The following is an 83,422-nucleotide window of genomic DNA, read 5'->3' as shown; positions in this document are numbered from 1 at the left end:
AAGCACTCGCCGACTTGTCTCAAGCCCGCCCAGGTCTTTCAACCCGCCTCCGCCCATCCTCAACACCCCAATCCGTTGCCAGATCTCGAAGCGCTTTTGTCAGCAGCGAAGCCCACGACTGTAGCACAAGCTTTTCGGGGTCCGCAAGTACTCGATCAAAGTTCGCTTAGGCGGCTGCCAGCTTGCCAATCCGCCGCGAGGAACGCGACGGCACCTTCTATACAGGCAGGTGCCGGGATGAACAGGCAACACCTGGACTCCAAGAGGAGCCAGATGGCGCCCGCAAGCTCTTACGCTGGCAACGCTTTACCCACGCCCATGTTCATGCCTCGTCCTGGAAGGCTTCCTCACGCTTGTTCTTGATCGACGGCAGCATGACGACCAGGATCATCAGCGCGGCGCCAACCAGGAGGCCAGCGGACAGCGGACGGGTCAGGAAGGTGCTCCAGTCACCACGTGCAAGCAGCAACGCCCGACGGAGGTTCTCTTCCATCATGGGGCCGAGGATGAAACCGAGCAGCAGCGGTGCGGGCTCGCAATTGAGTTTGTAGAAGACGTAGCCCAGCATCGCGAAGCCAGCCGTCATGAAGACATCGAAGTTGTTGTTGTTCAGCGAGTAGGTGCCGATGCAGCAGAACACGACGATGGCGGGGAAGAGGAAGCGGTAGGGGACCGTTAGCAGCTTGATCCAGATGCCGATCAGCGGCAGGTTCAGCACGATGAGCATCAGGTTGCCAATCCACATCGATGCGATCAGGCCCCAGAAGAGTTCTGGGTTGCTGGTCATCACCTGCGGCCCGGGCTGGATGCCCTTGATGGTCATGGCGCCAACCATCAGCGCCATCACGGCGTTGGGCGGTATGCCCAGCGTGAGCATCGGGATGAAGCTGGTCTGCGCGCCAGCGTTGTTGGCACTCTCGGGGCCGGCCACGCCCTGGATGGCGCCTTTGCCGAAGGGAATTCGGGGATTACGGACGACCTTCTTCTCCAGCGTGTAGGACGCGAACGAGGCCAGCAAGGCGCCGCCGCCAGGCAGCACGCCGAGGACGGAGCCCAGAGCCGTGCCGCGCAGCACGGACGGCCACGCCTCATGGAAGTCCTCACGCGTGGGCCACAGGCCCTTGACCTCCTTGGTGAAGACTTCTCGATGCTCCTCGGGCTGGCCGAGGTTGGCGATGATCTCGCCGAAGCCGAAGATGCCCATGGCGATGACAACGAAGCCGATGCCGTCGGTCAACTCGGGAATGTCGAAGGAGAAGCGCGCGGCGCCAGTGATGACGTCTGTATTGACCTGCCCCAGCAGCAGCCCCAGGACAATCATCGAGATGGCCTTGACCAATGAGCCGGACGCCAGCACAACGGCGCCGACCAGGCCGAGCACCATCAGCGAGAAATACTCGGCCGAGCCGAACTTGAAGGCCAGTTCGGTCAGTGGCGGGGCGAAGGCGGCAATGATGATCGTGCCGACACACCCAGCGAAGAAGCTGCCCAGGCCCGCAGCGGCCAGAGCCGCTCCCGCGCGACCCTGACGGGCCATTTGATAGCCGTCGATGGCGGTGACGACCGAACTGGATTCACCCGGCACGTTAATCAGGATGGCCGTGGTGGAGCCGCCGTACTGGGCACCGTAGTAAATGCCGGCCAGCATGATGAGGGCGGGTGTGGCGTCCAGCGTGTAGATGGACGGCAGCAGCATCGCGATGGTCGCGACGGGGCCGAGACCGGGCAGCACGCCGATCAGCGTGCCGAGTACGCAACCGAAGAAAGCGTAGAGCAGGTTCTGCAGGCTCAGCGCCGTCTGGAAGCCGAGGGCGAGGTTGTTGATCAGGTCCATCTCGTCGCCTCAGCCCGTGAAATAGATGGGCCAGAGCGGAATGGTCAGCTTCAGGCCCACGATAAAGAGAGCCCAACTGCCCACGGTCAGCACGACACAACTGATCAGCACGCCGCGCCAATCGAACTCGCGGTCGGCCAGGGATGAAACGATGATGGTCAAGGGTAGCGTGCAGGCCAGTCCTAACCGCGGCAGAGCGAGGCCGAAGACGACGATAGCCACGACGATGACGAGCAAGGGGCGCCAAGCGATGGGGCCGATGGGATCCCCGCCTTCGGACTCCAGCGTCAGGGCCTTGAACAGCACAAGGCTGCCGAGCAGGGCCAGCAAGATGCCGAGACCAAAGGGGAAATAGGCGGGCCCGGGGCGGGCCGAGGAGCCGAATGAATAGTTGGTGGCACCCCAGGCGAATGCCACGCCGATGATCAGGAACGTCAGCCCCGACCAGAAATCCCGCTGACTCTTGATCTTCATCGCGTCTTGACTCCAGCGCCGCGAGAAGGCGCGATATGTGGTGGCGAGAATTCTGGCAGCGGGGGGCGGCCGGCAGCCTGTGGATTACACGTAAGCCAGGCAGCCCAAGTCAGCCTTCCCAGGACGGCGTGCTGCGCAGCACTTCTTCCACCGTCGTCACGCCTTCGGCCACCTTCATCGCCCCAGCCAGCCGCAGGGGCCTCAGGCCCTCCTGCATGGCTTGCCGGCGCAGCGCCGTGAGGTCGCTCAGCGTGGACTTGACGCCCTCCGTCACCGAAAGCAGCTCGTAGAGACCGGCGCGGCCTCGGAAGCCGGTGTTGCGACATTCGAGGCAGCCGACGGGCCGATAGGGTTTGACGCCGCCACCCAGCCGCCAATGCTTCACCAGTTCGTTCAGGCTCTCGCGCGTCACCAGCGGGTCGGGCTCCTTGCAATGCGGGCAGAGCGTGCGCACCAGCCGCTGGGCCAGCACGCCGATGATGGTCGCACTGAGCAAATAGCTCGGCACGCCGAGGTCCAGCAGGCGGGTGATGGCCGAGACCGAGTCGTTGGTGTGCAAGGTGCTGAAGACGAGGTGACCCGTCAGCGCAGCCTGGATGGCCATCTCGGCCGTCTCCAGGTCGCGGATTTCGCCGACCATGATGATGTCCGGGTCCTGCCGCATCAGCGCGCGCAAGCCCTCGGCAAAGCCGAAATCGAGGACGTTCTGCACCTGAGTCTGGTTGAAGGCCGGCTCGATCATTTCGATCGGGTCTTCGATGGTCGTGACGTTGACCTCGTCGGTGGCCAGGCGCTTGAGCGTGGAATACAGCGTCGTCGTCTTGCCGCTGCCGGTCGGGCCGGTGACGAGGATGATGCCATGGGGCTGCTTGACCAGGCTCTCCCAGCGCTCGGTGTCGTGGCTGCCAAAGCCCAGCGAGGCCAGGTCCTTGACCGCCGTGTCGGGGTCGAAGATTCGCATGACCATCTTCTCGCCGAAGGCCGTAGGCAGCGTCGACAGCCGCATTTCGACTTCGTCGCCGGCCGGGTTGCGCGTCTTGATGCGGCCGTCCAGCGGGCGGCGCTTCTCGACGACGTCCATGCGGCCGAGCAGCTTGATGCGCGACGTCATCGCCGCCATCACGGTGGGTGGCAGTTGGTAGACGGTGTGCAGCACGCCGTCGATGCGAAAGCGGATGACGCCCATCTCGCGGCGCGGCTCCAGGTGGATGTCCGACGCGCGCTGATCGAAGGCGTACTGCCACAGCCAGTCGACGACCTGCACGACGCCCTGGTCGTTGGCGTCCAACTGCTTGTTGTTCCGGCCCAGCTCGACGAGTTGCTCGAAGCTCGTCACCTGGCTCTGCTCGCCGGCCTTGGCCGCCTGGCGTACGGAGCGGGCCAGCGTGAAGAACTCGGTCGTGTAGCGCGCGATGTCCAGCGGGTTGGCGATGACGAGCTTGATGGGCTTGCGCACATGCGACTCGATCTGCGCGACCCAGCCGGTGTCGAAGGGCTCGGACGTCGCAACCGTCACGTCGTTGGTGCCGAACAGCACCGGCAGGCAGCGCTTGGCCTCGGCGTAGCCGATGGACATCACGTCGCCGACGCGGCCGACATCGACTTTCAGCGGGTCGATGCGCAGGTAGGGCATGCCGATGCGCAGGGCCAGCCATTCGGACAACGCGTCCACATCCAGCGGCTTGCCCGTCGTCAGGCGCACCAGGCTGGCGTGGCCCAGGCGCACCAGCGGGTGCAGGGAGCTGTCGCCGGCCGCAAAGCGCTGCTCGGTGCGCACCGACTGGGCCTCGTCGATGAGGCCGTCCTTGAGCAGCCACTTCAACAGCTGACGCCATTCCAGGCGGCCTTCGGGCTTGGCGGATGTCGCGGGCGCTGGTTTGGGCTTGGGTGTCATCGGCGTCGAGTTCAAAGCGCTTGCAGGATGCTCACAGGCAACGGCCTCACGAGGCGCAGCCACTGGCCGGCCGGCAGCTTGAAGCGTGATTCGATATTAGCCGCGCGCAACTCCAGCACGTCCCGATGCGGCACCTGCACGCCACGCGCCGCAACGACGACGGTGTTGCCCTCCTTCGTGGGCGCCAGGCTCCAGACCTGGTCCGACCCAAAGGCCTTGGCAATGCGCAGCGCACTGCGCGCAAAGCTGGCGCTGCGGCCGAAGAGGTTGACCGTCATCAGCCCGCCATCGGCCAGCACGCCGTGGCAGGCCGCGTAGAAGGCCTCGTCGTCCAGCACCGGTGAAGCGGCGTCGTGGTCGTAGAGGTCGACGTTGAGCACGTCGACGGTCTGCAGGTTGGCGTCGTCGGTGACCCAGCGCGCAGCGTCCTCGTTGACGACGTTGAGCCGCGCATCGTTGCCGGGCAGGCGGAACCAGTGCCGGCAGGCGGCGATGACCTCGGGGTTGATCTCGACGGCCGTCGTCTGCATCTTGAGTTGGCCGTGGCAGAAGCGCGTCAACGCGGCTGCACCCAGGCCCAGCTGCACCGCGTGGCCTTCGCCAAGCACGGCCGTGTCGCGCCACAGCATCCACGCGCACATGCGCTGGATGTATTCGAGTTCGAGCTGGTCGGGCTTGCGGATGCGCATCGCGCCCTGGACCCAGATCGAGTCCAGGTGCAGGAACCGCACGCCATCGAACTCGCTCAGCGTCGCGGGGCCCCAGGTAGGTGTCTTGGATTTCATTGGCGAGGCATCCTAGGTCAAGGCCGGCGGCGCGCCGCGCCACACGGCGTCTTTCAGTCGGCCGACAGGTAAAGCTGCACAGCAGCGCGCCAGACTTCCGTCTTGGTGGCCAGGCTCAGGCCCGCGTGGGCCGGGCTGGTGGACGGCAGGCGCAGCACGGGCACGTTCGCATCACCCAGCGCCAGCAGCGTCTGCTTGTGGGCCAGCGCGCCGTTGCAGGCGATGGCGCGCAGCTTCGGCAGGCGGGCCACCAGCTCGCGCAGGTCGCTCGGCTCGGCGGCCTCGATGGCCGTGTCCAGGCTGCCCTCCCGCCGGCAGGTGGCCACGGCATCCCACAGCGCGACGCGGTGGCGACGCAGCGCCTGCAGGCGCTCGTCATACGGTCGCGCGGGCAGGTCGGCCTCGCCGAGCAACGCGCCCATCACCGGCCAGAAGGCATTGCGCGGGTGGGCGTAGTACTGGGCCGCCTGCAGCGAGGCTGCGCCGGGGAAGCTGCCGAGTACCAGCAGGCGGGCCTGCGCGTCAAACACCGGCGCAAGGCCGACAAGACGCTCAATGTCGGGGTTTGGAGGCTTGGCAAACACGGCCGGCGGCTGCGACGATGCGCGGGTTTTCACAGGGAGTGACTCGACATGATGAATACGGAAGCCATCTGGCTTTTTCTCAGCACCCAGGGTGCGGACTTCGGCCTGAAGATTCTCGCGGCCATCGCCGCCTGGGTCGTGGGCCGGTGGCTCATTTCAATCGCCCTGCGCGTCTTCACTGCGGCGCTGGAGCGCGGCCACCGCATCGACTCGACGCTGGCCACCTACCTGCGCTCCATCCTCAGCGTGCTGCTGAACCTCGTCCTCATCCTCGCGATCCTGGACATCTTCGGCGTCAAGACCACCTCCTTCGCCGCGCTGCTGGCCGGCGCCGGCCTGGCCATTGGCATCGCCTGGGGCGGCCTGCTGACCCACTTTGCGGCCGGCGTCTTCATGCAGGTGCTGCGGCCCTTCAAGGTGGGCGACTTCGTTCAGGCCGGCGGCGTGACCGGCACCGTCACCGAGATCGGCCTCTTTGGCACCACCATCAACACGCCCGACAACGTGCACACCCTGGTCGGCAACAACACCGTCTTCAGCGGCGTGATCCAGAACTTTTCGGCGCAGGCCTTCCGCCGCGTCGACTGCCTGGCCAAGGTCGCCAACAGCGTGGACCCGCTGGACGCCATCGCCAAGCTGCGCCCGGCCATCGCCGCCATTCCCAACGTGCTGGCCAATCCGGCGCCGGACATCGAGATCCTGCAGTTCACACCCGAAGGCCCCCTGCTCTGCGTGCGGCCCTATTGCCATACCGACCACTACTGGCAGGTCTACTTCGACACCCACAAGGCCATCGTCGCCACCTTCGGCGCCGCCGGCTACCCGGTGCCCGAGACGCCACTCGCGCCGCGCAACCGTTGAAGTTGAGACACCCATGGCTGATCTGATCGCCCGCATTGCCAGGCTCTGGCGCTACCCCATCAAGTCCTGCGCCGGTGAGGCGGTCGACACGCTGCAGCTGGACGCCGACGGCTGGCCCGTCGGTGACCGGGGCTGGGGCGTCGTCGATGCGGGCGGCGAGCTGACCTGGATGGGCGCGCACCCAAGGCTCGCCCTCGTCCATGCGCGGCTGGTCGGCTCGGATCCGGAACTGCAAGCTCTGGGGCGATCGTTGACGGTGCCGGGCGATGGCGGCGACGCGTTGGACGTGCGCGGCTGGAACGGCGAGCGCCAGGACTTCGATGTCCTGCAAGTCTGGGATGCCGGCGAGGACGCCGCCGCGCTGCTTAAAACCGTCACCGGCGAACGGTTGCGGCTCGTCAGGCTGAGCATCGAGGCGCAGCGCCGGCCTTTTCTGAATGCGCTGCATGTCGTCGGCAACGGCTCGCTGCAGTCCTGGCAGGAGGCGCTCGCCCAGCCGCTGACCGGCCTGGCCCAGCGCGCCCGGCCCAACGTTTTGCTGTGCGCCGAGGACGGCGGCGAACTGCCGCCCTTCATCGAAGACATCCTTAGCGAGGCCCGCATCGGTGACCTGACCTTGCGGCGAACGTCCGTCTGCGTGCGCTGCGTCATGCCCACCGTGGACCCGGCGACCGGCGAGCCCCAGCCGCTGGCGCTGGACGCGCTGACCCAGCTCAGCGCCGAGCGGGTGCCTGGCGCGCCGGTGCAGTTCGGCATCTATGCCAGGGGCAGCGGCGCGGGCCGGCTCAGCATCGGTGACCGCGTCGAGCTAACGCTACATTTCGGCGGCACCTGAAGGCGCATCCACGAAAGTACGCAAGAGCCGCCGCCCAACCTTGCCAAGGTTCAATGTTGCAAGGCCTCCCAGCGGTGGCGGCAGGCTTTTGCGCGGCCAAGCTGGGTCTCACACTGCTCCGTACTGCATAGGTAAGCGCATCCCCAACGTCACAATGCGCGCACAAATGAATGGCGCAGGAAGAAGCGAATGTGGAAATTGGCTGAGGTGGGTGCGTGGTCGACGGCCGTCGTGCTGGCACTCGCCGGTTGCGGTGGTGGCGGAGGCGGAGGCGGTTCGAATCCGCAGCCGGCGCCTGGCACCGGCACGGGGACCGGCGGCGCCACGGGTGGCAACGCCGGCACGACCAGCGCAACGCTGAAGTTCACGTCGAGCAATGCGGGCCGCGTGGCGGGCTATCCGCTCTGGGCCAGCGAAGGCCTGATGCGGCTCGGCAATGCGCTGAGTGACGACGTCCTGGCAACCATCAAACAGAAGAAGGCCACGGAGTCAGGCGAGTGTGAAGTCACCGGCACCTGGAGCCGCAACTTCCAGGACAACGACGGCAACGGCATGGTCAGCGCGGGCGACGTGATCACGATGCAGTTCACGAGCTGCCATCGCGAGCCCCTGGCCCGCACGGTGGATGGCACCGCCAGCGTGAAGATCACCAGCGTCGACGGTTCGGGAGGCTTCGTCGCGGCAGTGACAGTCCTGGCGCCGGGGATTGCCATCTCCGCGACGGTGGGCGACAAGGACGCCGACTTCCGCGTGTCCGGCGCGGCGCGCCTGGCGTTGAGCATGAGCGACACGCGCACGACGCTGGTCGTGGGCGACGGGGTCAACGACGAGGTCGTGTTCGACTTTCCCTGGCTGTCCATCGGCGGTGACCGGCTGAGCGCGTTCCGGATGGAGAAGAGCCAACGCTGGGATGAAGCCCGCTCCTATCTGGACCTGCGCATGCGCTACGCGTCACCGGAGCTGGGCGGCAGCTTTGATGTCAGCACGCCGGTGAGCATCTCGTCGTGGCTGGACACACTGCCGGACCCACGGCCGGGCCAGGGCTGGTTGCTCATGCAGGGCGCCGCGAAGGACGAGGTCCGCATCGATGTCACCAGTGCGGGCGGGGCGGGCAAGCAGATCAGCGTCAAGGTCGACTTCGGTGGTGACGGCAACCTCGACCTGCTCGGTGACGGCAACTGGTCGGATGCCGGACTGATCTCCGGCTACTTCTTTGCGGACTACACGCCTGGCGGCCGGGGCAATACCTATGCCATGGACCCCAACGAGTTCAGTCTGCGGGCGCCGTTCAGGGCTTCAACGGCGATCAGTACGCAAGCTGCACTGAGGATCCAGCTCACCCGGCCGCCGGTCGCCACTGAAAGCTGGACCTGGCGCCTGATGGACAAGGGGCAGATCCCGGGTGGAACGGGCGTGGCGCAAGAGGTGGCCATCACGGTGCAGAACCTCGGCGCCCTGGTACTCATCAAGCCCGTTCAGCCTTTGCGTTACTCCAGGCAATACGAACTCGTGCTCGACACTGGAACGCCCACGACCCAGGGTCAACTGCTGCGGGCCACGACCGGTGGCACGCTGGATATCTACAAGGGCACGGTCGGCGGCTTCCAGACGCTGGACTACCTCAACCCCAGGCCAGGCTTCTTCAAGCGGCCGCTGTACCTGAGTGCGACGCAGGGCACCCGCGTCGGCACATTCGCGCAAAACGCCGGAGCGCCAACGGCGACCTACAACTGGACGCAGGTCTCAGGCCAGCCCGTCGTCATTGCAACGCCCACCGCCGCCGAGACGGACATCACCCTGGGCGCGGGCGCGACCGGCATCGGCACGGCGACCTTGAGGCTGACGATGGCGCTTGCTGACGGGACGAGCGAGAGCGCGGACATCGTCGTCCGAACGGTGCATGACACCGCCGAGTCCTGGTCGAGCGTCGTGCATGTCGGTGCGCTCAATTTCAATGTGAACGAGCAGTTCATCTGGGGCGGCCCACAGGTCGGCCAGTTGCTGATCGACGGCGGCGGCGACCGACTGACGATCAACTACGCGGACAAGGCGGGGCCGGCGTCCCATTATCCCGACTGGTCGCTGCAGTTGCGCACGGGCGACGGCAGCGCACTGAGGCCCGGCAAGTACAGCAATGCATGGAGCGCCAAGGCTGTTGGCAGACCGGACGGGGTCAACCTGCTCGAATTCGACATGCGGCAGACCGGATTCCTGCCATGGGGCAGCGACTTCACCGTCCTGGAGTTGGAGACCGACGGCTCGGGCGCCATCACGAAGCTGGCGCTGGACTACGTCGTCCGTGGCGTGGGCGACTACACGCCCATCACGGGGTCCGTGCGCTGGAACAGCTTATTGCCGTTGGCGCCCTGAGCCGGGTGCCGGCGTTCACGCCGCACTGAGCGCAGCCAGTCGCGGCAGCGCAGCTCGGGCATTGGCCGACGTGATCGCCGTCGTCTGCTGGATCGTCCAGCCGCGCAGTTCCGCCAGACTCTCGGCGATGCGGGGCAGCTCTGCCGACTCATTGCGCGCCTGGCCCGGTTGGGCCTCGCGCTCTTCGGCCGTCTTGTAGAGCCAGTGTGGCGGGATGTCCGGTGCGTCGGTCTCCATGACCAGCGCCGTCTCGGGCACGCTCGCGGCGACGCGGCGGATCTGCAGTGAGCGCTCGAAGGTCAACGTGCCGCCGAAGCCGAGCTTGAAGCCGAGGGCTATGAAGGCCTGCGCCTGCTGCTCGCTGCCGTTGAAGGCGTGGGCGATGCCGCCGTGCGGGAAGCCAACGCGGCGCAGGCCGGCGAGCAGCTTGTCGGCGCTGCGGCGCACGTGCAGCAGCACGGGCAGACCGACGCGCTTGGCGAGCTTGAGCTGCTCGACGTAGAAGTGTTGCTGCGTGGCGGGATCAATGCCCGGCACGAAGAAGTCCAGGCCGATTTCGCCGACGGCCACCAGGCGCTTGTCGTCCGCGTGCTTCTGAAGTGCCTCGGCCACGCGGTCCAAATCGCCCGGCTTCGCACCCATCACACACAGCGGGTGGATTCCCAGCGCGTAGGTGAAGTCATGCAGGTGGGCCAGCTCCCGCACGCGCTCAAGGTTGCTCGCGTCCACTGCGGGGATGACGATCTGCGTGACGCCTGCGGCCAAAGCGCGTGCGACGACGGCATCACGGTCGGCGTCGAACTCGGCCGCGTCGAGGTGGCAGTGGGTGTCGATCCACATCAGCGTCTGCGCATGGCGTGGTGCTGGATGCGCAGCACCTGGACTTCGGTGGCCTTGATCCGGTAGACGACCCGGTAGTTGGCGTGCAGCACCAGTTCGCGCGTGCCTGGCAGCGGGCCTGGCTGCCCAAGACCCGGGAACGCATCCAAGCGCTCGATCTTGTCCTTGAGTTCCCGAGCAAAGCTGGCAGCGCGAGCCGCGTTGTCAGCGGCGATGAAGGGCCTGCTAGCACTACGGCAATGGGTCGCGAAGGCCCGCCGCCAGGGGCCAATCAAGGCGCAGCGCGACGCCCGCATTGATATGCGGGCTAGCGGTGCAACGCGGAGTGGCCCCTGGCGACGGGCCTTCCCTTCAGGTTGTGGCCAGAAAGGCCGCGCGCGGCGTTGCGAAGCCTCGCTTGGGCTTACCCAAGCTTCGTTTCGCGCCTTGCTCGCGGCCTTTCTGGCTACAACGCGACCCGTTGCCATAGTGCTAACAGGCCCTATCGAACAGGTCCTGCAAGTTGCGCAGCGCGCCGCGCGTCCACCGGATCGCCATCAGGCGCCGTGGCGGGCGAAGACTTCGGCCACTTCGGCCTCACTCGCAAACTCGCCGGCTTCCGCTTCCCGCAGGCCGGCCTTGATGTCCTCGATTTGCCAGGCTTCGAGTGCCAGCAGCCGTTCCAAGGCTTCGGACACAACCCGTGCCGGGCTGCGCGCGGTATCCCGCGCCAGTGCATCCACCTGCGCGAACACGAGCTCAGGCAGTTCGATGTTCAGGGTGCGGCCGCTCATGGGTGACTCCTTGAAAGTGGACGCCCTGAGTTTAGGCGTCAGCGAAACACCACCGTCCGGTTGCCGTTCAACAGCACTCGGTGCTCCGCATGCCACTGGATGGCCCGCGCCAGCGCCACGCATTCCATGTCGCGGCCGATGCCCACCAGCTGCTCGGGCGGCATGCTGTGGTCGATGCGCGCCACTTCCTGCTCAATGATCGGGCCCTCGTCGAGGTCGCTGGTCACGTAGTGGGCCGTCGCACCGATGAGCTTCACACCGCGCTCGTAGGCCTGGTGATAGGGCTTGGCACCCTTGAAGCTGGGCAAAAAGCTGTGGTGGATGTTGATGGCCTTGCCGCTCAAATCACGGCACAGCTCGGGCGACAGGATCTGCATGTAGCGGGCCAGCACGACGAGGTCGATCTGGTTGTCCGCCACCACTTCGCGGATCTTGTCTTCCTGGGCTGCTTTTTGCGCGTCGGTGGCGCCGAACAGCGGGAAGTGGTGGAAGGGAATGTTGTGCGAGGCCGCGAGTTGGTAGAACTCGCGGTGGTTGGAGACGATGGCCGGGATCTCGATGGGCAGGTGCCCCGTCTTCACGCGGAACAGCAGGTCGTTCAGGCAGTGGCCGAGCTTGGAGACGAGCAGCAGCACGCGGGTCTTGCGAGCGCGGGCCACCAGTTCCCAGTCCATGCCGAACTCGGCGGCCAGCGGTGTGAAGGCGGCTTGCAGCGCGGCCTCTTCGGCCTGCGCCTCGAACTCGATGCGCATGAAGAAGCGCGCATGGTCCGCGTCGCCGTGCTGATGCGACGTGATGATGTTGCCGCCCTCGCGCAGCAGCACGCCGGTGACGGCGTGAACGATGCCCGCGCGGTCGGGGCAGGAGAGCTTGAGGACGAAGCGCGGATTCATGCGGGAGTGGATTGGAATTGGCCCGCCACCAGCAGCAGTTGCCGGTCGCAGCGCGCCGCGAGTTCGCGGTCGTGGGTGACGAGGACGAAGGCGGTGCCCTGCTCGCGGGCGCGCTCCAGCATCAGCGCGAAGACGGCGTTGGCGGTGTCACGGTCGAGGTTGCCGGTGGGTTCGTCGGCCAGCACGCAGGCCGGGCGGGTGACGAGGGCGCGCGCGATGGCCACGCGCTGGCGTTCACCGCCGGAGAGTTCGGACGGGCGGTGCAGCGCGCGCTCCTTGAGGCCGACGCGGGCCAGCATTTCGGCCGCCACCTCGCGAGCCTGGGCGGGCGGCTGGCGGCGGATGCGCAGAGGCATGGCGACGTTGTCGAGCGCTGAGAACTCGGGCAGTAGATGGTGGAACTGGTAGACGAAGCCCAGGTGCTGGTTGCGCCAGCGGCCGCGCTCGGCCTCGTCCATCGCCGCGAGCGGCTTGTCCATCAGCGTGACGCTGCCGGACGTGGGCTGATCCAGCCCGCCCAGCAGATGCAGCAGCGTTGACTTGCCCGAGCCGGACGCGCCAACGATGGCCAACGTCTCGCCGCGCCTCACGTTCAGGTCCACGCCGCGAAGCACGGTCACGTCGAGGCTGCCTTCGCTGAAGCGGCGCGTCAGGCCCGTGGCCTGCAAGAGAAGTTCACTCATAGCGCAGCGCCTCCGCCGGTTGCACGCGGCTGGCGCGCCAGCTCGGGTAGAGCGTGGCCAGGAAGGCCAGGCCCAGCGAGACGAGAGCGATGGGGACGATGTCGCCCTGCTGGGGGTCGCTGGGCATCTGGCTGATGAGGTAGATGCTGCCCGGCAGGAAGCTGACGTTGAGCAGGTGCTCGATGGCCGGCACGATGATGTCGATGTTGAAGGCGATCAACAGCCCCAACACCACGCCGGCCAGCGTGCCGATGACGCCCGACACCGCGCCCTGCACGATGAAGATGCTCATGATCGAGCGCGGGCTGGCGCCGAGCGTGCGCAGGATGGCGATGTCGCTCTGCTTGTCGGTCACCGTCATCACCAGCGTGGTGACGAGGTTGAACGCGGCCACCATGACGATCAGCGTCAGCACGATGCTCATCATGCGTTTCTCGATCTGCACGGCGTCGAACCACGTCGCGTTAGATCGCGTCCAGTCGCGCACGCGGATGTCCGGCCCCATGCGGCCGGCCAGTTCGGCGGCAACGCGGCGGGCGTCGTGCACGTCGCTCAGCTTGAGCTGCACGCCGGTCGGGCCGCCCGTGCGGAAAAGCTTGGCCGCGTCTTCCACATGCACCAGCGCCAAGCCGGAGTCGTACTCGTAATGGCCGGAGTTGAAGATGCCGACCACGTTGAAGCTCTTCAGACGCGGCACGACACCGGCCGGCGTGACCTGGCCGCCGGGCGAGACGACGGTGATCTTGTCGCCCTCGCCGACGTTCAGTTGCCGGGCCAGCTCGGCCCCCAGCACGATGTTCCAGCCCCCCGGCACGAGCTTGGCGTAGGCCGTGTCCCGGAGCTGCGCGCCCAGGCCGGTGACCGTGGCTTCTTCGGCCGGCGAGATGCCGCGGATGATGGCGCCGCGCATGTCCTCGCCGCGCGCGATCAGGCTCTGGCTGGCGACGAAGGGCGCCGCGCCGATGACCTCGGGGTTCTGCCGCGCCTTGGCGGCCGTGGCCTGCCAGTCGGACAGCGCCTGGCCGGCGGCGTCCAGCAGCTCCACATGCGCGATGACGTTGAGCATGCGGTCACGCACTTCCTGCTGGAAACCGTTCATGACCGACAGCACGACGATCAGCGCCATCACGCCCAACGCGATGCCCACCATGGACGCACCGGAGATGAAGCTGATGAAGCGGTTGCGCCGCCCGCCACGACCGGCGCGGACGTAGCGCCAGCCGACCTGGAGTTCAAACGGCAAGGTCATGGGAATGGGGCGGGGAAAAGACGTGCGGCATGGGGCCGGCATGGTAACTGGCGGCCCGTGGCGAGAATGGCGTGCGCCCTTGTGTGGAGATGCGATGAAGCCCTTGTCTGTCCTTCCCGCAGCGTTGTTACTGACAACGCTTCTCGCCTCGTCCGCCAACGCCCTGCCCGATCTGGTCATCCTCGTTCGCCATGCCGAGCGCGCCACCGAACCCGCAGGCGACCCGGCCCTGACGCCCGCCGGCGAGCAGCGTGCGGCGGCGCTGGCCGAAGCGCTGGCCGGGCTACGCGTCAATGCCATTCTGACGACGCAGTACCGCCGCACGCGCGACACGGCGGCGCCGCTGGCCAAGGCGATGGGCATTAAGCCGCAGACGATCGACGCCAAGGCTGGGCATGTGCTGGCGGTGGCCGAGGCCGTGCGGGCTCAGAACGGCGTCGTGCTCCTCGTCGGCCACAGCAACACGGTGCCAGCCATCCTGGCAGCGCTGGGCGGGCCGAAGCTGCCCGACTTGTGCGAGACCAGCTTTCATCACGTATTCGTGCTGCGCCCAGGCGCCGGCTGGATGCAGCTCAGCTACGGTGCGCCCAGCGCGGCACCTGCGGCCGGCTGCCTATGAAACCCTACACAATCGCCGCGCAATTCACGTCGGAGATCCGATGACTCGTCTGCTGATCACCTGCCTGCTCCTTGTCGCCCTCGCCGGCTGCTCCGAGAAGAGCGAATACGGCATGGCCAAGAACGTGGCCCCGGCGGCAGCAACCGCAGCCGGCGCTGCGACGGACAGCGCCCGCCGCACGCTGGCCTACAAGCACTCGATCCGCATCGATGCGCAGGAGGACAAGGTCGCCGCGATCCATGAGGTGGCCCTGGCCGCTTGCCGCGCGGCCTCGGCCGAGGGCTGCACCGTGCTGGAGTCGCGTATCAGCACGGGTCGGTTCGCAACCGCATCCCTGCAGTTGCGCATGCAGCCGAGTGGCATCCCCAAGCTGATCGCGGCGTTGGGCAAGCAGGCCGACATCACAGACCAGTCCACGCAAGCCGAGGATCTCGCCCGTCCCATCAGCGATGGCGAGAAGAAGCTCGCGATGTTGACGACCTATCGCACCGAACTCGAGGCCTTGCGCAAGCGCTCCGGCAATGACGTCGATGCGTTGATCAAGGTCACACACGAGTTGGCGGAGGTCCAGGGCGAGCTGGAGGCAGCAAGTGGCTCGCAAGCCCACCTGCTGCAACGGGTGGAGACGGAGATCCTCGAAGTCGCCATTCGCTCAGAGCAGAACCGCTCGTTCTGGCGACCGATCTCGCTCGCCGCGTCGGACTTCGGCGGCAGCCTTTCCCAGGGCGTCGCCACCGCCATCACGGGCGTGGCCTACCTGCTGCCCTGGACCTTCGTCATCGGTCTGGCTGTGTGGATCACCCGCAAGCTCTGGCGTCGACGCAAGCCGCATTGATGGATACCGGCGGCACCGTGCCGGATCAGGGCGACACGCCGCGCTTCAACTCCCACTGCGCCAACGTGAACTCCCGGTACGGCACCGCCTGCGTCGTCAGCGTGCGCTCGAACCACGGCAGCGCCTCGCCGCGCCGGCCCTGGGCGGCCAGTTGCTGGCCGATGAAGAAATAGGCCTCGGCCAGGCGCAGGCGTTCCTGGTCGGGCTTGGCCTTGGCGGCCTTCAGCAACGCATCGCGGTCCAGCGCGCCGCCGAGGTAGCGCAGCAGCAGGCCGCCCCACTCGTCGCCACCGCTGGCGACATTGGCCACCTCGCCGGCAATCGCCGCCTTGCCGCGGCCGCCCTGGCGCTCGGTCGCCAAGTAGAGCCACAGCAGCGTGAAGTGGCGGGCCTCGCCGCTGACGTTGGCAGCGTTGTCGCGCAGCACGGCTTCGGCGCGGGCGTAGTCGCCCAGCATGAAATGGGCCGTGCCCAGCCAGGCGCCGGGCGGGTTGCTGCTGCCGAGTTGGGCCTGGCTGTTGAAGGCCGCCAGCGCTTCGGCGGGGCGGGCCAGGCCGATCAGGGCGACGCCCTTGGCCTCCAGCGCGGCGGCGGCGTCCTCGGTGGGCGGGTCGGCCTTCAACGCCAGTTCGGCGTCGCTCAGGCCGGCGGCAAAGTCGCCCAGCGTGTTGCTGGCCTGGGCGCGCTCGGCCAGCACGCGCGCGGCCAGGCGGCTGCCCGGCTCCAGCCTGGGAACGAGGGTGAGGCCGACGAGGCGGGTGACCTCGCTGGTCTGCAGGATCTGCAGCAGCGCGTCGGGCCGGGCGGCCTGGAACTTGACCAGGCGGCGGTCGATGGCGCCGAACTCGGCCACCAGCGCCTTGTCGTGGAAGTCGATCAACGACAGGCGCACGCGGCTGCCCGACAGCAGGCGGGCGCGGCCGATGCGCTCGCGGTAGGTGTCGAGATCCGCCGGCAGCACCTCGTCGCCACGGCGCTCGTAGCGGCTGAGGGACACCAGCTTGCCGCCCTGGTTTTCCACCCGTGCGTGGAAGCTGAAATGCTTGTCGCTGACCTGCTGCGGCGCCGGGCCCTGCGTGGTGATGGGGTGGGGGCCGGCGAGCGTGATGCGCAGCTCCATGTGGCGGGCGCCATCCAGCATGAAGGGTTGGCGACGGCGCGCCTCGGGCGGCAAGGCCAGCGCGTCGCCCAGCTCGATGGCGGGCAGCTCGATCTCCAGCATGCCGCGTTGGTACTGGCCGGGCGCGGGGTGCTCGAAACTGAGCTTGAGCTCGATCTCGTTGGCCGCTCGGTCGTCCACGAGCTGCGGCGTGCCGACGCTGACGAGGCCGGGCAAGGCCTTCACGTAGTGCCCGCCGATGCCTTCGGCGATGCGGTCCGTGCCTGCCTGGGCCGCAGCGGCGCGCCAGCGCTCGGCGGCCAGGCCCGAGGCCTTGAATGAGGTGGTCAGCCGCGCCGGGCGCTTGAGGTCAGCCAGGTCCCAGTCCTGCCGATAGCTCAGTGAATCCACCGCGAAGGCAGGTGGCTGGATGGCCACCGGCGCCTCGGTGCCGGCGGCAACGACGAGGCCGGCGCCGTAGGGCAGGTAGCCGCGCTTCTCCAGCGACAGGCCCTGGCCGTTCAGCGTGGAGTCAAGAAAGTAGATCTGCTCGCCGATCTGCACGCGGCTGATGACGTGGTCGAACACGTCATGCGAGGGCAGGAAGTTGTTGATGCCGCGGTTGCGCTGCACCGAGACCAGCGTGGGCCGCGCATCCAGCCCCAGGCCGGTCAGCAGCGCGTTCAGCAGCATGGTCTTGTCCTTGCAATCGCCCAGGCGCTCGGCCAGCGTGCGCGAGGCCGGCTTGGGGCGGTGCGAGCTTTCACCAAGGCTGGCGGAGAAGTAGCGCACCTCGTCCTGCACAAAGCGCAGCGCGGCGGCCACCTGCTGCTCGGGCGTGCCACCCTCGGCCTTGATGGCAGCGACGCGCTCGGCCACCGCCGCGTTGGCCGGCTCGGCCGCAAAGAGCGTCATCGCCCACTGGTTGACGTCGGCCCAGTTGCCGTACTCGCTGATGTGGATGGCCGGGTAGACCTTGAACCACGGCGGCGTGGCGGCCTCCTCCGCGACGGGCGCCACATGCTCACGCAGCACGCGCAAGACCTGGCGGCCGTTCTCCTCGAAGCGCTCCGGTTGCAGGTCGATGGCCAGGCTCTTCACCTGCAGCCGCCGCTCGGCCGGGCCCTCCACGCGCAGGTGCAGGCGGTCGATGGGCACGTCGCCCGCCACCGGCAGCAGCGCGGCAAAGCGGCCATCGAAGATCGGGTTCTCGCCGACCAGCGTGTAGGCCACGTCGACGATGTCGTTCACGCGCACGTCGCTGATGACGACCAGCGCGGTGCGCACGCCGTCGATCATCTGGCGCTCCAGCAACTGCTCGCGGCGCATCAGCTCGATGCGGGCGTCCTTCAGCCGCTCAAGCCGCTGACCGTCGCGGATGACGCCGACCTGGTGGATGACGAGCTGCTGGTAGGCCGGGTTGAAGTTGATCTGCGGCTCGGACACCTCGCGCAGCGTGGACGTGTCCAGCGCGACGTGCTGCAGATGCAGCCAGGTGGCCGACTTGGGCGCGAGCTGCACCTGGATGTCGACCAGCGCCTCGCGCCTGGCCTTGGCGCCCGGTGCGGGCGGCTTGGCGGTGGCGGCACTCGCCTCGGGCAGGGGTTTGACCCAGGCCGGCACCGGGCCGAAGCGGTAGCCGGCGCCGGCGGGCACGGCGGGGTAAAGCGAGGCGGGCTTGGTGGCTGCCTTGGCGGCGGTCGGTTTGGGCGGGGTCTGCGCCTGGGCGATGCCTAACGACAAGACCAGCGCAAAGGCTGGCCAGAATTTCGAACTCATCCCATTCCTCCCGGCATCTCCGCCCAATTGTGCGGGTGCCGGGCGCGCGCCGCCGTCAGTGCAGCAGTTGCTCGACTTCAGCCGCCGGGTCGCCCGCCGCAGCCACCTTGGCGGCCAGCAGTTCGAGGTCCAAATGCAGATGCTCGATCAGTTCGGGCACCGCCACCTTCAGCGCATGCACCGGCTCGTCGTGATGCTCGGCGGCGTCGGCCAGCACTTCGGCCACCTGCAGCACAGCGGCGATCAGCGAGAAGGGGCGGATCTCCAGCGGCGCGTTGGCGTCCTTGAAGGCCTCGACCATGCGGTCCGGGAAGTGCCAGTGCTCGGCCAGAGACGCCGTCACGTCGGCATGCGTGCAGCCAAAGCGGTGCTCCTCCAGCGAGAAGCGGCTGCCGGGCTCGGCGGCGTGAGCCTCCACGTCGGCCACCAGCTGCGGCGCGTCGATGGCCATCAGCAGTTGGCCGGTGCGCAGCATCAGGCCGGCGAGGTAGGCGGTGTCAGCGGTGGCGGCGTCAGCCCCGAGCATGCGGGCCAAGATGCGCGCGTAGCTGGCCGTGGCGACGCTGTGGCGCCAGAACACGGTGCGGTCCAGGCCCTGCACCTTGGGGAAGGCGCCGCTCACGCAGGCGGCCATGGCGAGGTTGCGCAGCGTCTCCAGGCCCAGCGCGTGGGCGGCGTCGATGACGGTGGAAATCTGGTGCGAGGGGCTGTAGTGGGCCGAGTTGGCCAGGCGCAGCACCTTGGCGGTCAGCGCGCCGTCCTTCTCGATCAGCGCCGCGAGCTGGGCCAGGCCGACGTTGTCGTCGTCAAAGCTCTTCAGCAGCCGCGCGGCCACCTCGGGCATGGTGGGCAGGGCGTTGTGCTTGACGAAGTCCCGACACTGGGTGCAAACCAGTCTAGGACGAGGGTCCGCGTCGCGCCACGGCTTTGCCGGCCCTAAACAATCAGCAACGCGCGGAAGTCATTCACGTTGGTGAAACTGGGCCCGGGGTTCAGCAGATCACCCAGTGGCGCGAAGAAGTTGGCGCTGTCATGGCCGTCCAGCAGCGCTTGCGGATTCAAGCCCAAAGCCCGGGCGCGGGCCAGGCTGGTGGGCGTCAACAGCGCACCGGCGTGCGGGCCGACGCCGTCGATGCCGTCGGTGTCGGCGGCCAGCGCGTAGACGCCGGGCTCGCCCTGCAGGGCCAGCGCGCAGCCGAGCAGGAACTCGGTGGCGCGGCCTCCCTGCCCTGTGGGTTTGGCGGCGTCGACGGTGACCGTCGTCTCGCCGCCGGACAGGATGACGCAAGGCCTGGCGAAGGGCTCACCCCGGCGCGCGACGGCGCGGGCGAGCGCCGCGTGCATGCCGCCGATGACGCGGGACTCGCCCTCAATCTCGTCGCTCAGGATGTAGGCCGCCATGCCTTGCGTGCGGGCTGCGTCGGCGGCGGCTTCGAGGCTCATCTGCGGCGTGGCGAGCATGACCAGCTCGTGGCCGGCCAAGCGCTCGTCGCCGGGCTTGGGCGTCTCGAACTCGCCCGACGTGAGGCCCGCACGGGCGGCAGCGGGCAGGTCGATGCGGTAGCGGCGGCAGATGGCCAGCGCGTCGGCGCAGGTGGACGCATCGGCCACCGTGGGGCCGGAAGCGATGACGGCTGGGTCGTCGCCGGGCACGTCGCTGATCGCCAACGTCAGCACGCGCGCCGGCGCGCAGGCCGCAGCCAGGCGCCCGCCCTTGACGGCCGACAGGTGCTTGCGCACGCAGTTCATCTCGGCAATGCCCGCGCCGCTGTTGAGCAGCGCGCGGTTGACGGCCTGCTTGTCGGAAAGCAGAAGGCCGGGCGCCGGCAGGCTCAGCAGCGCCGAGCCGCCACCGGAGATGAGGCAGATGACGAGGTCGTCGGCGGTGAGGCCTTGCGTCAGCGCGAGCAGCTTTTGCGTGGCGGCCAGGCCAGCGGCATCGGGCACGGGGTGGGCGGCTTCGACAACTTCCAGCCGACGCGGCCGCCAGCCTTTGGGCATATGGCCGTAGCGCGTGATGACGAGGCCCGACAACCGCGCGTCAGCCGGCCACGCAGCCTCCAGCGCCTGCGCCATGGCCCCGCCCGCCTTGCCGGCGCCAAGCACCAATGTCTTTCCCTTGGGCGGCGGCGGCAGATGCGCCGCCAGCACGCGGCCCGGCAGCGCCCGCGCGACGGCCACGTCGTAGAGCTGGCGCAGCAGCGCGCGCGGGTCCGGCGTCATTTCTGCAGCGCCCAGCGGCCGATCAACGCTCGCTCATCGTCGGTCAAGCCGGTCGCGTTGTTCAACGGCATGGCGCGCTGCACGATGACCTGCTGGTAGATCTGGGCCTTGCGCGCGGTCAGCGCCTCGGCCGAGTCCAGCCGCACGCCCTTTTGCGCGACTTCGCCGGTGTGGCACATCACGCAACGCTGCTGGATGACCGCTCGCGCCGCCAGGTCCATCGCCGCAGAACGGATGGCTGCCGGATCAGGCATCGAAGCACCGTCCGATGGCCGATGCATCTGCACCCGGGACAGCATCGTCACCTCGTTCGCCCGCGGGTCCGCCCCGTCCGCGCGCGACTCAGGCGCCATCCACGCGATGAGGCCGGCCAGCAGCGCCAACGCGAGCGCCACAGAACCCCAGCTGTTGACGCCCTTGTGCCGCTTCACGAAGAAGATGCGAATGGCGATGCCCGCCGCCATCAGCACGCACAGCACGACCCAGTTTTGCGGGTGCTGGTGCAGCATGCCGTAATGGTTGCTCAGCATCGCAATGAGCACCGGCAGGCCGAAGTAGGTGTTGTGCACGCTGCGCTGCTTGCCGCGCTGGCCGTAGATCGGGTCGGGCTTCTGCCCCGCGCGCATCTGCGCGATGACCTTCTTCTGGCCCGGGATGATCCAGTGCGCGACGTTGGCCGTCATCATGGTCGCGAGCGTGGCACCGACGATGAGGAAGGCGGCGCGGCCGGCGAACAGCTGGCAGGCCAGCCAGCTCTCGAAGATGACGAAGGCCACCACGACGGCCATCACGCGGCCATCGTTGCCGATGTTGCCGTCGCGCGTGCGGCCCAGCGCCTGGCAGGCGATGTCGTAGACCGCCGAGCCGACGACGAGGAAGCCGAGCGCCGCGCACACGGCCTGCCACGGGGCGGCCCACACGTACACACGCGGGTCGATCAGCATCTGGCTGGCGTTGAAGAGATACAGAACGAGGAAGAGCGCGAAGCCGCTCATCCACGTCCAGTAGCTCTCCCAATAAAACCAATGGAGGTCGTGCGGCAGATTGCTCGGCGCCACCATGTACTTCTGCGGGTTGTAGAAGCCGCCGCCGTGCACGGCCCAGAGTTCGCCGTCAACGCCCTTGGCCTTGACGTCGTCGGCGGTCGGCTTGACGAGGTGGTTGTCCAGCCAGACGAAGTAGAACGACGCGCCTATCCAGGCGACGACGGTGATGACGTGCAGCCAGCGCAGCAGCAGGCTGGCCCAGTCGAGCAGGTAGACGTCCATGCGCGGTGATTCCTTGTCCGGCCCCACCACGGCGGGTGCTGTGGGGCATCAAGCGTCGCGTCCGCAGGGGCTGCGCCCCCGACACCGCTGCGACGGCCCGGAGTGTATGCAGCCGCCGTGCCAGGCTTCACGTCGGCGCGGCCATGCACCGGCCCGCGCCCGTCTCCTGGCCGCATCGCGCGCCGCAGATCGCGCCCGATACGGGTTCGCAATCAGAGCGAGAACAAGGCGCAAAGCCGCTGACAGTGCTTCAGCACGGCAAGGCGAAGCAACGCAGTTATCGCTCTGATTGCGAGCCCGTATCAGCGGTCGAGGCGGAAGAAGGCGACCGCCTCCACCAACTGCTGCGCCTGCTCCCGCAGGCTCTCGGCGGCCGCAGCGCTCTGCTCGACAAGTGCCGCGTTCTGCTGCGTGCTCTGGTCCATCTCGCCGATGGCCTCGCCGACCTCGTTGACACCCGCCGCCTGCTGGGCGCCTGCGGCACTGATGTCGTTGACGATGCGATCCACCTTCTGGATGGCCTGCACCACTTGCTTCATCGTGGTGCCGGCATGGTCCACCTGCGACGAGCCCTTCTGGATCTGGTCGACGCTGGCGGTGATCAATTGCTTGATCTCCTTGGCCGCCGTCGCACTGCGCTGCGCGAGGTTGCGTACCTCACCGGCGACGACGGCAAAGCCGCGGCCCTGTTCGCCGGCCCGCGCCGCCTCCACCGCCGCATTCAACGCGAGGATGTTGGTCTGGAAGGCAATGCTGTCGATGACGCCGATGATCTCGGCAATGCGGCTGGAGCTGGTCGAAATGCCGCGCATGGTTTCCACCACGCCGCCCACCACCTCGCCGCCCTTGGCCGCGACGCCCGAGGCCTGCGCGGCCACGCCGCTGGCTTCCTGGGCATTGCTGGCGCTCAGCAGCGCCTGCTGGCGCAGCGCCTCCATCGACCCCGCCGTGCGCTGCAGCGCCGCCGCCTGCTGCTCGGTGCGCTCTGACAGGTCGTTGTTGCCCATCGCAATCTGCACGCTGGCCGTGGCCACGCTCTCGGCCCCCTGGCGCACCTGCGCCACGACGCTGGACAGGCGCTGCTGCATCTGCGCGAGGCTGGCCATCAGGCTCACGTCGTCGGTCGCCTTGACGGCCACGTGCTGCGTCAGGTCACCCTCGGCAATCGCACGCAGCTGGCGAGCCGCCTCACGGGGTTCACCGCCCAGCTCGCTGACGAGGCTGCGCGACAGCAGCACTGCCAGCGCCAGGCCCGACAGCACGCTGACGAGCACCAGCCCCCAGGTCAGGCGGCGGGCATCGATGAAGACCGCCTCCGCCTTCAGGCCGGCTGCCTCGCCAGCCTTGAAGCCGGCCGCCGAAAGGCGATCGAGCGCCATCACCATGTCGTCGAAGTTGGACTTGCCCGCCCCCTCGCTGATCTCCTTGGCGTCCTCCTGCTTGCCGCCCTTGCCAAGCGACACGACCTTGGATGCGACGTCCAGATAGGCCTTGAGGTTCTTGTCCAGCGCCTTGCGCAGCGCCAGTTGTTCGCCATCGACGACAAGCGGCGCGTGCGCCGCGAGCGCCTCCTGGGCGGCCTTGAGGGCCGCGCCCACCTTCTCGGCGTATTCGTCCATGTAGCCGGCATCGGCTGCGGTGGCGTGTTTGAACTCGAACTCGCGGTACTCCAGCAGCGCCGCACGCGCCCCGGCAAGGTGGCCCGCGCCCGGCAGCGAGCGCAGCGCCAGTTCGCCCGAAGCCTCATGAACGCGGCTCAAGGAGGTCAGTGAGGCGAGCCCCAAGCCAGCACTGAGCAGCAGCAGCCAGCCAAAGGCAAGTGCGAGCTTGTGCGCGGTGGCAAGACCCCCGAACCGGCGGCGGATGGCCGCCAGCGCGCCTTTGGCGGGCCCCAGCACTTCAGCTCTTCTTGAAGCCGACGTAGGTCACGCCGATGACCGCGCCTTTGTCATCCTTTACCGGGTTGTAGCAAGCAGAGAACGGCGTGCCGAGCACGTCGACATCGCCACAGAAGCCCTGCCCCTTGCTGACGGCCTCGTAGGCCTTGGCGCGTGCCAGCGTCGTGCCGACACCGCGCTTGCCCTCCGGCGTGAGCACATTGGTGCTGACGCGGACGAAATCGTCGCCTTCCTTGACGAAGATCGTCGCCGTCGCGCCGCTCTTCTTCTTGATGTCATCCACCATGTCGTAGTTGTTGTTCACCTTGCGGGGGCCGAAGAAGAGGCCCGGCACCTCCTTGTCACCCGCCTTCTCCTTGCCTTCCAGCTTGGCAACACCCAGTTTGGCCAGACGTGCGTCGAGTTCGGCGATGGTGGCCTTGGGATCGTTGGCCTGGGCCCAGCTGGCACAGGGCAGCGCCATCACGGCCAAGGACAAGAACGACTTGACGAAGAGGGTCTTCATTGCGATGTCTCCACAGTTGACGAACACCACTCAGAAATGCCCAAGGGGTGGCTCATCTTCGGCAACATGCTCAGCAGCCGCAAGGCCTCCGTCACGGATCACGCCGGCCCGTGCAATGTGTCACGGCAAAGTGAGCACTTGTGCCAATACCGCCACAGCAATGACGGCCGGCTGCTTGCCAGCAAGACCTGGCACCCCGATGGGGCAGTCGACTTGATCCCGTTCGGCCTCAGTGAAGCCGAGCGCCTCCAGTCGCTGGCGGAAGCTCGCCCACTTGGTGCGGCTGCCGATGAGGCCGATGAAGGCCAGGTCGCCTTGTTCGCGCTGGCGCTTCAGGCAGGCGGCCACGATGTCGAAATCCTCGGCGTGGCTGTGGCTCATGATGAGCACGGCCGAGCCGGGCGCGAGGTCGCTCACTGCATCGGCGGGTGGGTCCAGCGCCTCCTGGCGCCAGCCGCGCGCGGGCGGCTCGGCGGGGAATTGATCGGCGCGGCTGTCGATCCAGTGCAGGGCCAGCGGCAGGTCGCGCGCGATGCGGGCGATGGCCTGGCCGACGTGGCCGGCGCCGAACAAGGCCACGGGTTTCAAAGGCTCGATGGGCAGGCGGGCGGCGAGTTCTTCACCCGCCTCGACACGCTCAAAGCGCAGCCAGACGACGCCGCCGCAGCACTGCCCCAGCGTGGGGCCTAGCGGGTAGCGCACTTCGTCGTCCAGTTCGCCGCCAGCCAGCGCCGTGCGGGCGCGGGCGATGGCGTCGAACTCGAGGTGGCCGCCGCCGACAGTGCCGGCGATGCCGTCGGGCAGCACCGTCATCCACGCCCCGACCTCGCGCGGCACGCTGCCCGACGTGCGGGACACCGTCACGAGGATGAGCGCTTCAACTTCCACGGTAGGTCGAGTAGGCCCAGGGTGAGGCCAGCAGGGGTACGTGATAGTGGCCGGCCTCGTCGGCGATGCCGAAGTCCAGCGGCACTTCATCGAGGAAAGCAGGCTCGGGTAGCGCGTCGCCACGACCACGGAAATACGCGGCCACTTCAAAGACGAGGCGATAGCGGCCGACGGTGAACGTGAGGCCGTCGAGCAGCGGACCATCGGCGCGACCATCCCCATTCAGGTGCAGGCTGCGCATCCATTTGAGGCCTTCTGCATCAAAGCGGTAAAGGCGCACGGCCATGCCGGCGGCAGGGCAGCCGTTGGCGGTGTCGAGCACATGTGTTGTGAGCTTGCCCATCGGCACTCCGTTGTTGATGCAGCTTGATGCAAAGTGTAGGGATGAGCACAGCACGCTATCCCCGCGACCTCATCGGCTACGGCGAGAACCCGCCTCACGCGCAATGGCCGGGCCAGGCCCGCGTCGCCGTGCAGTTCGTCCTGAACTACGAGGAAGGCGGCGAGAACTCGGTGCTGCATGGCGACGCCGGCAGCGAGCAGTTCCTGTCGGAGATGTTCAACCCGCCCAGCTTCCCGGCGCGCCACCTGAGCATGGAAGGCATCTACGAATACGGCTCACGCGCTGGCGTGTGGCGGCTGCTGAAGGAGTTCGAGCAGCGCGCGCTGCCGCTGACCGTCTTCGGCGTCGGCATGGCACTGGAGCGCCATCCGGACGTGACACAGGCCTTCGTCGAGCTGAACCACGAGATCGCCTCACACGGCTGGCGCTGGGTGAACTACCAGGCCGTCGACGAAGACACCGAGCGCGCTCACATGGCCCAGGCGATGGCCTCGCTGCAACGCCTGACGGTCGGCCGCGACCCCCACGGCCTGGGCTGGTACACCGGCCGCGACAGCCACGCCACGCGCCGCCTGGTGGCGGACTTCGGCGGCTTCGAGTACGACAGCGACTACTACGGCGACGACCTGCCCTTCTGGCTGCAAGTGAAGAAGACCAACGGCGAGCTGGCGCCTCATCTCGTCGTGCCCTACACGCTGGACTGCAACGACATGCGCTTCGCGCTGCCGCAGGGCTTCAGCCACAGCCAGCCCTTCTTCGAATACCTGCGCGACAGCTTCGACGTGCTCTACGCCGAGGGTGCCGAGCGCCCGAAGATGATGAGCATCGGCATGCACTGCCGCCTGCTTGGCCGACCGGGCCGCCTGCGCGCGCTGCAGAAGTTTCTCGACCACATCGAGGCGCATGACCGCGTCTGGGTTTGCCGGCGGCTGGACGTGGCGCGGCACTGGAAGACGGTCCACCCCTTTGACGCCAGGACAGCCTTCACATGGGAATGAACACGAATATGGGGTCAGAGTCGATTTTTCTGACGCGGTTGAACGCGGCTGCGCCGGCGCAATTTGTTGCGCTGCTCGATGGCGTCTACGAACACTCGCCGTGGATCGCCGAGCGCGCTGCGGCGGCTCGCCCTTATCGGACGCTGGCCGCGTTGAAGGTGGCGCTGGCCCGCGTCGTGCGCGAGGCTAGCGTCGATGAGCAACTGGGCCTGATCCGCGCTCACCCCGAGCTGGCCGGCAAGGCCGCAGTGGCGGGCGAGCTGACGGCAGAGTCGACGAACGAGCAGCAGAAGGCGGGGCTGACCGCCTGCACGCCGGAGGAGTTCGCCAAGCTGCAGAAGCTCAATGCCGACTACAACGCCCGCTTCGGCTTTCCGTTCATCCTGGCGGTGCGCGGCCCGCGTGGGACCGGCTTCACGCGGCAGGAAATCATCGCCACCTTCGAGCGCCGGCTGCGCGCCCATCCGGACGTCGAGCGGGCCGAATGCCTGCGCCAGATCCACCGCATCGCCGAGATCCGGCTGAACGACAAGTTCGGCGTCACGCCGGTGCTAGGCCAGCAGCTCTGGGACTGGGCCGCCGAGCTGGCCGTGCACAGCGAGGACGAGGCCTTCCTGACCTGCACCTACGCCACAGCTGCCCACACTGCGGTGGCCGAGCAGTTGATGACGTGGATGCGGGACTGCGGCTTCGACGACGTGAGCCGCGACGCGGTCGGCAATGTCGTCGGCGTCTACAACGGCACCGGAGACCAGCGGTTGCTCACGGGCAGCCACTACGACACCGTGCGCCGCGCCGGTCGCTTCGACGGGCGGCTGGGCATCTTCGTGCCCATGCTGGTCGTGCGCGAACTGCACCGCCAAGGCAAGCGCCTGCCGTTCGGCATCGAGGTCATCGGCTTCGCGGAGGAAGAGGGCCAGCGCTACGCCGCCACCTTCCTCGCCTCCAGCGCGCTCACCGGCGCCTTCGACCCCGCCTGGCTGGAGCAGACCGATGCCCACGGCGTGACGCTGCGCGACGCGATGCGCGCGGCCGGCCTGCCCGCCCGCCCTGCCGCGATCTATGCCTTGGTGCGCGACCGCAGCCGCTACCTCGGCTTTGTCGAAGTCCACATCGAACAAGGCCCCGTGCTCGACAGCCTCGATTTGCCGCTGGGCATCGTCACCAGCATCAACGGCAGCCGCCGCTACACCGGCGAAATCGTCGGCCTGGCCAGCCACGCCGGCACCACGCCGATGGGCCAGCGCCGCGACGCGGCGGCGGGCGTGGCGGAGCTGATCCTGTTCGCCGAGAAGCGCGCGGCATCCACGCCCGACGTGGTCGCCACGGTCGGCATGCTGGAGGTGCCCTCCGGCTCCATCAACGTCATCCCCGGCCGCTGCCGCTTCAGCCTGGACCTGCGCGCGACGACGGACGAGGCGCGCGACGCGCTGGACGCCGATGTGCGCGGCGAGCTGGACGCCATCTGCCAGCGGCGCGGCCTGAGCTATTCGCTGCAGCCCACGATGGCCGCCAACGCGGCGCCGAGCGATGCCGACTGGCAGGCACGCTGGGAAGCCGCCGTCGCCGAGCTGGGCCTGCCGCTGCACCGCCTGCCCTCGGGCGCCGGCCACGACGCGATGAAGATGCACGAGCTGCTTCCGCAAGCCATGCTGTTCGTACGCGGCGGCAATGGCGGCATCAGCCACAACCCGCTGGAGTCGGTGACGGTGGATGACGCGGAGCTGGCGGTGCAGGCGTTTCAGGCCCTCGTCAAGGCCATCTGAGGATTGCTCGTGTCGAACACCTCGGACCGCTTCAGACATCGGTACTCCGTTTCTGCAATCGTCGCGATTGCGATGCTTGCGTCCTGCACGACTCCGCAGCGAAAGCAGGACATCGAGTTCTTCGGGACGGCCATGCTTGAAGCCTCAGGGCGAATCTGCCTTCGGCTGCGATCGCAGGAGCCCGGTCGCCCAGTCGCTGAAGGCTATTTCTGCTATGAACCGGACGACCCCCAGTACGCTTCGATTCGCGCGCATGTCGGCGATTTGAAAGTTGGACCGGAGAAGGTGATCCGACCTTTCCCTCCAGGCGGTTGCCTTCAGCTCGACATCGCATCAAGACCTACGAAATGAGTAAAGACATGCCCATTGATCAGTGGATCGACGCCCACTTCGCCGACCAGGTTGACTTCCTGCAAGCCCTCGTCCGCATCCCCACCGACACCCCGCCCGGCAACAACGCCCCGCACGCGGATCGCACCGCCGAGCTGCTGACCGAGCTGGGCTTCACCGTGGAGAAGCACGTCGTGCCCACACCGGTGGTGAAGCGCGGCGGCATGGAGTCGGTGACCAACCTCATCGTGCGCCACCGCTTCGGCACCTACGGGCCCAAGATCGCGCTGAACGCCCACGGCGATGTGGTGCCGCCCGGCGAAGGCTGGACGCATGACCCTTATGGCGCCGAGATCGTCGACGGCAAGCTGTATGGCCGTGCGTCGGCCGTCAGCAAGAGCGACTTCGCGACCTACACGTTTGCCTTGCTAGCGCTGAAGAACTCCGGCCTGCCGCTGCGTGGCGCGGTGGAGCTGCACTTCACCTACGACGAGGAGTTCGGCGGCGAGCTGGGCCCGGGCTGGCTATTGCGCGAAGGCGTCACGCGGCCGGACCTGTTGATTGCCGCCGGCTTTAGCTACCAGGTCGTCACCGCGCACAACGGCTGCCTGCAGATGGAGGTGACGCTGCACGGCCTGGCCTCGCACGCGGCCTACCCGGAGACGGGCATCGACGCGCTGCAGGCCGCCAACAAGCTGTTGACGGCGCTGTACGCCCACAACGACGTGCTGAAGACGCGGCGCTCCGAGGTGGAGGGCATCACGCATCCGTACCTGAACGTCGGCCGCATCGAGGGCGGCAGCAACACCAATGTCGTGCCCGGCAAGGTGGTGCTGAAGCTGGACCGCCGCATGATCCCGGAGGAGAGCCCAGCAGCCGTTGAGGCCGAAGTGCGCGCGCTGATCGAGAGCACCGTCGCGCAATCTCCCGGCATCCGGCTGGACATGAAGCGCCTGCTGCTCGCCAACTCCATGAAGCCGCTGCCCGGCGCCGAGCGGCTGGTGGCCGCACTGCAGAAGCATGGCGAAGAAGTCTTTGGCGAACCCATCCCGACCTCGGGCACGCCGCTCTACACCGACGTGCGCCTGTACACGGCGCAGGGCATCCCCGCCGCCATCTACGGCGCCGGGCCGCGCACGGTGCTGGAGAGCAATGCCAAGCGGGCGGACGAGCACCTCGTGCTGGACGACCTCAAGCGCGCGACCCAGGTGGTGGCGCGCACGCTGGCGGAGCTGCTGGAGCGCCGCTCCGGTGCATGAACGCACGGGCCAGGCGTTGCTCACACGCCTGGGTGCAGCAGGCCATCACCGATGCCATCGCCAGCCCGGACGCGCGCCCCCGGGGGGGCCGGACGAGGCTGGCCCGTCCATGCAGATGAACCTGGCCTTTGCCGGCCTGCTGGCCGCCGCGCGATGCCCATGAGCATGTACGAACCGCTGCAACGAGACCTAGAGATTGACTGTCAGCCGGCGTCGGGCGGCCTCACCGCCAACGCTCGGTTGACCGTTTCGACCAAACCCTTCAGGCTGCCCTCACCCCAGCCAGACTTGATGCCAGCGACGCTCCGGTCGCGGTGCAGCACCACGGTGTAGGGCAGCGAGCCCGGCGCCTCGAAGGCCTGCTGGCAGGTCTTCGTCGGGTCATACGCCATCGTCAGCTGCACGTGCGCGGCCAGGCCGCGAGACAGCTTGCGAAAGACGTCGCGCTCCTCGGTGTTGACCGACACCACTTGCAGCCCCGCGGGCGCGGCCCGCTGCAATCGGTCGAGGTAGGGGAACTCTTCGAGGCAGTAGCCACACCAGGAGGCCCAGAAGCTCACGACGACAACCTTGCCGTCGTAGTCGGCGAGCTTGAGTTGCGTGCCGTCCAGCATCCGGCCGAGCGATGCGTCGGGGGCAACGCGCTCCAGCGGCGGCCGCTTGGGTTTGTCGGCGGTCGTGTCGCCAGCCCGTGCGCTGCCCAGCGCGGCGAAGCCTGCCCAGGCCAGCAGGCCACGGCGCTGCAATGTCTCGTTCATGTGCTTGTCTCCCTGACGGTTCGCGGATCATGCCCGCGTGGGCCGCCCGCCAAAATCGAGGAAAGCCCGCCCTCTTGCACTTCAGCGCGCCCGCGCGCTGGCACAACCCCTGACCCGCTCATTGCCGTCAGGCGTTTGCTACAGTATCTATTCAGAATCTATTCCGGAACCAGCAATGAAAGCCGGGCTTGACCATCAACTCGTCCTTGGCGCCCTTGCCGCGCAGGGGCCGTTGACGTCGGCGGATCTGCAGAAAATCACCCAGAGCAGCCAGCCCAGCGTTTCGCGGTTGCTGGCAAAACTTGGCGGCCAGGTGGTGTCGTTCGGCCAGGCCCGGTCCGCCCGCTACGGGCTGCTGAAATCTATTCACGCAACGAGCGGCCGGCAGCCGCTGTTCCACACCCTGGCGGATGGCCGGATCGAACGGATCGGCGACCTGACGCTGCTGTCGCCCGAGGTGCTCCACATCGGCGGGCCCGGCGCCGATCTCACCACCACGGGCGAGCTGCCGTGGCTGCTGGCGCCATTGCTGGCGCAAGGGTTCCTCGGGCGGCTTCTCGCGCAGCGGCTGGCGGCGCCGGGCGTCGCGGCGGACCCAGCCACCTGGCGGCTGGAGACGCAGCTCTTCGCGGCCCTGCACCTGCACGACGACCCCGGCGCACTGACGCTGGGCGAGCCGCCCCCCGAGCACGCCGATCAGCCCACCGCGACGCTGCCCGCGAGTAGCGAGGCCGATGCGCTCGACGCGCTGGCCGCCGACGTCGCGCGCACGCTGCCGGCAGGATCGTCGGCGGGCGGCGAGCAGCCCAAGTTCCTGACCCACGGCCCGGGCGGCGAGGCGCTGCTCGTGAAGTTCACGCCGCCGCGCGGCACGCCGTTCGGCGAGCGCTGGCACGACCTGCTGCACGCCGAGCACCTGGGCTTACGCGTGCTGGCCGATCACGGCGTGCCGGTGGCGCCCAGCCGCATCGTCGCCACGCCCGCGCGCACCTACTTCGTCAGCACGCGCTTCGACCGCGTGGGGCTGCACGGCCGGCGGCATGTGGTGGCCATTGGCGGCGTTCACGCCGGGTTCGTGCCGGGCGGCTACTGGAGCTGGCCGCGCACGGCCGAGGCGCTGGCGCGGCAGCGGCGCCTACCGGCGCTGGACGCAGCGCAGGTGCAGGCGCTGTGGCATTTCGGCCGGCTGATCGGCAACACCCACATGCACGGCGGCAACCTGTCGCTGTGGGTGGCGGGTGATGACCTGAAGGCCCTGCTGCGCGGCCGCTTCACGCTGGCGCCGGTCTACGGCATGCTGCCCATGCGCTGGCGGCCCGACGCGATGCTCGGCGGCGCCGCGGATTACGCGCCCTTCGAGCCCGACGCGCTGGCGCTGGGCAGCGGTGCGCGCGGGCCGGCCCGGGCGTTCTGGGCGGCGCTCGCGGGTTCGGGCGACGTGAGCGGCGGCCTGCGCGACGTGGCCGGCGAGATGGCCCGGCGGCTGGGCTGATTCAGCCGCCCAGCAGCTGCTGGCGCATGGCCAGTTCGTCCGCCGTGAACGGGCTCCAGTCGGGCCGCTGCGCGTAGAGGCGGTACAAGGCCTGCAGATTGGCCCGCACCAACGTGTCGTGCGGGTCCAGGGCCAGCACGGCCAGCAGCTCATCGGCCAGCGCCTTGGCGGACGCCGCGTCGAGTGGCCGTTGCGCGGCCTTCATGACGGCAGCCGTCTGGCGCGCGGCGGCCGTGCCGGGCAGGCGCTCCGCGGCCTGGGCGAAGTGCTGGGCGGCGGCCTCGCGCTGCTCGTAGCCCCAGGCGAGCTGGCCTCGCAAGCCGGCCGCCAGGCCCCAGGCTGAGGGCGCCTGATCCGCCGGCACCGCGCGTTCGTAGCGGGCCAGTGCGGCCAGGGCCGCGTCCGCCATGGGCTGGCGCTGCGCCGCCGGCACACCGCCGGTGCGCAGGCGCAGCCAGCCGGCCACGCCCTCGGCAAAGTCCAGCTCCGGCAGCCAGCGCGACAGCGACCACTCGGGCGTGTCATCTCCCGTGTGCGCCCGCACCCAGCCGGCCGGCAGCCCCGTGCGCATCGGCGCCAACCGAAGCCAGTCGCCGCGTGTCTCGGCCACCCAGTAGGGGAAGCTCTCGCTCGTCGAGCGGCCGATCTCCACGCCGGGCGCCGCCAGGTCGGGTGATGGCCGCACCAGCAGCGCGGCGCGAAAAGCCGCGTCGATGCGGGCAAGGTCATCCAGCCGGATGCGGCGCGGCGCGAACGACAGCGCCTGCGCGGGCAGCGCCGCCTGCAGCGAGAGCGTGGCGTCACCGGCACGCACCGGCACCTTGAGCACCTCGGGCTCCAGCCCGGCGGCGCCCTGGCGGGCAAAGCGAAGGTAGCTCTGCAGGAACAGCTCGCCGTCCTGCTCGAACAACCGCCCCCACAGCACCACCACGCCCTGCCCGGCCTTGAGCCGGCCACTGGGGCCACTGGCCACGCCGGTCTGGCTGACGCGGCTCAGCACCTGGTCGACGTCGCAGACCTGGCGCGGTTCGGCCACCAGGTCCACCACGCCGATGGAGCCGAACTTGAGCATGCCCGTCAGCAGCTGCAGCTGCGCCAGTGCCGACATCTGTCGGCTGGCTGCCTCCAGTGCCGGAGAACCACTCTGGGCCCGCCAGGGCAGCACCAGGGCATTCACCGCCGCGCCGCTGAACACGACCGGGTCGGAGCAGGGGCGGATGTCCATCGCCAGCAGCTGCAGGGGCAGCAGGGCCGTCAACAGCAGCAAGGTGAGGTGGCGCATTACTCGCCTCCCGCGCAGGGTTGGGCCGGCAGCTGCAGGCGCAGCAGCCCGGTCCTGGGGTAGGCCGGGTCCGCCAGCGCCTCACGCAGCACGCGGCCGGCGCTGCTGAGCACGAAGTCGTGCAGCGCCGTCAGCTCGGTTTTGCTGCGCCCGGTCAGCGGCCGCTTGAGCATCGCCCCCAGCAGCCCGCTGGCGCGGCACAGGTTGGCATGCGCCGGCTCGAACGCGTGCTCGCGCAGCAGCTTCAGGCCCAGGGCGCTGGCAATGAAGGCGTCCAGGTCCAGCGGTTTGGAGATCAGCTGCACGGCGTCTTGCGTCGGCGCGGCACCGGCCTCGGGATAGCGCAGGCGTTGCAGGCCCGAGGGAACGATTTCGCTCTGGTTCGCCGCGAAGCGCAGCGGCACCAGCAGGTAGTTGATCTGTGCGCTCAGCGGCCCGCCGGCTACGCCGCCCTCGCGTTCCACCACGCCCCAGACCTCCATCAGCACGCGCTGGCTATGCAGTTGCTCCACCAGCTCGGGGCTGAACTCGCTGCCGTCCAGCGCCGGCACGCGCTTGGGGCAGGCCTTGAAGGCCACCGGCGTGGCGTTGGGGTTGATCCAGCGCTCGTCGCGCTCCTGGTCGAGCTGGAATTGCAGCTTGTTCAGGAAGCGCTCGGTGGCCGCGCGGTCGGGCATGGCGTCACCGCCGGGCTCGCTGAGCAACACGGTGAAGCGGCCCGGCGCCGCCGCGCAGCTCACGACAGCAGCCTGGGCCGGGGCGTAGAGCAGGGTCAGTGCGAACAACAAGGCACGCATGGTCACTCCAGGTTGGCGATGGCTTCGTCCACCGCCTTCTTCAGGCGCGGGAAATCCTCGGCCGGCGCGGGGATGTCGCCGCCGATGCGCCGCCGTAGCTCGGCGGGCTGGCCGGCCACGGCCGCGTTGACGAAATCGCGGTAACGGCGCAGCAGCGGCAGCGCCTTCACGCAGCCGTTGTCGCCCACCAGCTGCAGCAGGCCGCGGTGGGCGTCGATGCCGTAGTGCTGGTTGCGCTTGAGCAGCAGCGGCGGCAGCGCCCGGCACAGCAGCGCGGGCTCGCGCACGGCCATGGCCTCCAGCCCATGCACCGCCGCCACGCCGTGCAGGTCGGTGCGGCGCAGCTCCATCAGCAGGGCCGGCAGGGCCGGCTCACCGAAGGAGGCCAGCACCACCGAGGCGTTCTTGAGCTTGGCAAGGTCTTCCTCCTCGTTGAGCTTTTGCAGCAGGCTCAGCATCTCCTTGGTGTAGCTCAGGTCGAGTTGGCGCTGCTTGATGGCCAGGTCCACCGAGTCCTTGATCCAGAAGCCCAGCACCAGCACGACGATGCTGGCGATCAGCTTGGGCGCCTCGGCACCCATCCAGCCGAGCAAACGCGCGGGCCAGGGCTTGGGGGGTGGCGCGACGGGGGCGTCCATGCGCGCAGTGTGTTCCTGCGTGCGTGCGCTGCACAACCCCAGTTTGTCGGAGGACAAGGTCGCCCCGCCGGGCTGCCTCCTAGAATCCGCCGCCATGCCCGCCTTCCCCCACGCCTTCAGCCGCGCCCACGCACGCCGCCAGTCCTGGTGGCTGCTGGCCGTGCTGGTGATGGGCATGCTGGCGCCGGGCATCAGCGCGGCGCTGGCGAACGCGCGGGGCGACGTATCGGCCTGGCAGGACATCTGCCGCGCGCCCTCGCTCAGTGGCAAGGCGAGCCAGCCCAAGCCCATCGAAGCGGCGCTGGACCTGCTGGCCCACGGCCATTGCCCGGCCTGCCACATCAGCGGCGCCGGCCTGGCCGGCCCGCCGCCGGTGCCGGCCCTGCTGCTGCGCGACGACCTCGTCACCGAGGTACCCGCGCGCTTCTGGACCGCCCCCGTTACCGGCCACGCCTGGCGGCCCGCCAGCGCCCGCGCGCCACCCGCATCGATCTGAGTCCCAAGCCGACCCCGAGGCCCCACCGGCCCGGGTGAACGCCGCGCACCCCCCGGGTGCCGGCCCGACTCCGATCACGACCTCCATGAACAAGACTGCCCTTGCGCGCGCGGCGGCTGCCTGCGCCGCGCTGGCCCTCGCGTCCCAACCGGCCCGCGCCTGTGACGACTGCGATGAGCACGCGCCCTCCGCTGCCACGGCCCAACCTCAGCAAACTCAGCAACCTCGCACCGCCCTCGGCCTCGTCACCATCAGCGGCGCCGCTTCCACCTCGCTGCCCACCGTCATCCCGACCACGCTGGAAGGCGTGACGGCCGCCGACATCGCGCGCAGCATCAACGCCACCGACGCCGAGGACGCGCTCAGGTACCTGCCCAGCCTGCTGGTGCGCAAGCGCTACCCCGGCGACTACAACCACGCCGTGCTGTCCACCCGCGCCTCGGGCACGGGCAACAGCGCACGGGCGCTGGTGTTTGTCGACGGCATCCCGCTGGCCAACCTGCTGGGCAACGGCGCCGCCTTCACGCCGCGCTGGGGCCTCGTTGGCGCCGAGGAGGTCGCCCGCGTGGACGTGCTCTACGGCCCGTTTTCGGCGGCCTACAGCGGCAACTCGGTGGGCGCCGTCGTCGACTACCAGACCCGCCGCCCGCAGGCCTTCGAGGCCCATGCCGAGGCCGGCCTGTACGCCCAACGCTGGCGCTACGGCGGCGACGACATCACCTACCAAGGCCGCCACGCCAGCGCCTCACTGGGCGACAAAGCGGGCGACTGGAGCTGGTGGCTCAGCCTCTCGCGTCACAACAACGAAGGCCAGCCGCTGACCTTCCCGACCCGCGCCGTCGCCACCACTTCCCCCGCCGCCAACGCCGTGCCGGTGACGGGTGCGGTGGCCGGCCAGGACCGCTTCGGTCAGCCCTGGTGGCTGCTCGGCGCGGCCACGCAGATGCACACCGTGCAGGACCAGGCCAAGCTGCGCCTGGCCTGGCAGCCCACGCCTGAGCTGCGCGCCCAGGCGCTGCTGGGCCTGTGGCGCAACAACGGCGACGCCAGCAGCCGCAGCTGGCTGCGCGACGCGGCGGGCCAGGCCGTCACCACCGGCCCCATCAGCATCGACGGGCGCGGCTACACGCTGGCGGCCAACGAGTTCGGCCTGACGCACGACGAGGCCGAGCACCGCATCCTCGGCGCCACGCTCAAGCAGGTTGGCGCGGCCTTGAACTGGGAGCTCGCCGCCAGCCACTACGAGGATGCCAAGGACCGCAGCGCCCAGCCGCTTGCACGTAACGGCGCAGCCGGACGTATCACTCGCTTGGACGGCAGCGGCTGGACGACGCTGGCCGCCAAGGCCTCGGCCGATGGCTGGGAGGGCGGCCTGCAGCGCGAGCACCATGTCTGGCGCCAGCGCGTCGATGACGCATCCGACTGGCTGAACGACGGCAAGCTCACGCCCTTCACCGCCTTCAACGGCGAGACCACGCTGACCAGCGCCTTCGCCCAGCGCGTGCTGGACCTGGCGCCCGGCCTGCGCGCCGTGCTGGGCCTGCGCCACGAGACCTGGGCCGCGCGGGACGGCAGCAAGACGGCAGCCACCGGCCAGACGGTCAGTTATGCCAACCGCCACGAGAGCGCCTTCTCTCCCAAGACCGCACTCGGCTGGGCCGCCAGCGACACGCTGGACCTGCGCGCCAGCGTCGGCCGGGCCGTGCGCTGGCCCACCGTGGGCGAACTCTTCCAGGGCGGCCTCAGCAGCACGGGCGCCTATGTCGAGGGCGACCCCGTTACCAACCCGGGCCTCAAGGCCGAGCGCGGCTGGACGCGCGAGCTGTCGGCGCTGTGGCATGGCGACGCCGGCGAGCTGCGTGCCACGCTTTTCCACGAGAACACCCGCGACGCCCTCTACAGCCAGGCCAGCGTCATCGACGGCCGAACGGTGTCCAGCGTGCAGAACATCGCCCGCATCGAGACGCTCGGGCTGGAGCTGGCCGGGCGCGGCGACGTGGGCAAGGCGCTGCGCTGGCAGGCCAGCCTGACCTATGCCGATTCGGCGATCAAGGAGAACGCCGGCTTCGTTGCCACGGCGGGCGACACGCTCGGCAAGCAGCAGCCGCGCGTGCCGCGCTGGCGGGCCAGCGCGCTGCTCAGCTACGCCATCACACCCGAGCTGGACGCGAGCCTGGGCGCGCGCTACGGCAGCCGGCAATACGGCAATCTCAACAATGCCGACTTCAACGGCATGGCCTACCAGGGCTTCAGCCGCTACGTCACCACCGACGTCAAACTCGCCTGGCGCATCACTCGCCAATGGAGCGCCAGCCTCGGCGTGGACAACCTGAACAACGCCGAATACTGGAACTTCCACCCCTACCCCGGCCGCACCGTGCTGGCCAACCTGCGCTTCGACCTATGAAAAACATTGCTGCCCTCCTGCTGCTCGCCGCCGCGAGCGCCCAGGCCCACATCGCGCTGGACCAACCCGAAGCTCCGGCCGGCAGCAGCTACCGCGCTGCCTTCAAGGTCGGCCACGGCTGCGAGGGCGGCGCGGCGACGAAGGAGATCGTCGTCACGCTGCCAGAAGGTTTGCGCGGCGCCAAGCCCATGCCCAAACCCGGCTGGACGCTGACCACCAAGCGCCGCCCACTGAAGACGCCTTTCGAGAGCCACGGCAAGCCGGTCACCGACGAGCTGGCCGAGGTGCGCTGGACGGCCAACGGCGAGGCCAACTACCTGCAGGACGCCTGGTACGACGAGTTCGTGCTGCGCGCCTCGCTGCCGGCCGAGGCGGGCGAGCTGTGGTTCAAGGTGCGGCAGGTGTGCACCCAGGGCGAGTGGAACTGGGCCGACCTGCCCAGCGCCGCCAACACCAAGCTGCGCGCCCCGGCGGTTCGGCTGAAGGTGCTGCCGGCGGCGCAAGAGGCGCACGCGCACTGAGCCCGCTGGAAGCGGAATTAGCGGCCCAAGCGCCCGGTTGATCGCGGCATTGTTCCGGGCGCCCAGCGAAGATGATTCAGCCCGTCACCAGTGCATGGCCCCCGGCAACGTTGCGGCCCCTGGCGAGGCGGTACGCGATCCGCCCGCGACCACGAAAGCACGAGTTCCGGCCCGCAACGCGTCACCCCCCGGTGTCGCCCGCGAAGCCCCCTGCGCTGTGATGAACGCCGCAGCCCTACGCTCCCCGCAAGGTGAGACGTCCCGGGCGGTGTGAAGCGCTCTTTCGCCCCGCCCGGTTTTGACACCGGTCGGGGCTTTCCTTTGTCCGGCGCGGCGTACGCTGCGGCCTTCTGGGGATCGACCGGTAGCATCGCCATCTGATGTATCAGCAGGAACTCTTCATGGCAGTGCTCACTCGACTCTGCGCGGGGCTGTGGCTTGCAGTGGTGGTGCAGGCTGCGGCGGCCGTTGAGGTCGTGCGCATTCCGCGCCCCGAAGTTCAGGAGGACCGTCGGTCGGTCTACGCCGATCAATTGCTGGCACTGGCTTTGGCGCGCTCCGGCACCGAGTACCGGATCGAGCAAGCGGATGTCACCATGAACCAGGAGCGCCAGGCCCTTGAGCTGGAGGCGGGGCGCTTGATCGATGTGGCGCCCATTCCTGCCTCGCCCGAGCGCGAAGCCCGCCTGCTGGCGATCCGCATCCCCGTCAATCGCGGCATGCTCGGTTGGCGGGTTGGCCTCATCCGGCGCGGAGATCAGGCACGCTTTGCATCGCTCAACTCACTGCAGCAGCTTCAGCAACTGCGGGTAGGCCAAGGCCAGGGCTGGCCGGACACCGAGATCCTGCGTGCCAACGGCGTTCCGGTCGTGGCTGGCTCGGCCTATCTGGCGCTCTTCAACATGCTGCAGGGAGAACGATTCGACTACTTTCCCCGTGGGTTGACCGAGGTCTGGGATGAACTGCAGGAGCGCTCGGACCGCTTCGAGGTGGAGTCGAACGTGGTGCTGCACTACCCCTATGACGCCTACTTCATGGTGAACCGCAAGGCCACGAAGCTTGCCGCCGACATCGAGCGCGGACTGAACCAGGCGATTGCCGATGGCAGCTTTGACAAGCTCTTTGAGCGCTACTTCGGCGAACGGTTACGCCGTGCGCGCCTGCATGAGCGCGTGGTGATCGATCTCACCAATCCGCTGCTCACGCCCGGCACCGCCACGCCTGCCGAACGTCCGGAGCTCTGGTACGACTTCCGGCGCTGGCCGACGAAGGCGAAGCCGAAGTAGGCGCCCTCAGCGCCGATGATTCGTCCCGTCACCAGCGCGGCTACGACATCAACGCCAACGATCAAAGGGCGGCTTCTGGCGCCTGCTCCTCGGCGGCTACGAGCAGGCCACCGTGGCGCCCGGCCCGAGCTGGCTACCCGATTAGGCGTCTCTCTGCGCATGGTGGCCAGGACCGCAACAGACTTGTACAATAAAACGTACTTACTTGAGGGCTTGCCATGGATGCCATTACCTACTCTTCAGCTCGCGCAAACCTTGCTCGCACGATGGATCGTGTGTGCGAAGACCACGAGGCCTTGATCATTACTCGCAACGGCGAGCAGTCGGTAGTGATGCTGTCTTTGGAGGACTACCAGTCTCTTGAGGAAACCGCCTACTTGCTGCGCAACCCGGCCAATGCCAAACGCTTGCTTTCTGCTACTGCTCAACTGAGCGCAGGCAAGGGTGTCGAGCGAAAACTTGCCAAGTGAAACTGATCTTCGCTGACGAGGCATGGGAAGACTACCTTTACTGGCAAAAGCAAGACAAGAAGATGGTTGAGCGAATCAACAAGCTGATTGCCGAAGTGAAGCGCGACCCGTTTGCTGGTGTTGGAAAGCCTGAACCGCTCAAGCACGCTCTCTCCGGATTTTGGTCACGGCGCATCAACGACGAGCACCGCGTGGTCTACAAGATCGAAAGTGGTTCTCTTCTGCTGGCCCAGCTTCGATACCACTACTGAGATGCCCAACGTTTGACCTGAGGGGCGGCCGCAAGTGGGCGAAGCCCGCTTGTGGACGCCCCCACGATGGAAGGGTTAGCCCACCAATGCTGGGCGGACTTCAAAGGAGACCCTTGAGGCGAAGAAGCCCAAATGAGGCAACCGTCGAGGCGTCCTTGATCGTTCCAGCCTGGATCATTTGTTCCACTTCTGTGATCTTGAAACGCTTGGCGATCAACCCATGTTCCTCAATATCCAGTTTGGGAGCACCGTACTCGAGTTCTGAAGCGAAGAAGACGTTGTAGCCTTGCGTTGAGAAACCATACGCGAGGAAGAGGTGCCCCGCGTGCACCATTGAGCGAGCGACAATGCCCGTCTCCTCTTCCAATTCTGCTTTGGCCAAGACAAGCGGGTCCAGCGTGAGCTGCTCCCAAGAGCCTTGAGGCATCTCCCAGAAACGACCTTGGACCGGGTACCTGTACTGCTGGACGAGGTAGATGTGTCCGTTGTCGACTGCCGCGATGACGGCGAAGTCTGCCTTTTCCACCACGCCGTAGATGCCCGCGCTTCCGTTCGCTCGGACGATTTGATCCTCTCGTACCGTCATCCACTTGTTTTGATAGGCAATGCGGGTACGACTCCGCGTGATCTCTTCATCGGCCATGTGGTTCCTCCTTGGGGGCTAAACGTTGAAACTCAGCGAACGGCGAAGCCGTCCGCTGCAGTGATGGGTTGTGCCGCACGAAGTTCATTGCCTGCCCTGAGCCGCCCCACTGCTGAGACACCTGCATTCCTTGGGACCCCCACGCGCACCGGCCATCTCCTTCGGGTATGTGGACACCATCCGCCCTTCCAACCCCAATGGCTCGCATTGCTGGACGCACTTCTCTTCAAACGACGGCATCAGACCAACAAGGATCGCAGCTCCGACGCTGCAAAGGATAAAGGCGCCGAAAGCTGCTGCAACGATCCAATAGCGACGAGCGCCGGAGCGGTCTTTCATGATGCACAACGTTGCCCAACGTTTGAAATGAGGGGTGGCCGCAAGTGGGAGAATCCCACTCGTAGACGTCCCCTCGATGGAAGGGTTAGCCGCCATTTTCAGAAGGTGGAAGAACGCGGCGACTCGCCCAACCGACGAGCAGGCTAAAGGTGTACAGAGCGCCCCACCACAAGAGGCGCTCGCGAAGAATTGGCATGATGCTTGACTTGCTCTTTGAATACACCGCCAGCCACGGAACCGGAACATTCAGTGACTCACTGCCCGAGCCAACGACAGGCGTGATAACGGTAAGCAGGACGACGAGTGGCACTCCAAACACGAGTGTTGCTGGCACGGACCACCAACGAGATTGAATTCCCATGACTAGCGCCACGGCCGGGGTGGCCACCCATTCCAACATGAGGTATGGAATGACAAGCAATCCGAACCCAAGCGCAATCGTGGCAAGCGGGATCACGGGCCCGAGTAGGTACATGAGCGCAGCGTATAGCGCGCCTGCAACATAGAGAAGAAACGCGACCCTGAGCGGCATGGCGGCTAATCGGGATAGGAAGGAACCTCACGGCCCCTCCCTCCCACACCACCGTGCATACGGGTCACGTACACGGCGGTTCGCTGTGTTGAATGCATGCGCTTCAGGCCCTGGCTGGCGCCAGAGTTGGCAGGCCCATTGCGCTGAAGAAACTCGTTGGCATGGCCACCGATAGTGCCGGGGTTTGCGAGATTCGCCATGGGCCATGCGCGCTCTTGCTGACGTTCCATGCTTCGCGCACAGACACGCCACGCTTGCGCAGCTCGCGGTAGCCCCTCGGTCCCCATTGCTTCCATGCGTAGCAGCGTAACCGTCGCCGAATCCATTTGTCCAACTCGCGCAGAGGGCTCAGAACTTCGGTCACACCGAAGTACGCTTTCCAGCCAAGCAGGGTTTCTCTCAGCTCCGCGACGATCTGGCTCAAACTTTGGCCTCGTGTTCGGCGGCTCAGTTCTCGCACGCGGTCCTTGAGCTTGTCGATGGCCGTGTCGGCCACCTTCAGTCTCGTGTCGCGGCGGCTGAGCGTGAAGCCCAGGAACTTGCGGTTCCAGGGCCGATCAACGGCGCTTCTTCGTGTATTCACTGTGAGCCTCAGTGAGTCTTCGATCCAGCGCGTCACGCTGTGCATCACCCGCTGTCCCGCACGTTCGCTCTTGACCGCAATGTTGCAGTCATCGGCGTAGCGGGCAAAGCGGTGGTCGCGCCGGTGCAGTTCCCAGTCCATCTCATCGAGCACCACATTGGCCAGCACCGGCGACAGTGGGCCGCCTTGCGGCACCCCCATGATGCCGGGCTCCCGGTGCCCGTCTACCCAGGCTCCGGCCTTCAAGAACGCCGCGATCAGGCGCAGTAGCGCCCGGTCGTCCACATGCTGTCGCAGCCGATGCAGCAGCCGGTCGTGGTTGACCCGGTCGAAGAAGCTTTCCAGATCGAGGTCCACGACCCAGCCGTGTCCGTCCTTGACGTCCGCCTGCAGTTTGCGCACCGCTTGATGCGCCGAGCGTTGGGGCCTGAAGCCGTAGCTGTCGGGGTGGAAGTGTGGCTCCCATTGCGCCTGCACGATCTGCGCAATGGCCTGCTGGACAAATCGGTCCAGCACGGTGGGTATGCCCAGCATCCTCTTGCGTCCATCGGGCTTGGGTATCTCCACGCGACGCACCGGCTGCGGTCGGTACCGTCCGGCCAGTAGGTCGGCTTTGATGGCCTCCCAGTGGTGCACCAGGTGCTTGGGCAACTCGTCGACGCTCATGCCGTCGATTCCCGGCGCGCCCTTGTTTCGGCGCACTTGTTTCAAGGCTCGTTGCAGGTTGTCGCGTTCGAGAACGCGCCCCAGCAGTTCGCCATCCATCGGCTGGGCGTGCGTGTCGCCAGCGGCACCGGGTTCAGCCGGTTCGGCTGCAGTCCCGGCGCCCATCAGGCACGCCCCCAGCTCTCACAGCGTTCGGGCCTTCGGCCGCGGGCCCGCCGCCTACTACGCCCTTTGCTGACTTCTGCGTGGTCTTCAGCGGCAGTCGCCCACCGCCCAGCATGGCGCACCTGCCACCATGCACCGCGCAGATCTCCCGTGGTAAGACACGAATCCTTCCTCGCATAGGCGCCGGATTTACAAAATGCACCCATCCCGGCATTGCGCCCGGGTTTGCAGATGGAGGGCTTGGTGGTCACGTGCCCACTCGCCCCAGATGCATCACGCCTCATATCCGGTTTTTGTTCATCGCCCCGCGATTTCGCCTTGGACTTCCTCCCCACCTCGCCTCGCGACGACGCAGTTGCCCTTTGGCTAACCTTCGGCTCTGCTGATACCTGGTACCGGGACTTCCACCCGGCGGGATTCGTGCCATGCACGGCACACACGTGAAGATGAGCGGACGCCGAAGGCGGTCCGCTCCATTGGCAGGTTGAAGGTCATGCGCGCTCCTCCGAGAGATCACGAACATCCACGCGGGCGGTGATGGCCGCCTTGATCAAGCCATAGATACGCGCAACGTCTTCGTCTCGCGTGTCTTTTCCGAACACCCGCCCGATCAGACCGCCTTCCGCAAACGCGAACACACGCCAAGAGTCCGCCTGCTCGTCGGAACTTGCGCAGACAACGTACAAAGCGTGCGGTTTGGATTCAACGGGTACACACCACCCAAAGTCTTCGGCGATGACTTCCCCTGCAGCATGACCGCGGGCGCTGAGCTCGTCCGCGAGCCACTCCGCCAAAGCCTTTCCGAAGATACCGGGATTGGTCGCCTCGTCCTCACCGGGAGAGATCGCGAAGGCATCGGACTTGAACTCGAGCAACGGACTCTGCTTCATGACCTTCAACGTGCAAGCTCAGCGGACGGCGAAGCCGTCCGCTGGAGCGAAGGGTTGAACAGCAGCATGTTGGGCAAACGGCGCAACGGCTGCGACTAGGAAACCCCGGAGACGCGCAAAGTCCAGGCTTTGGGGCTTGCGCACAGGCTTCTCGGGTAGCCCTCGCACAATGCCTTCACTAAGGTGCGCCAGAGCCGACGATGCATTGGCCTCACCGAATGACATCGGATCGACCACCACATGAAGTGCAAGCAATGGGGCGCCTCCAGAGTTGCCGACCAAGCGGCTTGCAGCCGGAGGCTTCGGCAGGCTTGATGTAGCGAATACCACGACCATGATGTTTCCTGCGGACCAGCCGAAATCCGCGTCGCCAGCCGCGCGATTGATCCAATCTTCGAGGAACAGACAAGCGTGGTTCAGCTCCTCTGGAAGACCGGCGTCTTGGATGGTGGTTACGCGAAAGCGCATTTGGCTGCTGTTCAACGTGCGCGCTCAGCGGGCGGCGAAGCCGTCCGCTGCAGCAAAAGGTTGAACCGATTCATCGAATATCCACTCGCATGAAACTGAACTCCACTGCCCCTTCGCAGAGGACCTTGCCGACGTAGATGCGGAAGCCTAGAACTTCGATGATGCCGGCAGCTTGATCCACCACACGGCCAACACCACGATACGCATAGGGGCCGATCTTCTCGATCCGCTCGACGGATCGTTGCGTTTTCAAATCTTCAGGCCAATCCGAGAGGTAGGCCGCTTGAATCTCAGCGTCGAGAACGGTCAAGGCGTTGTCGACCAGTTCGCCTTCTACCAAGTCACGAGCAAAACAAAAGGCGTCGATCTGGCCGTGCGCGCTGCGCAGCGTCACGGACGAACACTCATCACCGGCCGAATAAGGCTCGACGCGATCAACGAGCAGCGTTTGCATAGCGGTTCAACGTGTTGTCGCCAGTCTGCGTAATGCAGCGGGTGTCTGCGTATAGCCAACCGGTTGCCCGCACCTAAGCATTTGACCAGCCTCGGAAAAATGGTCGTTGACTGTATTTCCATACAGTCATACGCTGTCTGCGTATTGCATCGCGGGCGCATGTGCGTCACGTGGAGAACGGGCGGAGGGTCTGCACATGGACATCGGCGCGAAACAAGGCATGGGCGAAGGGGCAGCCATGATGGCACGCCGCGCGCCCCGCCAGCTAGCGGGGGCAAACCTGCCTCCCCTGAAAGCCCCAAGACTGATGGACCAACTGCGCGAGCGCATTAGGTACATGCATTACAGCCGTCGCACTGAACAGGCCTATGTCCATTGGTGTCGCGCCTTCATCCGTTTTCATGGTCTGCGCCATCCCTCTGAGATGGGCGCCGCCGAAGTGGAGGCGTTTTTGCAGTGGCTCGCGGCCGAGCGCGGAGTGGCGGCGTCAACACACAACCAGGCGCTGTCAGCGATTCTGTTTCTCTACACCCGGGTGCTCGACGTGAATTTACCCTGGCTATCGAGCATTGGGCGCCCGGCGGTGCGGCGCCGTCTACCGGTAGTGCTGACGCGCGACGAAGTGGGGGCCGTGCTGCGAGGCTGGGAGGGCGAACACCGCCTCTTGGCGCGCCTGTTGTACGGAACGGGCCTGCGGCTCCAGGAGGCGTTGCAGTTGCGGGTCAAGGATGTGGACTTTGCCCACCAGGCACTGATCGTGCGTTCCGGCAAAGGCGACAAGGACCGAGTCGTGATGCTGCCTTCAGCCCTGCAGGACGGGCTGAAAGGCCAACTGGCAAATGGTCATGCCGTCTGGGCTGCGGACGCTGCGGCTGGCCAGGGTGGGGTCGAGCTGCCCCATGCCCTGGAGCGCAAGTACCCGCGCGCAGGGCACGCCTGGTCGTGGTTTTGGGTGTTCCCTCAGGGGCACCATTCGACGGACCCGCACAGCGGCGTGGTGCGGCGGCACCACCTCTACGACCAGACATTCCAGCGCGCCTTCAAGCGTGCAGTCGCCGCAGCAGGCATCGTTCAACCTGCCACGCCCCATACGCCATTGCTTCGCTACCCACCTGCTGCAGGCCGGTTACGACATCCGCACCGTGCAGGAACTCCTGGGTCACTCCGACGTGGCCACCACGATGATCTACACCCACGTGCTCAAGCTCGGCGGCGGCGCGATGCGCTCGCCGCTTGATGCGCTTGCCATGACTCGACCGGAGGCTTCATGAACCTGGATACCGAACGCATCGACGAGACCGTGCTGGCCCTTTTGCTGCCGGGCCTGCATGACGGTCAGCGTGCCTGGAAATCCTTCGATTGGGACGCGATGGGCCGGCTGCATGAGAAAGGGCGGATCAGCGACCCGGTGGGCAAGGCGAAGTCCGTGATATTCACGGAGGAAGGCTTGCAGCGGGCGCAGAGCTTGCTGCAGTCGCTGTTCGCCAAACCGGGCTGAAGCGGGGCTCGCCCGGCTTCAGCCCGCCGCCAGCAACTGCTCCAGCCGCTGCTCCCGCAGCCCGTAGAAGCGCTTGATCTCGGCAATCTGCGCCAGCAGCTCGGCCCGCCGCGCGGCCAGGGCCTCGGCGGCCAGCCCTTGCGCCTTGACGGCCAGGATCATCTTGTTCTTGCTGGTGTGCTCCAGCGCGATGAACTCGAACACCTGGGTGCGGTAGCCCTGGCTCTCCAGCAGCAGCGCACGCAGCGAGTCGGTGACCATCTCGGCCTCCTGGCCCAGGTGGATGCCGTGTTGCAGCATGGGCCGCAGCACGGCCGGCATGGTCATCTGCGGGCGCAGCTCCTTGTGGCAGCAGGGCGAACTCATGATGACCCGCGCGCCCGACTGCAGGCCGACGTGCAGCGCATGGTCGGTGGCGATGTCGCAGGCGTGCAGGGCGATCATCACGTCCAGCGGCTGCACGGCCTGCGTGCGCACGTCGCCCTGATCGAAACGCAGGCCGGTGATGTTCTCGCTGTCGATGATGGCCGTGCAGAGCTTGACCATGTCGTCACGCAGCTCGATGCCGGTCACCCGCGGTGCCAGGCCGTGGGCCTGCAACCAGTCGTGCACGGCAAAGGTCAGATAGCCCTTGCCCGAGCCGAAGTCGGCCACGCGCACCGGGCCTTGCAGGCCGGCCTCATCGACCGCCGAGGACAGGATCTCGACGAAGCGGTTGATCTGCTTCCACTTGCGCGCCATGGCGGGCACGAGCGCCGGCTCGCCCTTGACGAGGTGGGTCAGGCCCAGCGCCGACCAGACCGGCCGGGCCATGTCCAGCGGGCGCTGCTTGGCCTTGTCGTGCGCGGCGGGCGCGGGAGCTTCGGCACCGCTGGCTGCGTCCAGGCGCGTCACCCGCAGCGTTTCGCGGCCCTTGCGGCTGACGGCGAACTGCACCTCCTCGGTGGACGTATGCAGGTGGGCATTGCGAAACCGCGTGCCCAGCAACGTGGCGAGCTCGGCCAGGCCGGCCTCGGGCGCATGGTTCTTGGTGACGTCCTTGGTGCGGTGCCGCCACAGGAAGCTCAACGCCGGCTCGCCGCGCAACTCGACCAGGCGCACGGTCAGGCGCTCGACCTCCTCTTCATCGCCCACCGGGCCAGAGAGCAGCAGCTTGCCGAACTGGCCGCTGGCCAAGGCCAGGCGAGCGAGGTGCACGAAGCGCTCGTGCGCGGGCGCGGTGGCGGCGGGGGGTGGGGTGATCAAGCTCGTGAACATCGAGCGCCATTGTCTCAAGCGTGCGTGATGTGCGCCCGCGTCTCCGCCGTGTCCAGATGCGCCAAGGTGTTGAACGTCACCAGGCGATGCCGCTTCGGGTTGAACGCGAACTCGGTCACCGCCGAGTTGCGAATACGCAGGTTCAGCTCCACAAAGGTCTCGGGCGGACAGCTCAGCACCCGCGCCACCGCCGTCGCAATCGGCCCGCCGCTGGAGACGATGAGCACCTGCTTGCCCACGCCCAGCGCCAGCACGCGAGCCAGCGCATCGGCCACGCCGGCGGCAAAGTCAGCGTGCAGCGGCATGCCTACCGGCGCCGTCTCGCCGCGCATCCAGGCCAGCAACCCCTGGCGCAGCAGACGAAAGTGCTGCTTGACGGCCTCGGGGTCGGTGGGCACGCCGAGCGGCCCGGGGTGGATGGCCCGCACGACGGCGTCCGCGTCGTACTCGTTCAGGCCCGGCAGCGCGACGGCCGGCAGATCCTCGCCATAGCCTTCGACGATGCCGGCCAGCGACTGCAGGTGGCGCTTCAGCGTGCCCGTGAAGACGGCGTCGAAGCGCTGGCCGCGTTCGCGCCAATAGGCGCCGAGATGGCGGCATTGCTCGTGGCCCTTGGCGCTGAGCTGGTCGTAGTCGGCGGCGCCAAAGCTGGCCTGGCCGTGCCGAACGAGGTAGAGGCTTCCCATGGCCGGCATCATGGCCGGGCGGGGTGCGATCGACTGTCGCGACAATGACGGCCATGCTGCTCAGACAAGCCACCCGCGACGACACCGCCGAGATCTGGCGCGTGCGCTACGCCGTCACCGAAAACCGCCTGACGCCCGGTCGCATCTCCGACGCCGAGTTGCACACCTACCTCGAAGACTACGGCCGCGGCTGGGTCGTCGAACTGGCGCCGGCCCCTGACCTGAAGATCGCCGGCTTTTCCATCGGCGACGCCCGCGACGGCCATATCTGGGCGATGTTCGTGGACCCGCCACTGCACGGCCATGGCTACGGCCGCCAGTTGCACGACGTGATGGTCGACTGGCTGTTCAGCCTCGGCCACGCACGGCTGGACCTGGGCACGCAACCCGACTCACGCGCCGAGGCCTTCTATCGCCGCGCCGGCTGGCAACAGACGGGCGACGGCGTGGACGCCTGGGGCGACCGCAGCTTTGAACTGAAACGTGAAGACTGGAACCTCCATGCTTGAAACCCATGAAATCGAAACTGCCCCCAACCCGCGCACGACGCTGATCGTGTTGCATGGCCTGGGCGCCGACGGCTATGACTTCGTCTCCATCTGCGGCGAACTGAAGCTGGCGGCCCTCGGCCCGATCCGCTACGTGTTCCCGCACGCACCGCAGCGGCCGGTCACCATCAACAACGGCTACGTGATGCGCGCTTGGTACGACATCCGCGTGACCGACCTCGTGCGCGAGGAAGACGAAGGCGGCCTGCGTGAATCGCAGCAGCAGATTGCCGAGTTGATCGCACGCGAGCGCGAGCGTGGCGTGCCAGCCGAGCGCATCGTCGTGATGGGCTTCTCGCAGGGCTGCGCGATGACGCTGATGACGGCGCTGCGCTACCCCGAACGCCTGGGCGGCGCCGTGGGGATGTCGGGTTATCTGCCGCTGGCCTCGCTGGCCGCTGCCGAGCGCTCGGCCGCCAATGCGGACCTGCCCATCTTCCTGGGCCATGGCCGGCAGGACCCCGTCGTGCCCCTCGCGCGCGGCGCTGCCAGCCGCGACGCGCTGCGCGGCATGGGCCATGACGTCGAGTGGCACGACTACCCGATGCCGCACTCGGTCTGCGCCGAGGAGATCGCCGACATCAACGCCTGGCTGCTGAAGCAACTGGGCTGAACAGCGCCTCACTGCCCGCGAGCTCCACGCGGCACTCACCGAAAATCTGCCGCGCAGCCCTTTCATGCCGCCGGCACAGGAAGGCATGGCATGACTTCAACCGCGTCACCAGGAAATATGGTGAAGTGCGGATGGCCGACAAACATCTCTGCGGCGGCCTCCTGAGATGCGGCAGCGACCACGATGTAGCCGCAAATCGCGTTGCGGGCATCTTCAATGCCGCCCGCCGACACGCGCCGCGTCTTGCCCACGGGGCTGCCTGACACGACGATCTGTTTCTCGTTGTCAGCCATCCAGGCATGCCATGCCTTAGTTCCCGCCTGCATGCGCTCTTGCCGTGCGGCTTCACTGAGCGCTCCCCAGCCGGATTTCCCCATCATTTCATCGGTCCCCGTGAAGACAGCGAGAAAGTTCTTCATGTGATGCTCCTGGTGGTTGATTGCGGTCCTGCATACCGAACTGCATGCTTCGCCACACCTCTCGACGAACGAATCGGCTGGCAATCGACACGCTGGGTTTGAGATTTAGGCGGAGTTCGCGAGCCATTTCGGCGGCCGGGTTTGCCGCTGTGCGGCGAAGATGGGTAAGACATGGAGCGCCTGGCCGAACAGATCGTTGACTGGCATAACCGCCACCCCCTCGCACGCCGCATCGGCGTGGAGGATGTGCACACCATCGGCGTGATCGCCCTGCCCTTCGTGCGGGCGTCGGCGCAGGCCGGCGGCTTCGTCGAGCCGGTCCTGACCGACGTGGTCAGCGCCTTTGATCAACTGCTCGGCTCACCGCCCGCGTCGCGCTGGGCAGTCTGGTCGCAGAGGCTGTATGGGTTGAAAGGGCTGGCCAAGCTGCCCGGGCGGCGGCAGCGCCAGCAGTGGCGCGCCTTCAGCGAGAAGTTCCTGCCGGGGCTGAGCCCGCGCCGCATCGAGAGCTTTGCGTTGGCCCATGGCTATGCCGAGCCGCCCGCCACGCCCGACTCGCGCCCCTGGCGTGTCATCGTCATCGACGAGAAGCTGGCCAGCGCCCACGGCGGCTGGCCCTTCGAGCTGTATCTGATGAGCGCCGGCGTCGACGTGGGCAGCGCCCGCACGCGCGTGCTGTGCGGGCGAGGCATCCCGTCGCAGATCGCGGGGCGGCGACTGTGGGACCCGCTGCGCCTGGGGCTTGCAGGCGGCGTGCTGGCGGTGCTGGTTGCGGTGGCCGCCTGGGCGCTGTGGCCGCGCCACGCGGCCGAGCCGGTGACCGCGCCGCCGCCGGTCGCGGCGTCTGCGCCCTCGGCACCAGCTTCACGGCTTTCAACAGCTTCCTCGGCATACTCGGCTTCGGCAGCTTCAGCTGCGATGGAATCTGCATCGGCGCCGGCTTCTGATGCCGCCAGCGCCGCCGAGGCTGCCTCCGCGGCCGAAGCCGGCGCCAGCGAGCCGGCCGACCCGCCGCCCGACATCCGCCCACACCTGGTGGAACGAACCGACGGCATCAAGCGCCCGCCGCTGCGCTCCGACAAGGTCGCGTCTGCGCCTGCGGAGAAGCCGGCCGACAAGACAACCGACTCGGCGCCCGAAAAAGCCGCCGAGACCTCCAAGAACGCCGAGCCCCCCGACTCACGCCTGACACGCCTGGCCGCGTCTCCGACCCAGGCCGTCGCCCTCGTCGGCCCGCCGGGCAGCAAGGCCGAGGCCGAGGCGTTGCTGAAGAAGATGCGGGCCGGCCTGGTGGGCATGCACAGCAACCCCGAAACTCTGCAGGCCGACGTCATCCAGACGCCCGAGGGCTGGCGCGCCACGGTCTGGCCGTTCCCGAACCGAGAGCAGGCCCAGCTCATCAATGCGACGCTGGTGGCGCGCGGGCTCAAGACCAAGGCGGTGAACTTCTAGGTTCGGCGAATGACGAAGGCGCGCTTGTCGCCGCTGTCAAAGCCGCAGCGCTCGTAGAAGGCCCAGACGGCCGGGTCCTTGCGGCTGGTGGTCAGCACGACCTTGTAAGCGCCCACGGCCCACGCTTGCTCGATGGCATGGCGAATGACGGCCCGACCATGGCCCTGCTGGCGATGGTCGGGGTGCGTCACCACGTCCTCGATAACCCCGTAGCTGCGCCCCCCGCGCGTCAGGTTCGGGATGACGGCGAGATTGCAGGTGGCGATGAGCGCATCACCGTCAAACCGTCCGAAGTGGCGCAGGCCCGGATGCGCGAATACGGCGCGCACGCTTGCAGCGGAGGGCGGCGCGTCGCCGACGTTCAGGTGCTGGTAGAGCCCCAGCAGGGCGTCGAGGTCATCGACGCCCAGGTCGCGCAACTGACCGGCAATGATCGCCGCCGTCACTTCACGTCCAGCTTCATCGTGTTGGCGATGAAGGCCAGGATGTCGCTGCGCTCCTCGATGATCTTGGACGTCGGCTTGCCGGCGCCATGGCCGGCGTTCACCTCGATGCGGATCAGCTTGGGTGCCGTGCCCGTGTCGGCGGCCTGCAGCGTGGCGGCGTACTTGAAGCTGTGCGCCGGCACAACGCGGTCGTCGTGGTCGCCGGTGGTGATCATCACGGCGGGGTACTTGGTGCCGTTCTTGATGTTGTGGATGGGCGAGTAGGCATAGAGCGCCTTGAACAAGTCAGGCTTGTCGCTGGTGCCGTAATCGGTGGCCCAGGCCCAGCCGATGGTGAAGTTCTGGTAGCGCAGCATGTCCATCACACCCACCTGCGGCACGGCGGCGGCGAACAGGTCGGGGCGCTGGTTGGCGACGGCGCCGACGAGCAGGCCGCCGTTGCTGCCGCCGTTGATGGCCAGCGTGGCCGGGCTGGCCACCTGGTTCTTCACCAGCCATTCGCCGGCAGCGATGAAGTCGTCGAACACGTTCTGCTTGTTCAGCTGGGTGCCGGCCTCATGCCAGGCCGAGCCGTACTCGCCGCCACCGCGGATGGAGGCGATCACGTAGACGCCGCCCATCTTCAGCCACGTGGCGGACGTGACGCCGTAGGCCGGCGTTATGGCGATGTTGAAACCGCCGTAGCCGTAGAGCAGCGTCGGGTTCGTGCCGTCCAGCTTCAGGCCCTTCTTGGCGGCGATGAAGATGGGGAAGCGCGTGCCGTCCTTGCTGGTGACGAACTCGCGGCGGGTCTCGAACTCGTCGGCGTTGAAGGCCGTCTTGGGCTTCTTGAACAAGGTGATCGCGCCGGTCTTGACGTCGTAGCGGTGCACCTCGGCAGGCGTCGTCAGGCTGGTGTAGCTGAAGAAGGTTTCAGTGTCGCTCCAGCGGCCGCCGAAGCCGCTGGCGGTGCCCACGCCGGGCAGCTTGACCTCGCTGAGCGGCTTGCCGTCGGCGCCGTGCGCGCGCACCAGCGTCGCGGCGTCGTGCAGGTAGCTCAGCAGGTAGCGGCCGCCCACGCCGGAGGCGCTGGTCATCGCGTCGGGGCCTTCGGGCACCAGCGTCTTCCAGTCGGCCGGCGCGGGGTTCTTCAGGTCGATGACGATGAGCTTGCCGCGCGGCGCGCCCTTGTCGGTCTTGACGATGAGCTTGCCGCCGGTCACGGCGACGGGGCTGTACAGCGCGTCGAAGTCCAGCGTGATGGGCTGGGGCTTGCCGCCCACAAAACTGCCTTTGGGCAGGGGCAGCACGAGCAGGCCGTTCTTGCTGCCGGCGCTCTTCCACACGTTGATGAGCAGCAGCTGGCCGTCGTCGGACACGTCCGCGCCGAAGCCCCATTCCTTGTCGTCGCGGTTCTCGGTGACCAGCACGTCCTCGGCTTGGGGGCTGCCCAGGCGGTGGTAGTAGAGCTTCTGGAAGTAGTTGGCGCCGGTGAGCTTGACGCCTTCCTTGGGCGCGTCGTAGCGCGAGTAGAAGAAGCCCTTGCCGTCGGCCGTCCAGGCGGCGCTGCTGAACTTCACCCAGTCGATCTTGTCTTCCAGGTCCTGGCCGGTGGCGAGGTCGCGCACCTTCCAGACCTGCCAGTCCGACCCGGCGCCAGCAATGCCGTAGGCCAGCAGCTTGCCGTCGCGCGAGGGCACGAGGCCGGTCAGCGCCACGGTGCCATCCTTGGACAGCAGGTTGGGGTCCAGCGCGATGACCGGGGCGTCCTTCAGGGACTTGGCCGTGTAGATGACGTTCTGCTGCTGCAGGCCGTCGTTGCGGCTCCAGAAGTAGCGGCCGCCTTCGCTGAAGGGGATGCCGTAGCGCTCGAAGTTGTAGAGCTCGGTGTAGATGCGGCGCGTGGGCAGGCGCTGCGGCATGGCTTCGAGGAACCTGTCGGTGACCTTGTTCTGCTCGACAACCCAGGCCTTGGTCTCGGCGCTGTTGTCGTCTTCCAGCCAGCGGTAGGGGTCGGCGACGGCCGTGTCGTGATACGCGTCGACCTGATCGACCTTGCGCGTGACGGGGTAGTTGAGACCTTGGGCCTGGGCGCTTGTGGCGACGACGGCTGTGATGGCGACGGAGGACAGGGTGAGCTTCATCTGGAGGGTGTCCCAGGATCGAGAAGCTGGCGATTCTCGACGCCCCCGAGCCGGGGCGCCGATGGTCATGCGGTGAAACCCTGGGGCAGGCCCGGGAAGGGTTTAGCTGCGGTAGTCGGCGTTGATGGTGACGTAGTCGTGGCTGAGGTCGCAGGTCCACACCGTCGCGCTGGCCGCGCCGCGGTTCAGGCCGACGCGCACGGTGATCTCGCTCTGCTTCATGACGCGCTGGCCGTCTTCCTCGCGGTAGCTGCTCAGGCGTCCGCCTTGGCGGACCACGGCAACGTCGTCCAGGTCGAGGTCGATGAGGCTTTGGTCCAGGTCGCCGATGCCGGCATAGCCGACCGCTGCCAGGATGCGGCCCAGGTTCGGGTCGCTGGCAAAGAACGCCGTCTTGACCAGCGGCGAGTGGGCAATCGCGTAGGCCGCCAATTTGCACTCGGCCTCGTCACGGCCACCTTCGATGGTGATGGTGATGAACTTGGTGGCGCCCTCGCCGTCGCGCACGATGGCCTGGGCCAGCTCCTGCGCCAGCGCGATCAGCGCCTCGCGCAAGGTCTTCGCATCGGCGCTGTCCAGCGATGTGATCTCGGCGTGCTGGGCCTTGCGGCTGGCGATCAGCAGGAAGCAGTCGTTGGTGGACGTGTCGCCGTCGATGGTGATGCGGTTGAAGGAGGCGTCGGCGGCTTCCTTCACCAGCGGCTGCAGCAGGGCCGGGGCGATGTTGGCGTCGGTCGCGACAAAGCCGAGCATGGTGGCCATGTTGGGCCGGATCATGCCGGCGCCCTTGGAGATGCCGCTCAGCGTGACCGGCACGCCGCCGAGGGTGATGCGGCGCGACGCGGCCTTGGGCAGCGTGTCCGTCGTCATGATGCCCAAAGCGGCCTCACCCCAGCCGTCGTCCCGCAGTGCGGCCAGCGCGGCGGGCAGGCCGGCGGTGATGCGGTCCACCGGCAGCGTCTCCATGATGACGCCGGTGGAGAACGGCAGCACCTGCTGGGGCTGGCAGCCGATCAGGTCGGCCAGCGCCTGGCAGGTCTGGCGCGCACGTGCAAGGCCGTCGGCGCCGGTGCCGGCATTGGCATTGCCGGTGTTGATGAGCAGCGCCCGCACGCCGGAGCCCGCAGCCAGGTGCTCGCGGCAAACCTGCACCGGCGCGGCGCAGAAGCGGTTGGTCGTGAAGACGCCGGCCACGGCCGCGCCCTCGTCCAGGGCGATGACGCTGAGGTCACGCCGGTTAGCCTTGCGCACGCCGGCCATCGTCACGCCAAGGCGCACGCCCGGCACGGGCAACAGGGAGGCAGGATCGGGGGCGAGGAGATTGACGGGCATGGCGCGCTCGGTAGGAGTCAGGGACGGCGCCGGGATTCTAAGAAGCGAAAAAGGCTCCCGACGGAGCCTTTGCAAGCCAGCGCCTGAAATCAGCGCGGCAGGCGGCGGCGGGCCAGCAGGCCCATGACACCCAGGCCGGCCAGGAACAGGGCGTAGGACTCGGGTTCCGGCACGGCCGTGATCGCCGTGGCGACGACCAGATCCTGCAGACCGTCATTGGTCAGCTTGGTCAGCGAGTAATGGGCCGAGCCGCTGTAGCTCAGTGCCTGAGCCAGGAAGGAACCGGCCTTAGCCGTCACAGCAGCGGTGGTCGCGTCGTCACCCAACAGATGGAAGCTGCCGCCGCCGATGCTGAAGGTGCCGCTCGTCTCGCGGACCAGTTCCCAGATGGCCAGCTGGAAGGCAGCCTTGTCGTTGTAGGTCGTCAAGCCGGCGTAGCTGCTGGAGAACAGGCCTTGCAGCTGCTGGGCTTGAGCGCCGGAGAAGCTCTCGACGTTGTAGATGCGGTCGCGCATCGCCCGGCCATTGCCTTCGGTCGGCTCGATGCAGTAGGCGACGAAGCTCTCGCCGCTGGCAACGTAGCTGTAGTTCAGCGCCGTGGTGGCGTAATTGCTGGTCAGGGCCACGTCGGTGGAGACCGCATCGTCCATCGTGCTCAGCTTGGTGCCGGCCATGTCGACGCCCGCCCACTTGATGGTGACAGGGTTTGCCGCAACGGCGCCTTGGGAGGCCAGGACGCCGACGGTCAGGAGGCTTGCAACAACAATGCTTTTCATGGGAATCATCCGGTTTCCGTGTGGGGCTCAGGCCTTGCGGCGGCGGGCGCTGGCCAGGCCGGCACCGGCCAGGGCCAGGGCAGCCAGGGCAACGCTGGCGGGCTCAGGCAGTTCGACGCTGGCGCTGTAGCCATTGCCGGTCTTGTCGGCGTAGCTGACGCCCTTAACTTCAAGCTGCCACTGGCCAGCGGCCAGTTGCACGGGGGTCAGGGCCCACTTTTCGATGCCGCCGTCGGCAACATCCCAGTTGATGGCCAGGATCTCCGTCCAGTCCAGGCCGGCGCCGAGGCGGCGCAGCGTGACCGACTGGATGTCGATGCCGGGCAGGCCGCCGAGTTGGGCGCCGGTCGTCAGCAGACCGCTGACCCAGGTGTTGCTGCTGAGGTTCAGTGCGTAGACATCGTCGAAATCAGTGCCAAAGCCCGTCAGATCCTGGTGGCCGTAGTTGCTGAGATTGACGGTACCGGCAGCGGCGCTGGTGGCGAAGACGACGGCTGCGACAGCGGTGAGCAGGGCTTTCATGACGAACTTTCTGAAACTTCTATCGGGTAAACCCCGTTGGGGCTCTGTTGGACTGCACTCTAGGGGGATGGCCTCGACTCGAGCACCCCTCATGCGTGTGGCGAGCGCCATGGTTTGTGCTCAAACGCACGTATTTCCCCCCAGATGGGTGGGGCCAGACAGCCCGCCGACCCAATGAAAACGGGCCGGCTGAGCCGGCCCGTCAGGAGTTCAGACCTGAGAAATCAGGCCAGCTTGCCGTGGCAGCTCTTGAACTTCTTGCCGCTGCCGCAGGGGCAGGGGTCGTTGCGGCCGACGTGGCCGTACTCGGCCAGCAGGGTCTCGGGGTCGACGTCCCGAGAGATGGAGCCGTCCTCGTTGGGGTGCTGGTAGGTCACGTTCGACACAGCCTCGGCGCGGCGCTCGATGGCCTCGGCGGCCTGGTCGGCCTCTTCCTGGCTCTGGATGCGCACATTCATCAGCGTGCGTGTCACTTCCATCTTGACGACGTCGAGCAGCTGCGAGAACAGCTCGAAAGCCTCGCGCTTGTATTCCTGCTTGGGATTCTTCTGGGCGTAGCCGCGCAGGTGGATACCCTGGCGCAGATAGTCCAGCGCGGCCAGGTGCTCGCGCCAGCGCTGGTCGATGCTCTGCAGCAGCACCATGCGCATGAAGGGGTTGAACTGCTCGATGCCGACGCGTTCGAGCTTGCCGTCGAACAGCGTGTCGCCAGCCTTGACGACGGCTTCCAGGATTTCGTCGTCGGTGATCGAGTCACTGGACTTGACCAGTTCGGCCAGCGAGATCTCGAGCTGCCACTCGTCCTTGAGCACCTGCTCCAGACCCGGCAGGTCCCATTGCTCTTCCACGCTCTCGACCGGCACGAAGGTGCGCACCACGTCGGTCAGCGTCGCGCCGCGCAGGGACGCGATCTGGGCGACCAGCGCTTCGGCTTCCAGGATGTCGTTGCGCTGCTGGTAGATGACCTTGCGCTGGTCGTTGGAGACGTCGTCGTACTCCAGCAGCTGCTTGCGCACGTCGAAGTTGCGCGCCTCGACCTTGCGTTGGGCGCCTTCGATGCTGCGCGTGACGATGCCGGCCTCGATGGCCTCGCCCTCGGGCATCTTGAGCCGGTCCATGATGGCGCGCACGCGCTCACCGGCAAAGATGCGCATCAGCTGGTCGTCCAGCGACAGGTAGAAGCGCGAGGAACCCGGGTCACCCTGGCGGCCGGCACGGCCGCGCAGCTGGTTGTCGATGCGGCGGCTCTCGTGGCGCTCGGTGGCGATGATGCGCAGCCCGCCCTCCGCCTTGACCTTGTCGTGCAGGCCCTGCCACTCGTCGTGCAGCTGCTGAATGCGGCGCGCCTTCTCATCGGCCGGGATGGCTTCGTCGGCCTCGATGAACTTGACCTGGTTCTCGACGTTGCCGCCCAGCACGATGTCCGTGCCGCGACCGGCCATGTTGGTGGCGATGGTGATGACACCCGGGCGGCCGGCCTGAGCGACGATCTCTGCCTCGCGCGCATGCTGCTTGGCATTCAGCACGTTGTGCGGCAGCTTGGCCGCCTGCAGCAGGTTGGAGATCAGCTCCGAGTTCTCGATGGACGTCGTGCCCACCAGCACCGGCTGGCCGCGCGTGTGGCAGGCGCGGATGTCCTCGATGACGGCGTTGTACTTTTCCTTGTCGGTCTTGTAGACCAGATCCAACTCGTCCTTGCGGATGGTCGGTCGGTTCGGCGGGATGACGACGGTCTCCAGGCCGTAGATCTCCTGGAACTCGTAGGCCTCGGTGTCGGCCGTGCCCGTCATGCCCGACAGCTTGCCGTACATGCGGAAGTAGTTCTGGAAGGTGATCGAGGCCATCGTCTGGTTCTCGGCCTGGATCTCCACGCCTTCCTTGGCCTCGACGGCCTGGTGCAGGCCGTCGCTCCAGCGGCGCCCGCTCATCAGGCGGCCGGTGAACTCGTCGACGATGATGACCTCGCCCTCCTGCACGACGTAGCCCTGGTCCTTGTGATAGACGTGGTGGGCCCGCAGCGCGGCATTCAGGTGATGCATCAACGTGATGTTGGCCGCGTCGTACAGGCTGGCGCCCTCGGCGATCAGGCCGGCCTGGCTCAGCAGGCGTTCGGCGTTCTCGTGACCGTCTTCGGTCAGGTGGATCTGGTGCGACTTTTCGTCCACCGTGAAGTCGCCCGGATCGATGACGCCCTCGCCGGTGCGCGGGTCCAGCTCGCCGATCTGCTTCTTCAGGCCGGGAACGATGGCGTTGATCTTCAGGTAGACGTCGGTGTGATCGTCCGCCTGGCCCGAGATGATCAGCGGCGTGCGCGCCTCGTCGATGAGGATGGAGTCCACCTCGTCGACGATGGCGTAGGACGTGCCGCGCTGCACGCGGTCGGCCGTCTCGTAGACCATGTTGTCGCGCAGGTAATCGAAGCCGTACTCGTTGTTGGTGCCGTAAGTCACGTCGGCCGCGTAGGCCGTCTGCTTCTGCTCGCGCGGCATTTGCGGCAGGTTGATGCCGACGGTCAGGCCGAGGAAGGTGTAGAGCTTGCCCATCCACTCGGCGTCGCGGCGCGCGAGGTAGTCGTTCACCGTGACGACGTGGACGCCCTTGCCCGTCAGCGCGTTCAGGTAGACCGGCAGCGTCGCCATCAGCGTCTTGCCTTCGCCGGTGCGCATTTCAGCGACCTTGCCGGCGTTCAGCACCATGCCGCCGATCAGTTGCACGTCGAAATGGCGCATCTTCAGCGCCCGCTTGCTGCCTTCGCGGCAGACGGCGAAGGCCTCGGGCAGGATGTCGTCGACCGACTCGCCGCCGGCGATGCGCTGCTTGAACTCGGCCGTCTGGGCGCGCAACTCGTCATCGCTCAGCGCCTCGTACTTCGGCTCCAGGGCGTTGATCCGCTGCACGGCGTGGCGGTACTGCTTGAGCAGGCGCTCGTTGCGGCTGCCGAAAATCGAGGTGAGAAGCTTGGGCAACATGCTGCGAAGGATGAGGGCTGGTCGGGTGCCGGCAAGGCTGGCAAGACGCGCGAATCTGGGGGCACGGCGACGCAATGCAAGTCGGACTTGCCTGGCCGCGCAAAACGGCGCAGTTTAGCAGCGCGCCCTCGGGCACCGATGCCACGCCGGATGCGGCTGACTACACTGCGCCGATGTCATCCACGCCACGCTATCTCGCCCCCAAAGGCCAGCGTGTGAGCGTGCCCGAGCCCATGCCGGTGGCGCAGGCCCTGCGTGCACACGAAGGGCTGATGCGTCTGAGCGAACGCCTGGAGGCGTCGCGGCGCCGGCTGCGCGTTATCACCCCCGCCCTGCCCGGCAACCTGCTGGCCAGCATCCAGCCCGGGCCGCTGGACGAAGAGGGCTGGAGCCTGCTCGTCGCCAACGCAGCGGTCGCGGCCAAGCTGCGCCACCTGCTGCCGCGGCTGGAAGCGCTGCTGGCCCAAGCCGGCCTGCCCGGGCGCATCCGCGTCAAGCTGGCGCAGAAATAGAAAAACCCACTGCAAGAGCAGTGGGTTTCGCATTGGTGCCGGCTATCGGATTCGAACTGATGACCTACCGCTTACAAGGCGGTTGCTCTACCAACTGAGCTAAGCCGGCGAAAAACAGGAGCGCATTCTAGACGCTTGCCTGCCGCTTCACTTCACACGCTTGAGCGTAGGGCGCGGGCCACTGCCCGGCGCGTCCGGCGACGGTGTGTCGTCACCTTCACCCGCCTCGTCTCCGGCATCGCTGGCCAGGCGCAGGCCGGTCCGGCGCGGCTCGGGCGTGGGCACAACTGCGGCCGGCGTCGGCGCACCTTCAGCCGCAGCGTCGGGCGCCGGAAAGGCCATGCCCTGGCCGTTCTCGCGAGCGTAGATGGCCACGACATGGTCCACCGGCACGACGATCTCGCGCGCAACGCCGCCGAAGCGGGCCTTGAACTGGATGAACTCGTTGCCGAGGTCCAGCCCGCTGGTCGCATCGAAGCCGACGTTCAGCACGATCTCGTTGTTGGACACGTACTCCATCGGCACCTGCACGGAGCGGTCGACATGGACCGCCACGTAGGGCGTGAAGCCGTTGTCCGTGCACCAGTCATGCAAAGCGCGGATCAGGTAGGGGCGGGTGGACGTGCCATTGCCCGCGCCGCCTTCGACCCCTTGCGATTTATCCATCTTGATCAACAACCCAGCTGTGGCGCGGTACGACTAGAAACCCAGCGGCCGCCGTGGAACCGGCTTTGCCGGGCCACTGGCGGCGCCCCCTTGAGGGGGAAGCGCAACGCGCTTCGGGGGCGGGTGGATCAGCGGCGCATGACCTTTTCCGAGGGCGTCAGCGCCTCGATGTAGGCCGGGCGGCTGAAGATGCGCTCGGCGTACTTCAGCAGCGGCAGCGCGTTCTTCGACATGTCGATGCCGTAGTAGTCCAGGCGCCACAGCAGCGGCGCGATGGCCACGTCGAGCATCGAGAAGTCGTCGCCCAGCATGTACTTGTTCTTCAGGAAGATCGGCGCGAGCTGGGTCAGGCGGTCGCGGATCTGCGAACGGGCCTTTTCGAGCTGCTTGTCGGTCGCCTTGGTCGTCGTGCCGCGGCCTTCGAGGACGTTCACGTGAGCGAACAGTTCCTTCTCGAAGTTCAGCAGGAACAGGCGCACGCGGGCGCGGGCCACCGGGTCGCCGGGCATCAGCTGCGGGTGCGGGAAGCGCTCGTCGATGTACTCGTTGATGATGTGCGATTCGTACAGGATGAGATCGCGCTCGACGAGGATGGGCACCTCGTTGTACGGGTTCATCAGGGCGATGTCTTCAGGCTTCGCGAACAGGTCAACGTCACGGATTTCGAAGTCCATGCCTTTCTCGAACAGCACGAAGCGGCAGCGATGCGAGTAGGGGTCGGTGGTGCCGGAGTAAAGGACCATCATGGCTTGGGCTCCCGAGGGGTCAGTCAATCAAAAAGGCGCAACGGCAAAGGCCGCGCTGAAAAGCAAACGCAGTGGGTGGCCGAAGCGCGCCCCACTGCGTGGTTCGGCACCGCCGTGAGGCGGCACCGGGACTTGGCTGTTACTTCACGTCCTTCCAGTACGAGGCGTTCAGGCGCCAGGCAAAGATGGTCAGGAAGACGAGGAAGATCAACACGATGACGCCGAGCTGGAAGCGCTGCGCCTGTGCCGGCTCGCCCATCCACTGAAGGTAGGCCACCAGGTCGGCCACGGCTTCGTCGTACTGGCGCTCGTTCAGAGTGCCGGGCGTGAGCTGCTCATAACCGGCGAAGACGTGGGTCTTCTTGGCGTGGTCATGCGGGTCGGCGACCTCTTCGAACTTGGCGGTGCGCTGGCCCTGAAGTTCCCACAGCACATGCGGCATTGCGACGCTCGGGAAGGCCAGGTTGTTCCAGCCCGTGGCTTTGGTGTCGTCGCGGTAGAAGTTCCGCATGTAGGTGTAGAGGTAGTCGGCCCCCGAGCCCTTGGCGCCGTCGGCCCGCGAGCGGGCGATGACGGTCAGGTCGGGCGGGTTGGCGCCGAAAAACGCCTTGGCGTCCTTCGCGTCGAGGCTGACCTTCATGGTCTCGCCGACCTTGTCGGCCGCGAACAGCAGGTTGTTCTTGATCTCGGTTTCGCTCAGGCCGATATCGCGCATGCGGTTGTAGCGCATGTAGGCGGCCGAGTGGCAGTTCAGGCAGTAGTTGACGAACAGTTTGGCGCCGTGCTGCAGCGCCGCCATGTCCGACATCTTCTCTTTGGGGAACTTGTCCCATTCGATGCCGCCAGTGTTGGCTTGGGTGGCACCGACCAGGCCCAGCGTGGCCAGCAGGAGAGCGATCAGCTTTTTCATTGGTGTTCTTGCTCCGCAGCTCAGTGGGCGTGGAAGGTCACACGGTCGGGCACGGGCTTGGGCGTACCCAGGCGGCTCCACCACGGCATCAGCAGGAAGAAGCCGAAGTAGAACAAGGTGCCGATCTGCGCCACCAGGGTGCCGATGTCGCTCGGCGGCTGGATGCCCAGGTAGCCCAGCCAGACGAAGAACACCACGAACACGCCGTACAGGTACTTGTGCCAGTCGGGGCGGTAGCGGATCGATTTGACCGGGCTGTGATCCAGCCAGGGCAGGAAGAACAGGATGATGACCGCACCACCCATGACAACCACGCCCCAGAACTTCGCGTCGAAGACCTTGAGCAGGAAGATCGCCACGACAGCTGCGACCAGCAGCGCGACCTTGACGATGCCGCCGAACTTGCCCTTCAGGAAGCTCACGAGCGCTGCCACACCGATGAGCACGCACAGCACGTTGACCATGGTGTCGGTCGTCGCACGCAGCATCGAGTAGTAAGGCGTGAAGTACCAGACCGGGGCGATGTGCGCAGGCGTCTTCAGCGGGTCGGCGGGGATGAAGTTGTTGTACTCAAGAAAGTACCCACCCATTTCCGGCGCGAAGAAGATGACGGCGGTGAAGGCCATCAGGAACAGGCAGACACCGTAGAGGTCGTGCACCGTGTAGAACGGGTGGAAGGGGATGCCATCCAGCGGCTTGCCGCTCGCGTCCTTGGGACCCTTCTTGATCTCGACGCCGTCAGGGTTGTTCGAGCCGACATCGTGCAGGGCTAGCAAGTGGGCCACCACCAGGCCGAGCAACACCAGCGGCACGGCAATGACGTGGAAGCTGAAGAAGCGATTCAGCGTCGCGTCGCCGACGACGTAGTCGCCGCGGATCATCAGCGCCAGGTCCGGGCCGACGAAGGGCACGGCGGCGAACAGGTTCACGATGACCTGGGCGCCCCAGTACGACATCTGGCCCCAGGGCAGCAGATAGCCCATGAAGGCTTCGGCCATCAGGCACAGGAAGATCGCGCAGCCGAAGATCCAGACCAGCTCACGCGGCTTGCGGTAGCTGCCGTAGATCAGGCCACGGAACATGTGCAGGTAGACGACCACGAAGAAGGCCGAGGCGCCGGTGCTGTGCATGTAGCGGATCAGCCAGCCCCAGGGCACGTCGCGCATGATGTACTCGACCGACGCGAAGGCGAGGCCCGCGTCCGGCTTGTAGTGCATCACCAGGAAGATGCCGGTGACGATCTGGATCACCAGCACCAGCAGTGCCAGCGAGCCGAAGATGTACCACCAGTTGAAGTTCTTCGGCGCGTAGTACTCCGACATGTGGACCTTGTAGGCGTCGAACGCGGTCGGGAACCGGTTCTCCAGCCAGGTCATGGTCTTCACACCTACCGAGGCGCCTGCGGGAGCATCCTTGAATTCAGCCATGTCTCGTCCCGTTTTCTCGTTAGGCCTTGCTGTCGTCACCGATCAGCAGACGGCTGTCGGTGAGGAACTTGTACGGAGGCACCTCGAGGTTGTCGGGCGCGGGCTTGTTCTTGAAGACGCGGCCGGCCATGTCGAAGGTCGAGCCGTGGCAGGGGCACAGAAAGCCGCCATTCCAGTCGTCCGGCAGCGAAGGCTGCGCGCCAGTCGTGAACTTGTCGCTCGGCGAGCAGCCCAGGTGCGAGCAGATGCCCACGACGACCAGGTACTCCGGCTTGAGCGAGCGGTTCTCGTTCTTCGCGTACTCGGGAATGGGGAAAGCCTTGCGATCAGAGTTGGGATCGGCCAGCTGAGAGTCGTTCTTCTTGAGGGACTCCAGTTGCTCGGGCGTGCGACGCACGATCCAGACCGGCTTGCCACGCCATTCCACGGTGAGTTTTTCACCCGGCTTGATGGCGGAAATATCCACTTCGACCGGGGCGCCGGCGGCTTTGGCGCGTTCACTTGGCGCAAAAGTGCTGACAAAGGGCACGGCAGTCGCGACGCCGCCCACGGCGCCGGCACAACCGGTTGCAATCAACCAGGTGCGTTTGCCTTGGTCCACTTGCTGGTCACTCATGAGGGTCCTCTAAGGAGACTTCTGATCAGGGGCAGCCCAGGATTCTAGCGGACGCTTCCAAAGGCTCCAGCCGGGCCCGCGTCGGGCGAGCGCAGGTTTACCCGCCTTCAGAGAGCGCCAGCTTGGCGTCAACAATGACGGCTGCTTTTCACAACGCCTTCGGCAGGAGCCACCGCATGAGTTTCATCTCCGAATTCAGGGAGTTCGCCGTCAAAGGCAACGTCATCGACCTGGCGGTCGGTGTCATCATTGGTGGCGCCTTCGGCAAGATCGTCGATTCCCTGGTCGGCGACGTCATCATGCCGGTCATCAGCAAGATCTTTGGCGGCCTTGATTTCAGCAACTACTTCATCCCGCTGGCCGGGCAGACGGCCACGACGCTGGCCGACGCGAAGAAGGAAGGCGCCGTGCTGGCCTACGGCAGCTTCATCACCGTGTCGCTGAATTTCATGATCCTGGCCTTCGTCATCTTCCTGATGATCAAGCAGATCAACCGCCTCAAGCGCGATGATCCGGCAGCGGCGCCCGCCGAGCCCGCAGCAACGCCTGAAGACATCCAGCTGCTGCGCGAGATCCGCGATTCGCTGAAGCGGTAGTCGTTTTCAGACGCCGCGCCCGGTAAGTAAAGGTTACCGGGCTTTTTTTTGCCACGGAATTGGCGACTTGCTGAAAACCCCAGCTTGTTGCAGGCGCGATACTTTCGACGCACTTGTGCCAATTTGTGATGAACGCGCCCGAGATACGCCTTAATCCGCACCTTGAAGCTTCCCTGACCCGCATCCGCCTCGCCGGCGAGCAGGCGGCGGAGCGCTGTGCGGAAGGCCTGGGCTTGTCCGCTCTTTCGGCCGGCAGTAACAGGCGGCGCGATGCCTTGCTGGCAGCGCAATTCGTGTTTCGTCAGCAGCAGGCCGCGTTCTCGCAGTGCTTCATACAAAGCCTGCGGCGCCAGGTCGCCGCCGAGCAATCCGGCGCCAGCCCCGCCCCCACTCCGCCGCCCAAGAAGGAATGGACAGAACTCTCGCTGATGGACGACGACCAGGTCGACATCCTGGTAGCCGCTGATCGGATCGGCCTGGCCATCGGACAGCATTGCGAGTGGGAACTGCGGGAAGCCGACTCCTACATTGCCGGCATCCAGGTCGGCGAACGCAACCCACTGAGGCCCGAGCTCGTCGGGCATGCGTTACTTGAGGCCATCCAGTCCATCACCGACGACCCGGTGACGCGCCAAACGCTGTCCGACGAACTTGCCCGTTCGCTGGCTCAGGAGATGCGCAGTTGCTACGCGGACATCGGCGGGCTGCTGCGCACGCGCGGCCTTCGTCCACAGGACTTGCGCGTGCGGGCAACGGCCGGCGGAGCATCACGCCACAGCGCTCTGGGGAACAGCAGCCAGCAAAGCCGGTTCGACTCCAGTCAGGGCGGCATACCGACCCAAAGCGGCTACGACCCGTCCAGCCACGGCAGCCTTGGCCCGGCCGTACGCTATGCGAACCAGGGTTTCCGCGGCAGTGGTTTCGTCGGCCGCGAAAGCAGCGCCGGCATCGGCCGCGTCGACCCGCAGATGATGGAGCTGCTGCGCCGACTCGCCCAAGCGCCGGCGGCCTACGACAGCTATGACAGCGGCCATTCCAGCCGTATGGGACTGGACACGCTCACCGGCGAACCCAGCGCGTGGGGCCAGATGCCCCTGCCGACGAACCTGATCCATCTGCACCGCGACGAGCTGCGCCAGGCCTCGACGGGCCGGCTGGACCACATGGTCATCGACGTCGTCAGCAGCCTGTTCGACAACATCCTGTCCGACCCCAAGGTGCCGCCGCAGATGGCGCGCCTGCTTGCGCGCCTGCAGCTGCCGGTGCTGCGCGTGGCGCTGGGTGACGAGACCTTCTTCTCCTCGCGTCGCCACCCGGTGCGCCAGTTCGTCAACCGCCTGGCGTCCCTGGCCTGTGCGTTCGACGACTTCAGCGACGACCCGGGCCGCTCCTTCCTGGCCCATGTGCGCGATCTCGTACAGGACGTGGCCCAGGGCGATTTCGACCGCATGGACGTCTACACGGCCAAGCTGGACACGCTAGAAGCCTTCATCGCCGAAGAGACCCGCAGCTCGCTGAAAGCCTCGGGCGACGCCGCCGCCGTCGTCGAGCGACGCGAGACCGACCTGCGCCTGCAGCAGCGCTACGCCCTGCAGTTGCGGCAGCAACTGGCCAAGGTGCCGATGCAGGAGTTCCTGCGCAGCTTCCTGGCCGGCGTGTGGAGCCAGGCTATCGTGCTGGCCTCGCGCGAAGGCGCGCCGGAGCGCGCGCTGCGCCTGCGCACGCTGGGCCGCAGCTTGGTGATGAGCGTGCAGCCCAAGGCCGGCACCGCCGCGCGCGCCGACTTCCTGCGCGAGCTGCCCAACCTGATGCGCACCCTCAACGAGGGGCTGGATCTGATCCGCTGGCCTGACGGCCCGCGCAAGGACTTCTTCGGCGCCCTGCTGCCGGCCCATGCCGAGTCGCTGAAGGGCCAAGCGCCCAGCGCGCTCGACACCAACCTGCTCATCAAGCAGCTCGACCAGATCTTCGGCGTGCCGCCACCTGCCGAGGCCGACCTCGCCAAGCCCATGGCCGGCGAGGCCCTGCCCGCCGACCTGGACGCCAGCCAGCGCCTGACGCCGGCCGAGGCCAAGAGCCTGGGCCTGGTGGAGGAGTCCAGCGTCGACTGGAACGGTGAGCTGGACCTGGACCTGTCCGGCAACGACGCCGCAGAGGCCGCCGCGCCGCTGCAGGCCGTGGACATCTCCATCGACGGCCTGCCCGCCTCCGATAGCGCGGCCGAACCCAGCAGCGGCGCGCTGCTGATGGACAACATGCAGCTCGGCTTTGCCTACCAGATGCACACCGGTGACGAGTGGCAGAAGATGCGGCTGGCTCACATCAGCGCGGGCCGCAGCTTCTTCATCTTCACCCACGGCAGCCGCCAGCAGCAGACAGTGACGATGACGGCCCGGATGCTGAAAAAGCTCTGCGTAGCCGACCGCATGCGCGCCTATGAACAGGCCTATCTGCTGGAGCGCGCCACGGCCCGCGCCCGCGCCCAGCTCGCGGCGCTCGGCGGCCGCTAGCCAGCCGCAAGCCAGGCGCTAAGCAGCCGCAACGCTCAGGCGCCGCGCCATCGCCAACGCCGCACCCAGGCTGGCCGGGTCGGCGATGCCCCGCCCGGCGATGTCGAAGGCCGTGCCGTGGTCAGGGCTGGTGCGCACAAAGGGCAGGCCGAGCGTGACGTTCACACCCTGCTCCACGCCGAGGTACTTCACCGGGATCAGCCCGTGGTCGTGGGTCATCGCGACAACGACATCGAACTCGCCACGGCGGGCGCGCATGAACACGGTGTCGGGCGCAAAAGGCCCGGTCGCGTCCAGGCCTAGCGCGCGCGCATCGGCAATGGCCGGTGCGATGTGGTGGATCTCCTCGTCGCCGAACAAACCGCCTTCGCCCGCATGCGGGTTGAGCCCGGCCACGGCGATGCGCGGCGCGGCAATGCCCATGCGCCTCAGCGCCGCATGCGTGATGAGCAAGGTCTCCAGCACGGCCTCGCGGGTCACACGGTCGATGGCCTCGCGCAGCGAGCAGTGGATGGTGACAAGCACCGTGCGCAGCTCCTCGTTGGCCAGCATCATGCGCACCGGCACGCCGCCCGCGAGAGCCTGCAGCATCTCCGTGTGGCCCGGGTAGGGCGAGCCGGCTGCGTGCAGCGCCTCCTTGTGGATGGGCGCCGTGACCATCGCAAGGGCCCGGCCGGACTGAATCAGCCCTACCGCCGCTTCGATGCAGCGTGCTGCGGCGGCACCGGCGCGGGCGTCGACGCGGCCCAGCGGCAGGCCGGCCAGTTCGGCGGGCAAGCCCTCGGGCTGCCACACCGGCAGGCAGCGCGGCGGCAGGCGCGGCAAGGCCTCCGGGCCCGTCAGCTCGGCCACAGCCAGGCCCAGCCCCAGGCGCGCCACCGTGGCGCGCATCACACCCACGTCGCCCACGATCAAGGCATCGGCGGGCGCCTCGTGTTGCCAGAGGCGGGCCAGGATTTCGGGGCCGATGCCGCAGGCGTCGCCCAGGGTCAGCAGCAGGGGGAGTGGAGCAGCCATGCCGCATTGTCCCCATGCCGTCGGCAACCCGGCGGCAATGGGCAATAGCCCCATCAGCGCTGCGGCGTCACCACGCCGCGACACCAGCTGCCAAACGGTCAGGCGAATGAGCAATGTGCCGGCAGGCGCTTTCCTAGACTCGGCCCAGAACATTTCCAAACCGACTGCGGGTAACGGGCCTGCGGTCACCTAACTACTCAGGAGACAACATGTTCAGTTCCCGTCAATGGCGACGCCTCGTCGCCGGCTCAGCCCTGGCCGTGCTGGCCATGGCCGCTACCGGCGCGCATGCCGCCTTCAACCTCGTCACCCGCTGGGATAGCGGCAGCTCCACCAAGCCGCAGTACGAGGTGGACACGAATGCCGGCCTCGTCTTCAAGATCAGGGCCTACGACAACGGCGTTAGCACCCAGTCGTCGGGCGACATCTCCAGCCTCGTCTACAACGGCGTGCAGTACCAGACCCAGTCCCGGGGCTCGCAGCTGAACTCGGGCTTCGACTTCCTCTACAGCAATGTCTCGGCGGTCAGCGTCACGGCGCAGATGCTGTCCAGCACGGGTGCCGCCACGTCGGCCTCGGTCGCGCAGGACGGGGTCGTCACCGGCGGCAGCTTCATCAAGATCACGGTCACCAGCAACAGTGCCAACGGCGGCGTGCTCAAGCACTACTACCTGGTCAAGGCCGGCGAGCCACGCATCTACATGGCCACCCATTTCACCGAAGAGCCCAACACCTTGAACCTGGTGCGCTTCATCCTGCGCGTGCCGGTGGGCGTGCTGTCCAGCGGCCCCGCCGCCGGCGTGCCAGGTGGCCTGACGCCCAGCGGCAGCTGGGCCCAGGACCTGCGCGGCACCGACACCACGGTCGAGTCTGGCGATGTGTTCGGCTTCTCGGCTGCGGCCGGCAGCCTGGCCGGCCAGACGCGTTCCAAACACTACGCCAACATGCGCGTCAAGGACTGGAGCTACTTCGGCGGCCGCAACAGCGCCGGCACGGTCGGCCTCTGGTTCTATCGCGACAGCCACGAAGGCGCCTCCGGCGGCCCCTTCTACCGCAGCCTGCTCAACCAGATCACCAGCACCGACAACGAGCTCACCTACATCGTCAACTACGGTGAGGCACAGACCGAGGCCTACCGGCTCGGTGTGCTGAACAGCTACACGCTGATGTTCACCAACGGTGGCGCCCCGAGCGCGCCCGACACCAGCTGGTTCTCGCTGATGGGCCTGCAGGGCTACGTGCCCACCTCGGGCCGCGGCACGGTCGCCGGCGTCGGGCTGTCGGGCACGGTGGCGGGCAATGGCTACACCGTCGGCTTCTCAAACACCCAGGCCCAGTACTGGGCCACGGCCAACCTGGCCAGCAACGGCTTCTTCAAGAGCACTGGCATGCTGCCAGGCGGCTACACCCTCAAGGTCTACAAGAACGAGCTGGCGGTCTACGCCGGCAGCGTCACGGTGACGGCAGGAGGCACCACGACGCTAAACACGCTGACGATCAATGCCGACCCCGCGGCTACCGCCTCGCTCTGGCGCATTGGCAGCTGGGACGGCTCGCCGGCCGAGTTCCGCAACGGCGACAAGCTGACCTGGATGCACCCGTCCGACGTGCGCATGGCCAGCTGGCTGCCGGGCAACTTCGTCGTCGGCAGCTCGGCCACCACCGCCTTCCCGGCGTATCTGTGGAAGAGCGTCAACGACGGCCAGGTCGTGCGGTTCAACCTGAGTGCCGCGCAGCTCAAGGACTCGACCGTGCGCATCGGCATCACGGCCGCCCAGTCCGGCGGGCGCCCGCGCATCACGGTCAACAGCTGGACGGCGGCCAACCCCTCGCCGTCTACCCAGCCCAGCACCCGCACGCTGACCGTCGGCACCTACCGGGGCAACAACGTGAGCTACAGCTTCACCGTGCCCGCCAGCGCCCTGGTGGCCGGTACGAACACGATGACGATCAACGTCATCAGCGGCTCCACGGGCACCACCTACCTCAGCCCGGGCGTCGCCATCGACGCGCTCGACTTCAGTCAGTGAGGCCGCGCCCCGGCCCGCAGCCGGGATTCACCGTCAGGCCGGGTTGGGCACGTCGATGAAGCGGAGGTCCAGGCCCAGCTCCGCCGCAGCGCGCTCGCCCACACCCTGCACGCCATAGCGCTCGGTCGCGTGGTGGCCGGCGGCGATGAAGGCGACGCCGGTCTCGCGGGCGTAGTGGGCCTGCGGCTCGGAGATCTCGCCGGTGATGAAGACGTCGGCGCCGGCCGCTATTGCCCCCTCGAAATAGCCCTGCGCGCCACCCGTGCACCAGGCCACTCGGCACAGCGGCCGGCCGTCGCCTTCGGCCAGCACCGGCTCGCGGCCGGTCAGCGTGCGCAGTTGCGCCGTCAGGCCCACCAAAGTCGTCGGCGCGGTGGTGGCGATGAAGCCGAGGTCCTGCTCGCCGAAGCGGGCATCCGCCGTCCACCCCAGCCGCTTGCCGAGTTGCGCGTTATTGCCCAGCTCAGGGTGGGCATCCAGTGGCAGGTGGTAGGCGAAAAGGTTGATGTCGTGCTGGATCAGCCTGGCCAGCCGCTGCTTCATCCAGCCCGTCACGCGGCCGTCCTGGCCACGCCAGAACAAGCCGTGGTGCACGAGGATGGCGTCGGCCTGGGCCTCGATGGCGGCGTCGATCAGCGCCAGGCTGGCGGTGACCCCACAGACCAGCCGGTTGACCTCAGCGCGGCCCTCGACCTGCAGACCGTTCGGCCCATAATCTTTGAACCGCCCGGGCTCCAGCCACTGATTCAGTCGGAGTTCCAGCGCGGCGCGATTGGTCATGGCTTGTGAGGTAAACGGGTGTTGAAGCGGCTTTGGCTGATTTTCGCGCAGGCCGTCACGGTGGTGCTGGCCGCCGTCTTCGTGGTCACGACGCTGAAGCCGCAGTGGCTGCAGCAGACCCGCTGGCGCGAGGCCACCATCGCCCAGACCGCCCGCCAGATCGCCCTGCCCCCAGCCCCGCCCGCGTCGGCCGTTCGTGCCGGCTTTGCTCAGGCGGCGCGCGCTGCGTCGCCGGCCGTCGTCAGCATCACGGCCAGCAAGGCATCGGGCCGCGCTGCGGGTCGGGCGCGTGAGCCGCTCTTCGGCTTCCCGTTCGGCCCCCAGCCGCGCGGCAACCCGCAGCTCGGGCTCGGCTCGGGCGTCATCATCTCGGCCGACGGCGTGCTGCTGACGAACAACCATGTCGTCGAGGGTGCGTCCGACATCGAGGTGCAGCTAAGCGACGGCCGCCAGGCGCGCGCCACGCTGCTGGGCACCGACCCCGAGACCGACATCGCCGTGCTGAAGATCGACCTGCCCGACCTGCCTGCCGTCGCGCTGGGCGACGCCGCCAGCCTGCAGGTGGGCGACATGGTGCTGGCCATCGGCAACCCCTTCAACGTCGGCCAGACGGTCACGTCGGGCATCGTCTCGGCGCTGGGCCGCAACCAGCTCGGCATCAACACCTTCGAGAACTTCATCCAGACCGATGCGGCCATCAACCCCGGCAACTCGGGCGGTGCGCTCGTGGACGCCGACGGCCGCCTGGTGGGCATCAACACGGCCATCTTCTCGCGCAGCGGTGGCAGCCTGGGCATCGGCTTCGCCATCCCCGTCGACGTGGCCCGCCAGGTGGCCACGGCCATCCTGAAAGACGGCTCGGTGGCGCGCGGCTGGATCGGCGTGCAGACGCGCGAGCTGACACCCGAGCTGGCCGAGGCGCTGAAGCTGGGCGACGCCAAGGGCGTGCTGGTCGGCGGCGTCATCAACGACGGGCCAGCCGCCAAGGCGGGCATCAAGCCGGGCGACGTGCTGACCCGCGTGGGCGAGCGTGCCGTGACCACGCCGGTCGAACTGCTGGCCAGCGTCGCGGCGCTCAAGCCGCGCAGTCAGGTCGCAGTGGGCGTGCAGCGCGCTGGCAAGGCAATGACCTTCTCGGTCACCCTGGCCCAGCGCGAGAGGCTCAAACCTCAGCCGGCGTCCGAGGAGGACTGATCCGTGGCTTCTTCAGGCGCCTCGGTGTGCTTGACGAAGTAGGTGGCCGCGAACAGCCCCACCTCGTAGAGCAGGCACATCGGGATGGCGAGCGCCAGCTGCGAGACGATGTCGGGCGGCGTGATGACGGCCGCGATGACGAAGGCGACGACGATGAAGTAGCCACGCCATTCCCGCAGCTTCTCGACCGGCACGATGCCCATGCGCGCCAGCACGACGACGATGACCGGCACCTCGAAGGCCGCGCCGAAGGCGATGAACATGTTCATCACGAAGCCGAGATAGGCCTCGATGTCAGGCGCCGCCGTGATGCTCTTGGGCGCAAAGCTCTGGATGAACTTGAAGACCTGGCCGAAGACGAAGAAATAGCAGAAGGCCACGCCCGAGAAGAACAGCAGCGTGCTGGACACGACCAGTGGCATCACCAGGCGCTTCTCGTGCGAGTACAGGCCCGGCGCGATGAAGGACCAGGCCTGGTAGAGCACGACGGGCAGCGCCAGCATGAAACCGGCCAGCATCGTGATCTTGATCGGCACGAAGAAGGGCGCGATGACGTTGGTCGCGATCATCTTGGTGCCCTCGGGCAGATTGGCCACCAGGGGCGCGGCCAGCCAGTCATAGAGCTGGCTGGGGCCGGGGTAGAGGCAGAGCACGCCGAAGCACACGGCAATGGCGATGACGGCGCGCAGCAGCCGGTCGCGCAACTCCATCAGGTGGGAGACGAAGGGCTGCTCGGTACCAGCGAGTTCGTCGTGGTCGGGTTTCTGGAAGGAGCTCATCAACAGTGCGCGTAGGGCCGCCCCAAGCGCACTGACGCCCCCTCGGGGGGCAGCGAGCGAAGCGAGTGTGAGGGGGTCATGTTCGGCCCGGGGGGCGGAAACGTGCGACCCGGGCAGCGCCGGACTGGCTGTGGCGGCGCACGCCGGCCTTTTGCTTGAACCACAACGGCGTGGCGCCGCGCTTGAGGCGCCAGTTCTTCTTCGGGTGGCGGTACTCGGGCAGAGAAGGCGCCAAGCCAATACTTTCGTAAGAGGTCGGGCTGCCGTCGTTCGTCACGTCCCGCCAGGTCTGGTTCAACGCGCCGGTGGCGCTGTCCACTTCCTCGCGCACGCTGCGCTCGGCATCGTGCACGGCGCTCGTGAACTGGGACTTCATCTTCTGAAGCTCTTCCAGTTCGATGGAACGGTTGACCTCGGCTTTGACGTCAGCGACATAGCGCTGCGCCTTGCCGAGCAGGGTGCCCACCGTGCGGGCCACGCGCGGCAGCTTCTCGGGGCCGATGACGATCAGCGCTACCGCACCGATCAGCGCGATCTTGTCAAAACCGAAGTCGAGCACTTAGGACTTGGTCTTGGCGTCGACATCGACCGTGTTCGGGTCATTGACCTTGGTGGCGGTGACCTGCTGGGGCGGTACGGCCGGCGCGTCCGTGGAACTGGTGCCTTCCTTGATGCCGTCCTTGAAACCCTTGACGGCGCCGCCGAGGTCCTTGCCGATGTTGGTTAGCTTCTTAGTGCCAAAGACGAGCACGAAGATCAGCAGCACGATTAACCAGTGCCAGATGCTGAATGAACCCATGATGTTTCTCCGTTGAGGACTGAGCCGAATTCTAGGTGAGGGGGCGTGACATGCCGGACTCCATGCTCGGAGCCAGGCCTTTGCTGGCAGCACTACTGCCGATGTGGGGGTCGAGGTTCAGCCTTTCAACCAGGGCCGCGGTCCGCCCATCACGTGCAGATGCAGGTGATACACCTCCTGACCGCCATCCGGGCCGGTGTTGATGACGTGGCGAAAGCCATTGGTCACGCCCAGCTCCTTCATGAGCCGTGGGCCCAGCGCGACCATCTTGCCCAGCAGGTTCGCCTCCGCCTCGGTCACATCGGCCATCGACGCGATGTGGCGCTTGGGAACGATAAGGACGTGGACCGGCGCCCAGGGGTGGATGTCGTGGAAGGCGAAGATCTGCTCGTCCTCATAGACCTTCTTGCTCGGGATCTGGCCAGCGACGATCTTGCAGAAGAGGCAGTTGGGGTCGGCGCTCATGACTTGCTCCCTCGTTGTGCGAATTCAGTGAGGCCAGACAGCCCCTCGCGGCGGGCCAGTTCGGCCAGCACGTCTTCGGGCTTCAGGCCGAAGTGCGCCAGCGCCACCAGGCTGTGGAACCACAGGTCGGCCACCTCGTACACCACCTTCTGCGGGTCGCCGTCCTTGGCCGCCATGACGGTCTCGGTGGCTTCCTCGCCGACCTTTTTCAGGATGGCGTCCAAGCCCTTGTCGAAGAGCTTGGCAACGTAGCTGGTGCTGGGGTCGGCGCCCTTGCGGGACTCGATGACCGCGCCGACGCGGCGGAGGATGTCGTCACTCATAGATCTTGGCAGGGTCTTTCAACACCGGCTCGGTGGCAGTCCAGGCGCCGTTCTCAAGCTTCTGGAAGAAGCAGCTGTGGCGGCCCGTGTGGCAGGCGATGCCGGGCTCGTGGCCGAGCTGCGTGATGGTCAGCAGCACGACGTCGTTGTCGCAGTCCATGCGGATGCCATGCACCCGCTGGAAGTGGCCGCTCTCCTCGCCCTTGTGCCACAGCTTGCTACGCGAGCGGCTCCAGTAGACGGCCTGGCCGCGCTCGGCCGTCAGGGCCAGCGCCTCGCGGTTCATCCACGCGAACATCAGCACGTCACCCGTGCCCTGCTCCTGGGCGATGACCGGGACCAAGCCCTTGTCATCCCACTTCACTTCGTCAAGCCAACTGGTCATTTTTTCAGTCTAGGTGAGTCGGGCCGACGTGCTGGCGTTCTTCGGCGAACCACTGCAACACGGGGATGGTGCCGGGCAGCACGGGCTTGACCTGCACCGGCAGGCTGGCCCAGGCCATCTGCTGGGCCTCCAGCATCTGGAACTCGCCGGTCCACTCGTAGACCTTGCAGAAGTTCAGCCGCACGCGGGCGTGGGGGTAGTCCATGACCAGCGTCTGCCACGGATGGGCGGCGCCGATCTCGATGCCCAGTTCCTCACGCAGCTCGCGAGCCAATGCCTGCTCGATGCTTTCCCCAACCTCGACCTTGCCGCCCGGGAACTCCCAGTAGCCGGCGTAGACCTTGCCTTCCGGCCGAGAGGTCAGCAGGAACTGGCCGTCAGCAGCGACGAGGACGCCGACGGCGACCTCGGTGATTTCACGTTCGGTCATGCCTCGCGCCCCGCCATGTCACGAGCGAACTGGTAGGCCACGCGGCCCGAGCGGGAGCCGCGCTCCAGCGCCCAAACGAGCGACGGCTGCCGCGCACCGGCGATGGCCGCCTCGTCCAGCCCGAAGTGGCGCAGCCACTGGCCGACGATGGCCAGGTATTCGTTCTGGCTGAAGGGATAAAAACTGATCCACAGGCCGAAGCGCTCGGACAGCGAAATCTTCTCTTCGACCGCCTCGCCGGGATGGATCTCGCCGTGTTCGCCATGCGTGCCGGCCAGGTTGTCGACCATCTTCTCGGGCAGCAAGTGGCGGCGGTTGCTGGTGGCGTAGATCAGCATGTTGTCGGTGGCCGCAGCGACCGAGCCGTCGAGCACGCTCTTCAGCGCCTTGTAGCTGGCCTCGCCTTCGTCAAAGCTCAGGTCGTCGCAGAAAACCACGAAGCGCTCGGGGCGGGCAGCGACCTGTTCGACGAGGTCGGGCAGGTCGACGAGGTCGGCCTTGTCCACTTCGATGAGGCGCAGGCCCTGGCCCGAGAACTCGTTCAGCACGGCCCTGATGAGCGAGCTCTTGCCGGTGCCCTTGGCGCCCGTCAGCAGCACGTTGTTGGCCGGACGAGCAGCCACGAACTGAGCGGTGTTGCGCAGCAGGCGCTCCTTCTGCGGCTCCACCTCCTGCAGGTCAGACAGGCGGATGCGGCCGACCGCACGCACCGGCTCCAGCACCAGCGCGCCATGGCGGCGGCGAGCGCGGAAGGCGGTGGACGCGGCCCAGTCGGGCGGCGTGGCAGCGTGAGGCAGAACCGCTTCGAGACGGGTCAGCAGACCCTCGGCGCGGTTGAGAAAGGATTCCAGAGCGGCAGACATGCCGCCAGTGTAGTTAGCCGATCGCTTTCAACGAGGCCTCCAACTGCTCCGTCGGCAGCCGCTTGAAGCCCGAGCGGGCATAGCGGTGCAGCCGGCCGACGATGAAGCTGACCCACACCGACGCCTGCACGTTGGCCTGCGCGGTGGGTGTCTGGGAGCCCTTGGCTTCTGCGGCCGAGCGCAGCACCTGGCGCAGCGAGGATTCGATGCGGTCGAAGAACTGGTTGACGCGGGCGGTCAGCCGCTCGTTCTCGTAGACCAGCGCGTCGCCCACCATCACGCGGGCCATGCCGGGGTTCTTCTCGCCGAACTGCAGGATGAGGCTGGCGATGCGCGCCGCAGCGCCGGGCGGTGGCAAGGGTTGCGGGCCGTCGACGATCTGATGGACGAGGCCGAAGACGCTGCTCTCGATGAAGTCGATGAGCGCCTCGAACATCTGCGCCTTGCTGGCGAAGTGGCGGTAGAGCGCCGCCTCGCTGACGTCGAGCTTGGCGGCCAGCGCGGCCGTTGTGATGCGGTCGGCGCCGGGTTGCTCCAGCATGCCGGCCAGCACCTGCAGGATCTGCGTGCGGCGCTCGCCGGGCTTGGGGCGCTTCTTGGGGGTGGGGGCAGTCGCGGCGGGCTGGTCGGCATCCATGGCGCCGGATGCTAATCCCGCAGCCAGCCCAGGCGACGCGCTTCGTAGATCGCTTCCACTTTCGAGCGCACGTGCAGCTTGCGATACACGCGCTTCACGTAGGTCATGACCGTGTGCGGCGACACCTGCATGAACTGCGCGATCTCATCAAACGTGAAGCCCTTGGCCGCCAGGTGCAGCACGCGCGACTCCTGTTCGGACAGGGCGACGACCTCTTCGTCGGCCATCGTCGCGGCCATGGCCTCGGGCGAGGGGCCGGTCGAGCCCTGCGCGCCGGGCGCCAGGCGCACCAGCAGGCGGCGGGCAATGATGGGGCTGATAGGGCTGCCACCGGCGCGCAAAGACCGCAGTTGGCCGGGCAGGTCCAGCGCCAGGCTGTCCTTGAGCAGATAGCCGGTGGCGCCCGCTTCGATGCTGGCCACCACATGCTGTTCGTCGCCGAATACCGAGATGACCATGACCTCGCACTGCGGCCGCGTCTGCGCCGCGTGGCGGATCAGCTCAATGCCGCTGCCGCCCGGCAGGTCCAGGTCGACGAGCAGGACCTCCGGCTGCAGTTGGTCGAACATGCGCCGGCCCTGCGGCAGGTCGGGCGCGATGCCCAGGAGTTCGATGTCGGGCACGCTGCCCAGGGCGTGGGTGAAGGCCTCCCGGAAGCGGGCCTGGTCTTCGACGATAAGGACCGAGAACGGGGTCATTGACTCTTCAGATTCTTCAAAGGCGCGAAGGCGACATTGTCGCGGTCAGGATAACGCTTCGCCCATCGCGTCCTGCTTCAGAACTGGGGGGAGCGCGCCAGGGCGGCCAGTGAGCGCACGCGCCGGCTCACATAGGCGGGGCGGTGATGCAGGCGCCGGCCATCGGCGGCCTTGCGCAGCCAGCGCTGCATCCAGACCGTGGCTAGCCCCAAGCTGCGGGCTGATTTCTGGTGGATCAGCGTGTCCTCGACGAGCACGCACTGCTCCGGCCTGAGCTTCAACCGCGCCAGCACGATGCGGAACATGCGCGCGTCCGGCTTGGGGCGTGACTGGCGGAAGCAGCTCATGTCCTCCACACAGACCATGCCCTCGAAGACCCCGGCCAGGCCGATGGCCGCCAGCACGCGATCCGCATACGCGCGCGGTGCGTTCGTCATCAGGAACTTGCGGCCCGGCAGCCGGCGCAGCGCGGCCAGGTCCTGGGCATGGCCGTGCAGGTGGGGGTCCAGCCCCGGCAGCAGGTGCGTCTCGTGCAGAAAGTGCGCGGCCTTCACGCCGTGGTGGCGCTGCAGCCCGGTCAGCGTCGCGCCGTAGCGGTTGAAATAGCCGTGGCGCAGCGCCACCGCCTCCTCGGTCGTCAGGCCGAGATGCGTCTCGATGTAGGCCGTCATCGACGCGTTCAACTCGGGGAAGGCGCGCTGCGAGGCGTTGTGCAGCGTGTCGTCGAGGTCGAACAGCCAGACGCGGTTGCGTGAACTCATCGAGACGAAATCATCGTTCCGTAAGCCTGATCCGTCAGGATCTCCAGCAGCATCGCGTGCGGCACGCGGCCGTCGATGATGTGCACGGCGTTGACGCCGCTCTTCGCCGCGTCGATGGCGCCGGCGATCTTGGGGATCATGCCGCCGCTGATGGTGCCGTCCGCCACCAGCTCGTCGATGCGGCGGGGCGTCAGCTCGGTCAGCAGCTCGCCCTGTTTGTCGAGTACGCCGCGGATGTTGGTCAGCATCAGCAGCTTCTCGGCCTGCAGCACCGTGGCGAGCTTCGCAGCCACCACGTCGGCGTTGATGTTGTAGCTCTCGTTGTGCTCGCCGAAGCCGATGGGGCTGACGACGGGGATGAACTGGTCATCCTGCAATGCCTTCACGACGCTGGGGTCGATGGAGACGATGTCGCCCACCTGGCCGACGTCGTGTTCCTTGGCCGGATCATCCTTGTCGAGCATCTTCAGCTTCTTGGCGCGGATCATGCCGCCGTCACGCCCGGTCAGGCCCACGGCCTTGCCGCCAGCGGCGTTGATGAGGCCGACGATGTCCTGCTGCACCTGGCCGGCCAGCACCCATTCGACGACTTCCATCGTCTCTTCATCCGTGACGCGCATGCCCTGGATGAACTCGCCCTTCTTGCCCAGGCGGCTCAAAGCGCCTTCGATCTGCGGCCCGCCGCCGTGCACGACGACCGGGTTCAGGCCGACCAGCTTCAGCAGCACCACGTCCTCGGCGAAGTCCTTCTGCAGTTCGGGGTCGGTCATGGCATTGCCGCCGTACTTGATGACGATGGTCTTGCCGTGGAACTTGCGGATGTAGGGCAGCGCCTGGGACAGGATCTCGGCCTTCTCGCGCGGGGCGATGTGGGAGACGTCGGTGGTGTGAGGGGTGGTCATGCGGGCTCTCGAAAGATTCGGCCACATTCTAGGAAGCCGAAGCGCCTTGCGGACAATGCCACCCATGCAAGCCCGCACCTACCTCCAGCTTTCCGTTGTCACGGCCGTCGTGACGATCGTGCTGAAGTCTGCGGCCTGGTGGTGGACAGGTTCTGTCAGCCTCGCCGCCGACGCGCTGGAATCGCTCGTCAACCTGGCCGGCGCGGTGTTCGCGCTGGCCATGATCACGCTGGCCGCCCAGCCGCCCGATGAAGGCCACCCCTACGGCCACCACAAGGCCGAATACTTCTCCAGCGGCTTCGAGGGCATCCTCATCATCGCGGCGGCGCTGGGCATCCTGTGGGGCGCGGCCGACCGCTGGCAGCACCCGCAGCCGCTGGAGTCCATCGGCATCGGCGTGACGCTGGCCGTTGTCAGCTCGGCACTGAATGGCGCCATGGCCTGGGCCATGCTGCGCAAGGCGCGCGAGGTGCGCTCGGTCGCGCTGGAAGCCGACGCCCGCCACCTGATCACCGACGTATGGACCTCGGCCGGCGTCGTGGCTGGCCTGATCGGCGTCATGGCGACGGGCCACCAATGGCTGGACCCGCTGCTGGCCGTCATCGTCGCGCTGAACATCCTGCGCGAAGGCGTTCACCTGCTGCACGAATCCAGCGCCGGCCTGATGGACCAGGCGCTGGATGCCGAGTCGCTCGCCAAAGTGCACGCCGTGCTGGAGACGTTTCGCCAGCCCCTCGCACTGCGCTTCGATCACATCGCCAGCCGCGTGGCCGGCCAGCGCCACTTCGTGGACCTGCACATGCACATGCCCGCCAGCTGGACGCTCGGCCGCGCAGCGGCGCTGCGCCTGGAGGTCGAGCAGGCGCTGATGGCCGCCGTGCCCGGCCTGCGCGCCAGCATCCAGCTGCTGCCGATGGACGTGGAAGCCCACGCCGTGGGCGAGGAGAACCTGATTTGATCGCCGTGCTGCAACGGGTGCGCGAAGCTCGCGTGGAGGTGGGCGGCGCCGTCATCGGCGCGATCGGTCAGGGCTTGCTGATGCTCGTCTGCGCCGAGCCGACCGACACCGACGCCACGGCCGAGAGGCTGGTGGCCAAGGTGCTGAAGCTGCGCGTCTTCAGCGACGAAGCCGGCAAGATGAACCGCAACCTGCAGGACGTGGGCGGCGGGCTGCTCATCGTCAGCCAGTTCACGCTGGCGGCGGACGTCAGCGGTGGCAACCGGCCCAGCTTCACGGGCGCGGCGCCGGCCGAACAAGGACGGCGGCTTTATGAGCACGCGCTGAGCGTGGCGCGACGCCTGCACCCGGAGGTCGCTTGCGGGGAGTTTGGTGCGGACATGCAGGTGCACCTCGTCAACGATGGTCCGGTGACCATCCCGATGCGGATAGTCTGACCCTCTTATCGGCGGGCGCGTCGCGGCGGAGTGTTCAAACCCGCCGCAGTTCGCGCCTTGTCTGCGGCCTGCTGGGCCCCTAAGCGACACGTTGCCGGAGACCCGGGAGATCTATTCTGCGGCGGGATTCCCTCCACCTTCATGCCGCGCATGCCCAGCATCATCGACCTGCCTTCCGATTGGCCCGACCACCTCAGCGTCGACGCCACGATCACTCCGCTCAATGTGACACCACCGATAGGCCGGCACCTGCTGGACTTCTCGGCGTTGGGCCCTGTGGGTTTCGAGCAGTTCTGCTGGTGGCTGCTTCAGAAGGAAGGCCAGTCGCTGCATGGCTGCAAGCGCATCGGTGGCAGTGGCCATCCGCAAGGCGGCATCGACATCTTCGCGAGCGAAGCGCATGACCCCGACCGACTGATCGTCTATGAATGCAAGAGTGGCAAGGGCTTCTCACCGGCCGAACTCAAGAAGGCGGTCGAGAAGTTCAGGGCCGGCGATTGGCGAGCGCATGCGAGCACCTTCGTCCTTGTACTTGCCAAGGAGGCCCTGGAAGGCCGCCTTAGCATTGCCTGGCAAGAACAGAGGAAGGAGCTGCGCGTGGCCGGCATCGAAGCTCACATCTGGACAGCCCATACCCTAACGGTGCGCGCCCAGGCCCATCCGGACATCCTCTCCAAGTTCTTTCCAACCTACGACATCCGTCACTTCGCGAACCGTTGGATGCGCCAGACCGCTTTCCTCGACCAACTGCAGCGGGGCATCTTCGATCCACGGCCTCATGTCAAGGAAATGGCCCTGGCCATCTCGGCGCAGTCGACAAGCGGTGCGGCAGACCGCTCCGACACCTCGACTGAGGGCGAGGGTGCGGCGACAGTGCTCCGCCACGGCAACAGCTGGATCTACAAATGCCGATGGTTCGACTTGAGTGCGTTCCTGCCGGATCCAAAGCTTGCCAAGATGTCGGCATCGATCAACCTGCACCGCCCCGACGTGGCGGGGATGATCGTCGTGGTCTCACAGACGTGGATGGTGAGCGCCCTACTCTTCGCCAGCGGTGCACCCGCGACCCACATGCACCGTGGCTTCATTGTCGGCCCGGCACCTTGGCGTGACGACGGCAGCCAGGTCGTCGATCTGGGGCAATGCCGCCTGACGCTTGAGCAGCCGGGGGTGCATGCACTAGCCGAGGCAGCGGATTCGTTGACCGCAGAGGTCTGCCGCGCGCTCATCGAGCTTGAACTGGCTTGGGAGGCCGGCGACTTCGTCTTCGTCGACCAGGGAGGAAAGAAGGTCGTCTTGATGGCGCTGCCCAAAGATGTCTGGGACGAGACCTTGCGGTTTGCTCGAGCGCACGACGTGGGCGCGGGCAACAGCCCATGGCATATGTTCGATGCCGCGATACACATGCTCAAGCCCTACACCAACGATGCAGCGAAGCACCAGGATCGTTTCGACAACGGCTACCACGGCCTGTTCGAGGCGCTGCACATGCCCGAGTTGTGCGGAATAGGCGAGGTAGTGGTGTTGTGGCAGCCGCCGGGAAATGATCCAGACGAATCGATATCTCCGCGTGCCTGGTGGTCCTGCCGCGACGCGGTTCGATGGCTGACCCGTGAGCTGCTGCCTGAGCTGAGGCGATGGATATACCAGCAGCACTTCGGCCACCCGCTCCAACGCCTCCTTCATCCCGCGCGTGCGCGCCGATTTGCACGGCAATTAGAGGAGAGAGTGAGGGCCCGGGATATCGGACCGTCCCGTCGACGCCCCGCCGAGGACACCCCAGCCGGTCTCATCGAATGGGTTCAAGCATTGCAACTCTTGTTCGCTATCCCGAGGACGCCCGCGCGCTTCGTGACTCAGGGAGACGTGGAAGCGCTGTTCCTCGCTGCGGCCCGGCTGTCTGGCGCGGGCCGCGGGTACACGCGTTTTGTGAGTTCGAACCTCGGCCTCGATGAGACGCCCGCCGACCATGCCGAACTCGCACAGGCTATCGTCAGGCACGTGCAAAGTGGCAACGTCAGCGCAAGTCCGGCCACGGTGGATCACGCCCTGCGCGCCATCCTCGAGCTCATCGATGACGACGACCACGTCATGCCGCTGGGTGATCACCAGTTCTTGTTGGACACGCTCAGGCCGTTCATCCGCCTGCATGACGAGGTCAAGCTTGTGCAGCGGCACTACGGCGCGGCTTAGAGGTTATCCGTAAATAGTAAACTCTCGTCCCGAACCGCCATTCACGCGGTGGTTGGGTTAAGGCATGGCGACACGCAAGAGAGTTGAGTCGTGGGTGGTGACCGATGATTTCTGGCAACGCGTC

At 67.1% G+C, this 83,422-nt stretch carries 83 protein-coding genes, 1 tRNA gene and 1 pseudogene; 28 read left to right on the top strand and 57 right to left on the bottom strand.

From position 1 onward, the window contains the following. Window positions 1-322: 322 nt before the first annotated feature. The 5 genes from ABIS05_RS16095 to ABIS05_RS16075 form a co-directional block, all read right to left on the bottom strand. Window positions 323-1,834 (bottom strand): tripartite tricarboxylate transporter permease, encoded by a 1,512-nt coding sequence (locus tag ABIS05_RS16095; RefSeq protein WP_348013818.1) that lies wholly within the window; start codon window positions 1,832-1,834, stop codon window positions 323-325. Between the two features lie 9 nt (window positions 1,835-1,843). Continuing rightward, complete coding sequence (locus ABIS05_RS16090) at window positions 1,844-2,308, bottom strand: tripartite tricarboxylate transporter TctB family protein (RefSeq protein WP_348013817.1); 465 nt, start codon at window positions 2,306-2,308, stop codon at window positions 1,844-1,846. A 109-nt stretch (window positions 2,309-2,417) separates the two neighbouring features. Further along, complete coding sequence (locus ABIS05_RS16085; protein WP_348013816.1) at window positions 2,418-4,202, bottom strand: GspE/PulE family protein; 1,785 nt, start codon at window positions 4,200-4,202, stop codon at window positions 2,418-2,420. Between the two features lie 11 nt (window positions 4,203-4,213). Continuing rightward, window positions 4,214-4,987 (bottom strand): spermidine synthase, encoded by a 774-nt coding sequence (locus ABIS05_RS16080; protein WP_348013815.1) that lies wholly within the window; start codon window positions 4,985-4,987, stop codon window positions 4,214-4,216. Window positions 4,988-5,040: 53 nt separating this feature from the next. After that, window positions 5,041-5,604, bottom strand: coding sequence for a DNA-deoxyinosine glycosylase (locus ABIS05_RS16075; RefSeq protein ID WP_348013814.1), 564 nt, complete (start codon window positions 5,602-5,604; stop codon window positions 5,041-5,043). 18 nt (window positions 5,605-5,622) lie between these two features. On the opposite strand from ABIS05_RS16075, the gene ABIS05_RS16070 reads away from it, so the two are divergent. The 3 genes from ABIS05_RS16070 to ABIS05_RS16060 all read left to right on the top strand — a co-directional run bounded on the left by ABIS05_RS16070 (window position 5,623) and on the right by ABIS05_RS16060 (window position 9,637). Further along, on the top strand, window positions 5,623-6,432 hold the full coding sequence (locus tag ABIS05_RS16070) for a mechanosensitive ion channel family protein (protein WP_348013819.1): 810 nt from the start codon (window positions 5,623-5,625) through the stop codon (window positions 6,430-6,432). A 13-nt stretch (window positions 6,433-6,445) separates the two neighbouring features. Continuing rightward, on the top strand, window positions 6,446-7,267 hold the full coding sequence (locus ABIS05_RS16065; protein ID WP_348013813.1) for an MOSC N-terminal beta barrel domain-containing protein: 822 nt from the start codon (window positions 6,446-6,448) through the stop codon (window positions 7,265-7,267). Between the two features lie 189 nt (window positions 7,268-7,456). Next, window positions 7,457-9,637, top strand: a complete 2,181-nt coding sequence (locus ABIS05_RS16060) for a hypothetical protein (RefSeq protein ID WP_348013812.1) — start codon at window positions 7,457-7,459, stop codon at window positions 9,635-9,637. A gap of 15 nt (window positions 9,638-9,652) precedes the next feature. Here the strand turns inward: ABIS05_RS16060 and ABIS05_RS16055 are convergent, their stop codons facing one another. The 6 genes from ABIS05_RS16055 to ABIS05_RS16030 form a co-directional block, all read right to left on the bottom strand. Continuing rightward, on the bottom strand, window positions 9,653-10,477 hold the full coding sequence (locus tag ABIS05_RS16055; RefSeq protein ID WP_348013811.1) for a TatD family hydrolase: 825 nt from the start codon (window positions 10,475-10,477) through the stop codon (window positions 9,653-9,655). After that, entirely contained in the window at window positions 10,477-10,773 is a 297-nt protein-coding gene (locus ABIS05_RS16050) for a type II toxin-antitoxin system RelE/ParE family toxin (protein WP_348013810.1), read from the bottom strand. Before ABIS05_RS16050 ends, ABIS05_RS16055 begins: the two co-directional genes overlap by 1 nt. Window positions 10,774-11,013: 240 nt before the next feature. Then, window positions 11,014-11,250 (bottom strand): hypothetical protein, encoded by a 237-nt coding sequence (locus ABIS05_RS16045; RefSeq protein WP_348013809.1) that lies wholly within the window; start codon window positions 11,248-11,250, stop codon window positions 11,014-11,016. A 38-nt stretch (window positions 11,251-11,288) separates the two neighbouring features. After that, window positions 11,289-12,143 (bottom strand): formyltetrahydrofolate deformylase, encoded by an 855-nt coding sequence (purU, locus tag ABIS05_RS16040; RefSeq protein ID WP_348013808.1) that lies wholly within the window; start codon window positions 12,141-12,143, stop codon window positions 11,289-11,291. Beyond that, complete coding sequence (lolD, locus tag ABIS05_RS16035) at window positions 12,140-12,826, bottom strand: lipoprotein-releasing ABC transporter ATP-binding protein LolD (protein ID WP_348013807.1); 687 nt, start codon at window positions 12,824-12,826, stop codon at window positions 12,140-12,142. Before lolD ends, purU begins: the two co-directional genes overlap by 4 nt. Then, window positions 12,819-14,075, bottom strand: a complete 1,257-nt coding sequence (locus ABIS05_RS16030; protein WP_348013806.1) for a lipoprotein-releasing ABC transporter permease subunit — start codon at window positions 14,073-14,075, stop codon at window positions 12,819-12,821. The genes lolD and ABIS05_RS16030 overlap by 8 nt, the downstream gene beginning before the upstream one ends. A 94-nt stretch (window positions 14,076-14,169) precedes the next feature. Here ABIS05_RS16030 and ABIS05_RS16025 point away from each other — a divergent pair, with 94 nt between their 5' ends. After that, window positions 14,170-14,694 carry a histidine phosphatase family protein gene (locus ABIS05_RS16025; protein ID WP_348013805.1) on the top strand — a complete coding sequence of 175 codons (525 nt, stop codon included), beginning with the start codon at window positions 14,170-14,172 and terminating at the stop codon, window positions 14,692-14,694. Window positions 14,695-14,734: 40 nt separating this feature from the next. Beyond that, a complete protein-coding gene (locus ABIS05_RS16020; RefSeq protein ID WP_348013804.1) occupies window positions 14,735-15,529 on the top strand; it encodes a DUF4349 domain-containing protein in 795 nt (264 codons plus the stop codon). Between the two features lie 25 nt (window positions 15,530-15,554). Here ABIS05_RS16020 and ABIS05_RS16015 read toward each other — a convergent pair whose 3' ends face one another. The 8 genes from ABIS05_RS16015 to uraH form a co-directional block, all read right to left on the bottom strand. After that, window positions 15,555-18,407, bottom strand: a complete 2,853-nt coding sequence (locus ABIS05_RS16015) for a DUF3857 domain-containing protein (protein ID WP_348013803.1) — start codon at window positions 18,405-18,407, stop codon at window positions 15,555-15,557. A 55-nt stretch (window positions 18,408-18,462) separates the two neighbouring features. Continuing rightward, a complete protein-coding gene (locus ABIS05_RS16010; protein ID WP_348013802.1) occupies window positions 18,463-19,251 on the bottom strand; it encodes an HDOD domain-containing protein in 789 nt (262 codons plus the stop codon). A gap of 92 nt (window positions 19,252-19,343) precedes the next feature. Then, complete coding sequence (locus ABIS05_RS16005; protein ID WP_348013801.1) at window positions 19,344-20,630, bottom strand: glycerate kinase; 1,287 nt, start codon at window positions 20,628-20,630, stop codon at window positions 19,344-19,346. Continuing rightward, a complete protein-coding gene (locus ABIS05_RS16000) occupies window positions 20,627-21,898 on the bottom strand; it encodes a urate hydroxylase PuuD (RefSeq protein ID WP_348013800.1) in 1,272 nt (423 codons plus the stop codon). Before ABIS05_RS16000 ends, ABIS05_RS16005 begins: the two co-directional genes overlap by 4 nt. Before the next feature lie 302 nt (window positions 21,899-22,200). Next, window positions 22,201-23,796: a methyl-accepting chemotaxis protein gene (locus ABIS05_RS15995; protein WP_348013799.1), complete on the bottom strand. Its 1,596-nt coding sequence runs from the start codon at window positions 23,794-23,796 to the stop codon at window positions 22,201-22,203. A gap of 1 nt (window position 23,797) precedes the next feature. Then, complete coding sequence (locus ABIS05_RS15990; RefSeq protein ID WP_348013798.1) at window positions 23,798-24,301, bottom strand: Cache 3/Cache 2 fusion domain-containing protein; 504 nt, start codon at window positions 24,299-24,301, stop codon at window positions 23,798-23,800. Between the two features lie 120 nt (window positions 24,302-24,421). Beyond that, window positions 24,422-25,189, bottom strand: coding sequence for a xanthine dehydrogenase accessory protein XdhC (gene xdhC / locus ABIS05_RS15985; protein ID WP_348013797.1), 768 nt, complete (start codon window positions 25,187-25,189; stop codon window positions 24,422-24,424). Further along, window positions 25,179-25,532, bottom strand: coding sequence for a hydroxyisourate hydrolase (gene uraH / locus ABIS05_RS15980; protein WP_348013796.1), 354 nt, complete (start codon window positions 25,530-25,532; stop codon window positions 25,179-25,181). The genes xdhC and uraH overlap by 11 nt, the downstream gene beginning before the upstream one ends. A gap of 41 nt (window positions 25,533-25,573) precedes the next feature. Between uraH and puuE the strand changes: the two genes are divergently transcribed. The 3 genes from puuE to ABIS05_RS15965 all read left to right on the top strand — a co-directional run bounded on the left by puuE (window position 25,574) and on the right by ABIS05_RS15965 (window position 29,885). Continuing rightward, the gene (puuE, locus tag ABIS05_RS15975) at window positions 25,574-26,530 is read left to right on the top strand and encodes an allantoinase PuuE (RefSeq protein ID WP_348013795.1); all 957 of its coding nucleotides are present in this window, start codon (window positions 25,574-25,576) and stop codon (window positions 26,528-26,530) included. After that, window positions 26,521-28,296 carry a 2-oxo-4-hydroxy-4-carboxy-5-ureidoimidazoline decarboxylase gene (uraD, locus tag ABIS05_RS15970; RefSeq protein WP_348013794.1) on the top strand — a complete coding sequence of 592 codons (1,776 nt, stop codon included), beginning with the start codon at window positions 26,521-26,523 and terminating at the stop codon, window positions 28,294-28,296. Before puuE ends, uraD begins: the two co-directional genes overlap by 10 nt. Before the next feature lie 359 nt (window positions 28,297-28,655). Continuing rightward, a complete protein-coding gene (locus tag ABIS05_RS15965; protein ID WP_348013793.1) occupies window positions 28,656-29,885 on the top strand; it encodes a M20/M25/M40 family metallo-hydrolase in 1,230 nt (409 codons plus the stop codon). Window positions 29,886-30,088: 203 nt separating this feature from the next. Here ABIS05_RS15965 and ABIS05_RS15960 read toward each other — a convergent pair whose 3' ends face one another. Further along, window positions 30,089-30,643 carry a TlpA disulfide reductase family protein gene (locus ABIS05_RS15960; RefSeq protein WP_348013792.1) on the bottom strand — a complete coding sequence of 185 codons (555 nt, stop codon included), beginning with the start codon at window positions 30,641-30,643 and terminating at the stop codon, window positions 30,089-30,091. A gap of 175 nt (window positions 30,644-30,818) precedes the next feature. Here ABIS05_RS15960 and ABIS05_RS15955 point away from each other — a divergent pair, with 175 nt between their 5' ends. Further along, a complete protein-coding gene (locus ABIS05_RS15955; RefSeq protein ID WP_348013791.1) occupies window positions 30,819-32,135 on the top strand; it encodes a HipA domain-containing protein in 1,317 nt (438 codons plus the stop codon). 1 nt (window position 32,136) lies between these two features. On the opposite strand, the gene ABIS05_RS15950 is transcribed toward ABIS05_RS15955, so the two are convergent. From ABIS05_RS15950 to ABIS05_RS15940, 3 genes are read right to left on the bottom strand one after another with little or no spacing between them, the layout of a single operon-like run. Beyond that, complete coding sequence (locus ABIS05_RS15950) at window positions 32,137-33,417, bottom strand: hypothetical protein (protein WP_348013790.1); 1,281 nt, start codon at window positions 33,415-33,417, stop codon at window positions 32,137-32,139. Continuing rightward, complete coding sequence (locus ABIS05_RS15945) at window positions 33,417-34,214, bottom strand: hypothetical protein (protein WP_348013789.1); 798 nt, start codon at window positions 34,212-34,214, stop codon at window positions 33,417-33,419. The genes ABIS05_RS15950 and ABIS05_RS15945 overlap by 1 nt, the downstream gene beginning before the upstream one ends. Window positions 34,215-34,216: 2 nt before the next feature. Beyond that, window positions 34,217-34,852, bottom strand: a complete 636-nt coding sequence (locus ABIS05_RS15940; protein ID WP_348013788.1) for a hypothetical protein — start codon at window positions 34,850-34,852, stop codon at window positions 34,217-34,219. 94 nt (window positions 34,853-34,946) lie between these two features. Here ABIS05_RS15940 and ABIS05_RS15935 point away from each other — a divergent pair, with 94 nt between their 5' ends. From ABIS05_RS15935 to ABIS05_RS15910, 6 genes are all read left to right on the top strand, one after another. After that, entirely contained in the window at window positions 34,947-35,348 is a 402-nt protein-coding gene (locus ABIS05_RS15935; protein WP_348013787.1) for a DUF2946 family protein, read from the top strand. An 85-nt stretch (window positions 35,349-35,433) separates the two neighbouring features. Continuing rightward, window positions 35,434-37,755 carry a TonB-dependent receptor gene (locus ABIS05_RS15930; RefSeq protein WP_348013786.1) on the top strand — a complete coding sequence of 774 codons (2,322 nt, stop codon included), beginning with the start codon at window positions 35,434-35,436 and terminating at the stop codon, window positions 37,753-37,755. Next, on the top strand, window positions 37,752-38,276 hold the full coding sequence (locus tag ABIS05_RS15925) for a YcnI family protein (protein WP_348013785.1): 525 nt from the start codon (window positions 37,752-37,754) through the stop codon (window positions 38,274-38,276). Before ABIS05_RS15930 ends, ABIS05_RS15925 begins: the two co-directional genes overlap by 4 nt. Before the next feature lie 401 nt (window positions 38,277-38,677). Next, complete coding sequence (locus tag ABIS05_RS15920; protein WP_348013784.1) at window positions 38,678-39,562, top strand: transporter substrate-binding domain-containing protein; 885 nt, start codon at window positions 38,678-38,680, stop codon at window positions 39,560-39,562. Between the two features lie 218 nt (window positions 39,563-39,780). After that, the gene (locus ABIS05_RS15915) at window positions 39,781-40,032 is read left to right on the top strand and encodes a type II toxin-antitoxin system prevent-host-death family antitoxin (RefSeq protein WP_348013783.1); all 252 of its coding nucleotides are present in this window, start codon (window positions 39,781-39,783) and stop codon (window positions 40,030-40,032) included. Next, entirely contained in the window at window positions 40,029-40,283 is a 255-nt protein-coding gene (locus ABIS05_RS15910; protein WP_348013782.1) for a Txe/YoeB family addiction module toxin, read from the top strand. The genes ABIS05_RS15915 and ABIS05_RS15910 overlap by 4 nt, the downstream gene beginning before the upstream one ends. Window positions 40,284-40,383: 100 nt before the next feature. On the opposite strand, the gene ABIS05_RS15905 is transcribed toward ABIS05_RS15910, so the two are convergent. From ABIS05_RS15905 to ABIS05_RS15885, 5 genes are all read right to left on the bottom strand, one after another. Continuing rightward, the gene (locus ABIS05_RS15905; protein ID WP_348013781.1) at window positions 40,384-40,926 is read right to left on the bottom strand and encodes an NUDIX hydrolase; all 543 of its coding nucleotides are present in this window, start codon (window positions 40,924-40,926) and stop codon (window positions 40,384-40,386) included. Window positions 40,927-41,900: 974 nt separating this feature from the next. Next, entirely contained in the window at window positions 41,901-43,211 is a 1,311-nt protein-coding gene (ltrA, locus tag ABIS05_RS15900) for a group II intron reverse transcriptase/maturase (RefSeq protein WP_348013779.1), read from the bottom strand. Window positions 43,212-43,702: 491 nt separating this feature from the next. Next, window positions 43,703-44,101, bottom strand: coding sequence for a hypothetical protein (locus ABIS05_RS15895; protein ID WP_407075011.1), 399 nt, complete (start codon window positions 44,099-44,101; stop codon window positions 43,703-43,705). An 18-nt stretch (window positions 44,102-44,119) separates the two neighbouring features. Next, window positions 44,120-44,584: a hypothetical protein gene (locus tag ABIS05_RS15890; protein ID WP_348013777.1), complete on the bottom strand. Its 465-nt coding sequence runs from the start codon at window positions 44,582-44,584 to the stop codon at window positions 44,120-44,122. Between the two features lie 55 nt (window positions 44,585-44,639). Then, window positions 44,640-45,023: a hypothetical protein gene (locus ABIS05_RS15885; RefSeq protein ID WP_348013776.1), complete on the bottom strand. Its 384-nt coding sequence runs from the start codon at window positions 45,021-45,023 to the stop codon at window positions 44,640-44,642. 241 nt (window positions 45,024-45,264) lie between these two features. Between ABIS05_RS15885 and ABIS05_RS15880 the strand changes: the two are divergent. Then, a pseudogene (locus tag ABIS05_RS15880) lies at window positions 45,265-46,294 on the top strand (integron integrase). Continuing rightward, window positions 46,291-46,521, top strand: coding sequence for a DUF6429 family protein (locus ABIS05_RS15875; protein ID WP_348013774.1), 231 nt, complete (start codon window positions 46,291-46,293; stop codon window positions 46,519-46,521). The pseudogene ABIS05_RS15880 and the gene ABIS05_RS15875 overlap by 4 nt, the downstream one beginning before the upstream one ends. 18 nt (window positions 46,522-46,539) lie before the next feature. On the opposite strand, the gene ABIS05_RS15870 is transcribed toward ABIS05_RS15875, so the two are convergent. Both ABIS05_RS15870 and ABIS05_RS15865 read right to left on the bottom strand, forming a co-directional pair. Beyond that, entirely contained in the window at window positions 46,540-47,766 is a 1,227-nt protein-coding gene (locus tag ABIS05_RS15870; RefSeq protein ID WP_348063279.1) for an SAM-dependent methyltransferase, read from the bottom strand. A gap of 26 nt (window positions 47,767-47,792) precedes the next feature. Beyond that, window positions 47,793-48,464, bottom strand: coding sequence for a histidine phosphatase family protein (locus ABIS05_RS15865; protein WP_348013772.1), 672 nt, complete (start codon window positions 48,462-48,464; stop codon window positions 47,793-47,795). Between the two features lie 53 nt (window positions 48,465-48,517). Between ABIS05_RS15865 and ABIS05_RS15860 the strand changes: the two genes are divergently transcribed. Both ABIS05_RS15860 and ABIS05_RS15855 read left to right on the top strand, forming a co-directional pair. Beyond that, a complete protein-coding gene (locus ABIS05_RS15860; RefSeq protein ID WP_348013771.1) occupies window positions 48,518-48,973 on the top strand; it encodes a GNAT family N-acetyltransferase in 456 nt (151 codons plus the stop codon). Beyond that, window positions 48,966-49,625 carry a dienelactone hydrolase family protein gene (locus ABIS05_RS15855; protein WP_348013770.1) on the top strand — a complete coding sequence of 220 codons (660 nt, stop codon included), beginning with the start codon at window positions 48,966-48,968 and terminating at the stop codon, window positions 49,623-49,625. The genes ABIS05_RS15860 and ABIS05_RS15855 overlap by 8 nt, the downstream gene beginning before the upstream one ends. Window positions 49,626-49,687: 62 nt before the next feature. Here ABIS05_RS15855 and ABIS05_RS15850 read toward each other — a convergent pair whose 3' ends face one another. Next, window positions 49,688-50,044 carry a hypothetical protein gene (locus ABIS05_RS15850; RefSeq protein ID WP_348013769.1) on the bottom strand — a complete coding sequence of 119 codons (357 nt, stop codon included), beginning with the start codon at window positions 50,042-50,044 and terminating at the stop codon, window positions 49,688-49,690. A 171-nt stretch (window positions 50,045-50,215) separates the two neighbouring features. Here ABIS05_RS15850 and ABIS05_RS15845 point away from each other — a divergent pair, with 171 nt between their 5' ends. Further along, window positions 50,216-51,496, top strand: a complete 1,281-nt coding sequence (locus ABIS05_RS15845) for a hypothetical protein (RefSeq protein ID WP_348013768.1) — start codon at window positions 50,216-50,218, stop codon at window positions 51,494-51,496. Here ABIS05_RS15845 and ABIS05_RS15840 read toward each other — a convergent pair. The 6 genes from ABIS05_RS15840 to secA all read right to left on the bottom strand — a co-directional run bounded on the left by ABIS05_RS15840 (window position 51,493) and on the right by secA (window position 59,664). Continuing rightward, window positions 51,493-51,942 (bottom strand): GNAT family N-acetyltransferase, encoded by a 450-nt coding sequence (locus ABIS05_RS15840; protein WP_348013767.1) that lies wholly within the window; start codon window positions 51,940-51,942, stop codon window positions 51,493-51,495. The genes ABIS05_RS15845 and ABIS05_RS15840 overlap by 4 nt on opposite strands. Continuing rightward, window positions 51,939-54,065, bottom strand: coding sequence for a prolyl oligopeptidase family serine peptidase (locus ABIS05_RS15835; RefSeq protein ID WP_348013766.1), 2,127 nt, complete (start codon window positions 54,063-54,065; stop codon window positions 51,939-51,941). The genes ABIS05_RS15840 and ABIS05_RS15835 overlap by 4 nt, the downstream gene beginning before the upstream one ends. 102 nt (window positions 54,066-54,167) lie before the next feature. Next, window positions 54,168-55,397: a bifunctional glutamate N-acetyltransferase/amino-acid acetyltransferase ArgJ gene (gene argJ, locus ABIS05_RS15830; RefSeq protein WP_348013765.1), complete on the bottom strand. Its 1,230-nt coding sequence runs from the start codon at window positions 55,395-55,397 to the stop codon at window positions 54,168-54,170. 89 nt (window positions 55,398-55,486) lie between these two features. Further along, complete coding sequence (locus ABIS05_RS15825) at window positions 55,487-56,173, bottom strand: PEP-CTERM sorting domain-containing protein (protein WP_348013764.1); 687 nt, start codon at window positions 56,171-56,173, stop codon at window positions 55,487-55,489. A gap of 27 nt (window positions 56,174-56,200) precedes the next feature. Then, window positions 56,201-56,695 carry an FxDxF family PEP-CTERM protein gene (locus tag ABIS05_RS15820; protein WP_348013763.1) on the bottom strand — a complete coding sequence of 165 codons (495 nt, stop codon included), beginning with the start codon at window positions 56,693-56,695 and terminating at the stop codon, window positions 56,201-56,203. Between the two features lie 224 nt (window positions 56,696-56,919). After that, complete coding sequence (gene secA / locus ABIS05_RS15815) at window positions 56,920-59,664, bottom strand: preprotein translocase subunit SecA (RefSeq protein WP_348013762.1); 2,745 nt, start codon at window positions 59,662-59,664, stop codon at window positions 56,920-56,922. 173 nt (window positions 59,665-59,837) lie between these two features. Between secA and ABIS05_RS15810 the strand changes: the two genes are divergently transcribed. After that, on the top strand, window positions 59,838-60,176 hold the full coding sequence (locus ABIS05_RS15810) for a hypothetical protein (protein WP_348013761.1): 339 nt from the start codon (window positions 59,838-59,840) through the stop codon (window positions 60,174-60,176). A gap of 33 nt (window positions 60,177-60,209) precedes the next feature. Here the strand turns inward: ABIS05_RS15810 and ABIS05_RS15805 are convergent. From ABIS05_RS15805 to petA, 6 genes are all read right to left on the bottom strand, one after another. After that, window positions 60,210-60,285: transfer RNA gene (locus ABIS05_RS15805), tRNA-Thr, on the bottom strand. 38 nt (window positions 60,286-60,323) lie between these two features. Then, the gene (locus ABIS05_RS15800; RefSeq protein ID WP_348013760.1) at window positions 60,324-60,842 is read right to left on the bottom strand and encodes a ClpXP protease specificity-enhancing factor; all 519 of its coding nucleotides are present in this window, start codon (window positions 60,840-60,842) and stop codon (window positions 60,324-60,326) included. A 128-nt stretch (window positions 60,843-60,970) separates the two neighbouring features. After that, entirely contained in the window at window positions 60,971-61,588 is a 618-nt protein-coding gene (locus tag ABIS05_RS15795) for a glutathione S-transferase N-terminal domain-containing protein (RefSeq protein ID WP_348013759.1), read from the bottom strand. 139 nt (window positions 61,589-61,727) lie between these two features. Continuing rightward, window positions 61,728-62,498, bottom strand: coding sequence for a cytochrome c1 (locus tag ABIS05_RS15790; RefSeq protein WP_348013758.1), 771 nt, complete (start codon window positions 62,496-62,498; stop codon window positions 61,728-61,730). A 20-nt stretch (window positions 62,499-62,518) separates the two neighbouring features. Further along, a complete protein-coding gene (locus tag ABIS05_RS15785) occupies window positions 62,519-63,925 on the bottom strand; it encodes a cytochrome bc complex cytochrome b subunit (RefSeq protein WP_348013757.1) in 1,407 nt (468 codons plus the stop codon). Window positions 63,926-63,944: 19 nt separating this feature from the next. Next, window positions 63,945-64,541 carry a ubiquinol-cytochrome c reductase iron-sulfur subunit gene (petA, locus tag ABIS05_RS15780; protein WP_348013756.1) on the bottom strand — a complete coding sequence of 199 codons (597 nt, stop codon included), beginning with the start codon at window positions 64,539-64,541 and terminating at the stop codon, window positions 63,945-63,947. A 176-nt stretch (window positions 64,542-64,717) separates the two neighbouring features. On the opposite strand from petA, the gene mscL reads away from it, so the two are divergent. Both mscL and ABIS05_RS15770 read left to right on the top strand, forming a co-directional pair. Then, complete coding sequence (gene mscL / locus ABIS05_RS15775) at window positions 64,718-65,137, top strand: large conductance mechanosensitive channel protein MscL (protein WP_348013755.1); 420 nt, start codon at window positions 64,718-64,720, stop codon at window positions 65,135-65,137. Window positions 65,138-65,265: 128 nt separating this feature from the next. Beyond that, window positions 65,266-67,647: a DUF1631 family protein gene (locus ABIS05_RS15770; protein ID WP_348013754.1), complete on the top strand. Its 2,382-nt coding sequence runs from the start codon at window positions 65,266-65,268 to the stop codon at window positions 67,645-67,647. Window positions 67,648-67,665: 18 nt separating this feature from the next. Here the strand turns inward: ABIS05_RS15770 and pdxA are convergent, their stop codons facing one another. Beyond that, the gene (gene pdxA / locus ABIS05_RS15765; RefSeq protein WP_348013753.1) at window positions 67,666-68,664 is read right to left on the bottom strand and encodes a 4-hydroxythreonine-4-phosphate dehydrogenase PdxA; all 999 of its coding nucleotides are present in this window, start codon (window positions 68,662-68,664) and stop codon (window positions 67,666-67,668) included. A gap of 209 nt (window positions 68,665-68,873) precedes the next feature. Between pdxA and ABIS05_RS15760 the strand changes: the two genes are divergently transcribed. Continuing rightward, window positions 68,874-70,694 (top strand): rhamnogalacturonan lyase B N-terminal domain-containing protein, encoded by a 1,821-nt coding sequence (locus ABIS05_RS15760; protein ID WP_348013752.1) that lies wholly within the window; start codon window positions 68,874-68,876, stop codon window positions 70,692-70,694. Window positions 70,695-70,727: 33 nt separating this feature from the next. Here the strand turns inward: ABIS05_RS15760 and ABIS05_RS15755 are convergent, their stop codons facing one another. Then, on the bottom strand, window positions 70,728-71,474 hold the full coding sequence (locus ABIS05_RS15755; protein ID WP_348013751.1) for a Nif3-like dinuclear metal center hexameric protein: 747 nt from the start codon (window positions 71,472-71,474) through the stop codon (window positions 70,728-70,730). A gap of 21 nt (window positions 71,475-71,495) precedes the next feature. Between ABIS05_RS15755 and ABIS05_RS15750 the strand changes: the two genes are divergently transcribed. Continuing rightward, window positions 71,496-72,668 (top strand): trypsin-like peptidase domain-containing protein, encoded by a 1,173-nt coding sequence (locus ABIS05_RS15750; RefSeq protein ID WP_348013750.1) that lies wholly within the window; start codon window positions 71,496-71,498, stop codon window positions 72,666-72,668. Here ABIS05_RS15750 and tatC read toward each other — a convergent pair. From tatC to argB, 12 genes are all read right to left on the bottom strand, one after another. After that, complete coding sequence (gene tatC, locus ABIS05_RS15745; RefSeq protein ID WP_348013749.1) at window positions 72,644-73,447, bottom strand: twin-arginine translocase subunit TatC; 804 nt, start codon at window positions 73,445-73,447, stop codon at window positions 72,644-72,646. The genes ABIS05_RS15750 and tatC overlap by 25 nt on opposite strands. A gap of 76 nt (window positions 73,448-73,523) precedes the next feature. Continuing rightward, window positions 73,524-74,006: a Sec-independent protein translocase protein TatB gene (gene tatB, locus ABIS05_RS15740; protein WP_348013748.1), complete on the bottom strand. Its 483-nt coding sequence runs from the start codon at window positions 74,004-74,006 to the stop codon at window positions 73,524-73,526. Further along, the gene (tatA, locus tag ABIS05_RS15735; protein ID WP_348013747.1) at window positions 74,007-74,246 is read right to left on the bottom strand and encodes a Sec-independent protein translocase subunit TatA; all 240 of its coding nucleotides are present in this window, start codon (window positions 74,244-74,246) and stop codon (window positions 74,007-74,009) included. Window positions 74,247-74,363: 117 nt separating this feature from the next. Continuing rightward, the gene (locus ABIS05_RS15730; RefSeq protein ID WP_348013746.1) at window positions 74,364-74,711 is read right to left on the bottom strand and encodes a histidine triad nucleotide-binding protein; all 348 of its coding nucleotides are present in this window, start codon (window positions 74,709-74,711) and stop codon (window positions 74,364-74,366) included. Beyond that, window positions 74,708-75,034: a phosphoribosyl-ATP diphosphatase gene (locus ABIS05_RS15725; protein ID WP_348013745.1), complete on the bottom strand. Its 327-nt coding sequence runs from the start codon at window positions 75,032-75,034 to the stop codon at window positions 74,708-74,710. Before ABIS05_RS15725 ends, ABIS05_RS15730 begins: the two co-directional genes overlap by 4 nt. Next, the gene (hisI, locus tag ABIS05_RS15720) at window positions 75,027-75,419 is read right to left on the bottom strand and encodes a phosphoribosyl-AMP cyclohydrolase (protein WP_348013744.1); all 393 of its coding nucleotides are present in this window, start codon (window positions 75,417-75,419) and stop codon (window positions 75,027-75,029) included. The genes ABIS05_RS15725 and hisI overlap by 8 nt, the downstream gene beginning before the upstream one ends. A 4-nt stretch (window positions 75,420-75,423) precedes the next feature. Beyond that, window positions 75,424-75,849, bottom strand: coding sequence for an NUDIX domain-containing protein (locus ABIS05_RS15715; RefSeq protein ID WP_348013743.1), 426 nt, complete (start codon window positions 75,847-75,849; stop codon window positions 75,424-75,426). Further along, entirely contained in the window at window positions 75,846-76,712 is an 867-nt protein-coding gene (locus ABIS05_RS15710) for an ATP-binding protein (RefSeq protein ID WP_348013742.1), read from the bottom strand. Before ABIS05_RS15710 ends, ABIS05_RS15715 begins: the two co-directional genes overlap by 4 nt. 13 nt (window positions 76,713-76,725) lie before the next feature. Continuing rightward, window positions 76,726-77,349: a nucleoid occlusion factor SlmA gene (gene slmA, locus ABIS05_RS15705; protein WP_348013741.1), complete on the bottom strand. Its 624-nt coding sequence runs from the start codon at window positions 77,347-77,349 to the stop codon at window positions 76,726-76,728. A gap of 11 nt (window positions 77,350-77,360) precedes the next feature. Beyond that, window positions 77,361-78,047, bottom strand: coding sequence for a response regulator transcription factor (locus ABIS05_RS15700; protein WP_348013740.1), 687 nt, complete (start codon window positions 78,045-78,047; stop codon window positions 77,361-77,363). Between the two features lie 77 nt (window positions 78,048-78,124). After that, on the bottom strand, window positions 78,125-78,808 hold the full coding sequence (locus tag ABIS05_RS15695) for a pyrimidine 5'-nucleotidase (RefSeq protein ID WP_348013739.1): 684 nt from the start codon (window positions 78,806-78,808) through the stop codon (window positions 78,125-78,127). Beyond that, entirely contained in the window at window positions 78,805-79,710 is a 906-nt protein-coding gene (gene argB / locus ABIS05_RS15690) for an acetylglutamate kinase (RefSeq protein ID WP_348013738.1), read from the bottom strand. Before argB ends, ABIS05_RS15695 begins: the two co-directional genes overlap by 4 nt. A gap of 64 nt (window positions 79,711-79,774) precedes the next feature. Here argB and ABIS05_RS15685 point away from each other — a divergent pair, with 64 nt between their 5' ends. From ABIS05_RS15685 to ABIS05_RS15675, 3 genes are all read left to right on the top strand, one after another. Beyond that, window positions 79,775-80,668, top strand: coding sequence for a cation diffusion facilitator family transporter (locus ABIS05_RS15685; RefSeq protein WP_348013737.1), 894 nt, complete (start codon window positions 79,775-79,777; stop codon window positions 80,666-80,668). Further along, on the top strand, window positions 80,665-81,105 hold the full coding sequence (gene dtd, locus ABIS05_RS15680; RefSeq protein WP_348013736.1) for a D-aminoacyl-tRNA deacylase: 441 nt from the start codon (window positions 80,665-80,667) through the stop codon (window positions 81,103-81,105). Before ABIS05_RS15685 ends, dtd begins: the two co-directional genes overlap by 4 nt. Before the next feature lie 150 nt (window positions 81,106-81,255). Next, window positions 81,256-83,298: a hypothetical protein gene (locus tag ABIS05_RS15675; protein ID WP_348013735.1), complete on the top strand. Its 2,043-nt coding sequence runs from the start codon at window positions 81,256-81,258 to the stop codon at window positions 83,296-83,298. Window positions 83,299-83,422 lie beyond the last annotated feature (124 nt).

The sequence above is a fragment of the Roseateles sp. genome (assembly GCF_039929605.1).
Taxonomy (GTDB): domain Bacteria; phylum Pseudomonadota; class Gammaproteobacteria; order Burkholderiales; family Burkholderiaceae_C; genus Pelomonas.
This window is presented reverse-complemented; position numbering and strand designations above follow the sequence as displayed.

Coding starts and splice junctions, on each gene's coding strand:
- ABIS05_RS16095 (WP_348013818.1), bottom strand. CDS start 1,834: ATGGACCTGATCAACAACCTCGCCCTCGGCTTCCAGACGGCGCTGAGC.
- ABIS05_RS16090 (WP_348013817.1), bottom strand. CDS start 2,308: ATGAAGATCAAGAGTCAGCGGGATTTCTGGTCGGGGCTGACGTTCCTG.
- ABIS05_RS16085 (WP_348013816.1), bottom strand. CDS start 4,202: ATGACACCCAAGCCCAAACCAGCGCCCGCGACATCCGCCAAGCCCGAA.
- ABIS05_RS16080 (WP_348013815.1), bottom strand. CDS start 4,987: ATGAAATCCAAGACACCTACCTGGGGCCCCGCGACGCTGAGCGAGTTC.
- ABIS05_RS16070 (WP_348013819.1), top strand. CDS start 5,623: ATGAATACGGAAGCCATCTGGCTTTTTCTCAGCACCCAGGGTGCGGAC.
- ABIS05_RS16065 (WP_348013813.1), top strand. CDS start 6,446: ATGGCTGATCTGATCGCCCGCATTGCCAGGCTCTGGCGCTACCCCATC.
- ABIS05_RS16060 (WP_348013812.1), top strand. CDS start 7,457: ATGTGGAAATTGGCTGAGGTGGGTGCGTGGTCGACGGCCGTCGTGCTG.
- ABIS05_RS16055 (WP_348013811.1), bottom strand. CDS start 10,477: ATGTGGATCGACACCCACTGCCACCTCGACGCGGCCGAGTTCGACGCC.
- ABIS05_RS16050 (WP_348013810.1), bottom strand. CDS start 10,773: ATGCGGGCGTCGCGCTGCGCCTTGATTGGCCCCTGGCGGCGGGCCTTC.
- ABIS05_RS16045 (WP_348013809.1), bottom strand. CDS start 11,250: ATGAGCGGCCGCACCCTGAACATCGAACTGCCTGAGCTCGTGTTCGCG.
- purU (WP_348013808.1), bottom strand. CDS start 12,143: ATGAATCCGCGCTTCGTCCTCAAGCTCTCCTGCCCCGACCGCGCGGGC.
- lolD (WP_348013807.1), bottom strand. CDS start 12,826: ATGAGTGAACTTCTCTTGCAGGCCACGGGCCTGACGCGCCGCTTCAGC.
- ABIS05_RS16030 (WP_348013806.1), bottom strand. CDS start 14,075: ATGACCTTGCCGTTTGAACTCCAGGTCGGCTGGCGCTACGTCCGCGCC.
- ABIS05_RS16025 (WP_348013805.1), top strand. CDS start 14,170: ATGAAGCCCTTGTCTGTCCTTCCCGCAGCGTTGTTACTGACAACGCTT.
- ABIS05_RS16020 (WP_348013804.1), top strand. CDS start 14,735: ATGACTCGTCTGCTGATCACCTGCCTGCTCCTTGTCGCCCTCGCCGGC.
- ABIS05_RS16015 (WP_348013803.1), bottom strand. CDS start 18,407: ATGAGTTCGAAATTCTGGCCAGCCTTTGCGCTGGTCTTGTCGTTAGGC.
- ABIS05_RS16010 (WP_348013802.1), bottom strand. CDS start 19,251: ATGCCCGAGGTGGCCGCGCGGCTGCTGAAGAGCTTTGACGACGACAAC.
- ABIS05_RS16005 (WP_348013801.1), bottom strand. CDS start 20,630: ATGACGCCGGACCCGCGCGCGCTGCTGCGCCAGCTCTACGACGTGGCC.
- ABIS05_RS16000 (WP_348013800.1), bottom strand. CDS start 21,898: ATGGACGTCTACCTGCTCGACTGGGCCAGCCTGCTGCTGCGCTGGCTG.
- ABIS05_RS15990 (WP_348013798.1), bottom strand. CDS start 24,301: ATGAAGACCCTCTTCGTCAAGTCGTTCTTGTCCTTGGCCGTGATGGCG.
- uraH (WP_348013796.1), bottom strand. CDS start 25,532: ATGGGCAAGCTCACAACACATGTGCTCGACACCGCCAACGGCTGCCCT.
- puuE (WP_348013795.1), top strand. CDS start 25,574: ATGAGCACAGCACGCTATCCCCGCGACCTCATCGGCTACGGCGAGAAC.
- uraD (WP_348013794.1), top strand. CDS start 26,521: ATGGGAATGAACACGAATATGGGGTCAGAGTCGATTTTTCTGACGCGG.
- ABIS05_RS15965 (WP_348013793.1), top strand. CDS start 28,656: ATGCCCATTGATCAGTGGATCGACGCCCACTTCGCCGACCAGGTTGAC.
- ABIS05_RS15960 (WP_348013792.1), bottom strand. CDS start 30,643: ATGAACGAGACATTGCAGCGCCGTGGCCTGCTGGCCTGGGCAGGCTTC.
- ABIS05_RS15955 (WP_348013791.1), top strand. CDS start 30,819: ATGAAAGCCGGGCTTGACCATCAACTCGTCCTTGGCGCCCTTGCCGCG.
- ABIS05_RS15950 (WP_348013790.1), bottom strand. CDS start 33,417: ATGCGCCACCTCACCTTGCTGCTGTTGACGGCCCTGCTGCCCCTGCAG.
- ABIS05_RS15945 (WP_348013789.1), bottom strand. CDS start 34,214: ATGCGTGCCTTGTTGTTCGCACTGACCCTGCTCTACGCCCCGGCCCAG.
- ABIS05_RS15940 (WP_348013788.1), bottom strand. CDS start 34,852: ATGGACGCCCCCGTCGCGCCACCCCCCAAGCCCTGGCCCGCGCGTTTG.
- ABIS05_RS15935 (WP_348013787.1), top strand. CDS start 34,947: ATGCCCGCCTTCCCCCACGCCTTCAGCCGCGCCCACGCACGCCGCCAG.
- ABIS05_RS15930 (WP_348013786.1), top strand. CDS start 35,434: ATGAACAAGACTGCCCTTGCGCGCGCGGCGGCTGCCTGCGCCGCGCTG.
- ABIS05_RS15925 (WP_348013785.1), top strand. CDS start 37,752: ATGAAAAACATTGCTGCCCTCCTGCTGCTCGCCGCCGCGAGCGCCCAG.
- ABIS05_RS15920 (WP_348013784.1), top strand. CDS start 38,678: ATGGCAGTGCTCACTCGACTCTGCGCGGGGCTGTGGCTTGCAGTGGTG.
- ABIS05_RS15915 (WP_348013783.1), top strand. CDS start 39,781: ATGGATGCCATTACCTACTCTTCAGCTCGCGCAAACCTTGCTCGCACG.
- ABIS05_RS15905 (WP_348013781.1), bottom strand. CDS start 40,926: ATGGCCGATGAAGAGATCACGCGGAGTCGTACCCGCATTGCCTATCAA.
- ltrA (WP_348013779.1), bottom strand. CDS start 43,211: ATGGGCGCCGGGACTGCAGCCGAACCGGCTGAACCCGGTGCCGCTGGC.
- ABIS05_RS15895 (WP_407075011.1), bottom strand. CDS start 44,101: ATGAAGCAGAGTCCGTTGCTCGAGTTCAAGTCCGATGCCTTCGCGATC.
- ABIS05_RS15885 (WP_348013776.1), bottom strand. CDS start 45,023: ATGCAAACGCTGCTCGTTGATCGCGTCGAGCCTTATTCGGCCGGTGAT.
- ABIS05_RS15875 (WP_348013774.1), top strand. CDS start 46,291: ATGAACCTGGATACCGAACGCATCGACGAGACCGTGCTGGCCCTTTTG.
- ABIS05_RS15865 (WP_348013772.1), bottom strand. CDS start 48,464: ATGGGAAGCCTCTACCTCGTTCGGCACGGCCAGGCCAGCTTTGGCGCC.
- ABIS05_RS15860 (WP_348013771.1), top strand. CDS start 48,518: ATGCTGCTCAGACAAGCCACCCGCGACGACACCGCCGAGATCTGGCGC.
- ABIS05_RS15855 (WP_348013770.1), top strand. CDS start 48,966: ATGCTTGAAACCCATGAAATCGAAACTGCCCCCAACCCGCGCACGACG.
- ABIS05_RS15850 (WP_348013769.1), bottom strand. CDS start 50,044: ATGAAGAACTTTCTCGCTGTCTTCACGGGGACCGATGAAATGATGGGG.
- ABIS05_RS15845 (WP_348013768.1), top strand. CDS start 50,216: ATGGAGCGCCTGGCCGAACAGATCGTTGACTGGCATAACCGCCACCCC.
- ABIS05_RS15835 (WP_348013766.1), bottom strand. CDS start 54,065: ATGAAGCTCACCCTGTCCTCCGTCGCCATCACAGCCGTCGTCGCCACA.
- argJ (WP_348013765.1), bottom strand. CDS start 55,397: ATGCCCGTCAATCTCCTCGCCCCCGATCCTGCCTCCCTGTTGCCCGTG.
- ABIS05_RS15825 (WP_348013764.1), bottom strand. CDS start 56,173: ATGAAAAGCATTGTTGTTGCAAGCCTCCTGACCGTCGGCGTCCTGGCC.
- ABIS05_RS15820 (WP_348013763.1), bottom strand. CDS start 56,695: ATGAAAGCCCTGCTCACCGCTGTCGCAGCCGTCGTCTTCGCCACCAGC.
- secA (WP_348013762.1), bottom strand. CDS start 59,664: ATGTTGCCCAAGCTTCTCACCTCGATTTTCGGCAGCCGCAACGAGCGC.
- ABIS05_RS15810 (WP_348013761.1), top strand. CDS start 59,838: ATGTCATCCACGCCACGCTATCTCGCCCCCAAAGGCCAGCGTGTGAGC.
- ABIS05_RS15800 (WP_348013760.1), bottom strand. CDS start 60,842: ATGGATAAATCGCAAGGGGTCGAAGGCGGCGCGGGCAATGGCACGTCC.
- ABIS05_RS15795 (WP_348013759.1), bottom strand. CDS start 61,588: ATGATGGTCCTTTACTCCGGCACCACCGACCCCTACTCGCATCGCTGC.
- ABIS05_RS15790 (WP_348013758.1), bottom strand. CDS start 62,498: ATGAAAAAGCTGATCGCTCTCCTGCTGGCCACGCTGGGCCTGGTCGGT.
- ABIS05_RS15785 (WP_348013757.1), bottom strand. CDS start 63,925: ATGGCTGAATTCAAGGATGCTCCCGCAGGCGCCTCGGTAGGTGTGAAG.
- petA (WP_348013756.1), bottom strand. CDS start 64,541: ATGAGTGACCAGCAAGTGGACCAAGGCAAACGCACCTGGTTGATTGCA.
- mscL (WP_348013755.1), top strand. CDS start 64,718: ATGAGTTTCATCTCCGAATTCAGGGAGTTCGCCGTCAAAGGCAACGTC.
- ABIS05_RS15770 (WP_348013754.1), top strand. CDS start 65,266: ATGAACGCGCCCGAGATACGCCTTAATCCGCACCTTGAAGCTTCCCTG.
- pdxA (WP_348013753.1), bottom strand. CDS start 68,664: ATGGCTGCTCCACTCCCCCTGCTGCTGACCCTGGGCGACGCCTGCGGC.
- ABIS05_RS15760 (WP_348013752.1), top strand. CDS start 68,874: ATGTTCAGTTCCCGTCAATGGCGACGCCTCGTCGCCGGCTCAGCCCTG.
- ABIS05_RS15755 (WP_348013751.1), bottom strand. CDS start 71,474: ATGACCAATCGCGCCGCGCTGGAACTCCGACTGAATCAGTGGCTGGAG.
- tatC (WP_348013749.1), bottom strand. CDS start 73,447: ATGAGCTCCTTCCAGAAACCCGACCACGACGAACTCGCTGGTACCGAG.
- tatA (WP_348013747.1), bottom strand. CDS start 74,246: ATGGGTTCATTCAGCATCTGGCACTGGTTAATCGTGCTGCTGATCTTC.
- ABIS05_RS15730 (WP_348013746.1), bottom strand. CDS start 74,711: ATGAGCGCCGACCCCAACTGCCTCTTCTGCAAGATCGTCGCTGGCCAG.
- ABIS05_RS15725 (WP_348013745.1), bottom strand. CDS start 75,034: ATGAGTGACGACATCCTCCGCCGCGTCGGCGCGGTCATCGAGTCCCGC.
- hisI (WP_348013744.1), bottom strand. CDS start 75,419: ATGACCAGTTGGCTTGACGAAGTGAAGTGGGATGACAAGGGCTTGGTC.
- ABIS05_RS15715 (WP_348013743.1), bottom strand. CDS start 75,849: ATGACCGAACGTGAAATCACCGAGGTCGCCGTCGGCGTCCTCGTCGCT.
- ABIS05_RS15710 (WP_348013742.1), bottom strand. CDS start 76,712: ATGTCTGCCGCTCTGGAATCCTTTCTCAACCGCGCCGAGGGTCTGCTG.
- slmA (WP_348013741.1), bottom strand. CDS start 77,349: ATGGATGCCGACCAGCCCGCCGCGACTGCCCCCACCCCCAAGAAGCGC.
- ABIS05_RS15700 (WP_348013740.1), bottom strand. CDS start 78,047: ATGACCCCGTTCTCGGTCCTTATCGTCGAAGACCAGGCCCGCTTCCGG.
- ABIS05_RS15695 (WP_348013739.1), bottom strand. CDS start 78,808: ATGAGTTCACGCAACCGCGTCTGGCTGTTCGACCTCGACGACACGCTG.
- argB (WP_348013738.1), bottom strand. CDS start 79,710: ATGACCACCCCTCACACCACCGACGTCTCCCACATCGCCCCGCGCGAG.
- ABIS05_RS15685 (WP_348013737.1), top strand. CDS start 79,775: ATGCAAGCCCGCACCTACCTCCAGCTTTCCGTTGTCACGGCCGTCGTG.
- ABIS05_RS15675 (WP_348013735.1), top strand. CDS start 81,256: ATGCCCAGCATCATCGACCTGCCTTCCGATTGGCCCGACCACCTCAGC.